The sequence below is a fragment of the Clostridium lapidicellarium genome, from assembly GCF_041224415.1.
GTDB lineage: Bacteria > Bacillota > Clostridia > Clostridiales > Clostridiaceae > Clostridium_B > Clostridium_B lapidicellarium.
Genome location: NZ_JBGFFE010000003.1, coordinates 1 through 115,343 on the forward strand (window position 1 = coordinate 1; position 115,343 = coordinate 115,343).

Genomic DNA, 115,343 nt, shown 5'->3' on the forward strand with positions numbered 1-115,343 from the left:
CAGGTGGAGTGACTGGGAAAGCCTTGGTGGAAATCTTACTTCGGCGCCTGCGGCAGTTTCCTGGGGGAACAACAGAATCGACGTGTTTGCAAGAGGTCAGAATAATCGATTATATCATCTGTGGTGGAATGGATCCCGCTGGAGTTCATGGGAAGATCTTGGCGGGAGGCTGACTTCTGGTCCTGCTGTTTCATCCAGAATGGCAAATAGACTTGAAGTTTTTGCAAGAGGTTCTAACAATCAATTGATCACGAGATCCTGGAACGGATCCAGGTGGAGTGATTGGCAAAGCTTAGGTGGAAATATAACTTCCAAACCGACGGCAGTGTCTTGGGGGCCAAACAGGACGGATGTATTTGCCAGAGGGAGAAATAATGGAATGTGGCATATATACAGAAACTAAAATTTAGAATTCAAGTGTCAAATTGTTATTGTTTGACACTTGAATTCTACTGCTTTAATAATATTTATTTCACGGTGAAATTTCCACATCTTGATTTTGAAGCAGTTTTATTGTTAAAAGCAATACTACTTTTTCGGTAATTTTGTGAGAATCTTGAATAGCGTCAGTTTCAGTGATTTCTGAATTTATCAATTCGCAGAATACTTTTTCATTGAGGAATTGAGTCATCTTGAAATTCTGCTCTGGAGGATTTTGAGCTGTCTTTGCTTTATTTTGAGAAGAAGCTGGCTTAAATCTGGGAGGAGTTTTGAATTTAATTCTAGTAGCGCATTTAAAAGGTATTCTGACAGAAGCATATCTTAAAGTTTCTTTTTGGGTTGAGTTTCCTGAAATATATTCAATATTTTTTTTAACAAATCCATCTATGAATGCTATTCCTGTGCTGTATTTATGATTTTCAAAATCCGGGGTAAACTTAAACTTGTTTAAGTATACATCTTTCCCTATATCTTTGATTTCCAATATATTATCCTGCAGTTTGAGAGAAGATTGAAGTGAAATTGTCACTTTACATTCTGCTATTACTACCGGGACCTTTATGGTTACCGGAGCTGCAGTGACTTTGGAAATGTGTGGAATGTTTTCACATAGGGGCAGGGTTTCCGAATTGACGGTTACCTTACAATTTTCAGGTGTAATATCTTCAAAATCAACATCTTTTATGTTTAGATTAGTGTCCTTTTTAAAATTGTCTTTCCCTGACAGGTCTGTTTTTTTATTTCGGGGGAGGACATTTTCTGCATATTCCAGAATCTTGCCATTTTCAAATATCAGAAATTTTTTATAATGATTTTTTTCGCTGTCATCTCTCTTATTATGCTTTCTTCTGTGTCTATGACTGCTGTGTCTGTCTTTATTATGTTTTCTATGGTGATGTTTTTTGCCGTGACTCCCGACAGATGTGATTGAGGGGTATTTTATATCCATAACTATCCTCCTTTTTAAAATAATGTAAACTATATTTCAAAAAATAGATCCAAAACTTATTTTAAGCAAGCTTTGGATCCTCTGTATATCAATCGTCTAATTTACTAGTTTCCCTTTAATTATGATGCGGGTCAACTGGTTCACACGGAGTATATTTGGAATCAGAAGTATCATATTTTTGAGATGAATCTTCACAATATCTTTCAGAATCTCCCAGTGAATCAATTCTCACTTGTTGTTTTTGCAGAACCTTCAATGTCAAATCTATCACTATTTTTTCAGTGAATGTACGGAACTCCTGTTCCATAGGGCTTTCATAGAGTTTACCGTTTACTGGAATCGGACATTTGTGAATATCGACTTCAGTGATACATGACTTTACTAATTCACAGAAAGGTTTTTCATTGAATATTTCTGTAGTAGTGAAGTTCTGATCACAGGGATTACGTCCAATTATAGGATCTGCACAGACATCACAGCTTTTGAGATTATCTGTAAAATACTGCAGCTCCTGTGAATTAGGGTTGCTACAGAAAGAAGGCTTTCTGATGAATTTAATTCTTGTGGTACAATTAAAAGGTACCTTAACTGTACAATGTCTTATATCTCCGCATATATTTTTTTTGTCACTGCTTACACATTTTTCTGTTGCGTATTCAATATTTTTTCTCACAAAGCCGGATATATACAATATACCGGTATCGGATTTCTTATCCTGAGAGAAAGGTATAAGACGGCATTGGGTCAAATATACGTTCTTTTTAATACGTTTTATTTCTATGGCTTCTTTATCTAATGTGATGGTAGCTTCAACTGGAATTGTTATATTTGTTTCTGCCAATATAACTGGGATTTTAACAAACGTGTCCCCATCGGGAATTACATTTGGTTTTACACGTGATTGGTCACACATACCTTCAGTCTTAGCTGTGACAATTGCGCAGGATCTGTCTGTGCCTTGGGTGCAAGCTAAATTACTGGAAGTATTCTTTGCATAGATTTCATTTTCATGGCTTGATTTTGATTCATATACATCACTCATAGATAGTGTTATCCTCCTTTTTATCTAAGAAAATATGATTAGTAATTTTGATTATATCGGATTCTAATATATATTATTCATATTCATATTTTTTGTTACAAGGAGGAGAATATTATATATTTCCCAAACGCACTCTATTTAGATATTTTTCAGCTGTTTCCCGTGCCTCCAGCATAAACTTTATATCTGTAGGAGGTTTGCTTGCCTTATATTGTGGAAAATATCTGGTTAGGTGGAGAGGAATATTTTTATCTATGCTGCTTAAAAATCTTGCTATGGATTCCACTTCATCTATGTTGTCATTTTCACCTGTTACCAGTAAATTTGTTATTTCCACATGACAGATTTTTGATGCGATCCTTATAGTGTTGAGAACTGGATTTAAACTTCCACCACAGATGTCATTGTAATATTTGCTGCTGAAACCTTTTAGATCTATGTTCATAGCGTCTACATAGGGAATGAGTTTTTTTAGAGGCTCTTCATTTATATAACCGTTGGTTACGAGAACTACTGAAGATGATTGTTCCGTTTCCTTCAAAAGTTTTGCACAGTCATATACATATTCGTACCATATGGAGGGCTCATTATAGGTGAAAGCAATACCTATATTGTTTTTTACTGTCAATATTGCCTCTACTAGCTGTTTTGGTGAAAGAAACTGACTCCTTGCCCTGAACTGTGAAATACTGTAGTTCTGGCAGAAACTGCAGGTAAAATTACATCCGAAACTTCCTGCGGACAGTATATAAGTTGAGGGCTTAAAATAGTATAGAGGTTTTTTTTCTATGGGATCTAAAGCGATAGAAGTTATTTCACCATAGTTTATGGTAAATAGTTTTCCATTTTCATTAGTTCTCACTTTGCATTTTCCAAAATTGTTTTCATTTATGATGCAGTTGTGGGGACACAGACAGCAGTGGATCCTATTGCCGTTTAATTTTTCATAGAATTTAGCTTCTACTTTCATAAATATCACCTTACAACTATATTATTCTAAATGTCTTTCCACTTCAAATCTTTCTATCGTGTAATTTTCCTTTGAATCTATGTTTCCTTTCTTTAGGGCAATTGACAGCTGTTTATCTACAGTGTCTACGCCTTCTAAGTCAGGCAGGAGGACACCGGTTTTCCCTCTGCTTTCCACAATAACACCGTATTTTTTAGGATCCAGATCTTCCTTGCTGCAGATTTTGGGTGTTGTAAGTACATCTACGGAAAAACTTATGTCCATAAGCTCTGACTTATCCACCTGAATAAATCTTGGATCGTTGATGCCCGCCTCTATTGAATTCCTTATGATTTCCTCCGCCACTGAATCGGCGGTAGGGAGTAAAGTACCTATGCAGCCTCTTAACTCCCCGTATTTTTTTAATGATACAAATACGGCTCTTTTACTGCTTTTCATCTCGTAAGTTACATAATCGGGAAGTTTGGATATGGGTTTTCCAGTGGTTAAATAATTTGTCAAGTTTTCTCTGGCCAGACGTACATATGGATCCATGGAGCCTAATTTTTCTTCATATCTGTATTTCCTGCTTTTTTCTAAAATTTCAAGTTTGGAAGTATACTTTGAAGTAACATCAAATTTCATGACACCGTATCCTACGCCGAAGGGACCTTCGTAACTTAAAAGGTTGCCTTTGAATTTTTTGCCGTCAAGGGCTCCCAGAAGAATGAGCACAGAACGTCTTGCACATTCTCCAGCATCCTGTATCATATTTTTATCTATACTGAAAGTGTCCTCTACGCTTCCTTTTTTGAGGTCATTTAAAAATTCCCTGTCGAATTTTTCACCATTTGGACTATAACTATAAGGTCCTTCTTCCTTGAGTTTGTGAGACAGGTCCCCGCTTGCAATAAATACTGCGTTTCTACCTAGTTCATCTACAGATTTGCTTATTATCATGCCAAATTTGTAGAGCTCTATATCGTCTAATGGTGCATAGGTAATGTGAACAAGTTTATAATTTGTATAATTCTTATTTACAAAATAAAGTGGAACCATTGTCCCATGGTCTAAAACGACGGATCTGTGATACCTTAACAGCAGTGAACTGTCAGCCATTACGGCGGGAATTCTCTGTGATATTGAGGCCTGGTATATTTTATCTGTAAGTTCCCTGTCTATTGGAAGTTTCATGGAAACATCGCCTGCTCCAAAATCTTTGAAACTGCCATCCACGCTGTCGGAAAAGGTAAGCGCAAGGGCATCCCTGAACATGGTGGCATGCGGGGTAATTACTATAATGGTATCAGGCGACTTGTCCGCAATGTCCCTTGATATTTTCTTTAAACTGTCTATTGTATTGGCTATCTTGTTCTCCTCGCCTTTGCCTACTTCGGGAATTATTATAGGAGGATGCGGAGACAAGTAAAATCCATTTATACTCAATAAAATCACCTCCAGAATAATTGACTTAATTTAAATTAATAGAGTTTTTATAATAATACTACTACTTTTTGATAAATAGTTATAGACATATGGGAGATTTTTTAAAACTGCATCCCGCGGGCAAATTCTAAATTGAAATGTTCCTGTGCCCCCAGTTCGACATAGGTGACTTTACTTGCAATTCTATTTGCCCTTTTAAATTCACTTTCTGATAATAGGGCGAGTTTTGCACCGCTTCCTGCTGCATTTCCAACAAGTTTGATCTTAGATCCCAATTCTTTTGGAATAAGCCCTATTTCACAGGCACTGTGAGGGTCCATATAATTTCCAAAGGCTCCTGCCAGCAGTACTTCTTTAATGTCGTCTAAATTTATTCCAAGATTTTTTATGAGCATTTTAATACCAGCTGAAATCGCTCCTTTGGCTAACTGAAGTGAAGTTATGTCTTTTTGTGTTACAAGTATGGGATTGCCGTGGAAAGTTTCAGATTCAGGTACTATTAAAAAGGCATTTGCATTATTGTAACTTATTATGCGATCGCTATATTTTTTTGCTGAGGGATTGGTGAATTTGTCCGGCGATAATAATTTACCTCTTTTATTTACAAGGCCAACTTTTACAAATCCTGCAATGATATCTAAAAGTCCGGAGCCGCATATTCCCCGTGGTTTTTCATTACCAATAACTGTATAGGTCAATTCCCTTCTAAAATATACGTGATCTATAGCCCCATTTGCTCCTCTCATTCCACTGCTTATTTGAGCTCCTTCAAAAGCAGGACCTGCTGCAGCAGAGCAGGACACGAGTTTTTTAGAAGAACCTAGTACCATTTCGCCGTTGGTCCCTATGTCAACGGCTAATTTTATATCTTTGCTTTTGTCAATATCTGTAGCTAAAATTACAGCTGCTGTATCGGCCCCTACGAATCCTGCAATGGTGGGCAGGGCAAATACTCTTCCATTAGGATTTATATTTAATTTCAATTCTGATGCATCTAATCTTATGCTTTCATTTATTACGGGTACAAAAGGTACGGTGGCTATATATTTGGGGGTTAAACCCAGGAAGAGGTGATGCATGCAGGTATTGCCAACTACAGTTAAAATATATATGTCATCTTTTTTTGCATTTGATTTTTTACAAAGCTCGTTTATTAATTTGTTAAGTGCATTTAAAATGGTAGTCTGAAGCAGCTTTAATCCATTTTCATTTTGACTCGCATAAGCTGTACGTGAAATTACATCTGCGCCAAATTTGACCTGTGGATTAAGTAAGGAGGAGACAGCCAGTTCCCTGCCGGTATAAAGATCCATTAAGTATCCAACTACAGTGGTGGTACCGATATCAAAAGCTATACCGAGCATTTTATCATGTGTGTCTCCACTTTCTATTCCTAGAATTTCATTTTCATCCATTATTACAGTTATTTTATTATCGGCCCGGCGAATCATATCCGGTATCTGACGCAGAGTTGATATCCCTATTTTTATATTTTTGTATTTTGAATTTTTTAAAATAAGTTTTTCCTTTAAGCGGTTCAGATCAGATGTCTGATGCTTTAGAGAAGGAGGGTCAAGTTGTATAAAAAGTTTTTGAAAAAGGGGGGATATGGTGAAATCATTTTCAAGAGAAGACTGCAGTATATTATAATCTGCATTTTTTTTGACATTTAATTCTACAGTCATATTGCTGTGGATTTTTGTAAGACAAGCTAAGTGCAGTCCTTCTGAAAGTTCATTCTCACTGAAGTGTTCCACCTCTTTTTTAAGTACCTTGAGTTTAGGTTCTAAAACTTTTATGACACATTTTCCGCATTTGCCTATTCCGCCGCAGGGAAAATCAAAATCCAATCCTGATTTTACAATTGCATCCTTGAGGGTACTTCCTTCGGAAGCATAGACTTTACAATTCGCAGGCTTAAAGGTAATTTCATAGTTGTCCATAGATAACACCTTCTTTTTATTTGCTATATGAAAATAATAAACTATTATGTATTAAAATTAAAGATATAATTTATAAATAATAAGTCCTGTGTTATAATAGGGCTTAATGAAATTTATATTCCAGGGGTGATAATGTGCCAATAAAAATAAGAGATGATTTACCAGCTGCTGAAATTTTAAATAGGGAAAATATATTTGTGATGCCAGAGAATGAAGCATTTCATCAGGATATAAGGCCTCTTAAAATTGCAATTTTAAATCTCATGCCAATTAAGATTACTACGGAAGTGCAGCTGCTGAGACTTATAGGGAATACTGCACTTCAAATTGAAATTGAATTACTCCATCCCAAAACCCATATATGTAAAAATACTTCTGAAGAATATTTAACTACCTTTTATAAAACATTTGACGAAGTAAGAGATGAAAAGTTCGATGGATTGATAATTACGGGAGCTCCCGTAGAACGCCTGAAATTCGAACAGGTAAACTATTGGGAAGAACTTGAAGACATAATGGAATGGAGTATACACAACGTATACTCCACTTTACATATATGCTGGGGTGCACAGGCAGGACTGTATTATCATTATGGTATTCCAAAATATAATCTGGGGGAAAAGATGTTTGGAGTTTTTAAACACAAAGTTCTTCAGAAGGATATTAAATTAGTCAGAGGTTTTGACGATGAATTTTTTGCCCCCCATTCCAGGTATACTGAAGTTAGAAGAGATGACATCGAAAAAGTGGATGATTTGACTATAGTCGCAGAATCAAGAGAAGCGGGTATATATCTGGTTATGTCCAAGAATGGAAGACAGATTTTTATCATGGGACATTCCGAGTATGATCCTCTTACTTTAAAATCGGAATATTTGAGGGACAAGGCCAAGGGAAGCGATGTAAAGATCCCAAAACATTATTTTCCAGGCGATGACCCTAGAAGGGATCCGGTGGTGAGATGGAGGGGACATTCTAATTTACTGTTTTCAAACTGGCTTAATTATTATGTTTACCAGCAAACTCCGTATGATCTAGAGAAAATAGAACCTCTAAAAAAATTAGATAGAAATTATATAGGTTAGGAGGAAGCCGTTTATACTATGAATTTGAATGAAGATAAGTATATAAGAGAGGCAGCAGATTATATAGGTTCGAGTGTAAAATTAAATCCCGAAATAGGAATCATACTGGGTTCAGGGTTGGGAGATATGGCCAATGAAATTGATAACGCTGAAATTTGCAAGTATGATGACATACCCCATTTTCCCGTTTCTACGGTAAAGGGACATAAAAACCGCCTTGTTCTTGGAAGTCTTGAAGGCAGGACTGTAATTGCCATGCAGGGAAGGTTCCACTATTATGAAGGGTATTCAATGAAAGAAGTGGTCTTTCCCATCAGAGTTATGAAAATGATGGGTGTCAAGATCCTTATAGTTACCAATGCTTCAGGGGGTATAAACAAAAATTATAACAGGGGAGATCTTATGATTATAAAGGATCACATAAATCTATCGGGCCAGAATCCACTCATAGGAGAAAATTTAAAAAAGTTTGGTCCCAGATTTCCGGACATGTCGGAGGCTTATGATATAGGACTTAGGAAAATAGCTAGGAAGTCAGCACAAAAGCTGGGAATTTCTTTCCAGGAAGGAGTATATGTTTATATGACAGGTCCCAGCTATGAAACTCCGGCTGAAGTCAATATGCTGGGAATATTGGGAGGGGATGCAGTGGGAATGTCTACAGTTCCCGAGGTAATTACAGCTAATCAAAGTGGTATAAAAGTTTTGGGGATATCCTGCATCACTAATATGGCAGCAGGAATATTGGATAACAAGCTCAATCATGAAGAGGTTATAAAAACCTCTGCTTCTATTGGCAGGAAGTTCATGGATTTTATCAGAGGAATAATTAGGACATTATAATATATACCGCCACCAAATTGCAGTTGTTTTGGTGACGGCTGTTTTCTTGCCGTAGATTATTGCTGAAACATATGTTGAGTTCATGTTATTTTTGGAGCAGTTTCCGATCCTTGGTATTTACCTCTGCAATATGATGAAGCACTAATTTTATGGCTATTATGTCATCCAAGTATTTGAAGGGGGACAGATAATTTGGAGTAATATCTGTGGAAAGTATAAAATATAAAAGTCCACTTCCAAGTAAAGCGCGAATTTCTTTTGAGGAAGTGTCATTACAGAACTTTTCATACATCTGTTTTAATTCGTCTATGAATAATCCGCTTTCATTTACAGTATCTATCTTATTTTTGAAATTGTTTTGGATGATGTTTTTGCCCTTTTCCGTAATGGCATATTTTTTGTATTCTTCTAGTTTCTCTTCTATTTTATGTAGATCATAGCGGTAGTTTTGTAAATTCGAAAACTTTAAGATGTCCATGTCACTATACACTTTTTATTCACTCCTTAATTTATTTGACAATTATTTCGTAATAGTAGATCATATGCTTTAAAATTATGAATGATATACAAAATGCTGGAATTATTTTAACAGCTTATGTTTGCAATTTAAATATGCCGATGTTACAATAGAAGAAAAATTCTATCAAAAGGATGGCCAAGGATGGGTGAAAAGGTTTATAAAGGTAACAGGGCAATGATTTTAACCGTGACTTTTACATCTATTGTAATTTGTGTGATAGCAGGAAACCATCTATTTTACGCTCTTTCCATCAGCGTGTTTTTTTCATCGTGGATGTTTATAAGAGACGGATTTACTTTTAAAGAACTTTTTATTATGGTAAAAAACAGTCTTGTTGAATGTAAAGAGTTGTTTATTTTGATTATTTTGGTGGGCATGACTATTCCAGTATGGTTTTCTTCCGGGATTATACCAACTATGATGTTTTACGGGTTTAATTGCTTTATAGGAAAGAATTTAATATTTGCAGCTTTTATATTTACGTCCATAGTCTCAGTCTTTATCGGATCTTCTATTGCGGCAATAAGTACTGTCGGAATTGCACTTATAGGATTGTGTAAAGTATTTCATGGACCGGATTATATTTTGCTTGGAGCAGTTGTTTCAGGAGCATTTTTAGCGGATAAGCTTTCCCCGATTTCGGCACTGTTGAATCTGACACTGTCAATTACAAAAGTATCTTACAGGGAAGCTCTAATTTCCATGTCCAGGACATTTTTCCCCGCCTATATATTTGCAGCTGCACTTTATTTTTATATTGGAAGAAATTTTACTGCATTTGGTGGAAACTTAAATAATTTTAAAAGCTCCATTTCGGGGAATTTTTTTGTATCTCCACTGCTTTTACTGGTGTTGATTGCCATATTCATAATGTGTTTTTTGGGGATGGGAGTGATTAAATCCATTTCTTTGGGATTGATTTCAGGAGTGTTCATAACAGTGCTTTTACAAAAAATATCCATTATAGAAACTTTTAAATATATCTTTTTGGGTTATAGAGGAAATACCGGCTCTCAAGAGCTAGACAGAATATTAACCGGTGGAGGAATTGAATCTGTAATTGGTATAATTTTTATAATAACTATGGCCATTGCTCTCGGCAGTATATTTAAAAACACCGGCTTTATAAATCCGATAGTGGATAAAATAATTCACAATGTTAGGGGAAAAGGGGGGCTTATTGTAAGAACTGGGTTCATAAGTGGTATATTGACTGTACTGTGTGATCAAAGTGTAGGTGTTATAATGCCCGGTGAACTCTTGAAAAACAAATATGAAGAATTAAAAATTCCAAATTCTGTTTTATCGAGGACAATATCGGATACCGGAATTATTATGGCCCCCCTTATACCATGGAATGGAAATTCCCTGTTTATTCTGGCTCTTACAGGTGTGTCTTCTGTTAAATATTCTCCCTACGCGTTCTTATGTTATCTATTGCCTGCAGTTACCTTGCTTTCGGGAATATTTTATGAAAAATTGTCTTCATTGAAATTAAAAAAATAGCAGGTTACTTTGCAATTAAAATAGGAATGGACAATTTGTGCTTTATTTTGTCTGTTATTGTGCCAAATAACAGATCTGATATTCCATGGTGCCCGTGACTGCCAAATATGATTAGATCGGCATGGTGTTTTGCAACAATTTCAACAATGGATTTTTCTGCCTTGCCGTACCCTATTTCTGTAGTGACATTTTGAAAACCGAGTGTTTTTAATTTTTTTGCATACATGTTGAGTCTTTCACTGTCCTGTTTGCTTTCAATATCATCTGCCTTTCCACCATAAATGCTTGCACCTACGCTTTCAACTATGTGAATTAGTATCAGATTGCAGTCTTTATTGCAGAAATTTACCGTTTGGGACAGTACATCTCTGTCATTTTTACTGAAGTCGAGGGCTAATGCAATATTGTTATAGGGTCTTATTTTCTCTATTTCAGGGAAAAGTACACTGCCGTGTATGTCCACTGCAGCTTTATTTTCTGATTTGTTGACTATTGGCTCCAGTATTATATAAATAAGTAATATTCCAAGCAGTATACAGATTGACATAGACAGATATTTTGTGTATTTTAAATTGTTTTTTGATAGCCATGATGCAAATACTTCGATAACCAGCCTGATGTTCAAGTATATTATCAAGGCAGATAGGAACCATGCTGTTATCTGTGATTTTTTGGAAATAACAAAATCTTTCATCAGGTTTCTGCTGCTGACAAAATGTATGAGTGGAATTAAGGCAAAGGCCAGTTGAAGACTTAGTATTACCTGGCTTATTATGAGGAGCTCCCCTGTGGCTGAATCACCAAAATACAATATGGTTAAAATTGATGGTATTATTGCAAGTATTCTTGTAATGAGCCTTCTTACCCAGGGCTGTACTCTGAGATGGATGAAACCTTCCATTACTATTTGGCCTGCGTAAGTGCCCGTTATGGTTGAAGATTGTCCGGCAGCAATCAGGGCAATTCCAAATAAGATGGGAGCCAAGGTACTTCCAAGGACGGGTTCCAATAGTTTGTGGGCTTTTAAAATATCGTCTACACCGTAGTTGCCACTTCTGTGGAATACTGAAGCAGCCAGTATAAGTATTGCTGCATTTACGAGAAAAGCCAGATTTAATGCTACCAGCGAATCTATGTTGTTGAATTTGACAGCCTGCTTTAAGCCATTTTTCGTCCTCTCTATATTTCTTGTCTGCACAATTGAAGAATGAAGATAGAGATTGTGCGGCATTATTGTAGCTCCTATTATTCCTATAGCTATAAAAAGTGCATCTTTACCTGGAAGAGTTGGTATAAAGCCTAGGACTATTCCATGGTAATCTGGTTTTGATATTATGATTTCCATAAAAAAACTTATACCTATTATTGCAATTAGACTTATGATAAAGGCTTCTATTTTTCTGATGCCGAATCTGTCCAGAAAAAGGAGGAGCAATGTGTCAAATCCAGTTATGATTACACCGTATATAATGGGAAGTTTGAATATAAGGTTGAGACCTATTGCCGTACCGAGGACTTCTGCAATGTCTGTTGATACAATTGCAATTTCACATAGGATCCAGAGTATGTAATTTACAAATTTGTTATAATGACTTCTGCATGCCTGAGCTAAATCCTTGCCGGTTACAATACCGAGCCTTGCACACAGTGTCTGAAAAAAAATTGCCATTATATTGGATATAAGTATTACCCATATCAGTTTATAGCCGAATTTACTGCCGGCTGCAATATCTGTGGCCCAGTTGCCAGGATCCATGTATCCCACACTTACAAGATATGCAGGGCCTATGAAAGCCATTAGTTTTTTATAAAAGCTTTTTCCCTTGGGAATTTTGATTAAATTATTGTTTTCTTCCATGAACTTGCCTCCTAAGATAAAGAGTGAATTTTAAAATATACCATGTATTATTATAATAGCATTTATCATATTTTGCACCGTTAAATTTAATAAAATACGGACAAGAGTTCATGGAAGCTGTATTTTTCAGTTGCAGAATAAGAAATCCTTGGATATAATAATATGTAGATGATTTTAATTGTGGAGGTGTATATTATTAATAAAAATAAAAACAATAATTTAAATGAACAGATTAGAGCAGATAAAATTAGATTGGTGGGAGAGAATAGGAGTATGATTTTAAAGACCAAGGAAGCCTTGAAAATGGCCAGGGAAAAGGATATGGACCTGGTAATGGTTTCACCTAAGGCAAAGCCGCCTGTTTGTAAAATCATGAATTACAGCAAATTTCTCTATGAACAATCTAAGAAAACAAAAATGGCTCGGAAAAATCAAAAAATTGTGGAGATGAAGGAAATTAGGTTAAGTGCTACTATTGAGATGAATGATATAGAAGTCAAAGCCAATAATGCAAGAAAATTTTTGAATAAAGGCAATAAAGTAAAGGTTTCTATAAGATTCAGAGGGAGGCAAAATAACTATACCAATCTAGGTAGAAATGTAATGAATGTATTTGTAAGCAAAGTAGGAGAAATCGCGTCCATGGAAAAAGCACCTAAATTGGAGGGAAACAATATGTTTATGATTTTGGCCCCTAAAAAGAAGTAGTGCCCTTTAAATATATAGATTATATGGAATATTTTAAGAGTCTTGGACAAATCCAGGACTCTTTTTTATATCCCAGAAACTTCAGCATTTCTATTTACAAAAGCATATTTGTGTATTATAATTAACACATAAATGATATTGAATATCATTATCGTATATTAATGACATTCAATATCTAATGCTAATATATTCATTTAGCTTTACATAAACAATTATTTACTAAAAGTCAAAGTTACCATGTCCGATAAAATTGATAAGATTGTGACCAATAGAATCCTGGCCCTACCTATTTTTGTGGGTATCATGTTTTTAGTTTATTATATTTCCATTTCGACAGTGGGAGGTGCCATGACCGACTGGGTAAATGACAATTTATTCGGAGATTTTGTACCCAATAATGTTCAGTGGATTTTAAACAGCTTAGGAACTGCCGACTGGTTGAATTCATTTATTCTAGATGGTATTATCGCCGGAGTAGGTGCAGTGCTCGGATTTGTACCTCAGATGGCAATGTTGTTTTTGTGTCTTGCCATACTGGAGGACTGCGGTTATATGTCGCGTATTGCCTTCATAATGGACAGACTGTTTAGAAGATTTGGACTTTCAGGGAAATCTTTTATTCCAATTCTAATTGGAACGGGCTGCGGCGTACCCGGGATCATGTCAACCAGAACCATTGAAAATGAAAAGGATAGAAGGATGACTATTATCGTAACTACTTTTATTCCCTGCAGTGCTAAGATTCCAATTATTGCACTTATTTCAGGTGCACTTTTCCATGGAGCTGCATGGGTTGCAACATCTGCATATTTTGTTGGAATTGCCGCAATTATTATTTCAGGTATTATTCTTAAAAAAACGAAGCTCTTTTCGGGAGATCCGGCGCCTTTCATAATGGAGCTTCCACCTTATCACGTACCAGGCGTAAGAGGTGTTTTGACACATATGTGGGAACGCTGCAAGGCATTTATAAAAAAAGCCGGTACTGTAATACTTCTTGCCACAGTGCTCGTCTGGTTCCTGAGCTCCTTTAACTGGAGGATGCAGGCAGTTGACATGGAACAGTCCATACTTGCCAGCCTGGGTCATGTGATTGCACCTATATTTGCCCCGCTTGGATGGGATAATTGGAAAGCGGCAGTAGCTTCCATAACCGGGCTGATGGCAAAGGAAAATGTAGTTGGAACTTTCGGGATACTTTATGGATTTTCTGAAGTTGCTGAAAATGGCGCACAGATGTGGGGAAGCCTCCAGTCATCATTCTCTTTGCTTGGCGGGTATTCCCTTTTGATTTTCAATCTGCTGTGTGCTCCTTGCTTTGCTGCAATGGGTGCAGTTCGTACGGAGATGAACTCAAGAAAATGGACATCTTTTTCAATAGGATATCAGTGTGTGTTTGCATATATTATATCCTTGATTATATTTCAGATTGGCTCATTTGTTACAGGAAAGGGATTTGGAATTGGCACGGCAGTAGCTATTCTCTTGATTGTCGGACTTCTTTATCTGCTGTTTAGAAAGCCTTACAGTGAAAGGCATGCCAATCAGTTTAGGGGAGACTCTATAAGAGAAAAAGAGGTGGTATAATGTGTCAACGGTTATAGTTTCGATAGTATTGTTTAGCATCATTGGATTTTCTGCATATAAGACCTATAGAGCTCATAAAAAAGGCGGCGGATGCAGCTGCGGCTGCTCTAGCTGCCCTGGATGCAGCAGCAAACCTATAAATAAGTAGGCAAGATAAAAGGGACATCGAGTTGATTTCGGTGTCCCTTTTATTATAAATTATCTTCAAAATATTTTTTCGATTCCAGGTATAATACCTTTATGAATTTCTTGACATTTATATGAATTGGGGTGCTTGAAGGAGTATTTTTCTGTAATTCAAGCATTTTTTTTCTAACTTCGGTAAAATCAAAATACTCGGCGGCATATTTTTCAAATTTTGGATTGGAATAATCGGTTAGTCCCAGAGAAGCTATATAATTTAATGCCTGCATAACTGCCCTTCTTATTCTTTGCTGAGATGCCCTGACTTCTTTTTTTATAATTGGAACATTTGATTTTTCACCTAATTTCTCCTCTGCGGCGTGTGTAAACAATTCCTTGAGGGGTGGAAAGAATTTTTCAGATGGTATATGATTTTCACGGCTGTATATATATTTTACCATGGATATCAGATCATTGCTGCCGCTTTCACCTATTATTCCCAATTTGCTCAAAATGGATGCACTGTATTCTGCAATAGTTTTGCTTTCCGGAATTTTATTTTGAGTACCTGTTTTCAGAAAGTTTATTGTATCCTGGATATGATTTATAGATTTTTCAAGTTTTATATTTGAAATAACTCTTTTTATTACTTCCACCACTTCAATTCTGTTTAAAGGTTTGGTTATATAATACTGCACCCCCAGGGAATAAGCTTTGCCTATCATTTCCTTGTCCTCTACCTGTGAGATCATTATGAATTTTCCTTTAAAAGATGAACTGAGTTCACTCATAATTTGTAGGCCGTCTTTAATTGGCATTAAAAGATCTATTATCAATACATGTATATTCTTGGAATTCAAAAGACTGCTTTTTATTGAAATCCCATTTTTTGCTTCACCTACTACATTTCCCAAGTTGTTATCTTCTATAATTTCTCTTAGCATTGAACGGATGGCATCGTCGTCATCTACAATAAAAAAATTCATTTTCTCACTTCCTTTTTCATTAAGCTTTTTAAGGGAATTTCAATAGTGAAAATAGTTTCACTGCAGTTGCCTTCACTGTTTAAAAGTACCCTGCCATTTAAATTTGCAACTGTGTTTTTTACATAAGAGAGGCCTATGCCAGTAGAAGGTTCTCCAAATTCATTGTATTTTGTCGTATATCCCGGTTTGAAGATGAGTTCCCGCTTTTTTTCCGGTATTCCGGTACCATTGTCCTTTATTTTAAATACCATTGAATCGTATTTTCTGTATATGCTGATTTTTATAATACCGGTTTTTTCTATGGCTTCAACTGAATTTGACACCAAATTGTTTATAATCGACATCACAGTATAGCTGTGAAGTTCAGGTATATTTGAAGATATATCCTTGAAAAATTCAATTTGTTTTCCGAGTGATAGAGAATATTTTTTATTTGTTTCAACTATTATATCGGCAATCTCACTTATATCCATATAATCTTTCGAATCCTCAGAGGAAATCATTTTAGAAAGACCTGCGTATATTCTCTGGTTGTCTTTTTTTATTTCATGTACCTGACCTGCAATTTCCAGTAATTTTTGTGACAATTTTTTCGGATCAAATTTGGAAAGGTGGTTGTGCTGAAGGCTTTCATATAGATTATAACAATTTTTTGTAATATTTTCAGCGTAGGATAATGAATTTTTCAATTGAAGGGATTCGGCATATAAATTTGATATTAACAAAAGCATGTATCTGTTTTTTTCTTCTTTTCGTCTGGCGAAATCCTTAACCTGATTTAATTCTACTATATTGAAAAATCCAAGAACAAAGAAACTTCTGACAGTGGAAATAATACATATTAGACCCAGAGTAAATATGGAGATCGGGTTTTTCAGCACTAAAAACCTTATTAAAAGTTCCACAATGGAAGAGGAAATATCTGTAAAAGTGGCAAGTATTCCTATTAAAATTGGATTATTGTGAAAGCTGTTGACTTTCGTAATATATAGTAAATATGAAAAAACAAGATAATAAAAAAAAGCCGGAAAATGTAATAAAAAATCACTGTAAAATTGAAACCCACTTTTAAAAATAAAATCAATTGTAATTCTAAATATAACAGTAGATGCTCCAATGACTATTCCATATAAAACTAGGGGTATCTTCTTTACCCACAGCAGAAAAAATAAAAATACTGCAGAGCTAAAGCTTATACGGAAGGTGTCATGAAATGGGTAAAATTTCAGCTCGCTTATTATCGGCAGTGAAAATGCCATTAGAATTAGAATATATAAGTCATTTTTTACATTTGCACTGTTTCTCAAGTAGATATTCACCTCTTTGATATATCTTTGGAATATAAAATATTATAACATAAAAATGTGATTGATATTTGGAGAACATGAAATAATATGTGATATTGTATTCATTAATTATAAAATTATAAAAATTTTTGTGTATATTGAAGTATAATATTATATTTTTTTGTATACTGTCGTGTAATATATAGCATGTAATATATAACAAAGAAATGTTTTTCAAAAAACTTGTATGGTTTTGACAAGAAGCTGGGGGGAAATTTAAATGAAGAAAAGGCTTAAAGGTGGACTGGCCACTCAAATTCTCATAGGTCTTGTTCTTGGAGTGGTAGTTGGAGCCGTGTTCTATGGAAATCCAAATGTGAGCAAGATTTTACAGCCCTTTGGGACTATATTTATAAGGCTGATCAAGATGATAGTTATTCCAATTGTAGTGTCCTGCCTTATAGTAGGTGTTGCCGGGGTGGGTGATTTGAAAAAGATAGGTGTTCTTGCATTGAAGACAATAGTGTATTTTGAGGTCATGACTACTATTGCCTTGATTGTGGGAATTATAATTGGAAATGTATTTCATCCGGGCACGGGAGTTGACATGAGTTCACTTTCCAAAACAAGTATCAGCAGTTATGTGGATACTGCCAAAAAAGCTACCAATAAGGGATTTGTGGATACTATAATCAATATAGTTCCAAGCAATATTGCAGAGTCTCTAAGCAAGGGAGACATGCTTCCTATCATATTCTTTTCCGTTATGTTCGGACTTGGCATTTCTTCTATTGGAGAAAAGGGCAAGCCTTTGTTGAAATTTTTTCAAGGTACGGCGGATGCCATGTTCTGGGTAACGAACACAATTATGAAAACCGCTCCTATTGGTGTATTTGCACTTATTGGGGTTACTGTATGTAACTTCGGGCTTAAATCACTTTTACCTCTTGGAAAATTAATGCTGGTGGTTTATTCAGCCATGATTCTGTTTATATTGATATTTATGGGCATAGCGGCAAAAATTGTAGGTAACAGTATATTTAAATTGATAAGGATATTAAAAGACGAAATTATCCTTGCTTTTAGTACAGCCAGTTCGGAGGCAGTTCTTCCTAGAATAATGAAAAAAATGCAGAAATATGGGTGCCCGGATGCCATAGTTTCCTTTGTAATTCCAACAGGCTATACATTCAACTTGGACGGTTCCACTCTATATGAGTCCATTGCGGCTTTATTTATAGCACAGCTCTATGGAATACATCTTTCAATTGGAGCCCAGATAAGTTTGATAGTGGTGCTTATGATAACTTCGAAAGGCATAGCGGGCGTACCTGGAGCTTCTTTTGTAGTTTTGCTGGCCACATTGGGTGCGGTAGGTCTTCCCGCAGAAGGGCTTGCTTTTATAGCTGGAATTGATCGTCTTTTGGACATGGCCCGAACTGTGGTAAATGTTTTGGGAAATTCTCTTGCAAGTATATTTGTTTCCAATTGGGAGCATAAATATGACAGTGAAAAAGGGGATAATTACTATAAGAGTATTTTAAATGACAAAATAACCGCCTAAAAGATATAAAAGTGGGAATAAGAAAATTTGGTTCTCACTTTTATATCTTTTTGTTATAGATGAGTATTTGATGATAATTTATATGAATCGGCATATCGATTATATCTATGATACAATATTGTTGTAAAATAAATAGTTTAAAGATTTTAGAGGAGTAGGAAAATGTGCTGTGTTACTTTTTTGAATAAAAATATGAAGACTTATGTAAAAAAAGGTACAAGACTTTTGGACTGTATAAGGGAAGCAGGTCTTAATGTGGAAACTTTTTGCGGTGGTTCTGGAAAATGTGGAAAGTGCAAGATTATGGCCTTTGGTAAACTGAGTCCTAAGACTGTGGAGGAATATGATCTGGCAAAGGGGGAAAATGTCAGATTGTCTTGTATGGCCAAAATTGAGGGTGACGTAAGTGTTAGACTCTTTCAAAAGGGAAGTGGTTTGAAAACTGTAAATAGGGGATATTGTAAAAATGTAGAGATTAAAAGTGAATTTAAAAAAATTTCAATAACTTCTATTTCTGATTATGAAGTAAATGATTTGGAGGTTTTAAAAAAATTGGGGCTGTTGAAGAAAAAGGGTTCAGATAAAATTGAGGGAATTTTGTTTAAGAATGTTCTGCTGGATGTAGGTGAACGTTTGGGAAATATTTTAGGGGCTGCTGTGGATATAGGAACTACTGGTATATCTGCTTATCTGATAGATTTGGAAGATGGACGGGTGTTAAAAAGAGTTTCGGGGTTGAATCCACAGACGAAATATGGGGGAGATGTGATTTCAAGGATAAATTATTCCATGGAAAATGAAGGCGGAAGTGAAGTCTTAAGCAGGTGTATAAGAGAAAAAATCGATTACATGATTGGAGAGCTTGTAGGTAAAAATTATAAAAGGAATGAAATCTACAGGGTTTCAATAGCTGCTAATACTACGATGCTTCATTTGTTTTTAGGAGTCAAAGCCGATTCAATAGCTGTGTTTCCCTATAAAGCCGTATTTTTGAATATGCTGAATTTAAAGGCAGGAGAGCTTGATATACATATAAACGGGCGGGGATTTGTGACAGTTCTCCCCTCGGCTTCGCCATATATAGGTGCAGATATAATCTCGGGAATTGTAGCTGTGGATTTTTATAGGAAAACTGCCCCGTCCTTATTCATAGATATTGGGACCAATGGAGAAATAGTTGCTGTATATGGCGGAAAAATGGTAGCTTGTTCCACAGCTGCAGGGCCGGCACTTGAGGGGATGAATATCGACTGTGGAATGAGGGCCGAACAGGGTGCCATAGATAATTTCAATATAAATGAGAATTATGGGATAAATTACACTACTATAGGGAATAAAGAGGCATCGGGAATTTGTGGCAGTGCACTCTTGGACATCGGGGCAGCTTTTTTGGAAAGGGGTATAATAACTAAAACCGGTAGATTTAACAGGACGCTTCCGGAAAAAATCAGAGACAGGCTTTCTGGAAAAAAATTCTATATAACAGACAGAGTATTTATATCCCAGAGAGACATAAGACAAATTCAGCTGGCAAAAGGGGCCATATGTTCGGGCATGGAAATGCTTTTAAAAGAAATGGACATAGATATAAAGAATATAGAGGAAATAGTTATAGCAGGTGCTTTTGGTTATCATATTAATGCAGAGAGCATAAAGAAAATAGGACTTATTCCAAAGGGATTTAGAGGAAACATAAGCTTTGTGGGAAACTCCTCTGTAGAAGGTGCAAGAATGGCCATCGTAAATAAAGACAAGCTTCATAAAATGAATGAAATAAGAAAGAGTATAGATGTAGTGGAGCTGTCTTTAAAAGATGATTTCCAGGACTATTTTATAAAAGCATTGAATTTTTAGAAATTTTGGGGGTGGTTTTATGGAATATACCATTGATTTTAAATGTGTGAATGATAATTATGACGACATAACTGAAGAAGCAGTACAAAAGAGCGGTGTCAGCTTTCCAGAAGTACACTACAGCGGTGAAGACATGGCCAAACTTGCGAAGGCTGTAAGGATATGCGATAGAGATACTATGTCCATGGTTCCCTTTTGTATGACTGTAGAGGCAGAGGCCTTCGGGGCGGACATAAAAATGGGCGATATGAAAAAAGGACCCAGAGTTTCAAATTATGTATTTAAAAATATGGAGGATTTTGAAAAGATAAAACCTATTGATTTAAATAAAGGAAGGATTAGCCAGGTATTGAAGGCTGTAAAAATTTTAAGCAGCAGCGGGGAAAAAACTGCATTGGCTGTCCAGGGACCTTTTACCATAATGAGTTCATTGACAGATCCGAGAACATTTTATAAAGCTATTAGAAAAGATAAAACTTTGGTAGATGACTTTATGGAGGTGATCATAGACGGTATAGTTGCCTTTGCGGAAGCTGGAATTAAAAGTGGGGCAAATATAATTTCATTTGGCGATTCAGCAGGAACTTTAGATATATTGGGACCCAGGGTATATAAAAATTACAGCGGAAGATATAGTTATGAAGTTTTGAAAAGATTATATCCCAAATTACAAGGTGCAATTGTACATTTCTGCGGCATTACTTCAAGTTCCATGGACAATGGAGGATTTGTAACATCACAGCCTGTTGAGGTTGAAAATGGAATTACCTATGGAGAGGCGCTCAATTACATAATAGAAAATAGGAAGGATATAAAAATAGTAGGACATAATTGTATGAGAAAAACTTCAGTTAAAATGAAAGAACCTATAATTTGGAAGATAAATTTATAATAAATAGATTTAAGGGAGAGGATATGAATGAGCATTAAAGAAGACTTATTAAAGGAACTGTCAAATTCTGTAGTGGATATGGAGGAAGAAAAGGCGGTAAAAGCATCCCAAAAATGGGTGCAGGAGGGCTTAAAAGCTTATGATGCCATAGACAAGGGGTTATCTGACGGCATGAACAGGGCAGGAATTTTATACGAGCAGGAGGAGTACTATATACCGGAACTTTTGATGTGTTCAGATGCCATGTATGCAGGTCTTGGTGTATTGAGACCGCACCTTGATAAAAATGAGGAAAATAATAAACATAAAGTTGTAATAGGAGTTGTAGAGGGAGATACACATGATATAGGTAAAAACCTTGTAAAGATAATGATGGAAACCGAGGGGTTTGAAGTTATAGATTTGGGAAGGGATGTACCACCTGCGGATTTTGTAAGTAAAACAAAAGAGGTTGGGGCTGATATAATAGCTTTATCCACTCTTATGACCACCACTATGGACGGTATGGATCAAGTTATAAAATTGTTGAAAAGTGAAGGTATAAGGGACAAAGTAAAGGTCATGGTAGGTGGAGGACCTATTTCGCAGAGTTTTGCAGACAAAATAGGAGCTGATATATATACTACGGATGCATCAAAGGCTGCTAAGACAGCAAGAAAATTGTTTGAATCAAAATCTTCCCTGTCAAAAGGCGGTGTTTTAAGTGAAAGATAAAATGACTCCCAAAGAGAGAGCTGAAGCCCTGGCGAAGGGAGAAGAAGTTGACAGGCTGCCCTGCAATCCAAATATAGCAAATGGAGTTGCCCGTGTCTATGGCTGCAGGATATCTGACTTCAATACAAGTGGAAAAGCTATAGCTGAAGCCCAGATAGCTTCTTACAGGAGATTTGGCATGGACAGTGTAAGGGTATTTACCGATCTTTATGTTTGGGCTGAAGCCATGGGGGCAAAACTGGTGCTCCCTGAGGATAATACAGCAGATTTGCTCGAGCCGGCTATAGAGGATGTTAAAGATATAGATAAGCTTAGAGTAGCAAACCCATATAAAGACGGTAGGCTTCCGGTTTTTATAGAAGCCATGAAATACCTGGTAGATGAGATTGGAGAAGAAGTTCCCTGTTCAGGCGGCATAGTTGGTCCTTTTTCAAATGCTTTCTTTTTAATAGGAGTGGATAAAATGACCAGACTTTTGTTGAAAAATCCCGAGGCAGTGCATAAATTATGCAGGATATCTCTTGAAAACTGTATAGAATATACCAAAATTATTATAGAAAACGGTCTCACGCCGACTATATCGGAGCCTTTGGCTTCCTGCACCGTGGTAAATCCAAAACATTTTAGAGAATTTTGTGCACCGTATTTGAGGGAACTTGTTGGATTTATAAAATCAAAGGGCTCTGGCTGTATACTTCATATATGTGGAAATACGAAAAAGATATGGAATGATGTTGGAGATATGGCAGAGGATGGAGTTACGGGTTTTAGCATGGACAATGTAGTGAGTCTTGCAGAATGTAGTGAAACTATTGGAGACAGGATGAAGATACTTGGGAATGTAGATCCCTCCGGTATAATGTATGCAGGGACTAAAAAGGATATAAGAAATGCAGTTGTAGAAGCTGTAAAAGAAGGGTACAATACTTCGAAAGGTTATGTGGTTATGTCCGGATGCAGCCTTCCGGTGGAGACACCTTTTGAGAATATACAAACTATGATGGATACTGTCAGAGAGATAGGTTATCCTGTAGATGAGGAAAAATTGGAAAATATGAAGGTAAAGTAGGTGTTTTTTATATGTTGACTCCAAAAAAACGTTTGAAAATGGTTTTAGAAGGACATAAAGTTGACAGACCGCCTTGTATATGTCCTGGTGGAATGATGAATATGGCAATTAGTGAAATTATGGATTTAACTGGATACAGCTGGCCGAGAGCACATATAGATGAAAAGTACATGGCAGGACTTGCAGCCGGAATTTACAAATACGGAGGATTTGAAAATGTTGGAGTTCCATTTTGTATGACTGTAGAGGCGGAAGCTATGGGAGCGAAAGTCTCATTGGGCGGCAAGATAAATGAACCTAGGATTGTCGGATATCCCATAAATTCAGTAGAAGATTGGCATAAGTTGAGGGATATAGATATAAACAGCGGGAGACCTAAAGTGGTCTTGGAGGCCATAAAGATTCTGAAGGAAAAGAATTTGCCTGTACCTATCATGGCAAATTTGACAGGTCCGGTAAGTGTTGCCTCTTCTCTAGTAGAACCTGAAATATTTTTTAGAGAAATTATCAGAAAAAAAGACAAAGCTCATGAATTTATGGAATTTATCGTAGATAATCTTGTGAAATTCGGGAGGGCACAGCTTGAAGCCGGTGCAGATTTACTTACCATATCGGATCCCAGCGGTACAGGAGAAATAATGGGTCCTAAAAATTTCAGAAATTTTACGCTTCCCTATTTGAACAAAATTGTAGATTCCTTGAAAAAATACACTGAATATGGCATCATAGTACATATATGCGGCAAATTGAAAAGTATATACTCTGAGTTAAATGAACTTCACAGCAATGCTGTAAGTTTTGATTCGATTACAAGTATAAAGCAGATGTGCAGCAATGTAAAAGATAAAGCCATAATGGGAAATATGAGTACATTTTCTCTTGAAAACGCGAGACCGGAGGATATCAGGAAAATGTGTTTTAATTGTATCAAATCGGGAGTGGATATACTGTCACCTGCTTGCGGAATAGGGCCTAGAACGCCCCTTGTAAATATAAAAGCTATGGTGAAAACTGCAAAGGATTTTAAGGAGCTGTATACTATATAAGTGAAATCTTTAATTGGGAGGTATTGATTTGAAAGGCAGATTTGTAATTGGAGTGGATCTAGGAGGTACGAAGATCAGCACTGCTTTAGTGAATTTGAGTGGAAAAATAATTTATCATAAAATCCTTCCAACTAATGTGGAAAGAGGAGAAAAAGCCATATTAAATACAGTGACAGTCCTTGTAAAAGATATGATGAAAAACTGCGAATTGAACATTAGGGAAATAAAAGGCATTGGAATCGGGGCTCCCGGACCTCTTGACTTAATTAAGGGCGAGATATTGTGCACTCCTAATTTGCCTTTTAAAAACTTTAATATTGTAAATCCGTTAAAAAGTGTGTTTGATCTGCCTGTTTATCTGGAGAACGATGCAAATGCTGCTGCATTGGGAGAATACATGTTCGGGGCGGGCAGAGGCAGCAAAAACATGATATTTATTACGGTTTCTACGGGGATAGGTGCAGGTGCGGTGCTCAACGGCAAACTGTATAGGGGAAATACTCAAAACGCCCTGGAAATTGGACATATGACTTTGGAAAAGGACGGTCCCATTTGCAACTGCGGCAACAGGGGGTGTGCAGAGGTACTGGCTTCAGGTACTGCAATTGCAAGGGAAGCAAAAAAGGTTATAGAAAGCGGGGCACCCACATCTCTTCGTAAATATGGAAGGATAACTGCTAAGGAAGTTTTTAAAGAAGCAGGTTGTGGAGATGTCAAGTCTGCGGAAGTATTGGATAGGGCATTGAATTATTTGGGAATATGTGTGGCCAATGTAATGAATTGTTTTGATCCGGAAGTTTTGATAATAGGCGGAGGCGTTTCAGAAGGCGGCAATATAGTTGTTGATAAAGTGAAGGAAGTAGTGGAAAAGAGATGCTTTAAGGTTATAAGTGAGAATACCAAAATACTCAGAGCAGAACTTGGAACCAATGCAGGTGTTATAGGGGCAGCTGCATTGGTTATATTGCAATCTAGAAAGTGTGATCCCTGATCTGTCCCCCAGTTTCTCCTATGACTTCTTTTAGTTTTTGAAGATTGAATGAATCGGAATCTATGACCACTTTGTAATTTGTATTTTCAATCTCCCTTAAGTTTCCAAATCCACCCGACATTGGACTTCCTGAAATAGACATTTTTTGAGATGAATCATTTGTGAATTTTCTGGAATTTATCACATTTGAAAAATTCATATCGGATTCTAAATTTGAATTCGTGTTGTATAGATCTATGTAATTGTCGTTTAAATCGACCATGGCATTTGGAAAACCTGCATTTTTTAATTTCTCCACTGCATTGTTTGCATTTTTTAGGCCATTATAATAAATTTCAACTCTCATTTTAAAATCACTCCCTGTAAAAGCAAAATATTGAGATTGAAATTATTTTTCCCACTTATATGAAAATTATTCAATATTCAAGAATCACCTGATTTTGAGTGTCTTATTTTATTGGCTTTCATATCTATATATTGAGGTGATTTTATTGAAGGCAAATGCTGTATTTGAAGGTGGGGGTATAAAGGGAATAGGACTCATAGGTGCCGTGTGTTATTTTGAAAAAATGGGGTACAGGTGGAATGAATTTGCAGGAACTTCTGCAGGGGCGATTATAGCTTCACTTTTGGCTGTGGGATATAGAGGTGAAGATCTCAAGAACATAATGATGAACCTGGATCAAAAAATGTTCTTCAAGAAAAGGGATATCTGGAAGATCTCCATGCTAAAAAATACTATTTCACTTTTCAAGGATAAAGGTATATACTCGTCTAAGGCTGTAGGAAGATATATTGAGGAGCTTTTATTGAGAAAGGGAAAGGTAACTTTTGAGGACATAAGTGCGGGCAATAAGTCACCCCTTAAAATAATAGCTTCTGATATAACTAAAAAATCCATGCTCATACTTCCGGATGATCTGGTGAACTATGGAATAAATCCTATGAAATTTAAAATAGCAGATGCAGTGAGGATGAGTATCAGTATTCCGCTGTATTTTAAACCGGTGAAACTTCGTTATGGAAATAAATGCAGCTATATAGTCGATGGAGGACTGCTTAGTAATTTTCCAATATGGATATTCGATACAAAAGACGTTCCAACTTTGCCTACTATAGGTTTTAAATTGACCGAGAAGGAAGGCAGGGGCAGTAATTCAAAGAGAGAAGATTTTATTTCATATCTTTTTGATATAATGGGAACAATGCTCGACAAAGATGAGGAAGTCTATGTAAAGGACAAATATGCGGTGAGAACGGTGTTTATTCCCACCTTGGGCGTAAGAACGACTGAGTTTGATATATCCAGGGATATGAGATTGAAACTATTCGAATCTGGTTATAAAAGTGCCCGGAGATTTTTACACCTCTGGGATTTCAACAAATATATAAGAAAATATGTGGCCGAAAAATAAATTGTTGAATTATATTGCGATTGTGGTAATATTTATATATAATGTGGTAATATATATATGTAATGCTAAAGAAGGTTACGGTAATAAGGGGAGATAAGTATGAATTTTTATATTTATAATACTATGAGTAGAAAAAAAGAAAAATTTATTCCCATTTGCATGGGAAAAGTTGGAATTTATACTTGTGGTCCTACAGTTTATAATTATGCTCATATAGGGAATTTAAGAACCTATATATTTGAAGATCTACTGAAAAAATCTCTTGAATATGATTCTTACAGGGTAAAACATGTTATGAATGTAACGGACGTTGGACATTTACAATCCGATGCAGATACGGGAGAAGACAAGATGCAGATAGGAGCGGAGCGTGAAAATAAAACTGTATGGGAAATTGCAAAATTTTACGAGGATGCTTTTTTTAAAGACTGCAAGAAACTTAATATAAGAAGGCCTGATGTAGTCTGCAGGGCAACGGATCATATTCAGGATATGATAAATTTAATCAAGATATTAGAAAAAAAAGGATATACTTATGTGTCAAACGGCAATGTTTATTATTCGATCGATAAATTTAAAGACTATAATAAACTTGCACATTTGAGCATGGAAGAGCTCGAGGCTGGAAGCCGGGTGGAAGTTGATAAAAATAAAAAAAATCCGCTGGATTTTGTACTGTGGTTTACAAATTCTAAGTTTAAAAACCAGGTGATGCAGTGGGATTCACCCTGGGGAAGAGGATTTCCGGGATGGCACATAGAATGTTCTGCCATGTCATTGAAATATCTTGGAGATAGAATAGATATACATTGTGGTGGAGTAGATCATATACCGGTACACCATACCAATGAAATAGCTCAATCGGAAGCTGCGGTGGGCCATAAATGTGTTAATTACTGGATGCACGGAGAATTTTTGGTTACAAATGCGGGAAAAATGTCTAAGTCGAGTGGAGAATTTTTGACACTGTCAAAACTTGAAGAAAAAGGATTTTCACCCTTGGATTACAGATACTTTTGCCTTCAGTCGAGATATAGAAAACAACTGATATTCAATTATGATGCCCTCCAGCAGGCACATCTTTCCTATAATAAGTTAAAAGAAAAAATAGCTTCTATAATTTCAACTGTAGATGAAAGCGAAAGGGCAGATGAAAACTTGATAGACAGCTACAAGTCAAAATTTATGGAACAGATATGTGATGATTTAAATATGCCAAATGCATTTACAGTTCTATTTGAGGTTATGAAGGATGATGAGCTTACAAACAGGGAAAAGAAGATATTAATAGAGAGCTTTGATACTGTATTTTCTCTGGATTTGTTAAAATATGATGACAAACAGAATTTAAGAGGTATAGATGAAGATGAAGTAAATAGATTGATAACTGAAAGAAAGGAAGCAAGGGATAATAAAAATTGGTCTAAAGCTGATGAAATAAGGGATAAACTCAGTGATATGGGTATAGAAATATTGGATTCGAAAAGTGGAACTACGTGGAGGGTAAAAAGATAAAAAGTACATTATTTTGCTTTTCATTGGATATAATATGAGAGTTAATCCATTTACAGTTTCAAAAGAGGAGATGTTTTTGTGGAAAACCCGAGAGAAATTTTAAAAGATTGTAATGAGGGCTTTGCTGAATTTAACAAGACCAATGCTGAACAGATGGGGGCTTTTTCAAGCTCAATGGGAGTTCTGTTCAAAAAAGGGTCCCTGGATGTAAAGACAAAGGAACTTATAAGTGTGGCCATAGGTATATATAACAGGTGCAAGTACTGCATTGTGGGCCACTCTTATAAGGCACTTAAAGCAGGCGCTTCCCCTGAAGAGATAATGGAAGCTGCCATGGTAGCTGTGGCCTTTGGTGGGGGACCCTCCATGGCTTATTCAGTTACACTTCTTAGAAAGTCCCTTGAAGAGTTTAAATCGGATTTCAGTTAGACAATTTTGGAACATAGCAGAGCACTGCCGGATGTCAGGTTATTTTGACTGTACTGCGGCAGTGCTTTTTTGATTCTGAATTCCTGTTTCAGATATATAAATATATAAAAAATAACTGTAAAATGTTATAATGAACTTTTCATATAAGTATAAATAAATATAACTAATACAGAGGTTATAATATGAAATGGTTTATTAACGTATATAAGATTAAGAAAAAAACTATTTTACTGTTTTTAGCTTTATTCTACATAATTGTTTTGCTTTGTTTTGGAATTGTCTATTGGGACATTGCAAACCGGTCAAATGGGGAATTTTTTATATTTCAGGATGACATAAATATAGATAGGAAAATAAATATGTTTGAAAGGGATCTGGATATTGAAATGTGCAGCAGTGAGCTCAAAAACAGCATAAAAAGCTTATTGCTGTCAAATGAATATAAAAGACCTGTTGCAAAACTGGAGTTTGTAGATGATTCCAATCCTCTTGTCAATGTATTTTCTTTTGAAAAAGTTCTGGGGGGAGAGTGGGCCAATTATTATTATCTATTGTTTAAAAATGAAGGAATCACACATATTGCCGTGGAAAATTTAGGCCCCAATAAAATAAGTGGAAGATTTGACAGCTATAGAATAAAGGTGGATTTTTATAAGATAGATGGGAACCCAAAATTAAAAAGTTTTAGGATTTATACAAGAAGTTTCAGTAATGATTTTAAAAAGGTATGCACTCGATATATGTGGGTAAATGAATATCCGGTACTCTACAGTGGATTTCCCGGAAACGGATATTTTTATTATCCCTTGAATTTTTATTTTCCGGAACTTGTTAAAAATTCCATATCATTTCTGGACGACAGCCCTTTGGTACTCAAGTCGGTAATGAATGAAAAACTCAGATACCCCCTGTGGAATTTTATGTATTTCAGTGCAGTGACCATGACTACATTGGGATATGGTGACATTGTACCAAATTCCACAATAGTGCGTATTTTGGTTATGATTGAAACTATAACCGGTGTAACTATAGTTGGAATGTTTGCATCATGTCTGTTCTGGAATCGGGGATGAAAATGCATTTAGACGTTTTAAAGATGCAGCTAATTTATAATGACTTTAAATTAGAATTTAGGGGGAAGTCAAGATGACAAAATTAGTGGAGTGTGTTCCAAATTTTAGTGAAGGCAGGAATGTAAAAATAATTGAGAATATTGTGGATGAGGTTAGAAAAATTGAAGGTGTAAAACTTCTGGATTATTCTTCGGACAAAGATCATAATAGATCAGTGGTAACTTTCTTGGGAGAACCTGATAAGGTGGAAAGTGCTGCCTTTAATCTCATAAGGAAAGCAGCCGAACTTATAGACATGAGAAAACATAAGGGTGCGCATCCTAGGATGGGTGCAACGGATGTGGTACCTTTTATACCAATTAAGGATGTTTCCACGGAGGAATGCGTGGAAATTTCAAGAAAATTGGGTGAAAAAGTGGGAACTGAACTGGCAATACCTGTTTATTTATATGAAGATGCTGCCAGCTGTCCCGAGAGAAGAAACTTAGCGGATATAAGGAAGGGTCAGTATGAGGGATTTTTCGAGAAAATAAAAAAGCCCGAGTGGAAACCGGATTTTGGACCTCAGAAGATGAATGTGAAAAGCGGGGCAACAGTTATAGGAACAAGACTTCCACTTGTGGCATATAATGTAAATTTAGGTACTGATGATGTAGGGATTGCAAATGCCATAGCGAGAAAAGTTAGATACATAGGAGGGGGCCTCAGGTACGTTAAAGCTGTGGGCGTAAAGGTGACTGAAAGAAATATAGTACAGGTATCCATGAATCTGGTGAATTATGAAAAGACACCTGTATATTCAGCACAGGAAATGGTCAAAATGGAGGCAAAAAGGTATGGAGTACCTGTAATAGGCAGTGAGGTCATAGGATTGGTTCCAATGAAAGCTCTTATAGATTGTGCAAAATACTATCTTCAAATAGAGAATTTTGACATGAGTCAGGTATTGGAATCCAGATTGTATGAATAGAGCTGTATTCTAATAAGGATGATTTTCAGCGGCTGCCGAAAATCATCCTTACTTTATATCTGTACTTTCAGCTTTGGATTTTAGCTTTAAAAGCACATCGATCTCATAATAATCCAGAGATCTTTTTAAATATTCAATACCGCTTTTACAGTAATAGTCTATATTTTGACAGAGATATTTTTGAAAAATGGAATTTAACCCTTTATTTTCCATCATTTTTATTCTGATTGATGCCTTAATGCTGTATACAAGTCCTATTTCATGGGGGCTTTTTAACATTTCTGAATGAGTATGGGCGGCTTTTAAATAATTTAATGCCGCGTCAAAATTTCCTTCATCTATTTTAATTAAGGACATGAAAGCTTCCGCTACGGAACGTCCCCAGACCAAATCAAAGTGGTTGTATATTTTGAGGGATCTGCTGAAATATTCCTTTGCAAGGGTGTAGTTTCCCATGTCAAAAGCTGCTTCACCTGCATTGATATTGAATATTGCACTGGTTGAAGTTATCTTTTTTTTCTCACATATCTTAATGGCTTTATTATAGTAGTCTATAGCTTGCGGGAACTTCGTGGAATATCTTCTTATTTCACCTATATAATTATAGGCGGCTGCTATGTTCAGTGCATATTTGTCAGATACCGAATCATTTCTTTCAAGTATGTCTATGGATTTATTCAAGAGCTTTTCCGCTTCTGTGTAATTTCCGCACATATTGTTGTAAAGTGCCTTTAACCTGAAAAGTACGGCTTTTTCATCTTCATAGGCTTCAGATACTGCAATATCAAGTGCCAAATTTACGTACAGTATCATGTCCTTTACATCATAGGTTTGTATACAGTAGTAGATCATCTGTTTATAACCTTCAAGGGCATAATTGACATTTTCTATCTGAAGTGCCTTATCTATCATGCTTTTTATTATTGAAGTACCTTCTTTGTATTCTCCCACCCGGATTAAATATCTTCCCTTCATGTGAAGAAATGTGATTTCCAGCAGTGTAGTTTCTTTGGAATCGGTTTGACTTTTAATTTTATTCAAAAGCTTTTCTGTTTTGTTCATGCTGTTTAGAGCCTTTTCATCGCTAAAATACAAACTGCTGTATTTGGTGTTATTGTAATAGAGTACCGGAAAAAGTTCATGGCTGAACCCAAGATATACATTTAGACTTTTCATTATATATTTAAGCTTTTTCACATAATTGCCGGCATTTGAAAAATGGTATATCAGTTTGTAATATATGTTTAAATCGTTTTTATTGCCGGAAAGGCTTTTTTCGAAGATATTTCCTATTTTGTTGTGCAGTATTTTTTTCCTTGCCATAGATTGATTTGAATATATAAACTCTCTTAATTTCTGGTGAGTGAACTTTAAATTTATATTATTCTCACCTAAGGCTTCTGTAAGTATAAATTTGTCCTCCAGCTCCTGAAGCATGTCCATTATTTCCAATTCGTCTTTATGCATTAATTTTACCAGTATATAAAGAGGGGTTTCATCGAAAAACATAGAGCATATATTTAAAATTTTTCTTCCGTTTTCAGATACATCCAGATATCTGCTCTTTAGTATGTCCTGCATTTTTGAGGACATTATATTTATATTTCCATTTGATTTTATTATATTCATGTATTCAGTTAAAAAAAATAGATTTCCTTCTGTTTCATTATAAATTTTTTTGACCATTTTTTTACTCAGATTGTGATTTGGAAGAGCTTGTTTTATAAAATTTTCAGTCTCTTTAAATCCGAGCCTGTATAGTTCAATGATTTTTATCTTGTCATGCATTTTCATTGAAGTAATAAATTTATCCAGTTCTTCATTCCTTTCTTTTCTAGAGGTGGCAAGCAAAATTATATTTTTATTTTTACTTAAGATTATGCTGCCTAAAAGTGACAAACTCATTGAATCGATCCACTGGATGTCTTCAAATACAAGCAGAATTTTTTTCCTACTGCCGAGATTTTTGAAAACATTTTCTATGGTATTTATAATGACCTCGTATTTTAAACTGTTGTTGCTTTCTATAAGTTTTGAATCAATGGAACAGTTTTTGCTAAATTGTGGGAAAAAGCTGCCTATTATGTTTTCATATCCCTGGGGCAGAGCTATTTTATCTGATTCGATTATTTTTGCCAGGTTTGATATTATGGAATTCCACGGCTTTAGTATATATTCCTTTTCAAATTGATAACAGCATGTTTCAAAAACATATATGCTGCTTCCAGTTATATTTTCCAGGAATTTTTCCTTTAGTTTCGTTTTACCGATGCCGGCCTCTCCCAATATTAAAACAGATTTAGTTTCTATGTTGTTGATGAACTTAAAATAATTTGTCTGGAGAAATTTTAATTCACCGCGTCTTCCAAAGAAAAATTTTTGATGCTTTAGGTTGCTGTGTGTGTATCCTATTTTATTTAGAATTTCCTTGAATAACTTTTTTGTTTCTCTGGAAGGTTCTATGTTTAATTCACTGTTTAAAATTTCTGAGAGTTTGTTATAGGTTTCAACGGCTTTGTTCAATTTGCCCTCGTACATTAAACTGTACATTAATTTTCTGTAGGAATCTTCATCAAATTCATCAGTTCTTATGAGCATTCTACAGTAATTTTCAATTTTATCGTAGTTCTTGTTTTTTTCCTCCAGGGATATTTTTGACTTAAGTCTCCGTATATATATATGCTGCAGGTATTCTCTGTATTCAATCAGCCAATTTTGAAAACTTTCCGCATTTTTTACGTAAAATCCGGATAAAAAAGGTGCCGTATACAGTCCGATTTCATTTTTATCTTCTAAAAAGTCAATCACGTCAGATTTTATAACTATGTGTGGATTTATCATGACAGTTGATTTCCTCGGCGATATCAATACCTCAAAATTAAATGTTTTTTTTATTTTATACAGGGCATTTCTTAAATTTTTCTTAGCGTTACTTTCTTCTTCCTCGGGCCAGAAAAGGCCGGCCAGTTTATCTCTTGTACATTCTTTATTTATAATTAAATAACAAAAAAGAGCCTGTGCTTTATTATAGGGAAATAGGATTTTTACATGGTTCATATTCACTTCAAAATTACCAAACATTTTTATATTTATAATATTCACTATACATCCCTTCCTTTTAGTAGGCAGACTATTTAAATATATTATAACATAGTATTTGCATGGAATTAAATATAAAACGTCTTCAATATATGAAAAATACAGAATTTTAAAAATCAAATTTTAATTTGTATTGACTTTCTGGAGATGCATTTAAGGTAGCATATAAATAGATGAAATTGATACAATATTTAAATAATTGAATATCATTTTCATATATGTACAATTTAGTCTTACAGGAGGTAAATATTATGATTGATAATGCGGATATCAGCAGTGCTATGACCGTAAAATTAGATGATGAACTGCCTGAAATGCCCAAATTTGTGGAAGGAATAAGGAGAGCTCCGGATAGGGGATTTAATCTGACAAAATTACAGACTGAAACTGCCCTAAAAAATGCTCTGAGATATATTCCTCCTAAATACCATGAGAAATTGATACCGGAATTTTTAAAAGAGCTGACTACAAGGGGAAGAATTTATGGATATAGATTTAGACCTGAAGGTAGGATCTATGGAAGACCAATCAATGAATATAAAGGAAATTGCGTAGAAGGTAAAGCTTTTCAGGTTATGATAGACAACAATCTGGATTTTGAAGTCGGACTGTATCCTTATGAACTTGTTACTTATGGTGAAACGGGAAGTGTATGTCAAAACTGGATGCAGTACAGGCTTATAAAAAAATATCTTGAAGTTATGACCCGGGATCAGACCTTGGTTGTGGAATCCGGCCACCCTCTTGGACTTTTCAGATCAAAACCTGAAGCACCCAGAGTTATAATAACAAATGCACTCATGGTGGGTATGTTTGACAACGAGAAAGATTGGGAAGTTGCGGAGGAAATGGGTGTAGCAAATTATGGACAGATGACTGCCGGCGGTTGGATGTATATAGGACCGCAGGGAATAGTTCATGGAACTTTCAATACTCTGTTAAATGCAGGGAGGCTTAAACTTGGCATTCCAAACGATGGTGATTTAAGCGGCCATTTGTTTGTAAGTTCGGGACTTGGAGGAATGAGCGGCGCCCAGCCCAAGGCTATAGAGATAGCAAGGGGGGTTGGAGTGATAGCTGAAGTTGACAAGTCCAGAATAGATACAAGACTCGAGCAGGGATGGGTTAAAAAGTGTTCTTCTGATTTAGATGAAATATTCAAGATTGTAAAGGATTATTTGGAGAGAAAAGAGAGCATATCTATTGCCTACTGTGGAAATATAGTTGATCTGCTGGAATATATAGTCAAAAACAATATAAAGGTTGATCTTCTGTCAGATCAGACTTCCTGTCATGCCGCCTATGAAGGAGGATACTGTCCCCAGGGAATCAGCTTTGAAGAAAGGACAAGACTTCTTGCAGAAGACAGGGGAAAATTTAGAGAATTAGTGGATAAAAGTTTGCGGCGTCATTTTGAACTGGTGAAGTGTCTGGTTGGCAGGGGAACTTATTTCTTCGATTATGGAAATTCTTTTATGAAAGCTGTATATGATGCAGGCGTTAAGGAGATATCCAAAAATGGAGTAGATGAAAAAGATGGTTTTATATTCCCTTCTTATGTGGAAGATATAATGGGACCTCAGCTCTTTGACTATGGTTATGGGCCTTTCAGGTGGGTCTGCCTGAGTGGGAAAAAAGAGGATTTGGTAAAAACCGACAGTGCCGCAATGGAATGTATAGATCCGAACAGGAGATATCAGGACAGGGATAATTATAACTGGATAAGGGATGCTGAAAAAAATCAGCTTGTAGTTGGTACACAGGCCAGAATACTGTACCAGGATGCCCAGGGAAGAATAAACATAGCGCTGAAGTTCAATGAAATGGTCAGAAAAGGCAAAATAGGACCTGTTATGATTGGCAGGGATCACCATGATGTAAGTGGAACGGATTCTCCTTTCAGAGAGACTTCCAATATAAAAGACGGCAGCAATGTGATGGCAGATATGGCTGTTCAATGTTATGCAGGAAATGCTTCCAGAGGAATGAGCCTTGTATCACTTCACAATGGAGGGGGAGTAGGTATAGGAAAAGCTGTAAACGGCGGTTTTGGCTTAGTGCTGGACGGAAGTTTCAGAGTGGATCAAATCATCAGATCAGGGATAAATTGGGATGTGATGAGTGGAGTTTCAAGACGTTCGTGGGCAAGAAATGAACATGCTGTTGAAACCGCAGTGCAGTTTAACAGGGATAATACGGGTACGGATCACGTAACTCTTCCATATTTGGCAGATGAAAAAGTTGTAAGAGATGCAGTAGATAAATTATTTTAATAAATACTTGTTATTAACTGATAAGAAGGAGATAATTATTATGATAATCAAAAATATAAGCTGTCTTGTTACCTGTGGGGGAAATTGTCCCAAGACAAAAGAAAATCTAAAAGATGCAGGCATAGTTAATAATGGATATATAATTGTAGACAACAATAGAATAGCAGAAGTTGGCAGCGGAGATGGATATAAAAAATATTTGGGAAGCGGCAGGATTGTAATAGACGGCGGCGGTAAGACTGTCACACCGGGACTTGTAGACAGTCATACCCATGTTGTATACGCCGGATCAAGGGAAAAAGAACTTTCCCTAAAACTCAGGAATGTAAAGTATATTGACATACTCAAAGCTGGAGGGGGTATACTCAGTACTGTAAATAGTGTAAGAAAGACTCCAATAGAGAGAATTGAAAATGAAACAAAAAGCAGGTTGGATACAATGCTTCTTCATGGAACTACTACTGTTGAAAGCAAGTCTGGGTACGGCCTGGATTTTGAAAATGAGATAAAGCTGCTTCAGGTAAACAAAAATTTAAACGGCAAACATCCTGTTGATATAGTATCTACCTATTTAGGGGCACATGCCGTTCCGGAAGAATTTAAGGATAATAGGGGAGCTTATATAGATTTAATGATAAATTCTGTAATTCCCTATGTGAAAGAGCATGAACTGGCGGAATTCATTGACTGTTTTTGTGAAAAAGGGGTATACACTACAGGAGAGGCGAAAAGAATTTTAGAGGCCGGGAAAAAAGCCGGACTCAAGGCCAAGATACATGCGGATGAAGTTGAATCCGTATCTGCAGCGGAACTAGCCGGTGAAATAAAGGCAGTATCTGCAGAACACCTGGTATCTGCTTCTGACAATGGCATAAAGTCTTTGGCTGAAAACGGAGTGGTTGCAGTACTCCTGCCAACAACATCATTTTATTTGATGTTAAATAAATTTGCAAGGGCTAGAAAAATGATAAAAGACGGGGTTATAGTAGCCCTGGCTACGGATTGCAATCCAGGCACTTCACCAACGGAATCCCTTCAGGCAACCATGACTTTTGCATGCTTTGGACTTAAAATGCTGCCTGAAGAAATAATAAATGCCATGACTATAAACGGTGCTGCTGCAATTTCAAGGGAGAATGAAATAGGAAGTATTGAAGTCGGGAAAAAAGCTGATATAACTGTATTCGATGCTAAAAATTTGGATTATCTTATATACCATTTTGGTGTAAATGCAGTTGATACTGTAATAAAAAACGGAAAAATTGCAGTGGAAAAGGGAAAATTAATGTATTAATTTAGGAGGCAGTTATGTTACAGGATCTTAATTTGAGGGAATTTATAGATGAATTAGCTTCAAAGTCGCCTGCACCTGGAGGAGGAAGTGTTTCGGCTCTTGCAGCGGCTTTGGCCAGTGCGCTGACCGGCATGGTATTTAATCTGACAATTGGGAAAAGAGAATATCTGAAATATGAAAACGTATTGAGAGGTACCATCGACTCTTCTATGCATCATATGAATTTATACAGTAAAGAATTTTTGACTTTTATGGAGAAAGATACGGAATCTTTCATGTCCTTGATGAGAGCTTATAAGATGCCTAAAAATACAAAAGAAGAGGTAAAATTGAGGGAAGACGCCATAAGGAGAGGGAACAGCAAGTCGCTTGAGGTTCCTCTTCGAGTGGCTGAAAATGCCTGCAGGCTGTACCCATATATATTTACTGCTGTGAATTATGGAAATAAAAATGCAATTTCAGATGCGGGAGTGGCGGCTTCCCTGGTGGAAACTGCAGTAGAAGGTGCGGTTCTCAATGTAAAGATTAATATCCGGAATATAAAAGATGAAAATTACAAGGAAAATTTAAAGAGCAAATGCAGTTGCCTGCTGAAAGAGAGCAGGCAGGAAAAAGAAAAAATAATGGAAATTGTAGAGAGTAAATTGGATTGACATTTAACTCACAAGTATTAAAATCACAAGGGGGAAATGAAAATATGGAAATTGTTACTCTAAATGGTGAAAACCTTACTATTGAAGATATTATAAATGTTGCCTACAATGATTATGCAGTTCATATAACTGAGGAAGTCAGAGAAAAAATAAATGATTCAAGAAAGGTAATAGATGGCATAGTAAGCAGAAATGATGTAAAATATGGAATTACTACAGGATTTGGAAAATTCTCTGATGTAGTTATAACGGGAGAGGAGTGCAAAACACTTCAAAAGAATTTGATAATGTCACATTCCTGCGGATTCGGGCGAAAATTTCCCAGAGAAATAGTGAGGACGATAATGCTGCTGAGAGCAAATAATCTGGCAAGAGGATATTCCGGAATAAGGCTGAGCGTTTTTGAGACACTGCTGGATATGCTCAATAAAGGAGTACATCCGTCTATTCCTGAGAAGGGTTCTTTGGGAGCCTCCGGTGATCTTGCACCTCTTGCACATATGGTGCTGCCCATGATAGGTGAGGGGGAAGCTGAGTTTAAAGGAGAGATTTTGCCGGGAAAAGATGCTATGGAAAAAGCCGGCATACCTACAGTTGAATTGGTGGCCAAAGAGGGGCTTGCACTCATAAACGGGACTCAGGTAATGACTGCAGTTGGTTCTCTGGCATTGTATAAAGCCATAAATCTTTTAAAAGTGAGTGATATTACGGCAGCTCTTACTATGGAAGCTTTAAGGGGAGTTCGGGATGCATTTGATTTGAGAACACATAAATTGAGGCCCCACAGAGGTCAGATTCAAACAGCTAAAAATATAATTGCTTTGACGGAAGGCAGTACCTTTATGACTGACCAGGGTGACTTGAGAGTGCAGGATGCCTATGCCCTGAGGTGTGTGCCGCAGGTTCACGGAGCCAGTAAGGATGCTGTAAATTATGTTAAAGAGGAAGTTAAAATAGAGATAAATTCTGTTACGGATAATCCTATTATATTTGATAATTCAGACGTTATATCCGGAGGGAATTTTCACGGTGAACCTATGGCGTTAAGCTTTGATTTCCTTGGAATTGCAGTATCTGAAATAGCCAATATATCGGAGAGAAGACTGGAGAGACTGATAAACTATCAGCTAAACGATCTGCCGCCATTTTTGGCGAAAAATGGGGGGCTTAATTCCGGATTTATGATTACACAGTATGCAGCGGCGGCTCTGGTATCGGAAAATAAAATACTTGCCCATCCTGCTTCTGTGGATTCCATACCTTCATCGGCGAATCAGGAAGATCACGTTAGCATGGGCACTATTGCCGCTAGGAAAGGCCTGGAAATTGTAAACAATACGGCCAGGGTGCTGGCGACGGAACTTATGGCTGCATGTCAGGCCATAGATTTCAGAAAGGGGCTTAAATTGGGGAAAGGTACTGAAGAAGCCTATAAGGCAGTGAGAAACAAAGTGGATTTCATAGAAAAAGATAAAATAATGTATAAAGATCTTGATAAGTGCGAGGGGCTTGTGACAAGCGGAGAACTTTTGAGATCAGTTGAAGAGAAAGTGAAACTGGAAATATAATATAAAAATAGGAGGAATTATATGTGAATCTGTTAAGAAAGAAAACCGTAGAAGATTTTAGGGTTTCTGTGAAAAAAAGTGGGCTTAAGAAAGGATTGAGTTCTCTTGATCTTGCGGCTTTGGGAATTGGTTCCATGGTGGGAACCGGTGTTTTTGTATCCATAGGTCAGGGGGCACAACTTGCAGGCCCTGCCGTTATAATTTCATTTACCGTAGCTGCTATTACAAGTGCCCTCTGTGCACTTACTTATTCTGAACTTGCCACTATGTTTCCGGTGGCTGGAAGTACTTATTCCTATTGTTATGTGGCTTTCGGGGAGATAATTGCATGGATCATAGGATGGAATCTGATGCTGGAATATCTTGTTTCCGGGGCGGCAGTTGCCTCTGGGTGGTCTGGAACTTTTGTAGGGGTGTTGAAAACCTACGGCATCAATTTACCCCACCAGCTTACTAATTCTCCACTGGCAGGCGGCATAGTGGATTTGCCTTCCATCATAATCGTGGGCATCATAACATGGGTACTGTATATTGGAGTTACTCAAAGTTCCAAGGTGAATGATATTATAGTTGTTATAAAAGTATCCGTGATACTGATATTCATATTTATAGGTATGACTCATGTAAATCCTGCAAATTATCATCCTTTTGCACCTTACGGATTCAAAGGTGTAATGTCCGGTGCAGCTATCATATTTTTTGCTTTTATAGGTTTTGATGCGGTATCTACTGGAGCGGAGGAAACAGCTAATCCAAAGAGGGATGTACCTATTGGACTTGCTATTTGTCTTGTAACAGTTATTATACTTTATATAGCTACGGCAGCTATTCTCACAGGGATGGTACCTTTTAAATCAATTGATTTAAATAATGCCCTTCCAAGTGCCTTGGCCAGAGTGGGTATAAACTGGGGATCCGCCTTGGTGGGTGTGGGAGCTATCATAGGAATGATTTCAACTATCCTTGTAATTTTATATGGACAGATTAGAATATTCATGGTCATGGCAAGAGACGGACTGCTTCCAAATGTATTCTCCAAAGTGAATGATAAACACAAGACTCCAGGTATGTGTACCGTAATAACTGGAATTGTAACTGCTGTAATATGTGGATTCCTGCCTTTGGAGGTAATCATAGATCTATGTAATATAGGTACGCTGTCGGCTTTCCTGTTTGTATCTATAGGGGTTATCGTACTTAGAAAAACCATGCCGGATGTTGAAAGAAAATTCAAATGTCCCGGAGTTCCATTTACACCCATTTTGACGGTGATATTCTGTGTGTACCTTATGCTTAATCTTCCAAGTGTAACTTGGATAAGGTTTGCAGTATGGACAGGAGCTGGGATTTTGGTGTATTTTATGTATGGCATGAGACATAGTGTATTGAATGACAGAAAACCTACTTTGGATAAGAATAAAAATTAATTTGGTATCATTAGGGGCTGTTGCACAATTAATTTGTGTAACAGTTCGTTTTTTTGCTTAAATATATGAAATGCAGGGCTCGAAAGCCCTGAAAATATTGTATAATTAATTTATGCAAAAAACAAATTATCAACATGAAAATTATACCGAAATAAGAAAATATTATCTTCCAGATGCCATAGAAGATTTATTTTACCAGCTTGTAAAACATTTGGAAAAAATTATAGAAGCCAATGCCAACCGTTACACTTTTGTATGGAAAAAAGTTGTGGCTAAAAATGAGAAAAAAATGTCTGTTAAAATACAAGCTTCTGTCAATAAAATAAATAAGTTTTATAAAACAAATTTTAGAGTAGAGAAATTAACGATAATAGACGATCCTAAATGGATCCTGAAATATCTTTATAAGAAAAAAGAAGCAGAGAATATTAAATTTGTACAAGAGCCTGGAGAAATAAAAAGATATATGTATCAAAAAAATTCATAAATGAGCGCCAGCTGTCATACGGAAATATAAAAACAGAGAGCTGTAAAACTACTTTAAAAAATAGTTTTACAACACTCCCTTTTTTAAATTTGCAAAGATAGATTTTTTATTTCGCACAGTGTGTTTACAAGGGAAAATACTATGACGGCCGCCAGATTTGCAGTGGCATTATCCTGATCAAATCTGGGCGATACCTCACATATGTCGAAACTCACCACTTTATTTGATTTTAATATATATTTGAGGTATTTCAGCACTATTTCAGGATCAAGGCCAAAGGACTGGGTGGCACTCACTCCGGGTGCATAGGATGAGGAAAAGACATCAGAACATGTTGTTACATAAATGTATTTGTGTTTTTCAATGAATTTGGATAGTTTATCCAGCACTTTTGGATTGGATTTTTCATTTATGTCTTTTGCAAGTATGTAATCAATTCCCAACCTGTCAGCCGTCTTGAAAAGCTCCAGTGTATTGCTGTGGATTTGGATGCCAATGCAAAGGTATGAATAGTTTATGTTTCTTGCAGTATTTATGTCATGTATTTGCCTGAACATGGTGCCTGAGCTTCCATAATTCTTATAAGGCCTTATATCAAAATGTGCATCGAAATTTATAATGCCTATGTCCGGTGAAGGATCAAATTTATCTAAATTCTTCAACATGCCTTTGTAGTTTCCCAGAGCTGTTTCATGGCCACCTCCAAGTACAATGGGAAAGAGATTCAAACCTAAAATTCTATATACTGCTTCTGCAAGTAGGTTTTGGCTTCTTCCAAGTGAAGAACCTTCACAATATACATCTCCACAGTCGAATAATCTTACATCTTTTGTAAAAAAGCAGGGAAGATTTGCCATCTCAAGCCTGATACTTTTAGGACCTTTGGAGGCACCGGTTCTGCCTTTATTTATTTTAACGCCCTCGTCACAGCAAAATCCGATAAGGCCAAATCCCAGTTTACCGGTATAAGGTTTTAAGTCGGGATTTCTTAAATCTATATTTTTAATCCATTGATGCCATCTAAAAGCATTGAAATCAGTTGTGCTGTCAATTCGTCCTTTCCAAATGGAATTATCGGTAGTTTTATAATTGAAATCAAACATAAAAATTAACCCCCTTTAATGTCACTATAAATATTTTACCTTAATTTAGACAATTATTCCAGAAAATAAAACTAATTTTTTTAATTAACATTATAAATATTATGTAAATTAAAAAATAAAGTAAACCAAAATAAGTATATAATATAATCAAGGAGTTGATAGAAATTGACTGAAAAGTTATTTTACAAAAATTCATATCTCAGTGAATGCAAATCTGAAATAATAGACATTATAGAAAAAAATGGGAAAATGGAAATTGTATTGGACAGAACCATATTTTACCCGGAAGGCGGGGGCCAGCCCTCTGATACAGGTACTATTGACGGTTTAAAGGTAAATTATGTATATGAAAATAATGGAATTATATATCACTGTATGGAAGATAAGCCCAAAAATAAATGTGTAATTTGTAAAATTGATTTTAAAAGGAGATTTGACTATATGCAGCAGCATTCCGGAGAGCATCTACTGTCTGGAGCGATATACACTTTATTCAACGGGCATAACAGGGGATTTCATCTTGGTGAAGAACATGTGACAGCAGACATTGATATAGAACCCATGGATAAAAATATGATAAAAAGAGTGGAAAATTTGGTAAACGAATATATTTACAGAGACCAACTTGTAGAAACGCATATGGTTTCAAGACATAAAAGTCTGGAATTTCCCTTGAGAAAAGCAGTAAAAAGAGGGGTGGAAAATGTGAGAATAGTTCAAATACCCAATATGGATTGCTGCCCATGCTGTGGAACTCATGTATCCAGAACTGGTGAAATAGGTATGTTAAAGATACTAAAAGCTGAAAAATACAAGAAAATGACACGGATATACTTTAAATGTGGAAACAGGACATTGCTGGAGTTTCAAAAAGAACATCAGATAGTCATGGATCTTGGCAGAAATCTGTCAACGGATATCCTTCATATAGAAGATAGGATAAATTCTGAAGAAAGTAAGATGGGGGAGCTCATAGCAGAAAATAGAGATATGAAGAAATCTTTGATAAGGTATGAAATTAAAAATATCATTGAAAACAAAATTTCGAATATAATTTTAAAAGGATATGATGATAAAAAATTTGAAGACATCAAATTGATAGCTTCTACTATTTTAGAAGAAGAACCTGAAAAATATATATTGATTTTGTATTCAGATAGGGATAAGAGAATATTGCTCGTGAATAATTTGAAAAAAGAAGTTGACTGTGGAAAATTATTTAAGGATAATATAGAAAATTTTAACGGTAAGGGTGGGGGAAATGTCAGCCAGGCCCAAGGAATTTTTTCAAATAGTGATGACATGGTAAATTTTTCAAATTTTCTTTATTCTAGTGTAGCATAAGTATAATTTAAGAAATTGGGTGAAATATTTGTATTTTGATAATGTGTTAAAGGATGTATTATTTCTGGCATTAATAGTGCAATTTTTTATATCCTTTATAAAGGGAAGATCTTTTAAAAAAGATCTTGGAAAAAATATTTTAAAATTAAAGTGGAGTACTGAGAAAAGAGAAATTTTATCTTTAATTTTTATAGGACTCGCAGTGTATATAGTTTATGTATTGATCACAGGTTATCTTTCAATACTTTCACTATTGATTATTTCCTATATATTGGTAAGCGTGTATGACTTTAGTAAAATAAAAATAATTACTTCAACTGGAATCGGTGAAAAAAGTTTTTACAGCGGCACATATTATAATTTCATTTATTGGAAAAAGATTGTTCAATGGAAGTGGATGGAAGGCAGAGGCAATATACTTATATATAAATCAAAAGATAAAAATGGCAAAATAAAAATAAGGGATTGGAAGGTGCTTCCTTCTGAAATAAAGAAAATAGAAGAATGTTTTTCTAAAAACGTCTTTATTTCAGAGGACTAATTAACTGTGGTTGTTGTATCCATATATTATATCCTTGATAACTTCTCCGCCTATTATCATTCCTGCCACAGGAGGTACAAAGGAATTGCTTGCAGGTATCTGACGTTTGGCGAGACATTTCTTGGAGCCTCCCACACATACACATCCTTCTTTACAAGTTACAACCTCGCCAATTCTGGGTTTTAGAGGAACTTCTTCAGAATATAGAACTTTTAAATCTTTCACACCTCTTCTTTTCAGTTCCCGACGCATTACTTTTGCCAGAGGGCATATTTTTGTATCATATATGTCTGATATTTTGAATTTAGTTGGATCCATTTTATTTCCGGCACCCATGCAGCTTATTATATTTACATTGTTGGCCTTGCACCAGAGTACCAGGGATATTTTAGAAGACACAGTGTCCACTGTATCAACGACATAGTCTGTATTATCCGGTATGATCCTGCTTATGTTGTCATTTTTTACAAAGGTGCGGTAGGTTTCCACCTTGCAGCGTGGATTTATACTCATGACTCTGTCTTTCAGAACATCTACTTTATATTTACCTATTGTATGAAAATTAGCCTGTATTTGTCTATTTATATTAGTAAGACATACAGTATCGTCGTCTACAAGTACTACATGGCCTATACCACCTCTGACGAGTGCTTCAAGAGTAAAGCCGCCTACACCACCCAGTCCGAATATCACCACAGTACTTTCTCTTAATTTTTGCAGAGCTTCTGTACCAATTAACAGCTCAGTTCTTGAAAATGCATGTTGCTTCATTTAATTATCTCCTCTTAATTGTACATATATTTTAATTGCATCAATAAAATTATATAATTTTGAGCTCCTTTAAGCAACTGGGATGTTGAATAGTAAGTTACAATAAATTATAATTAAATATATATAAAAGCATGCACAGCATGCGGGCAGGAGGGTATTTAATAATGAAAATAGGTTTGTGCCAGATGATGATTTCAAAATCAAATAAAATGGACAATCTAAAAAGAGCTCAGTATATGATTCATGAAGCTGTGAAAAGGGGAGCTGAAATAGTAGCCTTGCCTGAAATTTTTAATTGTTATTATAACCTCAAATATTTTAAAAAATATGCGGAAAACCCCCATAATTACGGTGAAACTTTGAATATGCTGTCTTCTACAGCAAGGGAGCTTGGAATATATTTAATAGGAGGATCTATACCTGAAATTGATGAAAAGGGCAATCTATACAATACATCTTTTACCTTCAACGAAAAGGGTGAGTTAATTGGGAAATATAGAAAGATACATTTATTCGATGTAAACATAAACAACAAGGTAAACTTTAAAGAATCTGATACATTGACTCCAGGAAATAAGATATCTGTAATAGATACAAAATGGGGTAAAATAGGGATAGCAATTTGTTTTGATATAAGGTTTCCCGAACTCATAAGAATTATGGCACTTAAAGGTGCAAATGCCATATTTGTCCCTGCAGTTTTTAGCATGGCAACAGGACCTGATCATTGGGAGACATTATTTAAGAGCAGAGCCGTTGACAATCAACTTTACATGGTGGGAATATCTCCGGCAAGAAACACAAATTACTCCTATGCCGCCTATGGATATTCTGTTGCAGTAGATCCATGGGGTAAAATAATAAATATATTAGATGAAAAAGAGGGAATACTAATATCGGAATTGGATTTAGATTATATACAAAAAGTGAGAAAATCTCTTCCTATTTTAAAAAATGTCAGAAGAGATATATATAAAAGTCTATTATAGATTCATTTACAATTTTATGGTATTATCTGAAGAATTCATTTTTTCAACTATAGTGTACATATTGGTTATTTCGCCTACAGCAAGTTTTTCCTTTAAGCCATAGAAGTCGAGGCAGGTTCCACAGCTGTAAATGTGTACTCCCTTTTTTTCCAAAGCCTTCAGATTGTCCAGCGAATCAGAACCTTCCGTAGTCAATTTAACTCCGCCGTTTAAAAATATCAAGTCAGCCGGAAGATTACTGCTTTCAGTTAGTGCATACAGGTAACTTTTCATCAAGGTTGTTCCAAGTTCGTCATTGCCAACACCAAGCTTGTTACTGGATATAACTATAGTCAGCTTTTTACTTTTAAAATCAACTGATTCACAGCTGTCAGAATTCTTTGTAATAGTTATATAATATAGATTGTCTTTTTGCTTTGCCGCACTGTCAAATCCGCTGCCCTTTGCAAATTTCAACAAATTGTTTTTAGCAACATCATTGTCCACGATGACGGTAGCAGTTCCCTCTTTTATTGAATCAAAATATTTTTTAGTATTTATTACTGGTTGAGGACACTTTAAACCTTTGCAGTCTATTATATGTTCCATTCAAATACCACCTTTCAAAAATTATTAGATTTACTCAAGTAAATTATAGCATAGGGCAATTGCATGTATTATATTTTTTATAAATAGTATATAGTAAAGCTATAGATAAATATTATAGTTATATGATAATTTACATGAATTTGTACTATTCAGAATATTTCAACTTATACAGTATAACTTAAAATTTGTGTTATGATGTTATACGATATTTATATACAATTGTTAGAGGACAATAGAATAAATATGTCAAGGAAGGATTTTTGTGATGAAAGGGTTTATTTTTAATTTTACACTTGTTTTTCAAATATCGGTTTTTACAATCACAATATATTACCTAATACTTTCTTTATTTGGACTCTATAAAAGAAGAGATGACGGTGCCAAAAGATTTGCTCCTAAACACACCTTTGCGCTGTTAGTAGCAGCTCATAATGAAGAGATGGTTATTGCAAACGTAATAGAAAGTTTAAAAAAATTAGACTATCCTAAAAACATGTATGATATTTTTGTAATTGCAGATAATTGTGATGATAATACGGCGGATATAGCAAGAAAATATGATGTAAATGTGTATGAAAGGAAAGTTCCTGAAAAAAAGGGAAAAGGATATGCTCTTGAATGGATGTTTGATAAAATATTTAAAATGGATAGGAAATATGATTCCATAGCTGTTTTTGATGCTGATAATTTGGTTTCGAAGAATTTTTTACGGGAGATGAATTACAAACTCAGTAAGGGCTATAAAGTTGTCCAGGGTTATGTTGACAGTAAGAATCCAGATGATTCGTGGATAACGGGATCTTATTCGATTTCATTTTGGACTACAAATAGACTCTTCCAATTGTCTAGATCAAATCTTGGATTGTCCACTCAAATTTGTGGAACAGGTTTTTGTATGGACACGGATATTCTCAGGGAATTGGGATGGGGTGCAACTTGTTTAACTGAAGATTTAGAGTTTACCTGTAAATTAGTATTAAATGGACATAAAGTCGGCTGGGCCCATAATGCAGTGGTATATGATGAAAAGCCGCTGACATTGAAACAGTCCTGGAATCAGAGAAAAAGATGGATGAAGGGCTTTACAGATGTGGCCTCTAGATTTTTCTTCAAGCTTGTAAAAAAAGCTGTACGTGATAAAAGTCTTACATCTCTCGACTGTGCAATATATACTATACAGCCCTTTGTAACTTTGTTAATTGGCCTATCAGCTCTGATGACTGTTTTACAAAATAACAATGAACATGGTCTGAACATATTTGTCATAAGTTCATTGTTCATACCTATTTTGTGGAAAGCATTCAGCATATTTCAGTTTTTAATTACACCTTTTATAATGACCTTGGAATGTAAACTCTCTAAAAAGATGTTTTTTGTGTTTGCATTGTATTCTCTTAACATAATAGTACTTTCATATATTTTTGGGTCTCCAACCTTTTTACAAATGGTTCTTGGAAATGCAGTATATCTGTTGATATTTGTATCCTTTATAGCTTTAATTTGGGGCAAAAAGCCTCTTAAAATGTTCATATGGTATTTACTCTACGGGATATATACTTTAACTTGGATACCAATAGCAATACAAGGAATATTGGACAAGAATAACAAAGAGTGGGATCACACTAAACATATCAGACAAATAAGTATACAGGAAATGGAATAGGAACAATCCTCAGTGATATATCATTGAGGATTATTTTTTAATTTGAAATATTGAAGCAGAGGTGGATAAAGATGATTGAAAGACTGCAAAAGTATATGTCTCACTGTGGTATAGCTTCAAGAAGAAAATGTGAAGACATAATATTACAGGGAAGAGTAAAAGTGAATGGATCTGTGGCAAATAAGCTGGGCCTGAAAGTTGACGATGTAAGTGATATAGTTTCCATAGATGATGTAGTGGTAAAAAAAGAGGGAAAAAAAGTATATATACTATTAAACAAGCCTGTGGGGTACCTTTCCGCAGTCACAGATGACAGAGGTAGAAATACCGTACTGGACATCGTAAAAGTTAAAGAGAGAGTCTATCCGGTGGGCAGGTTGGATTATGACACTTCCGGGCTTATAATACTTACTAATGATGGAGAAGTATACAATAATATAGTCCATCCCAGGTCGGGACGAAGCAAGATTTACATAGCCACTTTGAAAGGCATACCATCTGGCAGTTCCATAGAGAGGTTTAAAAGTGGATTGGATATAGGAGGGTATATAACTGCTGAAGCTGACTTTAAGATAATCAATATAGATAAAAATAAATCAAAAGTTGAAATAAAAATACATGAAGGTAAAAATAGGCAGATAAGAAGAATGTGTTCAAAAATAGGATGCCCTGTACTGACTTTAACAAGAATAGCCATAGGGGATATACGGCTTGGAAATTTAAAAGAGGGAAACTGGAGATATTTGAACAAAAAAGAGATAGATTATATCAAAAAATAATATGAATTTATGTATAAAATTATATATTGTTTTATACCAAAATGCAGGCGGTTATGGGATGAATTGAGGTTTACACGAAAAAAGAAAAATAGATAAACAATTGAAAGATGTCTTGATAATTTAATCAATAGATGATAAAATGAAACAAATATTGCAAAACAGATTCAAAATGGATAGAAAGGAATGAATAAAAATGGAACAGGTTAACAGTCAGGATTTGATAAGGACGATTCAGACTAAATTTCCAAGATTGAGCAAGGGTCAAAAACTAATAGCTGAATACATCTTAAAACACTACGACAAGGCAGCATTTATGACTGCTGCAAAATTAGGGTTAAATGTAGGTGTAAGTGAATCTACAGTAGTCAGATTTGCAAATGAACTAGGATTTTCAGGATATCCTAAATTGCAAAAATCTCTGCAGGAACTCATAAAAAACAAATTAACTACCGTACAGAGAATAGAATTATCAAATGATTTTGTAAGTCAGGAAAGCCCCTTGAAAAGTGTTTTAAAATCCGACATGGAAAACATAAGGGCAACTCTTGAAAAAATAAATCATAAGACTTTTGACGATGTAGTTGAAAGTATATTCGAGGCTCGAAAGATATACATACTGGGTCTTAGGAGTTCTACCGCAATTGCAGATTTTTTAGGCTTTTATCTGAATTTGATATTGGACAATGTACAGGTAGTCAGATATGGGATAAGTGATATTTTTGAACAGATGATAAATCTAAGGGAAGGTGATCTAGTTATAGGAATAGGATTTCCCAGATATGCCGTAAGAACTATAGAGGCACTGACTTTTGCCAAAAGCAGGAATGCCAAAATAGTAGCTATTACTGACAGTCTTCTTTCACCGCTTGCAGCCAGATCGGACTATACATTGATTGCCCAGAGCAATATGGCTTCCTTTGTGGATTCATTAGTAGCACCTTTAAGTGTAATCAATGCATTGATTGTTGCAGTTGGTCTGAGGGAAAAAGGAAAAATATCTTCCACTTTTTCGGATTTGGAGAGTATCTGGAAGGAATACCAGGTTTATTCTTTTAGAGATCAAAATTAACTAAAATTAGGAAAATTGAATATTATGAATAATTTATCAAACTATTAAAAGAATTTATGTAAAATAAGAAGGATTCTTGAATTTTATATAGAATATATTCATATAAGATAAATTAAAAATGTCTTAATTCTGTAATTTAACAAATAAATATTTAATAATCACACAAGGAGGGTGTTACCACTTATGACTGAGGAGAAGGTACAAAATTATATTAACGGGGTAATTGAAAAAGTAAAGGCGAGAAATTCAAATGAACCTGAATTTCTGCAGACTGTGGAGGAGGTTTTAGGTTCCATAGGACCGGTATTGGAAAAACATCCTGAATACATCGAACAAAATCTTCTGGAAAGATTTTGTGAACCGGAAAGGCAGATAATCTTCAGAGTTCCTTGGGTAGATGATAATGGCAAGGTTCAGGTCAATAGAGGATTTAGAGTTCAATTTAACGGCAGTATAGGACCTTATAAAGGAGGACTTAGATTTCATCCATCCGTTTATATAGGAATTATTAAATTTCTGGGATTTGAACAGACACTCAAAAATTCACTGACAGGTCTTCCAATAGGAGGTGGCAAAGGCGGCTCCGATTTTGATCCGAGAGGAAAATCTGACGGTGAAGTGAGAAGATTTTGTGAAAGCTTTATGACTGAATTGTACAGACACATAGGACCAGATGTAGATGTTCCTGCAGGAGACATAGGCGTAGGTGCAAGAGAAGTGGGATATCTTTATGGACAGTATAGAAGATTAAGAGGTGCATTTGAAAACGGTGTTATTACCGGAAAGGGATTATCCTATGGCGGAAGTTTGGTAAGACCGGAAGCAACTGGTTTTGGTGCAACTTATTTCTGTCAGCAAATTCTCAAGCACGAGGGAACTGACATCAAAGGTAAAACAGTAGTTATATCCGGATTTGGCAATGTTGCCTGGGGAGTATGCAAGAAGATTGCCCAGTTAGGTGGAAAAGTCATAACACTTTCCGGACCGGACGGCTATGTATATGATCCGGACGGGGTAGTTACGGATGAAAAGATAAATTACATGTTGGAGATGCGTGCTTCAGGCAGAGACAAGGTAAAAGATTATGCTGACAAATTTGGTGCTAAATTCTTCCCTAATGAAAAACCATGGGGAGTTAAAGCTGATATAATAATGCCTTGTGCTACTCAAAATGATATTCACATAGAACATGCAAAACAAATAGTGGCAAATGGTATAAAATTTGTATGTGAAGTTGCCAATATGCCATGCACTAATGAAGCTGAACAGTATTTCTTAAAAAACAACATAATACTTGGACCTTCAAAGGCAGTAAATGCAGGCGGAGTTGCTACTTCAGCCCTTGAAATGGCACAAAACAGTGAGAGATTATCTTGGTCGGCAGATGAAGTTGATGAAAAACTTCATAATATAATGATAAATATATATAATAATTGCAAGAATGCATCTCAAGAATACGGATTTGGGTACAACTTATTGGCAGGAGCTAATATTGCCGGATTTGTGAAAGTGGCAGATGCAATGTATGCACAGGGAATATACTAATACGGGCAATATCGCTGTGGATTTAAAATGGGCGGATTTATAATAAATTCGCCTGTTTTTTATTTTACAATTCCTATAATATTCAAAAGTTATAAATATTATATTAAATTTATATTGAATAAATTTGCATAGTATATTACTATAATAGGGTAATATACTTATTCCTATACAAAATAAGGTGCGTGAACTAATGACAAAAATAATAGTAATCGGCGGCGGTCCTTCGGGAATGATGGCTGCGATAACCGCCGCATCAAATAACAATGAAGTTGTTTTAATAGAGAGAAATGAAAAATTGGGCAAAAAGATGTTTATATCAGGAAAGGGAAGATGTAATATAACAAATGGGAAAGATATAGAGGAATTTTTCGATTATATTCCCGGAAACCCCCATTTCCTTTACAGTTCCCTTTATTCATTTACAAATGAAGATACTATAAAATTTTTTAATAAATTAGGAGTCAAACTGAAAATTGAGAGAGGGGATAGAGTTTTCCCTGTATCAAATAAGTCCTCTGATCTAATTGAAGCCATGAAAAAACAGCTTATAAAAGAAAAGGTCAAGATAAAATTAAATTCCAGAGTGAAAAAATTTATCTGTCGTGACAGGGTTATAAGTGCAGTTCAGCTTGAAGATAATTCCATAGTGGAAGGTGATTATTTTATGCTCTGTACTGGTGGGCTATCTTATCCTCAGACTGGTTCTACAGGAGATGGATATAAATTGGCCAAAGGGATGGGTCATACTATAATGGAGTTAAATCCATCACTTGTGCCGATAGAGATAGAAGAAGGCTGGATAAAGAAACTGCAGGGTCTTTCATTGAAAAATGTATCTTTAAGTATAGTTGATTCAAAAAATAAAATTTTGTATAGGGAATTTGGCGAAATGTTGTTTACCCATTTTGGTATATCTGGTCCTATTGTTTTAAGTGCAAGCAGGGTGGTAAAAGACAATACAAATTTAAGGGCAGTTGTAAATTTAAAACCTGCCCTGCAAGTTGAACAACTGGATAGGAGACTGCAGAGAGATTTTCTAAAGTATTCAAACAAAGATTTTAAGAATTCTCTGGATGATCTATTACCCAGGAAATTAATAGAAATAGTTATAGATTTATCCAAAATAGTTCCAAGTAAAAAGTGCAATTCCATAACTAAGGAGGAAAGGATGGATTTGGCGAATCTACTTCAGAACCTTTCTATGACCATAAAGGGGCTCCGGCCCATATCAGAGGCAATAATTACCTCAGGAGGGATAAATACGAAAGAAATAGATCCATCTACTATGAAATCCAAAATAATATCCAATCTATATTTTGCAGGAGAGTTGATTGATGTAGATGGTTATACAGGCGGATTTAACATGCAGATTGCATTATCCACTGGATTTTTAGCAGGGACTCAAATGACACGAATACGTTAAATTAATCCTATAAAATAAAGGATTTTATAGTTTTTTATAGAATAATAGAATATATAAATAATTAATGGCTTTATCAAGAAAGGCGGAATAATATTTTGAATATATCTGTCGCAATCGATGGTCCTGCAGCTGCAGGCAAGAGTACTATAGCAAACATTATAGCCCAAAAGTTCAACCTAATGTACATAAATACGGGGTTTATGTACAGGGCTGTTGCTTATATATGTATGGAAAAAAGCATACCTTACACAGATACGTCAAGCGTTTGCAAAGTTGCAAAATCACTTGAAATGCGCTTTAAAAATGACAGAATTCTGGTAAACGGCAGGGATTTGACTGAATCTATAAAAAAACCCAGTGTAAGCAATAATGTATCAAACTATGCCGCTATTCCCGAGCTGCGAAAATTATTGGTAGATATGCAGCAAAAAATGGCATTGAAATGCAATGTGATTATGGATGGACGGGATATAGGCACTGTAGTTCTAAAAGACACCCCCTTAAAATTTTTTCTTACGGCCAGCGCCGGTGAAAGAGCCAGGAGGAGGTGCAGGGAACTTAAGGAGAAGAATATACCTGCAGAATATGATAAAATATTAAATGATATAATTAAAAGAGATTATATGGATTCGCATAGGGAGATATCTCCTCTTGTGAAATCGGAAGATGCCTTAGAAATAGATTCTTCTAACCTTTCTATTTCGGAAGTGGTAGAAGTTATTTCGAAATACATAATAGAAAATTCAAGGTGAAATTATGAAAATTGTACTGGCAGAAAAATCTGGATTTTGTTTCGGAGTAAAAAGAGCTGTGGAAGGAGCTGTAAATACTCAAAAAAAATTCAAAAAAAATATATATACTTTGGGTCCTTTGATTCATAATAATAGTGTAGTAAAAAAATTAGAGGAAAAAGGAATATTTCCTCTAAAAGAAGATGATATGAATAAACTCGAAGAAGGAGATGTAGTTATAATACGTTCCCATGGAGTACCTAAATCTACATTTACTCTTCTAAAAAATAAAAAAGTAAATGTAATAAATGCTACATGCCCGTATGTTTCGAATATACAAAAAAAAGTAGAAAAATATTATAAATTGGGGTATTCTATATTAATAGTAGGTGATAAGACTCACCCTGAAGTACTGGGCATAGATGGCTGGTGTGAAAATACTGCAATTATATCTAAAAATGGATCAAACCTGGAAAAACTTCCACCAAAACTTTGCATAGTGTCACAGACTACAGAAAAGCAGTCCAACTGGCAGAAAGTGATGAATGTAGTAATCAAGCAGTGTAAAGAGTTCATTGCTTTTAACACAATATGCAGTGCTACAGGATTTCGACAAAAATCTGCAGATGATATTTCAAAAAAAGTTGACGCAATGATAGTACTAGGGGGTAAAAATAGTTCCAACACCACTAAATTATATGAAATATGTAAAAGTAATTGTATAAATACCTTTCATGTTGAAAATTCAGGAGAAATACCTGATAATATAATTAGATCTAATAAAATAAAAACTATAGGTGTTACAGCAGGAGCTTCAACACCAGATTGGATAATAAAGGAGGCAATTTTGAAAATGAGCGATGACAAAAATTTAGCATTAAAAAATGAGCAATTATCTTATATGGATAAAAATGATACTCAAATAATATTAGGAGAAAAAATTAAAGGGACTGTAATATCTGTAAACCCAAATGAGGTCTTTTTAAATATAGGATATAAATCAGATGGTATACTTCCCAAAGTAGAGATAACCAAGAATGAAGATGATGACCTGGAAAAATTGATACATGCGGGAGACGAAATGGAAGTCAAAGTAATTCGAAGGCAAAATGAGGATGGATATGTAGTACTGTCCAAGATAGAACTGGAAAGGGAAAATGCCTATAGAGAATTAAAAGAAATCAATGGAAAAGATACCGTGGTAGAAGTCACAGTGAAAGAAGCTGTAAAAGGCGGACTTGTGGCAAATTACAAGGGGGCGAGAGTCTTCATACCTGCTTCCCATGTAGAACTATATCATGTAGATGATCTTTCTCAATATGTAGATAAAGAATTGGACGTAAATATAATCGAATATAAGGAAGAGAGAAGGGGAACCAGAGTAGTAGCTTCGAGAAGAGAAATTTTACGGGCAGAAAGAGAGAAAAGAGAAGAGAAGACATGGAATATTCTTGAAAAGGATACAGTAGTAGAAGGAGAAGTTAGAAGATTGACTGATTTTGGAGCCTTTGTGGATGTACAGGGAGTTGACGGTCTGCTTCATGTATCTGAATTATCCTGGGGAAGAGTAGATAAGCCAAGTGATGTTTTGAAAATAGGTGATAAGATAAAAGTTTATATATTGGATGTAGACAAAGAAAAGAGAAAATTGTCATTATCACTTAAAAAACTTATGGAAAATCCCTGGAATAATGTTGATGTAAAATATCCAGTGGGAAGCGTAGTACTTGGGAAAGTAGTCAGGTTTGCAAGTTTCGGTGCTTTTGTTGAATTGGAACCGGGAGTAGATGCACTTGTCCATATATCTCAGATAAGCCACAAGAGAATAGATAAACCTGAAGATGTATTGAAAGTAGGTCAGGAAGTAAAGGCAAAGATTCTGGAAGTAAATAGGGATGATGAAAAAATAGCATTGAGTATAAAAGAGGTAGACGATATTTAAACCATGCCCTAAAATTTGATTTACCGCCAATGTTTATCCAATATATGAAGAAAGTTAGAGTAATATTTAAATATTTCAAATATATATTGACTTTTTCATTATTTTTGATAGAATTTAATTGTTATATTTTATCTAGGGGGTAAATATGAAAAATGAATGAATTAGGGCGGCACATTTTAGCGGAAATCTATGGATGCGATGCTAGAATATTGAATGATGAAGATTTTATAAAAAAAGTAATGGTGAATTCTGCACTAAAAGCAGGTGCTGAAGTAAGAGAAGCTATTTTTCACAAATTTAGTCCTCAGGGTGTCAGTGGTGTAGTTATAATATCAGAATCACATCTGACTGTTCATACATGGCCAGAACTTGGTTATGCTGCTGTGGACGTATTTACTTGTGGAAATAGAATAAATCCTTGGGATGCATGTAATTATATGACTGAAAAATTCAATGCAAAAAATATGACGGCTACAGAAGTAAAGAGAGGTATATTTGAACAGGCCGTGGAAGTAAAAGCCTCAAATATATAAGAGATCATCGAGCAGGGTGATCTTTTATTTTCTATTATTATATACCATACAGGGTGAAAATTGAATGTATAAATGTATGAAGCTGATAAAGAAAAATCTAAAGTATTTTAGAATATTGAATGAAAAGCGGAATCTGTTCAATTCTTTAAATAAGGATTTTTTCCAAATTTATGATAATTGCAATTTTATACAGCAAATTATTTTAAGAAATAAGGTCAAACTAATCAGAAATAGAGCTAGGTATATAGGCTATATTTGGACAGACTTCTACCCTAGAGACATCTGTTACATAAATGCCATGAACGTAGTATATGAATACAGAAGCACCGATATATTGCCCTATAAGTGCTTGATAAATACCATAAAGAAAAATTATATTATAAAATATTTTTGCGAAAGCAATAACTATAATTTTAGATTATTAAAGAAGGTGGGATTTGAAAAAAAAGATGGTACTTTGATTTTATACAGGGATCTGCCTGAAAGTATAGATTTTACTTTAAATGAAGAGTTGGAATTTGAATTAATGCAAAAGGGCAGAGATGAGAAAAAAAGATGTGAAATACAGAATAAAATATTTCAGGATAACAACAGGATTCCGCTTACTTTGGAAGATATTTTTTTTGATGAAATACAGGATTATTATTTTGAAAAAGGTGCAGTTTTCTTGAAAAAAAACGATAGATATATAGGATATGGTCAATTCATAATTGAAAAGGGAATGCCTGTTATAGTAAATTTTGGTATAATCAAAGAATTCAGGGGTAGAGGATACAGCAGATATTTTCTGATATACATATTGAATCTAATACATTTCAATGGATTCAATAAAATAATAATAAAAGTGAAAAATTCTAACTACATAGCTTTAAATCTGTATAAAAGCGTTGGGTTCAAGGTAAAAAGGGAACAGTGCCTTTTAGAACTAAACCACAGAAGGTAATATATAAAAAATTCCCAGCTAACTGGGAATTTTTTATATATTACCTCTTAATCAATCTCTTGTCTTTTTATATTCATCCAGTGCTATCTTTAATAATCTTACAGCTTCTTTTAAGTCGTCACAATTCAGACAATAAGATATTCTTATTTCATCTTCTCCCAATCCCGGAGTAGCATAAAAACCGTTGGCGGGAGCAACCATTACTGTTTTTCCGTCTTTCTCAAAATCAGTTAACAGGAATTTTGAAAAATCTTCTGCATTTTTGACAGGTAATTTTGCAACTACGTAGAAGGCACCGCTCGGTTTCTTGCATATCAAGCCGGGTATCTTGCCAAGACCCTCCATTAGAATATCTCTTCTTTTTTGATATTCCTCTCTTGTTTTAACAAAATAACTTTCCGGAGTATCTTTTAAGGCAGTTGCTCCAATCTGTTCTACAGTAGGTACGCAAAGTCTGGACTGGCACAATTTCATCACATTGTGGATAAACTCCCTGTTCTTTGAGGCTGCTAATCCAATTCTTGCGCCACAAGCACTGTAGCGTTTGGATATACTATCCACAACTATTACTCTATCTGCAATATCCTTTAAGCTGAGTATAGAAGTATATTTCAGTCCATCATATACAAATTCTCTATAAACTTCATCTGCTATAAGGAAGAGGTCGTGTTCTTTAGCTATATCTCCAAGCATTCTTAGTTCTTCTGCAGTATATACTGTACCTGTCGGGTTTCCGGGGTTTGATATCATAAGTGCTCTTGTCCTATCGGTTATTTTGCTTTCTATTACCTCTTTACTTGGAAGGTGAAAACCATTTTCTGCTTTTGTCAAGTATGGGACCATCTTAGCTGAAGCTGTTTCTGCAAATCCATTATAATTTGTATAAAATGGCTCAGGAGAAATTATTTCATCTCCAGGATCACATAAAGTCATAAAGGTAAGCATTATGGCTTCACTGCCTCCATTAGTCACTACCAGCTCGTCTTTAGTAAATTCTGTACCCCATTTTTTGTAATATTCTATGAAGCTTTCCTGTAGCTCGTCCATTCCTTGCGATTCCGTATATGACAGAACATCTGTCTTAAATCTTTCAATTGCCTTGAAAAACAGGTCTGGAGTCTTTACATCAGGTTGTCCAATATTTAAATGGTATACCTTTACACCTCTCTTTGTTGCGGCAGTTGCATAAGGCGCCAATTTACGTATAGGTGAAAATTTCATGTTTAAAATTCTATTTGATAATTTCATAGGAAATACCCCTCCACTTTTGATTTAAATTAACTAAACTGTAGTATGAATGTAAGAATAAAATCTTTTCATTTAGATAAGTTTTTTATGGGAATGTGAATTGATTTTAATTCAAACATGCTTTGATTTTGAAAACTGTTAAAGTAACCTCTGTCTCCAATACAATCGGCTCTCAATCTACCCCTTTTTTCTGTTAATTCTATAGAATTTTTTATATCATACATGTTATCCTCTCCCTTTAGAGAAAGTTTAACCTAAAAGGAGAGATTTTATTCTATAGATTAATAATATTTGTAGAGTACTTTTCCAAGCCGCTTAATTCCCTCTACAATTTTTTCCTCTGACATACATGAATAATTTAGTCTGAAATGATTGTCACGTCCGCCGTTTGGGAAGAAAGAACCTCCTGGAACGTAGGCTACTTTTTCTTTTAATGCCTCTTCCAATATCTTTTTAGAACTTAATCCTTCTTTTAACTCAACCCAAGCAAATAGCCCTCCATAAGGATTTGTGTGTTTAATTTCCTTTGGAAAGTACTCGTCTATGCTTCTCAGCATAAGAGTTCGACGTTTGCCATAAACCTTTTTTATATCGTCTATGTGTTTACCTAGATCGTATGTCTCCATAAATTTTGCAGTAGCTCTTTGGTCCAAACTACTTGATTGAAGATCTGCCCCTTGTTTTATTATAACATATTTTTGAAGTACTTCAGGTGAAGCACATATCCAGCCGATTCTAAAACCAGGACAAAATGTTTTTGAATACGTCCCAAGATATATCACCCATCCGTCTTTATCAAAACTTTTTATAGAAGGATGAGTCGTGCCTTCGAAGATAAGTTCACCGTAAGGATTATCCTCAATTACAGGAACCTTGTATTTACTTGCAAGTTCAGCCAACTTTTTTCTCCTGTCGTCGGACATGGTTATTCCTGTAGGGTTTTGAAAATCTGGGATAGTATAGATCATTTTAACTTTTTTATTTTTCTTAAGTTCTTCCTCAAGTTTTTCTATTATCATACCGTTTTCATCCATCTCTATCTCAGTAAATTTAGGTCTGTAAGCCCTAAATGCATTAAGTGCTCCCATATAGCTTGGACTTTCGCATACAATAGTATCCCCTTCATTTACAAACATTTTTGCTGAAAATTCAATTCCCTGTTGGGAGCCGCTGGTTATTATTATGTCATCACCAGTAACATGTACCCCTGAATTAACCATCCTCTGATTTGCTATTATTTCCCTTAAGGGTTTAAATCCTTCTGTAGTACTATACTGCATAGTACCAATTCCATCTTCGTCTAAAATATTCTGCATTACTTTTTTCATTTCTTTTACAGGGAAAAGTTCTGGTGCAGGTAATCCTCCGGCAAAAGAAATTATTTCAGGCATTTCAGTTAATTTCAAGAGTTCCCTTATCTCTGAAGCTTTTAGTCCCTCCGCTCTTTGTGAAAAACTTATTTCCATGAAAAAACCCCCCTAAATTTTAAAAATGCAATAATTCCTTTATCACCTTCCTTAAATTAATATATTTGAATTACTATTTTTTGTAATTTGAGGTAATACATATTAAAAGTCAAAAAAATCAGAAAAATCACATTAATATCATTTTCTTTATAGACGTATTACCTTCTACTATAATAATATAATTTTTAGAGGATATTTTCAACAATAATTTAAATATATTTACTTTAAATATGCACATGTTGTTACTATAATGGAGGATTTATTGTTAATTTTATTTTACAAAGATTAAATATTGAATTAAAAGAATTAATCTATCATGGACAATATAAAACAAAATTGAGGTGAAACCCATGAATGATAATATTGATGCTGAAACCAAAATTATAGATGAACTGATATATAACATCAATAAAAAGAAATATGACAAAAACGACAGACTGCCTTCGGAAAATGATTTGGCTGATATTTACAAAGTTCCAAGAATAGTGGTTAGAAAGGCTTATGAGAGGTTACAGGAGATGGGTTATATCTATTCTAAATGGGGTAAAGGGAGATTTTTGAAGCATAAACATGAACTCATAGATCTCGTTTTATCTGGTGACAAGAGTTTTAGTGAGAAAATGATAAAAAAAGGATATGATTTTTTATCAAAAAATGTATGCTTTAAAAGGATAAAATATAACAGAAAAATTTTTACGGAATTAAATGCAGATGCCGGTGACAAGATATATAAGGTTGCAAGACTCAGAATCATAGATCACATACCCATGGCGTTGCATGTATCCTATGTTTCTTCAACTACTTTCCCTAATATAGAAAATTTTGGCGATAAAATAACATCCATGTTTGAGTATTACCGAAATAACGGGTACAGTGAATTCATGTCAAGTAAGAGTATTTTAAGTGTTTCCTTTCCCACGGAAGGAGAGCGAGAAATATTGAAATGCCGGAGTCTGATTCCTCTGCTGATATTGGAAACCAATTCCTGCGATGCCAAGACCAAAAAGATACTTGAATATACAAAAATACTTTATAGATCCGATCATTTCAAATATATAATCAAATAATAACATTTCAAAATTGACTAAAAAGCTGTGTATAAAATTATACACGGTTTTTTTACATTAATTAATATTATTTAACACAATTAACCTAGATTTTACTTCTTAAAACTTGGCAACAGGATATAATAAAAATTGCTAGAGAGGAGTTGAAAAAATGAAAAGACGAAGAAGAACTGAAATCCTGGTTAGAGGTTCCGAAAAACTTGCAGAAAGCCTCTTCGAGGAAATAGAAAAAAAATATGAAATAAAGATGATAGAAAAACCAAATACTGGTCTCGTTATGGTGAAAATGCGTGAAAGCGCTAAAAATTCATTATTTTACTTGGGGGAAGTACTTGTAACTGAAGTAAAGGTACAGATAAATAAAAAATTTGGATTGGGAATTGTAAAAGGTTATAGACCGGATTTGGCATATTGGCTTGCAGTTATTGATGCAGCTTACAATTCAAATCTAGAAGAGACAAATGCATGGAAAAAAATGCTAGTTGAAGAAGAAAAGAGGATAAAAAAGGCAGAATCTTTAAAAGAGGCCCAAATTTTAAAAACCAAAGTAAACTTTGAGACGATGAAGGAAGGATAAGTATGGAGATTGATATGGTTCACGATATACAGAAAGCTTATAGAAAATTATTAACTTGCATGTCAGAACCTGGCGTTATAAAAAACATAGATGAAGAAAGTAAAAAAATTCATATGGATATAAAATTTTTCAATTCCACATTAGTATTGATGTTCATGCTACTGGATTCAGAGGTGAGTTTCAAAATTATTTCTAAAAATGAGAATGAAGTTTCCAGTATCGTAAGGCAGCTGACTTATTCAAAACCCGAGTGCATTGAAAAAGCCGATTTCATATTTATATTGGAAGATGCAGACATAATTATGTTAAAAGAGGCACTTGCTTGTGCAAAACCTGGAAATTTAATAAATCCTCATAGATCAGCTACTGTAATTGTGGAAACTTCTAAAATAAGTAATGAAAAAAAATTTTTGCTTAAGGGACCTGGCATAAAGGATAAAAATTATATGGATCTGCAGCTGAATGGAGTCTGGTTGGACAGTTTACACAATAAAAATGTAGAGTTTCCCATGGGAATAGACATGATTTTTGTAGACAGATATTCGAATATAATATGTCTGCCAAGGACTACAGAAGTTACAAAGAAGGTGGATTAATGTGGGATATGTGGCTGTAAAAGGTGGAACTAGGGCTATAGAAGAGTCTATTAGAAGAGTAAAATATGAAAGATTGAAAAAGGGCAGTATTTTAAAAGTCAGCGATATAGAAGCAGGTATGAGGGGACTTATTGATCAGGTAATGTCGGAAAGCAGCCTGTACTCTGAAAAATTGGCGGCTATTGCAATCAAGCAGTCAGAAGGTAATTCTGAAGAGGCGGTATTTTTACTTAGGGCTTACAGATCTACGCTGTCAAGAAAACATTATACAAGGACGGCTGAATCGAAAGACATGCATATAGAAAGAAGAATCTCAGCTAGTTTTAAAGATATACCGGGGGGACAAATTTTAGGAGCATCTCGTGATTATACCCATAGACTTATAGATTTTGATCTTGTCGATGAATCCAAGGGAGAATCCCTGAAATGGCTAAAGAAGTTTGAAAATGATATTTCTTCTAAAGTCCCTCGGGAAAATCTTAGGAATTTACCCAAAGTTTTGGATTATTTAAGAGCAGAGGGACTTATCAGGTCCTATAAAAATGATGACAGATCTCCAATTGACATAACCAAGAAGAGTATAGAATTTCCTACAGAGAGAAGTGAAAGGTTGCAAATTTTAACGAGAGGACAAACAGGAGCAGTTATATCTTTAGGATATGCAGCATTGAGAGGTTATGGTTCCAAACACCCTACAGTAGGGGAATTGAGAGTTGGAAATCTTCCGCTGTATGTGAGCAATCCACTGGAAGATTCCTGTGAAGAAGAGGAAGATTTCTATATAGGGGATATTGTAATAACAGAAGTGGAAATGTTTGTGCCCAAAACAGTGAAGAAAAAAAATGGAAGGCAGGAGTTTGAATTTGGTATAGGTTATGGTGCCTGCTATGGCCAGAACGAGACCAAAGCTATGGCTATGGCAATACTTGATCAATGTCTTGAAAACAAAGATACAGTATATCCAACCCAGGATGAGGAATTTGTATTACTTCACATAGACAGTGTTGAATCCTCGGGATTCATGTCACATTTGAAACTGCCCCATTATGTTACTTTTCAATCAAAATTGGACAGCGTACGCAGAACCAAGAGAAAGGAAGGGACAGCAATTGAAGAGAAATTATAATTTTGCTTTCTTTGATGAAAATTCCAAAAGAGAAATTAGAAGAGCTTCCCTAAAAGCCGTTGCAATTCCCGGTTATCAGGTTCCCTTTGCCTCGAGGGAAATGCCTATAGCCAGAGGATGGGGCACAGGAGGGCTCCAGCTGACTCTATCGCTAATTGGCAAAAAAGATGTATTGAAGGTTATAGATCAGGGATCAGATGAATCCGTAAATGCTGTAAATATAAAAAAGCTCGTACAGGGTACTACTGGTGTCAGAATTACAGAAAAAACAGAAGAAGCTACCATAATTCAATCGAGGCACAGAATTCCGGAGGTAAAGCTTAAAAATGGTCAAATATTGGTACTTCAGGTCCCAATTCCAGAACCTCTTCGATATGTGGAACCCAGTGAATATAAGTCCAAAAGACTTCATGCTGAAAAAGAATACAGCGGTGTTTGGCTCATGTTATTTGAGCGGATTATGAAGTACGGAGATATGGCTACTGGACCTGACCATCCTGTTGTTGTAAATGACAGATATGTAATGGCCCCAAGTCCTATACCCCGTTTTGACAATAGTAAAATGAATTATTCCGAAGCTTTAATTCTTCTGGGGGCAGGAAGGGAAAAAAAGATATATGCGGTGCCGCCCTATACTAAGGTAAGATCTCTGTGCTTCGAGGATTATCCATTCAAGCCTGAAAATTTTGAAGGCAAAAAATGCAGACTCTGCGGGGCAGCTGATGTATATCTTGATGAATTTATAGACAAAGAAACCGGTAAAAAATATTATCAATGTAATGATACAAGCTATTGTCTTATGAGAATGAACAGCAAATTGACAGATAATTGAGGTGATAAAATGGAACCTTCGGAAAAACCAATTTTGAAAGTTGTAAATTTAAACAAGCAATTTGGAAATGGATGCAGTAAATGCAGTAATTCAAAGAATAGGCTGGAGAAAAACTTTTGCCCTGAATGTGGTACAGTGTATGCCTGTCAGGATATCTCCCTTGAGTTGTATAAAGGAGAGATACTCGGTGTCGTAGGAGAAAGCGGCAGTGGAAAATCCACTTTACTGGAATGCCTTTATTTTGATAAAGATATCACTTCTGGACAGGCTTATATAAATAACTATAAAAACGGCAGAGTAAATATATTTTCAGAATCCTCCCAGCAGAAACGATTTATAAAAAACAATATTCTAGGTAAAGTTTATCAAAACCCTGCACAGGGGTTGAGAATGAATTTTTCCTCCATAGGCAATATTGCCGAGAATTTAATTTCTGCAGGGCATAGAAATGTGAGCAAGATGGAAGAGAGGGGAAGGGAACTTCTGGAGAGAGTCAACATACCGCTTTCAAGAATGAAAGAAGCTCCTAAAAATTTTTCAGGTGGTATGCAGCAGAGGGTTCAAATTGCCAAGGCACTGTCAAATAATCCTCCTGTCCTGCTGCTGGATGAAATTACTACAGGATTGGATTTGTCGGTGCAGGCGAATGTACTTGATTTAATCAAGGAAATCCAAAGAGAGCTTTGTATAAGTATGATTATCGTATCCCATGATCTTGGTGTTATAAGAATGCTTGCAGACAGGACCGTCGTCATGCTCAATGGAAAAATTATTGAAAAAGGTCTTACAGATCAAATACTTGAAGATCCTCAATCTGAGTATACACAGCAGTTGGTGTATTCACTTCTGTGACAAATTCGACATTTTGGGATCTAAAGAGGAGGATAAGCAGTGTACCTAATTAGAAATGGAAAAATAATAACTGAAAATGAAATATTAACGGGATATGATCTCATAATCAAAGATGATTTAATTGCAGAAATTAAAAAAGATGAAGAAATCAAAAAACATGATTTTAAAGAGACAATTGATGCCAAAGGCGGTTTTATAGCTCCTGGATTCATTGATGTGCATTCAGATTACATTGAGACCATGTCTGCACCTAGGCCTACTTCAATTATGGATTTTTCCATAAGCCTAAGGGAAGAGGAAAAGATTTTAATAAATGAAGGTATAACAACTATGTTTCATTCAATTACCATGGATAAGAATGAATTGAAAAACATGCCTATAAGAGATCCTAAAAATGTGGAGAAAATAATCAACACCATTGACAGGATACACGGCAGCAAACATCTTATCAGGCACCGCTTTCATGCAAGAATTGAAATAGACGATGTAGGCGAGGTAGATAATATAAAAGAGTATATTAAAAATGATAAAGTACAGCTGATTTCCTTTATGGATCACACTCCGGGACAAGGAGAATACAGGGATCTGGAGATATACAAAAAAGCACTTAAATCCAACAGAGGACTGTCGGATGAGAAAATAGAGAATATAATCGAAGACAGCAAGCATAAAGAAAAGATAACGGACAAAGCCATAAAGGAAATTGCCGGCCTGGCTGTAAGAAAAAATATTCCAATTGCATCCCATGATGACGACAGTATTGAAAAATTAAAAATTGTTAGAGATTATGGTGCCAAGATAAGTGAATTTCCTGTAACCCTAGAAGTCGCAAAATCTGCTAAAAATATGGGAATGTATACAGTGGCGGGAGCGCCAAATGTACTCCTTGGTAGATCCCATGCAGGAAATCTATGTGCAATAGAGGCAATAAAAAAAGACTATATCGACATACTCTGCAGTGACTACTATCCAGCAGCCATGCTTCATGCAGTATTTCTCCTCAACGGTAAATATGACATGGATTTAAGCAAAATGTTCAATATGGTTACAATAAATCCGGCAAAAGCAGTAAATATTGATAACACCGTAGGCTCGATAAAAGAAGGCAAAAAAGCTGACGTAATTATAATAGAAAAGTTAAATAATAAATTCCCGGTTATTACATCAGCTTTTGTTGATGGAAAATTAATTTCAAGGACCAATTATTGCTTATGAATGCTGATGGGAAAGTGTTATCCAGAAAACCGGTTATAGGCAGGGACTGTAAAATAGTAAATTCAAAACTGGGTGAATTTACAAAAGTGGGTATTTTAAATTTTTATGAGAATGTGATTCTCGGTGATTATTCTTATACAGGTCAATTTTGTTTTCTGCAAAACACTGAAGTAGGTAAGTTTGTCAACATTGCTGCCATGGTGAGAATTGGGCCTACAAATCATCCTATGGAAAGACCGACCCTGCATCATTTCACCTACAGGAGGAAAATATACGGTTTTGACGAAAAAGATGATGAAGAATTTTTCCGAAGAAGGGAAAGCAAAAAAGTATACATTGGAAATGATGTCTGGATAGGCCATGGTGCTATTGTCATGCCGGATGTAACTGTTGGAGATGGAGCTGTGGTTGGAAGTGGTGCTGTAGTGACAAAAAATGTTGAACCCTATACTATAGTGGCAGGCGTACCTGCAAAAGTGATCAGAAAAAGATTCAATGAGGACGTTGTTTTAAAACTTCAGAGCATCAAATGGTGGAATTGGAGCTACGAGAAAATAAAAGAAAATTTCAATGACTTTTTATTGAATATAGATGATTTTGTGAAGAAGCATTATAAAGGAAGGTAATATTATGGAGCAGCTACTGAAAATAGAAAATTTATGCAAAACTTTTACCATACACAGCCTGAGGAAACATATAAGTGCATCAAAGAATATCAACATATCTTTAAACAAGGGGGAGTTCATAGGAATTACAGGCAGAAGTGGAAGTGGTAAGTCCACAATACTTAAATGCATTTACAGAACTTATCTGGCCAATGAAGGAAACATATGGTACAATTCAAAAAAATTTGGACTAGTTGATATTTTAAGTATATCTGAAAGACAGATGATATATTTGAGAAAATATGAAATGGGATATGTATCCCAGTTTCTCAACAGTATGCCAAGAACCATAGCCAGGGATCTTGTGGAACATTCCGTCTTGGAAATGGGTTTTAGCAAAGAATACGCTTCAAAAGAAGCCGATAAAATACTTGAACATTTTGAACTTGACAGGGAACTTTGGGACAGCTATCCGAATAATTTCTCAGGTGGTGAAAAATTGCGTCTAAACATAGCTATGGCTATGGTCAAGCATCCCCGGTTATTACTTTTGGATGAACCTACCGCAAGCTTGGATAATTATTCTAAAGAAAGGGTAAAAGAGCTTTTAAATCAGCTGAAATCTGAAGGAACTACGATGATAGGAATATTTCATGACATTGATTTTATGGATGGGGTTTGTGACAGAGAATATAATATGGAGGCGGGTGAACTCATATGAAGGCAGATTTTCACATTCATACTGATATTTCAGATGGCTGCAGCAGCATTGAAGAAATATTGAACATGGCCAGAGAAAGTGGACTGACCCATGTAGCAATAACAAATCATGACACTGTAGAAGGCCTGGGAAAAGCTGTAGATCTGGGAATACGGGAGGGTATAAAGGTCATTCCGGGAATTGAAATCTCCGGGTTCGATTTTCAAAAGAACAAGAAAGCCCATATTTTAGGATTTAATTTCGATCTTCAAGGTAAAAACATAAAGAAATTATGTAATCCCATTTTGGAAAGAAGAAACGCCAATTCCATTTCACAGATAAGTACACTGATAGACGCCGGCTATAAAATAAGTATTAAAAATATAATAGGCAGGGCGAGAAACAGCCGGGTTATATACAAGCAGCATATAATGGAGGAACTGATAGAGAGAGGTTACACAGATGAAATATATTCCGATTTATACAGAAAACTATTTAAGGGTAAAGGTATATGCAGCAGGGATATAATCTATGTGGATGCAGTGGATGCGGTCAGAGCCATAAAGTCGGATGGCGGCACAGCTGTTTTGGCACATCCAGGGCAGTTCGATTCGTACGACATGATTGACAAACTGTGTAGGGCCGGCCTGGATGGTCTGGAACTTAATCATGAAGCCAACAGCAGTGAGGATATGGAGAAAATTAAGAGATACAGCAAAAAATATGATCTTATTCTCACAGGCGGAAGTGATTTTCATGGGAAATATGGTTCCGGTATAAAATTAGGCAGCATAACTTCCCCAAAAGAAGCAATATATTCTTTCGACAAAGATATAAAAAAAGGTGAAAACGGACCTGAAGAAATAGAAAATTTTATTAAATCAATTGTGAGGGAAGCAGGCGATTTTGTCAAAAATTCTGTATCCGATAACTTCAATCTAAAATTAAAAAATAATGACTGCAGGGATTTAGTCACAAAATATGATTTGAAAATTGAGAAATTTCTGGTAAAAAAAATTGCCGAAAAATATCCCGACCACAGCTTTATAACTGAAGAAAAAACCTCTGAAAAACAATTTTTTTCAGAATATACCTGGATAATAGATCCCATTGATGGAACCACAAATTTTGTGAGTTTCCATGAAAATTTTTCAATATCCGTGGCACTTTACAGAAATAAGAAACCTTTCATAGGTGTTGTCTATGATGTTATGAAAGATATCATGTATTCGGCGATTTCAGGCAGGGAGGCTGCTTTAAATGGAAAAATAATTACGAAAAAAGCAGATAGAAATCCTGTGCTGCAGGATTCAGTTATAGATTTCAGTTTAAATACAATTACATTTTTGAAAAATAAAAAAATAGATTTGACAAAAATCAATGACAGTATAAGGGGGCACAGAGCTTTTGGTTCTGCATCCCTGTCCATATGTAAAATTGCCATGGGGGAACTTCAGGGATATATTTCTGCAAAACTTAGAATATGGGATTTTGCCGCAGCTGCCATTTTTCTAAAAGCACTTGGCGGATGCTGCCAATATTTTAGTTATGGGAACAATAATAAATTCGTCTTTATAGCAGCTGAAAGCAAACCTATTGAAGATGAATTATTGAGTAAGACAAATATAAAAAATTTAAGGAGTGTTAAATCATGTTAAAAAAAATTCTGCCCATTATTATGACGATAATGATTGTCTTTTCTATTGCAGGCTGTTCCTCACAATCTAAAACTTCTCAAAACAAGGTAAAAAAACCTGACAAAATAGTTATAGCTTATCTTCCCAATGAAGCTACATCTCAACTTACAGAATATCGTCATGCCATCCAGAAAGACATGGAAAAGGCATTGGGAGTGAAAGTTCAAGAATACCTCTGCAGTGATTACAATGCAGCCATAGAGGGCATGAGAACCGGGAAAGTGGATATTGCCAATTTTGGACCGCTATCCTATGTCCAGGCACATAAAAGATCTAAGGCAGTGCCTCTGGTAGTCCCGGCTTTAAATTCAGATAAAAGCAAGGCAGGATACTATTCTTACCTTATTACCCAGTCAAACAACAATTCAATAAATTCAATACAGGATTTAAAGGGAAAGAGCTTTGCATTTGTGGATCCGGATTCAACTTCCGGTAATTTGGTTCCTTCAAAAGCTATAATCGATACACTCAAGGATCAGAATTTAACTATTGATGCCCTACATACCAATGGAAAATTTTTTAAGTCGGTTACTTATTCAGGAGCCCATCAAAATGGATTATTATCAGTAGCAAAAGGTGATATCGATGCTGCTCCCTGTGCTTCAGACACCTTTGATCTGGAAATTCAAAAGGGTGATGTAGACAAAAATAAGATAAAAATCATATACAAATCTCCTATAATTCCGGGTTCACCTGTAGCAATAAGGGGAGACCTGGATCCAAACTTCATAAAAAGTGTAAAAAACTTTTATCTGAAATATGACAATGATTCCTATTTCAAAAATTTTGTTGGAGAAAAAGAGGGACAAAAAATTCGTTATGTATCTGCAGAAAACTCCGATTACAAATATATAAATGATCTGGCAACTAAATTTGGACTTAATTAATGAAACTTGCATTGGTGAAGAGACCCTTTTAAAAGTAAAAATAAAGAATAAATGCCTTTTAAGACGGCCTCTTTTTTAATTATTATTATGGAGATGATTTGATTTGAATAGAATTTTATCGGTTAATAACCTATACAAGTATTTTAACAAAGATAAACTGGTTTTAAACAATATAAGTTTTCACGTAAACAAGGGGGAATTTGTTTCTATTATTGGGCCTTCAGGTGCTGGTAAGTCAACGATACTGCGGTGTATAAACTGTCTTACCCAACCTACGAAAGGTGAAATTATATTGGGAAATAAGGTTATAAATCAAATTAAAGGCAGGGAGATCAGAAAAGTCAGAAGAGAAATTGGAATGGTGTTCCAAAATTACAATTTGGTCTACAGGTTGACTGTAATGCAGAATGTCATGCACGGAAGACTTGGCTATATATCAGGTATAAAGGGAATATTAGGACTTTATTCCGAAGAAGATAAAAAAAAGGCAGTTGCACTTCTAGATAAAGTTGGCCTGATTAATTATATGTATAAGAGGGCCAGCGAACTTTCCGGGGGTCAAAAACAGAGAGTTGGAATCGTCAGGGCATTGATGCAGGAACCCTCTTTGCTTCTATGTGATGAACCAATTGCCTCTCTTGATCCCGGAAATTCCAAGGTTATTATGGACTTGATAAGAGATCTGGTAAAAGAGAGAGGTATAACCTGCATCGTAAATTTACATCAGGTTGAAATAGCAAAGAGATATGCAGATAGAATAATTGGAATAAAAAATGGTGAAGTGGTGTTCGATGGAGTGCCAAGTCTGCTCAGCAATAAAATTATAGAAGACATTTACGATACATCCATGGACAACTTGATGATTGGAAAAAGGGAGGAGAAATTGAATGCTTGAATCCAGAGAACATATAGCTCTGACAGATACGAGGAGAAATAAATATTATAATACAGCTCTTATTATCACGGCGGTTCTCTTTGCCGTGTCTACCTTTTTTACCGAGTACAACCCCTTTGAGATACTGTTTAATTATAATAATCTAATTGATTTTATAACACAAGAATTTTTGCCGCCTGATTTTACGAGGGTACAGGAAACAAGTCTGGCACTGCTTCAGACCTTTGAGATGGCTGTAACTTCCACTTTTTTAGCTGCCGTATTTGCACTGATTTTATCTTTTTTTGGATCAAATATAATTTTCCACGTACCTCTGTTAAATAAAATTATAAGACTCATTGGATCTTTTATGAGAAATATCCCGGCTTTAGTCTGGGCTCTTATACTGGTCATGGCCTTTGGAATAGGAATTTCTGTCGGGCTGTTGGCTCTTTTTATAACATCTTTTGGTTTTTTGTTGAGGGCATATATTGAAACTATAGATGAGATTGGAGGAGAAATTCTAGAAGCACTGGATTCTGTTGGAGCGAGTTTTCCGCAAAAAATAGTTCAAGGTGTAATTCCAATGGCAGTTCCCGGTTATCTATCCTGGTTTTTGTATTCAATAGAATTGAACGTGAGGGATTCAACTATTGTTGGTTTTGTAGGCGGAGGTGGAATAGGGCTTTTACTTATGGGATATATAAAATCCTTTAAATATAAAGTGGCAACTACGGCAGTTCTGGAAATAGCACTGGTGGTTATTGTAGTCAATATCATTACAGATTTAATAAGAAAGAAGGTTTTGGTGTAATGGGGAGAGACAATATCAAAGTAAATTCCAAAGACCGGATTAAAATAAGCAGCCCTGAGAATAATAGGGTGTTTAAGATTTTCATTGTGCTTATGCTTCTTATATCGATAATATCTATAGTCAACCTCCATATAGAATGGGGTAAATTGATATCAAGATTTGCTCTGCTTGGAGGTGTTTTTTTAAAATTATTGAAGTTCAACTTTAGCAATTTCAATTTGATTTTAATCGGATTTGCAGAGTCAGTTGAAATAACAATATTGGCAACTGCATATAGCATACTTGCAGGACTCGTTGTAGGTGCCATTATGGCAGGAAATATCACTCCCAGCAGGACTCTGGCAGTACTGTTTACCTCTATAAGTTCCTTTGTCAGGGCAGTCCCGACGATGATATGGGTGCTTTTGTTTCTTACCTGTCTGGGCCTTGGTCCAGTACCTGCAATTCTGGGACTTTTTTTACATTCAAGTGCTTTCTTTGCAAGATCCTTTTCAGAAAGTTTTGAAGAAGTTCCTGAAGATGTGATTGAGGCTGTTAAAGCCACTGGAGCAACAGGAATTCAAATCTTTTTCAGTGTAATTTTACCGGCTTCTTTTACTTCTCTCATAGCATGGATTGCAATGAGATTTGAAATAAATTTTGGTGAATGCAGAATATTTGGTATGGTAGGTGCCGGCGGAATAGGTTATTCTATATATTCCAGCTTATCCAGTTATAATTACGGGCGTGCCGGCATTTCCATACTTCTTGTCTTTATATTTGCCTATTTGATAGAGATCACGTTCACCACGGTAAAATATAATTTAAAAGTAAATTGAATACTGGGATATTGTGTTTACACAGATGAATATTAAGGATATAATTATAAAGTAAAACAATATGAAGTGGAGAACGAGAATAATGATGCAAGAATTTACTGCAGACAAGCAAAAGTGCTGTAATAAAAATAAAATACAAAAAACTTTTTTTATTGAAACCTGGGGCTGCCAGATGAATGAAGAGGATTCAGAAAAGCTGTCCGGGATGTTGAAAAAAATGGGCTATGAAGAAGCGAAAAATAAATATCATGCAGATTTGATTATACTCAATACCTGCTGTGTGAGGGAAAACGCAGAACTCAAGGTGTATGGACATCTGGGTGCCCTGAAAAATTTGAAGAAACGAAATCCAGAGCTTATAATAGCCTTGTGCGGATGCATGATGCAGCAAAAACATATGGCAGAAAATATAATGAAGAAATTTCCCTTCGTGGATATGATTTTTGGAACGTACAACGCATATAAATTTCCGCAATATCTAAATGAAGTATGTCAAAATAGAAGTTCTGTTGTGGAAATCCAAAATAGTGAATCTGGAATTGTGGAAGGGGTGCCTGTAGACAGAGAGAGCACTATAAAGGCTTTTGTCACCATAATGTATGGCTGTAACAATTTTTGCACCTACTGCATAGTACCCTATGTAAGAGGAAGGGAAAGAAGCCGGAGCCCTCTAAATATTGAAAATGAAATAAAAAATCTGGTTTCAAAAGGATGCAGGGAAGTTACCCTTTTAGGTCAGAATGTAAATTCCTACGGCAAGGATCTGGATCCGGAAGTGAAATTCAGCGAGCTTTTAGAGAGAATAAACAATATAGAAGGGCTCGAAAGGATCAGATTTATGACATCACATCCCAAGGATCTGACAGATGATGTGATAGATGCAGTTGCGAAATGTGATAAAGTGTGCGAACAGATACATCTTCCGGTTCAATCCGGTTCTACAAATATATTGAAAAAAATGAACAGAAATTATTCAAGAGAACAGTACCTGAGTTTAATATACAAGATAAAGGAAAAAATTCCTGGAGCAGCTATTACCACTGATATAATGGTGGGATTTCCCGGCGAAAGTGAAAAGGATTTTGAAGATACCTTAAATCTGGTAAGGGAAGTGGGATATGACTCCGCTTTCACATTTATATATTCCAGAAGGAGGGGAACTCCTGCTGATAAATTTGAAGAACAAATCCCCGAGGACATAAAACATGAAAGATTCAACAGGCTCGTGAAAATCGTGAATGAATCCTCAGCCCGAAAAAACAGAGCATATGAGGGAAGGACAGAGGAAATACTGGTGGAAGGTTTAAGTAAAAATGACAGCACAAGACTCATGGGAAGAACAAGAACAGGAAAACTTGTAAATTTTCAGGGAGATGTAAATTCCATAGGAGAGTTGATAAAGGTTAAAATAAGTAAAGCCCATTCTTTTTCGCTTCTAGGTAAACAAATACAATAAAAGGAGGTAGCAAGGTGGCATTGACTCCGATGATGGAACAGTATATGGAGTTAAAAGAAAAATATAAGGATTATGTACTGTTTTTTAGATTAGGTGATTTTTATGAAATGTTTTTCGATGATGCAAAGACGGCGGCAAGAGAACTGGAACTGGTCCTTACGGGAAGGGACTGCGGTTTAAAGGAAAGGGCACCTATGTGCGGTATTCCCTACCATGCTGCTGGCTCCTACATAGGCCGTTTGATAAATAAGGGATATAAAATAGCTATATGTGAACAGCTGGAGGATCCTGCCCTTGCAAAGGGCCTTGTAAAAAGGGGAATTATAAAACTTATAACTCCCGGTACTTATACTGATTCAACTTTTTTAGAGGAGAATAAAAACAACTATATAATGTGTTTGTACATAGATGAGAAAAATAATTCCGCGCTGTGTTTTGCAGATATATCTACGGGAGAGTTTGATTGTACAGACACTCCTTTTAATTTATCCGCAATTTTAGATGAAATATCCAAATATAATCCGAGCGAAATATTGGTTCAGGAAAATATTTCAACTTCTTCACTGAACAAGATAAAAGAAATCTTTAATGGTTCCGTTACCAAGCTGGATGAGGGTTATTTTTCCAAAGAAGGGGAAGAAATATTAAAAAAACAGTTCACAAATTTCGATCCAGAGGACTATAAGCCTGAAACTGTAATCTGCTGTAGTTCCCTTTTAAAATATATACGTGAAACTCAAAAAACTAATTTTTCCCATATAAATGAACTCCATTATTATAATGTAGTTGACTATTTGCTGATAGACAGCAATTCCAGAAGAAATCTGGAAATAACGGAAAACTTGAGAGAAAATAAAAAAAGGGGATCGCTTCTTTGGGTCATAGACAGGACAAATACTGCCATGGGTGGAAGAAAACTTAGAAAATGGCTGGAACAACCGCTTATGGACAGGAATAAGATAATTGAGAGGCTGGATTCGGTGGAAGAACTTTCTACTAATATATCCTACCACGAGGATTTGAGGGAATCCTTGAAGGATATATATGATATCGAGAGATTGGTCGGGAAGATATCCTCTAAAAGTGTAAATGCGAGAGAATTGAATTCACTGAAAAATTCTATAGAAAAAATACCTGATATTAAATCCATACTTTCAAATTTCAAGACTCCGCTATTGAAGAACATGTACGAAAACCTGGATGAACTTAAAGATATATGGTCTCTCATAAATAGAGCCATACTTAATAACCCTTCGATTTCTCTGAAGGAAGGCAATCTGATAAAGAAGGGATATAACAGCAAGATAGATGAATTGAGGGAAATAAAAACTCACGGCAAGGACTGGATAGCATCTCTTGAGAAACAGGAGAGGGATGTAACTAAAATAAAATCTCTAAAAATAGGCTATAATAAAGTATTTGGATATTATATAGAAGTTACTAAAAGCAACCTCGGCATGGTACCAGAGGGAAGATATATAAGAAAACAGACTCTTTCAAATTCAGAGAGATATATAACTCCGGAGCTGAAAGAAATGGAAGATAAGATTTTAGGAGCAGAGGACAAACTCATATCTTTGGAGTATAACACCTTTATAGATGTAAGAAACACGATAGAGAAAGAAATTCACAGAATGCAGACCTCTGCTGAAATAATTGCCCAGGTGGACTGCCTTAGCTCCCTGGCAAAGATAGCTGTGGAAAATAATTACTGCAAACCCGATATCACCCTTTCAGACAAAATCTCAATAGAAGAAGGAAGACATCCCATAGTTGAAAAAATGATGCCGGCAGGTGAATTCATATCAAATAATACAGATATGGATACTTCTGAAAATCAACTTCTCTTGATAACGGGTCCCAATATGGCAGGTAAATCCACCTATATGCGTCAGGTAGCCTTGATTGTAATCATGGCCCAGATTGGAAGTTTTGTACCTGCCAAAAGTGCTTCCATATCCATTTGTGACAGGGTATTTACCAGGATAGGTGCATCGGATGATCTGTCCTCAGGTAAAAGCACTTTTATGGTGGAAATGTGGGAGGTTTCCAATATATTGAAAAATGCTACCAACAGGAGCCTGCTGCTGCTAGATGAAGTTGGCAGGGGAACAAGTACTTATGACGGACTCAGCATAGCCTGGGCTGTAATAGAATATATATGTAAAAATAACAAATTGAAGAGTAAAACGCTGTTTGCAACTCACTATCATGAACTGACAAAATTGGAGGGAATGATAGATGGAGTAAAAAATTACTGTGTATCCGTTAAAAAAGTGGATAACAATATAGTATTTTTAAGAAAAATTATAAGGGGTGGAGCTGACCAATCCTACGGCATCGAAGTTGCCAAACTTGCAGGACTTCCCGATGAAGTTTTAAAGAGAGCTCGAGAAATATTGAACAGTTTGGAAAAATCAAGTGAACCAAAAAGGGGAAAAGCCCTAAAAAAAGAAAAAAATACTAAATCGAGCAGACAATTGGGTTTTTCAGATGTGGAAAAGGAATCTCTGGTTAAAGAAATTCAAAATATAGACATATTAAATATGACACCTATGGACGGTTTTAACAAACTTTATGATATAATAAAAAGAGCGAAGTCTATATAATTTTAAACAAAGGACTGAGATAGCATGAAAAGGATAAATCTTCTTGATGCAAATACGTCAAATAAAATTGCTGCAGGGGAAGTAGTTGAAGGTCCTTCCTCTGTAGTGAAAGAATTACTTGAAAACAGTATAGACTCGGGAGCTAAAAATATAATTGTGGAAATTGAAGATGGCGGAGAAAAATCCATAAAGGTATTGGATAACGGTTGCGGAATACATCCAGATGACATAAAGAAAGCTTTTATGCCGCATGCCACCAGCAAAATAAAAAGTGCGCAGGATCTTGAAAAAATAAGTACCATGGGATTCAGAGGTGAAGCACTGGCGAGCATAGCTGCTGTGTCCAATGTAGTTCTTAAAAGCAGGACTGACCAATTCAACTCGGGAATGGAGATAAAGATAAACGGTGGAAAACTTAAAGGCGCTCAGCGTGTTGGATGCAACCTTGGAACTTCAGTTTTGGTAGAAGACCTGTTTTTCAATGTACCTGCGAGGAAAAAATTTTTAAAATCCCCCAGCAGGGAAGCTGCAGGAATTTCAGATATAATAAGCAGGCTTTCACTGGCTAATGCAGATATTTCATTCAAATTTTTTAAAAATGGCAAAAAGTCCACTACTACGTATGGTTCGGGAAATGTAATGGATGTTATACGGTGCATATACGGCAAAAATATCTATGAAAATATAATCCCTGTGGAAAAACACGGAGACATAGCTTCAATTTACGGATATATAGGGAATGCGGAAATAAGCCGTGGAAGTAGAAACAATCAGAGTTTATTTGTAAACAAGAGATATATAAAGAATAAATCCATAACTACGGCAGTGGAGAAAGCTTTCAAATCCTTCATTACTATAAACAAGTTTCCGTTTTTCATATTGTTTATAGATATATTTCCTGAGTTTGTAGATGTAAATGTCCATCCTGCCAAGTGGGAAGTGAAGTTCAGTGATTCCAGAATGATATATAAATTTGTCTTTGACGCTGTTCATGATGCACTCAAAGACAGTTTAAAAGATTCTTTCACCATTGATGCTGACGAACCCGATCATGTAGAGAAAGTTCAGATTCCGGTTGATTTAAAATCTCTAAATAATGAAAATCATCTGGAGCAAAGCAGCAATAAGCCTGATTATGACGGCAGGCAAAACAGTTTTATAGGTGAAACCGCCGGCAACTACAAGCAGCGCAAGTTAAATTTTCAGGAAATTCCAATGAACAACGAAACTGCCAAGTTTCCACACCTTCAAATAATCGGCCAATTTCACGGTACCTATATAATAGCAGAGGATGGAGATAATCTGTACATGATAGATCAGCATGCCGCCCATGAAAAGATTCTTTTTGAAAAGTATAAAAAAAGTATTCAAAGCGGCAGCGTATTGTCTCAAATTTTAGCAACTCCTGTAGTTGTAGAACTTTCACCAATTGATTATAATTATTATATAGAAAATGAGAATATCTTTAAAAAAACCGGCTTCAAAATAGAATCATTTGGAGATACAGCTGTAAATATAAGAGAAGTACCTATGATACTTGGGAAACCTGATATCAGAAATTTATTCACGGAGATACTTGATAATTTGAAAAATATGGGTTCTGGTGAAACCTGGGAGGTAAAATATATTTCGATAGCGACTCTTGCCTGTAAAGCTGCCATTAAGGCAAACGATCATTTGTCCCGTATGGAAATGGAAGATTTACTTGAACAATTGAGATTTATAGAAGAACCCTATACCTGTCCTCATGGAAGACCTGTTATAATAAAATTTACTTTAAATGATCTGGAAAAAAAATTTAAGAGAATACAGTGAGTGAAAAATTTATGCAAAATTTATTTATACTGGCAGGTCCTACTGCAGTTGGGAAAAGTGATATATCCGTAGAAATTGCCAGAAAACTTGACGGTGAAATAATATCGGCAGATTCCATGCAAATATACAAATATATGAATATAGGCTCTGCAAAGATTACCCCGGAGGAAATGAAGGGAGTACCCCATCATTTAATAGATTTTATAGAACCCAACAAAAGTTTCAATGTATTGGAATATAAGAAACTGGCTGTGAAAACTATAGACGAGATATACAAAAAAAACAAACTCCCAATGCTGGTAGGAGGTACAGGTCTTTATATCAATTCCATTATCTGCAATTATAATTTTACAGATGCAAAAGTGGATAAAACTTATAGAAAACATCTTAGGGAACTGGCTGAAAAGAACGGAAAAAAATATGTACATTCACTCTTGAAGGATGTAGACGAAGTATCCTATAAAAAACTTTATCCCAATGACCTAAAGAGAGTTGTCAGGGCTTTAGAGGTTTATAAGCTTACAGGAAAAACCATAGGTGAATTTAATGCCCGGAACCGTTTATATGAGGCGCCCTATAAAATATACTATTTTGTCCTGACAATGAATAGGACTGAATTGTACGAGAAAATCAACAGCAGAGTGGATATAATGCTGAAAAAAGGGCTTATAGATGAAGTTGAAAATTTGAAATCAATGGGTTGTACAAGGAATATGCAATCCATGAAAGCTATAGGATATAAAGAAATACTAGGTTATTTAGAGGGTACGATATCTTTGGATGAAGCTATATATCTGGTAAAAAAAGGAAGCAGAAATTATGCCAAAAGGCAATTGACGTGGTTTAGGAAAGATAAGAGAGCCATATGGGTAAATGAAGATGATTTTAATTGCCGCAGTGAAATAGTTGAGTATATAATAAATAAATTTAAAGCCATGCAGTAATTTAACTGCCGTGGGCCATGATACTGAAAAAGTTATTGTGGCATTTATATAATTATATAATAAAATTACGGAGGGTGAGAGCTATGAGTAAACCAGCTAATAATTTACAGGACATTTTTCTAAATGGTGCAAGAAAGAATAAAATTTCAGTTACCATATATTTGACCAATGGGTTTCAAATTAAGGGGACTGTAAAAGGATTTGACAATTTTACAGTCATATTGGATTGTGCTGGAAAACAGATGATGGTATACAAACATGCAATTTCCACTATTACACCCGTAAAATCAATCTTGTTTAATGCGCAGCAAGTTGAAACAGATTAGATTGAAAAAACAGTTAAAAGTGCTAGACAATAAGGTTATTTGTTAAATGTAGAGAGGAATAGGTATTGCCTATTCCCTTTCTATGTGCCTTTTACCTTAAAAAATAAAGCAAATAAAAATATGAAATATGAAAAAGGAGAATTGACGTTGTTAGATATAACTAAGAAAAAACTCAAGGAAGCGTATAAAATAGATGAAAGAGTGTTTGATCTATATGAAAGAGCACTGGAAGATGTGAAGAACCAATTCAAATACTACGATGAAGTAAGAGAATACAATCAAGTGAAAGTTTTAAATGCAATGCAGAGGGAAAGAATAAGCGAGTCACATTTTACCAATTCTTCTGGCTATGGATACGGTGATATAGGCAGAGATTCTTTAGATAGGGTTTATGCGGACATATTCAATTCGGAGAGTGCACTTGTAAGGCCGCACTTTGTAAATGGTACACATGCCCTTTGCTGTGCCATTTTTGGAAATTTGCGTCCTGGAGATACAATGCTTTCGGTATGTGGTACACCTTATGACACTTTACACAGCTTGATAGGAATGGATGCTGGCAAAAAACTGGGCTCTCTCAGAGAATACGGTATAAATTATGAACAGGTGGACCTGACTGAAGATGATAGAATAGATTTTAAGGGCATAGAAAAACATCTCAGGGAAAACAGCAGCATAAAATTAGTACATATACAGAGATCTACTGGCTACGGCTGGAGAAAATCCCTGCTCATACCTGAAATCAAAAGGATAATTGATTTTGTAAAACGGATAAATCCCGATGTGATATGTCTTGTGGACAATTGTTACGGAGAATTTATAGATACCCTGGAGCCAACTGACGTAGGGGCTGACATGGCTGCTGGTTCTCTCATAAAAAATATAGGAGGTGGAATAGCACCTACTGGAGGATACATAGTTGGCAGAAAAGATTGTGTCACTCAGGCTTCCTATAGGCTTACCGTCCCTGGAATAGGAGGGGAGTGCGGTTCTACATTTGGGGTTATGAGACTTTTATATGAAGGGCTTTTTTTAGCTCCCCATATCTCAATAGAAGCAGTGAAAGGGGCCATCTTCTGTGCCAGGATCATGGAACTGGCCGGATTTGAGGTTTTACCCAGGTATAACGATAAGAGAAGTGATATAATACAGGCAATTAAGTTCATGGACAAATCAAAGCTGATAAATTTTTGCAGGGCCATTCAGAATGGATCGCCGGTAGATTCCTTTGTCACATGCGAACCCTGGGATATGCCGGGATATTCAGATCAGGTTATAATGGCTGCGGGAGATTTCGTGCAGGGTTCCTCCATAGAATTATCTGCGGATGCGCCTATAAGGGAGCCATATATAGGATATCTTCAAGGCGGACTTACTTTTGACCATGCTAAAATAGGGATACTCATAGCATTATCCCGTATACTGTAACATCGTAAATTTTAAATCAGGAATTTACTTATTTAAAGGATCCCTGATTTAAAATTTACATGAAAATAAATCTAATATTTTCTATATATGCCTACTAATTTTCCTATGATTTTACAGTCAGTCACTATAATGGGAGACATATTTTTATTTTCAGGCTGGAGCCTTATACTGTCCTTTCCCTTGAAAAATCTTTTTAAAGTAGCTTCGTTTCCAATCATGGCCGCAACTATATCTCCATTTTCAGCAACATTTGTCTGCTCCAGTATGGAAAAATCTCCGTCCAATATACCTGCATCTACCATGCTTTCTCCCTTAACTTTCAATATAAATAATTTTTTATCATTTTTAATGTAATCCATCGGAATTGGGAAAAAATCTTCTATATTCTCAGTAGCTAAAATAGGTATGCCTGCAGCTATGTTTCCTATAATGGGGACATCTATCATTTCCTTTTGAGGTGCTGATTTTTCAATTATCTCTATAGTCCTGGATTTAATTCCATCTCTTTTTATAAGTCCTCTCTTTTCCAATTTTGCAAGATGATTGTGCACGGTAGAAGTGGATTTCAGGCCTACAGCTGCACATATTTCCCTGACAGAAGGAGGGTAACCCTTTTCTTTAATTTGGGATTTTATAAATTCATATATCTGAAGTTGTCTGTTGTTACTGGAATTTTTCATAAAAAAACACTCCTATAATTTATTTATCCGAACGCTATCATTGGCCAATACTCCCAGCTTCTCAAAGCGGGGGATAAGCACTGCTGCGCGCCTGGATAAGTTCTTCTAAGGCCCAGGCTCCATTTTGAACCTAAGAATCACTTGATGTGAATTATATCATAGAAGTTGACAAATATCAAACCTATGTTCTATACTAGTTTTATTACAGGATAACAAGAGGGAGATATTATGAAAAATAATTATTGCGTATTTGATGAAAACAAAGTATGTGACAACTGTGGTGAATGCGACACATGCGATTTGGATCCAACCAAAAAATGCGACAATTGTGGTAAATGCCTTGAAATGGAAGGGTATGATATGAAAGCTATAAAAATTGACGATATCATAGATGATGAAAATGAATCCAGGGATTACGAAGAGGAAGACGAGTGTTCATCAAATGATTCTCATTATCAAGATGATGAGAATTTGGAAAATAAAGGCGACGATAAAAATGACGATAAAGTTGAATTCATAGACGATATAGACGGATTAAGCGAAGTACTTGAAAATAAAAATTCTTTTAAGAAATTTGCACGTGAAGAATATCCGGGGCTTATCAGGATAAATAAGAAGTTCAAAAACAAATAGAAATTAAAGGCTGGAATTTTTCCAGCCTTTAATTTTTTGTTTTACATATCTTCCTCGCTCAGTGGGTTTGATTTAACTGCTTTTCTCAGCTCTTCATCATCTACATGGGTATAGATCTGGGTAGTGGATACATTTTCATGGCCCAATATTTTTTGAAGGCTTCTTATATCAACATTTCCATATTTGTACATGAGAGTGGCTGCAGTGTGCCTCAATTTATGCGGGGTATATTTTCTGCTGTCTAAACCTGCTTTTTTCAAATATTTTTTCAGCATCAATTCTACAGTCCTCTTATTTATCCTGTTGTAATTTCTACTTATAAAGAGGGCATCCCTGTTTTTTATTTTGTCATGATATTTGCTCCTTTCCTCAAGGTAATTTTTAAGAGCTCTTCTGCAGGCTTTATTCAGATATATAGTTCTTTCCTTGCTCCCCTTGCCAATTACAGTCAGCGTATCTTCCTTGATATTCGAGATATTGATGCCGCACAATTCAGACAGCCTCATTCCACAGTTTAGGAAGAAAGTTATAATGCAATAATCCCTCTTTTTAAATTTTCCGTCTACGGCTCTTAAAAGTTCCTTGCTTTCCTCAAGACTCAAGTAAATTGGGTTTTTTTGACTTATTTTAGGTGATTCCAATTCCAGGGCAGGGTTTTCATCTATTATTTTTGCCTTGCTGTACAGGTATTTGAAAAAGGACTTTATGGCAGCTACTTTTCTAGCTCTGCTGCAGTCACCATTATTCCTGTAATTTTCGACAAAGGATATAAATGCAAAGAGATCGCTTAAACTTATATGCCTTACGAAATTTTCATCTATGTCGTTTATATTTATTTTTTTAAACTCATAATCTCCGTTTATCAGACCCTTATAGAGCTTTAAAAATCTGAAAAACATGGTAAGATCAATTTTATAGCCATTTAAAGTGTTTTTTGATTTTCCTCTGATGGTACCGAGGTAGTTTAAGAAGTCATTTAAACATCTTGGCAGTCCAGGGTCATATACGTGTTTCAAATTATACTGCATAAAGTGTTCTTCCTTTCTTAAAATAGCATTAACTTCGCTAAATAATCATTTAGCGAAGTTAATATTCTATAAAAGTCATCCAAAATCCTTCTTTTTATGAAACAAATTTATTTTCATTTCAGTTAAATCTCACTGAAACTTATAGCTTTCTCCATACGAAACGGATTAAATTGCATTAATCTGTAAAAATTTAATATATTGTTGATTTTTCCGGCGTTATTGTCGAATACAGATAAAGCAAAATGAATTTTTGCATTTTAAATAATTCATATTTTCATAAATACAGTTATTAACACATTGTGGAAATAAAGTGTACATTTATAAAATTGAAATATTTCCACAATATGGTGATAACTATGTGGATTCATTTTTTTCTCCCCTTCCCCTTTTTTCTTGTAAAAAATTCATAAGATTATATTGTGTAAAATTAGGTCGTAATCAAGTTATTGTAAAAGTTGTTAATTAAAGAATAATGGATTTATTTGTAGAATTAGAAAATAAAAAATACTTAAAAATATAATTTGTAGGTATTCATATTTTTAAAATTATTTTTTTTAACAGAATCGATATTTAGGATACTGCTATTTTTTAGTGAATTAAGAAAATAGTATAGTGAAATTGAATAAATTTCTGTAATTGAGATAAAATATACAAATGTATGTAAATTTAATTTGTTATTAATTTGAAAGATTGGAGGTCTGCTGCTTTAAGTTGTTTTTAGAAGCAGTTATCATATATGAAAATAGGTATTCCTCAAGGACTACTTTACTGTAAGTACCACCCTTTTGTTGAAACTTTCTTCGAAGAATTGGGAGCGGAAATAGTGACTTCACCCGATACAAATAAATATATTCTGGACAGAGGAGTAAAGTGCTGTGTAGATGAAGCCTGTCTTCCAATAAAAATATTTCACGGCCACGTAGCTGCTATAAAAGACAAATGTGACGTTATTCTTATTCCAAGAATTATGCAGCTGAAGAAAAGAGAATTTATATGCCCTAAATTTTGTGGACTTCCAGAGATGATATTGAATGATATTTCAGATATGCCGCCCGTACTGAGTTATCCCGTGTATGCTTTTTCTAAAAGCAAATTTAAAAATTGGATTTTAAATTCAGGCTTTGCATGTACCAAGAATATTTTTAAAATCAGGAGGGCCTATGAAAAAGCTTCAAGAATACAGTGCAATTTTATAAAACCGCATGACAGCTCAAATTTTCCCATAAAAGTGGCTTTGGTGGGCCATCCCTATAATATAAATGACAGTTTTATCAATATGAACATAGTGAAAAAATTGAATAAACTTGGAATTGGCATATTTACCGAAGAAGATGTGGATGAAAATGCAATAGAAAATGAAGCTTCCGATTTATTTAAAAGGCCATTTTGGACTTTTGCTAAAAATTCCTATGGATTTTCCACTTACCTGGCTAAAAATAAAAAAATAGATGGAATAATCTATGTATCTTCTTTTGCCTGTGGTATAGATTCTGTAGTTATAGAGCTGATTAAAAATAAATTGAATAAATTCCCCTTTTTAGTATTGAAGGTAGATGAGCAAACCGGAGAAGCGGGGTTTAATACCAGAATTGAAGCTTTTCACGATATGCTGGAAAGAAGGTGCTGTAATCGATGAAAATAACTTTTCCGCATCTCGGGAATACCTTTCTTGCTGTAAAAGCATTGTTTGACGGACTTGGAATTGACTATGTAGTTCCACCTCTAAGCAACAGGGAGGCTTTGGAAATAGGCGCTAAATATTCACCCGAGGAGATTTGTCTTCCATTTAAAATAATGATAGGCAATTATATTCAAAGTATAAGAGAAGGTGCGGATACCATTTTGATAGTTGGCAGCTGCGGTCCCTGCAGATTTGGAGAATATTGCGAACTCCAAATGAATCTGCTGAAAAAGCTGGGATACAATTTGAAATTTATAGTATTGGATTATCCTAAAGATATAGGCTTGAAAGAATTTTTCAGGAGAATAAGTTCAATTGCTTCAGGAAGTGACAAGAACAATTTTGAAAAGTTAAGGGTAGCTGGATTTGGACTTAAAATAATAAATTTAATTGATAATGTAGAAAAAAAGGCCAAATTCTTATGCGGCTATGAATTAAAAAGAGGCCAGTGTAAAAGCCTCTTGAATGAGTGCAGGAAAAGAGCTTTTGAAACTGATTCACCGGAAGAAATGATATGCGTATTGAAAAATTATGCCGGAAAATTAGGAAAAGTCCCTGTTTCAAAGAATAAGAAACCTTTAAAAATTGCCATAATAGGTGAAATATATACCATAATAGAACCCTTCTCAAACTTATTCATAGAAGAGAAGCTCATGAACTATGGGGTATCAACAGCCAGGTGTCTTACACCGAGCTGGTGGGTTAAAGATGCAATTTTATCGCCGTTTAAGCTAAATTCCATCAGTATAAGAATGGCTTCCAGGAAGTATCTCCCATTTTATATAGGAGGTCATGCAAGAGAATGTGTAGGAGAAGCTGTTCTGGCAAGTAAAAAAGGGTTTGACGGTGCAATTCAAATTTTTCCTGTGGGATGTATGCCGGAAATAGTATCGAAATCAATACTGCCCAACATAGCGAGGGATAAAAAATTTCCAATACTTACCCTGGTTGTGGATGAAATGACCGGCGAAGCAGGTTATATAACTAGGATAGAAGCTTTCCTAGATTTACTTGAAAGGAGAAAAAACAATGTATTATATGGGAGTTGACGTAGGTTCCGTAAGTACGGATGTTGTAATTGTAGATAAAAATATAAATGTCCTTGAATCATTGTATCTGAGGACAAAAGGAAGGCCTATAAATGCAATTCAAGAAGGACTTAAATCCCTGAAAGGAAAATATGACGATAAGGATATAGCGGCAGTTGGAACTACGGGCAGCGGCAGACAGATTGCAGCCTCAGTTATAGGTGCCGACGTAGTTAAAAATGAAATAACTTCCCATGCAGTTGCTGCATTACACTTGGATCCCGATGTGAAAACCATAATAGAAATAGGTGGCCAGGATTCTAAAATAATACTGCTTCAAAATGGTGTGGTATTGGATTTTGCCATGAACACGGTGTGTGCAGCCGGAACGGGATCCTTTCTTGACAGACAGGCGTCTAGACTGGATATCCCGATAGATGAATTTGGGAATTATGCTTTAAAGTCAACCTGCCCTGCCAGAATAGCCGGAAGATGTGCGGTTTTTGCAGAATCAGATATGATACACAAGCAGCAAATGGGATGCAGTAATTCAGATATAATAAAGGGATTGTGCAATGCGCTGGTTAGAAATTATTTAAACAATGTAGCCAAAGGAAAGGAAATACATCCAAAAATATTTTTTCAGGGAGGAGTTGCCGCCAACATAGGTATGAAGAATGCCTTTGAGGAGGCACTTGGCGAGGAAATATCAGTGCCGCAGAACTTTAAAGTAATGGGAGCTATCGGGGCAGCTATACTGGCAAAAGAAAATATAGAAAAAAATAATACCAGTACTAAATTCAATGGATTTGATTTAACAGATATAGATTTCGTATCCAAGAGTTTTGAATGTACGGGGTGTCCAAATAGATGTGAAGTTGTAAAAATACTGGGCAGTAAAAAGATCATAGGATTTTTCGGTGGAAGATGTGAAAGATGGAATAAAACTATTTCCGCATAAGGAGATAGTTTTTATTTTATTTTAATTTTGACAAAAATTAAAAATGTAATATATAATATTTATATAGGCACTTGTTATTATCTTAGATTACATCTCCATTTTTGTTATCTATAAAAACATTTCATTTCTCCTATGAATATTAAATTATACAAACTTCACTAAAGGATGTGGTTCAATGTCAAAAAAACGATATAAAATATTTAAGATCTTAAGCAAATTTGCATTTATGTTCCTGGGAGCTGTTTTAGCTTCTATAGCTTTGGAATTGTTTTTAATTCCGAACAACGTTATAGATGGAGGTATTACCGGCATATCTATTATATCAAGTTATCTTACAAAATTACCTCTTGGACTATTTATATTCACATTAAATATACCTTTCTTATTAGTTGGATATAAACATATTGGAAAAACTTTTACTATTTTCACTCTGTTTTCTGTGACATCTCTTTCAATTATGGTATCTCTTCTCAAACCCATTTCAGGTGTTACAAATGACACTCTTCTGGCCTCAGTTTTTGGAGGAATAATATTGGGATTTGGAATTGGAATGATAATAAGAAATGGGGGTTCTTCAGATGGTACTGAAATCATAGCAATAATTTTGGACAAGAGAACTGGTTTTTCCATAGGTGAAATAGTAATGTTCTTCAATGTATTCATTTTAAGCAGCGCCGGTCTTGTATTCAGCTGGGATAGAGCCATGTATTCACTTATAACTTATTTTATAGCTTTTAAGATGATTGACATAACTGTCGAGGGACTAGATGAATCAAAATCCGTGCTTATAATTTCAGATGAGTATGAGAATATAACGGAGGCAATTTTAGCGAGACTGGGAAGAGGAGCTACGCTTTTAAATGGCAAAGGAGGCTATACAAGTACTCCTACTAATGTAATATATGTAATAGTATCCCGCTTGGAAATAGCTAAATTGAAATCAATTGTTTATGATCTTGACAGTACAGCACTTATAACAATTGGGAACGTTGAAGTTTCAGGAAAAAGTTATAAGAAAAAATCAATACATTAATGATAAAAGCAGCATCTGTTGCTGCTTTTATTCTTTTAAATCCAGATATTCTTGGTTAAAAAATCAATTTTTTCTTTTCTCTTTTTAGTTTCACTTTCATTTACAATTATTTTATTCTCATATATGTCAAGTACACACCCCTCTTTTGCATCTTTAGGCAAATCCAACCTTTTGATATTTATCATGGTTTTATCTTTTTTTTCACAGACAGCATAAGGCCCTTCAAATCTATCTATTATAGCTCTCATTTAAATCTCCTTTTAAAATATATTTTTCTTGTCAACTAAAATATAGATTTTATTTTTACTTTCTATCAATGAATTTAAGAAGTTCATAGTTTTTATGGTAATTAAAAATTCCAGTACAAATCCCATTAATATCCAAAGTATACAATTTACACTTATATGTGCAGTAAAATAAATTAGATAATTCAAGGTAAAGCTCAGATTTTTCAATATATAGGAATTGGGAGTTATTACAAATATAGAATAAAAAATTCCAAGAGGAATCCACAAACTCAGAATTCCCAGAAAGATCTCTCCCAATTTAATAACTAGAGACTTTTTTGAAAAATTTCCATTAAAAAATTTTTCGTATAAATTCCATTTTATACTCTGAGATACTATCATAAGAACTGAAAAAGCTCCTATCATATACAGCACATAAAATATGAATTCTTTTAATAGATAAAATTGATTAAATGTAAATATTTTTACAATCAGGAAAATAAATATAAACATAAGTATGAGCATGAGATTTTTAAAATCCAGTATGAATTTAAATTTTCCCTTAATTTTCATTCTATCCCATTCTTCACAATAATAATTCATTATTTCTCCCCTCTGAAAATTTCTAAAATACAAATCCTTGTAAAAATATATCTTTAATTTCATTATACAATATTTTCAATGATTTTGACTTATTAAAACGAATAAAAAAATCACTATTCAAAAATTTATTTTGAATAGTGGTCTTTTAAGAGCTGTTATAGGGCCAGTTTCTATACATCCATACCTATTTTCACAGATTTCATATTTATACTCACAAATTGTTTTTTTACATTTTCACTTATAATTTTTCCCCAATTTACATTTGGAAGCTGTAAGGTTTTTAGCAGTACCCCCAGCATGATCATATTTTGAGATTTTATATTTCCCAGTTCCTTGGCTTTTTCTGCCGCCTTTATTACAGTGGTATTTTTTATATTTGATTTTATATTTTCAATAACATTTTCAGGATATTTTTCTTTTTCCGAAAGCACAGTAGCCGAAGGTATTTTATAATCATTCACAATCAATTTTCCCCCCGGACTCAAATATTCAATCCATCTTAAAGCTTCCATTTTCTCAAAAGCAACAATTACATCTGCGCTGCCTTTTCCTATGATAGGCGAGTATACTTTATCTCCATATCTGACCTGTGTTGTAACACTCCCTCCTCTCTGCGCCATTCCATGAACTTCAGACATTTTTACATCATAGCCTGAATTTATCAAACCTGAAACCAATATTTTGGATGCCAGTATAATTCCCTGTCCGCCAACTCCTACAAACAAAATATTTTTTACCTTGTTCATCTATATGTCACCTACCTTTTTTATTGCATCAAAAGGACATATCTGTGCACAGACGGAACACCCAACACAAATGTCTTCATCTATATGTGATATATTTGAGATATCTGAAATTGATATAGCCGGGCAACCTGACTTTATACACATTTTACACTTTTGACACTTGTCTTTGCTTACTCTGTAGACAACTTTTTTTGTATTGAATTCCTTTTTGTCTTCTTCGCTCAACTTTTTTAATACACAGGGCCACCTGCTTATAATTACAGAAGGTTCCTCACTTTTTAATGCCTTATCCAAAGCAATTTCCGTTTCGCTTAAATTAAGTGGATTCACCGTCCATATATTTTTTACACCTATGGCTCTGCACAATTGAGGTATATCTATGGCATAAGTCTTTTCGCCGCTTAAAGTATATCCTGTCCCTGGATTTTCCTGATGTCCTGTCATAGCAGTTATTCTATTATCCAGTATTACAATTATTGAATTTCCCTTATTATAGACTATATCAATTAAACCTGTAATGCCAGAGTGAAAGAAAGTAGAATCTCCTATTACTCCCACTGTCTTTTTATCTATTCCATTGATTTTGAAAGCCTTTTCAGCTCCATGAGAGGTGCTTACCGAGGCACCCATGCAAATACATGTGTCCATTGCATTTAAAGGCTCCGCACATCCTAAAGTATAACAGCCTATATCTCCTGTAATCATTATATCCTTTTTCTTGGATAGTGTATAAAACAAACCCCTGTGAGGACACCCAGCACACAGCGTAGGAGGTCTTGATATTATTTCCTTTTTTAAATTTTCTACAGAACTTGCAGTTTCTTTTCTGCTTTCATATTCAGTTTTTAAAAGGGAAGATGCGACAATATCCGGATTTAATTCACCCACTCTTGGAATCTTATCCTTCCCTATACAATCAATTCCCCTTGCTTTAATCTGCTCTTCTATATAAGGCTCTAACTCTTCAATTACATAAAGCGTTTTCACTCCCTGTGCAAATTTACTTATTTTTTCAAAGGGAAGAGGATTTGTGAAACCAAGTTTTAAATAGGATGCGTTGTTTCCAAAAACTTCTTTTGCATATTCATAACTTATTCCCGAGGTTATAATGCCTATCTGCCTGTCACCCCATTCAATTCTGTTCAAATCGGTATCATTGCTGAATTTTTCTAATTTTTTCAATCTCTTCTCTACTTCTAAATGAAGTTTTCTTGCATGTGCCGGTATAGTTACGAATTTAGATGTATTTTTTATATATGGCTTCATTTTTACATCTTTTCTCGAAGAAAGTTCAACCAGGGATTTGGAATGACATATCCTAGTAGAAACTCTAAATATAACTCCTGTATCAAATTTTTCTGATATATTAAAAGCTTCTCTTAAGAAATCCTTACATTCCTGACTGTCACTTGGTTCTATCATGGCCATTTTGGAAAATTTGCCATAATATCTATTGTCCTGTTCATTTTGTGAAGAATGCATACCCGGATCATCTGCTGAGACCAGGACAAATCCTCCATTAACTCCAGTGTATCCGAAAGTCATAAGAGGATCTGCAGCTACATTTAATCCTACATGTTTCATTGCTGTCATAGATCTTGCCCCTGCAATAGAAGCACCTACAGCTACTTCCGTCGCCACCTTCTCATTTGTCGCCCATTCCGAATATATGCCCTCGTAATTTGAAACGTTTTCCAGTATTTCTGTAGAAGGTGTTCCTGGGTAAGCCGATGCAACAGTTCCGCCTGCTTCATAAAAACCTCTGGCAATGGCTTCGTTACCTGTCATAAGTACTTTCATTTATATACTCCCTCCAAAACAATACTTTAGTATAAACACTATATTTAAGAGCATATAACGTGCCAAAGACTTTACAGACAAAATACCCTGCTTTAGGGAAATTTATTTATAGAAAAGGGTCAAATGGTATAATCAATTATCCATTCAACCCTATCATAGATTTCAGTTACTTTTTAAAAAATTCAGAACTTTTTCACCAAATTTTGTAATCACGCTTCCTCCCCTGCCCTTGTTTATTTTTATCATCAAATTTTTTTCCAATTCTATGAGCATGGCTCTTATTTCCTGTTCACTCAAAAAAATATTCTCCTGACTGGCTATTTTATATAAACTCCGTCTTCCCATTCTCCTCTTATCTTTATATCCTCTATCCAATTTTTCAAGCAAAAATATATATTTTTCTATGTCCTTGTCGATTTCATCCAGAAATTTTTTGAATATAACTTCTTCATCCCTGTCAAATATATTTTTATTGAGCTTTTTCTTGTAAAAAGGAAGATCTTTTAAATCTATTTCTTTAATATCCAAACTTGCAAAATATTCTATATAATTTTTTAATTCCCTGACATTTCCATTCCAGTTGTAGTTGATCAAAGCATTTTTAGCTGACCCTGTTAGAGTAAAATCAACATTCAACTGATTTTTTATTCCATTAAGTAGAGGTATTATATCATCACGTCTATCTCTTAAGGGAGGTAAATTCAACGGCAGTACACTCAGCCTATAATATAGATCTTTTCTAAATTTCCCTTTTCTCAGCATATCCTTCAAATTTCTATTAGTCACCGATATTATTCTGACATCTACTTTAATTAAATTGCTTCCACCTATTCTCATAACTTCTCTTTCCTGAAGTACTCTCAGGAGTTTTGCCTGAAGGTTTAATGGCATTTCACCTATTTCATCCAAAAATAAAGTGCCTCTGTGGGCAAGCTCAAATAATCCCGGTTTTCCGCCTTTTCTGGCGCCTGTAAAGGCCCCTTCTTCATATCCGAACAGTTCACTTTCCAATAAACTTTCAGTAATAGCAGCACAGTTCACAGCTACAAAAGGATAATTTTTTCTCTTGGAGCTATTATGTATTGCCTGTGCAAACAGCTCCTTGCCGGTACCACTTTCACCGGTTATCAGTATTGAGGAGTTTGAAGCTGCCATTCTTTTGGCAATTTTTTTATATTTTTTAATTATTTCACTTTTACCCAATATATCTTCAAATGTATATTTTGCCCTATGTCCTTGTCCAATTATTTGCTCTCTAAATTTATACTGCTTTTTTTCCATGTCATTGAATTTTTTGATTATTACTACCACACCGTAAAGTATACCTGAATTAAACAGCGGGTGTTCAGACAGAATCACATCATACCCATTTATTTTTATAAGCTTTTCAACAGTTGGACGCATATTTTTCAATACACTGCCAAAAGATATACCCGGAATCAAATCCGATATGCTTTTCCCGAGAGCACTGCCTTTGCTTATACCGGTTATCTCTTCTGCACTGTTGTTGTAAGTGTAAACTTTGCCATCAGGATCAACACCTATTATTCCGTCATCCAGGACTTGAAATAATACTTTGAGTTCACTTCCAAAGCGATTTGTCTGGCCCAATACGCAGGACATACCGGAATTTCTGCTGACGATTTCCATATATCCCTTTTTTATGTTTTGATCTTGCAGAATATAAAGTAAATTCAACTTTCCTCCTATGTCAAGTATGGTACTTATATCCAAAAGACTGTTCCCTATGTTTATAACGTTTTCAGCACCTTCTGTACTGCAGGAGGATTCCCCCAACAAAATAAGTGTTTTTCCCCTCAAATTTCTATCGATCCCCGGATACATAGGAGTTATTTTTATATGCATCACACCCAATTCATACAATAAGCATACCATTTCTTTGGACATTTCCATATCTTCATCTAAAAGCCATACATGTGATCCCCTTGGAATGTCCATTATTTTGTTAAATCCCGATTTCGAAATAGTTCTGTTTGCAACCACTATTTTACTTTTTATATTCAAATACGATTTTATTTTACCTAGGATATTGTAAGATTGAATAAGTACCAGATCAGCATTAATTGGTTTCTCTATGTTGCATTTGTATATGTAAAACTTTTCTATAGATATGCTATTTGAAAATAGAGCGATAATCTGTTTGCCATAGGTATCCACTGCATCCTTCCCATAACCTACTATTGCAATTTTTTTACTCATGTTTTTCATCCTCTAATTAATCACTTTTCTATAGTATACCACATTATTTACCGACTCCGATATGTATTTGTAATTTAGAAGGCCATAACTGCCCTTATATATATCGGTAGTTTATAGCCTTCTAATTGTTTAAAGTTTATTATATTGAGGTTCTTGCTGCTGAATATAATTCTGTCTTCCATTTAACACCTGAAGGGCTTCATCTAGATTTTTTGCTATGTTTTGAAAATCATTTTTAGCATTCTGATCCTGAGTTTCCAGTGCAAATGTCTTCATAGTTGCAGCTGCATTTTGAATTCCAGCTATTGCTTGCTGCATCTGGGTACCAACTGTCATATTGTATCACCTCCTTTTAAAGTTTACCCTTTTGGATTGAATATCAAGGCACCGATAAATCCGAAAATTATGGCAGCGGATATACCCGCGCTGGTAACTTCAAAAATTCCAGTTAGCACTCCTATTATTCCAAACTCTTCAGATTCCATAATAGCACCCTTTACAAGTGCATTTCCAAAACTGCTTATAGGTACAGAGGCGCCTGCTCCTGCAAATTTTATAAGCGGTTCATATAGCCCCAAACCTCCAAGTACGGCTCCGGCCACTACAAGTGTAGTTGTAGTATGGGCTGGAGTCAGCTTGAAGACATCCATCATGATTTGTCCTATTACGCATATCAAACCGCCTATTACAAATGCCCAAAAAAATTTTTCAATCATAATAAATGCACCTCTTTTCTATGCTTCTATAGATACCCCATGGGCGACACAGGGTATGCTTTCCTTTTGTTGATAGGACATCGGCGACATAAGTGCTCCTGTAGCTACTATCAACATCTTCTTTATCTTTTTCCGTTTCATCTCTTTTAAAAAATGTCCATAAGTCACTGTAGCAGAGCAGGCACATCCGCTACCGCCTGAAAATACGGGCTGATCCTTTTTGTATATCAAAATACCGCAGTCTGTGAACACTCCCTGGGGAAATTCAAACCCGTCATCTTTTAACATTTTTTTAGCTATATTGTGGCCTATTCTGCCCAAATCTCCAGTAGCTATAACGTCGTAGTAGGATGGATCCCTGTGTAAATCTCTGAAATGTGCCTCTATGGTGTCAACTGCCGCCGGCGCCATAGCCGCCCCCATGTTGAATGGATCTGAAATTCCCATGTCCATAACTTTTCCTATGGTAGCCGAAGTGACTTTGGGTCTGTCATACCCTTTGCCAATTACTGCGGCACCAGCCCCAGTTACTGTCCATTGTGACGTAGGAGGTTTTTGACCTCCGTATTCGGTAGGATATCTGAACTGTTTTTCCGATGCAGCATTGTGACTTGAAGTCCCACAGAGAACATAGTTGGCCCCACCACTGTCTACAATGAAGGATGCCAGCGCCAATCCTTCCATGGAACTGGAGCATGCTCCAAATATACCCAGGTATGGTATCTTGAGACTTCTGGCAGAAAAACTGCTGCTGGTTATCTGATTCATTAGATCTCCGCTCAAAAAAAAATTTATATCATCTTTTTTTACTTTAGAATTTTTTATAGCTAGGTTACAAGCTTCTTCCAGCAATTTTTTTTCAGCCTTCTCAAAACTATCCTGTCCAAGCCAAATATCTTCGTGAAGCAAATCGAACTCTCCGGCAAGTGCACCCTTTGCTTCAAAAGGTCCACCCACGGCAGAACATCCAAGTATAATTGGCTTGGATTGAAATATCCATGATTGATGTCCCTGAATCATCTAAATCCCACCTAACCATTGAATAATTACTCTTACAATAGCCATCACAAATGCAGAAAAAACTCCAAAACTTATTACAGATCCCGCCAATTTAAACATATTTCCACCAACTCCCAAAACAAACCCTTCACTTTTGTGTTCTATGGCACAGGAAGCAATGGAATTTGCAAAACCAGTAACGGGTATTGCGGTACCTGCTCCCGCCCACTGTGCAATATGATCAAATACTCCAAGCCCTGTAAGAAGTACAGATACTATTATCAAAATTGCAGAAGTGGGATTCCCGGCAGTTGCCTCAGTAAAATTAAAATATTTTATAAACATAAATTGAAGTCCCTGCCCTATAGCGCATATCGTACCCCCGACCAGAAATGCCTTTAGACAGTTTGTAAAAACCTTCCTCTTGGTCTCATTTTCCTTGGCAAGACTTTGATATTGCTGTTGTTCAGGTGTTAATTTCTTTTTTTTCTTGTCAGACATTTATATCACCTTCTATCCCAATAAATAGGGTTTTAATTTTTTTAATATGTCTTTTAATATGAGAGAATCTTTTTTATAGATATCCTGTGCTTTTTTATCCTCGGTATCAAGGGCGAAGGACATCAAATCCGACTCCGCCTTTTCCAAATTGGCATACAGCATCTTTCTCAAATTTAACTGAGGCACTTGAATCATATCGTCAAACAGATCCACATAGAGTTCACCACTGGAATTCACCTGACCTATAAATACATTGTCCAGAGAAACTCCGAGCAGTTCCAGCTGCTCATTTAGCCATCCCTGGTTCAGGCCCAAATTGCTTAAAGATTCATTTATGATATTTCCATCCAATATTACGGTTTGAGGTGCACTCTCGGGATAGGTTTGTATTCCCAGATCCTTTGGAGTAACGGGTTTTTTATCGGATTTCAATATTACATTTATGTCTCCGGTGGATTCCATTATTGCAAATTCTACATCTCCCAGATCAAATATGTTTTTTGAACGGAGTTCGCGGAGAAGATCTTCTCCGCTGTACCTTATTTTACTTAAATTTTCTTCCATGACCTTCCCTTTTTTAACAACTATTATCTCTTTCCCGTTTATTAAATCATACATATATTTACTTTTCATAGATATATAATCCAAAGCCATTGGAAACAGTATCCATACGGCCAGTGCAATAACGCCGAAAACCCAGTTGGATATCACATTTACAGAAATCAATGCAATTAAAACAGCTATGACAATGTAATTTATAAGATTAAAAGGAGTCATTTTTGTCCAGCGCTTTTTGCCCAGTGCCCTTACAAAAAATATGGACAGGAAAAATAATGCTGTGGACTTTAATAAAATTGCAATCCAAATTTTCATATTATACTATTCCTCCAAATCAATTGCCTTTGTACTGGGGCTCTTCTTGTTTTAAAAATTTAATTCTCCTGTTTAAATCCTGAACTACATTTTCCACAGCTTCAAAAGCTTCCCCGTATACATCTCTGGCCTTTTTGTCCTGTTCCTGAAGAGAATACAACCTCAGCGTACTTCCTGCACCTTTTAAAGTAACCAATGTCTGTTTTACCTTGGATCCTACAGTCACTTTTCAATTCCCCCTTTTAATTCTAAATATAAATCAAATCTCTTGACTTAGTTTTACCTATTTGCATTAAATTATTACAATTGATTCTATGAATTTCGACAATAAAATAACTCCAACCTATTTTTCAATAAATTGGAGTTGAGTGGACTACAGATTACATGTTGTCTATGGCTTCATATATTATATTCAATCCCTTTTCCAGTTCCTTTTTGGTAATTATAAGAGGTGGAAGAATTCTTACTACATTATCTGTACCGGCAGTTAATACAAGTAGTCCCTTTTTTAAAACCTCTTTCTGAATTTCAGAAGCTTTCCCGTTTATTTCTACACCTACCATCAATCCTATTCCACGTACTTCTCTTATATTTTTAGAAGGTTTATTCTTAAAAAAATTTTTAATGAATATTCCCTTTTTAGATACTTTTTCTAGAAAATTTTCATCTGTAATCTGATTTAGTATCTCTACTGCACCTGCAGCGCAAACTGGATTACCGCCGAAAGTTGAACCATGATCCCCATATTTGAAAGCATTTTTAAGCTTTTCATTACACAGGGTGGCACCCATTGGAAGACCTCCTCCAAGTGCCTTGGCTACAGATATAATATCAGGCTGGACACCGTAATTATTGAAACCATACAGCTTTCCAGTCCTTCCTAAACCACACTGAACTTCATCACATATGACTAAAATATCATTTTTTTCAGCTATTTCAAATACTTTGTTCACAAATTCCCTACTCAGTGGGTTTACCCCGCCTTCGCCCTGAACTGCCTCTATCATGATGGCGCATACATTTGAATCCACGGCTTTTTCAAGTGCTGTCGGATTAATATCGACATGTTTGAATCCTTCCGGAAACGGATAAAAATATTTATGGAGTTCTTCCTCTCCTGTAGCTTCCAGTGAAGCCATTGTCCTTCCATGAAAGCTTCTATTCAATGTAATTATTGTATTTCTACCTTTTCCATATTTCTCAAAGCTGTATTTTCTAGCAAGTTTTATCGCACATTCATTTGCCTCTGTCCCTGAATTGCAAAAAAACACCTTGCTCATATTTGAAACTTTTGTAAGTTTTTTGGCCAATTCCAAAATGGGAACATTTAAAACTATATTTGATGTATGAACTAACTTATCCAGCTGATCTTTTACAGCTTTTGTCCATTTTTTATTTCCATGCCCCAATGCCATTACTCCTATACCCGAAGTAAAATCCAAATATTCCTTATCTGAAATGTCGTATAATTTACATCCTTTAGCATGTGTAAATACCACAGGAAGGTATTTATAAGTATCCATCATATATTTTTCAGCATAGTGTAAATAATTCATAAAAATTCCCATTTACCAGAAACTTGTACAATTCTGCTAAATGGTCTTACCCCCTTTTTTATTGTAAATTCTTAATGCAATCCTGCTATATTATTCTAATAGATCATCGTACCTATCCCTTTTTTTGAAAATAATTCTAGAAGAAGACAGTGTGGCACTCTTCCATCAATGATATGGGCACTTTTGACTCCGGATTTTATTGCTTCAGCACAAGAATTGATTTTAGGTATCATCCCGCCTTTTATTATATTGTCCCTATACATTTTAGGAATATCCTCAAGCTTTATTTCTGAAATAAGAGTGGAGGAATCCTGTGTATCCGTCATAATTCCGGGTACATCTGTAAGAAGTATTAAATTTTGTGCCTTTAAAGATACCGCAATTCTAAAAGTACAGGTATCTGCATTTATATTGTACAGTTCACCCTTAATTCCTCTTGCTACACTGCTTATTACAGGAATATAGCCATCATCTATGGAATCATTTATGACTTCAGGGTTTACACGCACTATTTCGCCTACATTTCCTAAATCCACTTTAAATGAGGCTTTCCTGGCTTCGATCATATTGCCATCTATACCGCACAGCCCTATGGATTTTCCACCATAATCCTCTATTAGATTTACCAAATCCTTGTTGACTTTTCCGCAAAGCACCATCTGAACCACATCCATGGTTTCATCGTCCGTGTACCTCAACCCGTCTACAAAAATACTTTTTTTATTTAATTTTTTTAAATGGGAAGAAATAAAAGGACCCCCGCCGTGTACGAGAACTATGTTTATTCCAATACATTTCATAAGTACCAGGTCATTTATGACATATCTTTTAAGTCTTTCATCTTTCATTACACTGCCGCCATATTTTATGACTATGGTTTTACCTCTGTATTTTTGAATATAAGGCAGAGACTCTGCCAGGACTACTGCTACGTCATCATAATTCATTGCCTGCATAGGCCTCCTTTTAGATAAAAGTTCCTATGACATATAGTCTCCATTGATCTTTATATAATCATAAGTCAAATCACACCCCCAGCATCGGACATTATGACTGCCGGAATTGAAATCCAGACTTATGTATACTTCGTCTTCCGACAGTATATCTTTTGCTTCACCAGCCGAGAATTTTACAGGTTCTCCGTTTTTAAATACCATTATATTGCCTTTTGAGCTTCCGATGCAAACCTGAAGTTTGTTTATGTCAAAGTCGCCCCCCGAGTATCCAACAGCATCGAGTATTCTTCCCCAATTTGCACTGCATCCAAAGAAAGCGGTCTTAACCAAATTGGAACATATTATTGATTTTGCAAAAATTTCGCCGTCTCTTTCACTGGGTACATTTAAAGCTCTGCATTCTATGAGTTTTGTAGCACCCTCCCCGTCTTTTGCAATCATCTTTGCAATTTTTACATTCAATTTTTCAAGTACCTCTAAAAATATCCTGTAGTCCTCATTTTCTTTTTCTATCATCTCATTGCCGGAAAGTCCGTTTGCCATGATAAGTACTGTATCATTCGTAGAAGTATCCCCATCTACGGAAATTCTGTTGTAACTTATTCTCACACTTTCCCTCAGGGCTTTTTCCAAAAGATCACTGCTTATATTTACATCTGTAGTAATAAAAGAAAGCATTGTTCCCATATTGGGGTGTATCATTCCGGAACCCTTTGCCATTACACCTATTACGGCCGGTTTTCCCTGAATCTCAAATTTTACAGATAGGGTCTTTGGAAAGGTATCCGTGGTCATTATAGCTTCCGACGCATCTTTATACCCTTCTTTGTCTAATTTTTTTACTAAATGCGGAACAGAATTTTCTATAGAGTCGATATCCAGTTTTACTCCTATAATACCTGTAGATGCCACAAGTACATCGTCCTTTTCAATACCTGATTCTTTTGCTACAAGGCTGCACATTTTTTCTGCATCTTCAATACCTTTTTTACCTGTACATGTATTGGCATTACCGCTGTTTGCAATTATGGCCCGGGCAGTTTTGCTTTTTAAATGATTTTGTGTGACGAGAATAGGAGCGGCCTTTATTTTGTTCTTAGTGAAAACTCCTGCAGAATTACAGGGACTGGCGGACATTACAAGAGCTAGATCTTTTAGATTTTTTCCTTTGATTCCACAGCTGATTCCCGAAGACATAAATCCTTTCGGGGAAGTTATGCCTTCTTTTATAAATTTCAAATTCATTTCAACAACCTCCTGTAGTTTAATTAAAAGACAGCTGGCAGCGTAGTGAGGCCCTCTTTTTCTGAAAAACCCAGGGCAATGTTCATATTTTGAATTCCCTGACCTGCAGAACCTTTCATCATATTATCCAGACAAGAGATAACTATCAGTTTATTGTTGTCATCATCATAATGAAGGGAGATATGACAATAATTTGAAAGTCTGACACCACTTATTTTTGACACTTCCCCCAGCGGCAGCATTTTTATAAAATTTTCATTTTTATAGAACTGAGAGTATTTTTCATGTACCTCTTCTAAACTCAATGCCTTTTTGGGAGTTGCATAAATTGTAGATAAAATACCTCTATTTATCGGAAGCAAATGGGGGACAAATGTAAGTTTGACATTCTTTTTGAATGAATTGCTCAAAGTTTCCTCTATTTCAGGAGTGTGTCTGTGATTTGCCACTTTGTAAGCAGTGAAATTCTCGTTACAATTTACAAAATGACTGCTTTCCGTAAGTTCTTTACCTGATCCGGTTATCCCGGATTTACAGTCTGCAATTATACCATCTTCTTCTATCAGGTTTTCAGAGAGAAGAGGCAAAAGTGCCAATTCAACTGAAGTGGCATAGCATCCAGGATTGCCTATGATCTGAGTTCTCCTTATCTCGTCCCTGTTTAATTCCGGAAGACCGTACACGGATTTTTCATGTAAGCTTTTATTTAGGAAAGTCTTTCCATACCATTTCTTGTATAAATTTTCATTTTTAAACCTGAAATCTGCCCCCATGTCAATACATATTTTATTTTCATAAACTGCTTTTTCGACAATGGCCTGACTTAATCCGCTGGGCAGTGCCAAGAATATCAAATCACTTTTTTCTATAATATCCTGCTGGTTTTCACATTCAAGATCATCGGTTTGATAAAAGCCCGAATATATGCTGGATATGGGTTTACCTCTATATTTTACGGAAGATATCCCGGATATATTCACTTTATTGTGGTTTGATAAAAGTCTTATAAGCTCGGCCCCAACGTACCCTGTTCCTCCAATAATTCCTACTTGTATCAAATTTTTTCTCCTTTTCTAATATAGTATTATTTTAATATGTAATTATTATATGACTTTATGAATAAATATGCAATATTTTTTATAAAAATAAATACCTTTTTTATAATTTTATTGTCATCTAAACTGTGCAATTTTCGTATATATAAATAAAAACTTTCGTAAATTTCTTACGAAAGTTTTTATTCCACAATTATTCAACTATTCACAGACTTTATCCGGATTCAATATATTTTTCGGATCAAAGGCAAGTTTTATATTTTTCATGAGTTTCATATACTCGTCACCGTACTGGCGGAATATATATTTCTTTTTGGCATATCCTATGCCGTGTTCTCCTGAAACAGCTCCTTCCAGGTCTTCCGACTTTTTATACATGCAGTCGAATATATCGCTCAATTTCTTATTCCACTCTTCATCTGAAAGTTTATCTTTCAAAATATAAACGTGTATATTTCCATCTCCTGCATGACCAAAGCTCCTTATTCGTATATTGAACTGTTTCTGAAGATCATTTGTATATTTTACAAATTCAGCTACCCTGTTTCTTGGAACAACTACATCGCATTCATCCATATCCGTAGTAGTGGCTTTGACAGCTTCGAGGAATGCTCCCCTTGCAGACCAAACTGACTCTTTTCTCTCATCAGTGTCTGAAATATATACGTCAAGAGCTCCTTCCTTAAGGCATATATCAGCTACTTTCTCATAATCAGCCTCTATCTGTTCTTTGCTGTTTCCGTCAAAAGTCAGGAGCAGATATGCATCTGAAGAATTGTCCGGAAATTTCTTTCCCAGGAACTCTTCTGCCGCAAGTATAACTTCTCTCTGCATAAATTCTATGGCAGTAGGAACGGATTTTGATTTTATTATCTTGGGCACAGTACTTATAGCCTTGTCAAGATTCGGGAAAGGTATAAGCAAGCTTATGGATTTTTTAGGAAGAGGGAGAAGTTTTAATATGATCTTTGTAATTATTCCCAGTGTTCCTTCTGAGCCGCATATCAAATCCTTTAAGCTGTAACCGGAACTGTTTTTAACTATCTTTCCTCCAAATTCAAGTATGGCTCCATTTGGAAGTACCACTTCAAGACCTCTCACATAATCCCTTGTAACACCATATTTTACAGCTCTCATTCCACCTGCATTTGTACTTACATTTCCACCAATCGTAGCTGATTTTTCACCTGGATCTGGAGGATAAAACAAATCATGGCTTTCCACAAATTTTGCTATATCCATGAGAAGCACTCCAGGTTCAAGTGTTAAAGTGAGATTTTCCTCGTCCAATTCAAGTATATTGTTCATCTTAGTCAGATTTATCATTATACCGCCCTCTATGGGAACTGAAGATCCAACCAGGCCGGTTCCTGAACCTCTCGCAACCACTGGTATATTGTTTTTATAAGCATAGGCCATTATTTTTGAAACTTCCTGTGCGTTTGAAACTTCTACCATTGCATCAGGATATTTGCTTACTCCCCCCAGTTCATCATGGCTGTAATCGTCATTTATATTTTCACCGGTGAAGACCCTCTCTTCACCAAGTAAGTCCACAAGAAATTTTACATCGTTATCATCTAATTTTTTATATTTTTTGACACACATTTCCATGTTTTTTCCTCCAAACTAAACTTAAGATTTGAAATTCATCTATCATTTATTTATGCCGATTGAAGCAGTCCCTTTTTTGCTTTGATATTCTCTATGAGTTTCGGTAAGATCTCATACACATCTCCTATGATTCCATAGTGAGCCACATTGAATATAGGTGCTTTAGGATCCTTATTTATTGAAACAATCACATCAGAGTTGTTCATGCCTGCTACAAATTGTACTGAGCCCGATACGCCACAGGTTATTATGAGCTTGGGTTTAACTGTTCTTCCACTTAATCCTATCTGTTTCTTGGAATCCAGCCATCCTGCTTCTATAAGAGGTCTTGTACAAGCTACTTGGCCTCCCAGAAGATCTGCCAGTTCATATGCCATTTTTAAATCATTTTCATTTTTAAATGCCCTGCCTACTGCAACTATGACATCTGCTTCGGATATTTCCTCCTCCACTTTCTTCTTAGTTACTTTTAGAACTTTTATATTTGATTTAAGTTTACTCTTATCCATCTTCTGTACAGTTATCTTTCCTGAAGTGCTCTCAGATCTTTCAGGTGCATTCATTACCTTGTATCTAACTGTAGCCATCTGGGGTCTGTGATTTGGATTCAATATCTTGGCCATTATATTACCGCCAAAGGCAGGTCTTATTTGGACAAGATCCGTATTCTTCTTCATATCAAGTACTGTACAGTCAGCAGTAAGTCCTGTCTTGAATCTAGCTGCAACTCTCGGTGCCAATGATCTTCCCACAGTAGTGGCCCCTACAAGAAGAGTTGAAGGCTTAACCTTGTTTATAAAATCTTCCATAGCTGCAGTATACGGTTCTATTATAAAATCTTCGAGTTCTTCATAATCATATACAAAAACTTCATCCACGCCGTAGTGAAGTATTTCCTGAGCCTTGTCCTTTATATTATGCCCTATGAATACAGCATATACTGGATAATCATCACTTACCTTGGCTGCAAGCTCTTTGGCCTTGCCTATGAGTTCATAAGTTACAGGGTGTATATTCCCCTTTACATGATCCACATAGACAGCTATGCCCTTCCACAAGCTCTTGTCTATTTTTTCAACTTTGTCTTCTACGAATTCTACTACTCCTTTAGGTCCCTTTCTTACACACATCTTGCACATTTTACAAGCTGCATTTATTTCCAATCCACCGTCCTTGCTTTCCATTGCTCCAAAAGGACATATGTCTACCAATTCCTTTATGATTGAAGGAGTAAGTTTTTCTTTGTTTATTACCAATTTACCCATTTTCCATTCCTCCTAATAATCTATATAAATTTTAATTCCTTAAGTTTATTAGCTAATCTATCTGATAATTCTTCATTTGTTCCCTTCCAGATTTCCTTATCCTTGTTTACTTCAGGAGGGAATATTTTCTCCACCTGTGTTGGGGAACCATTCAACCCATATCTGTTCTCATCCTTATCTTCAAAATCTTTAAGGCCTAAGATCTTGACCTCTCTATCTTTTGTCGCAAGCTTTTTCTTGTAGGATGGAAGTCTCGGCTGAAAGATATCTTTTTCTACTGTTAAAAGGCATGGAAATTTTATCTCCGATATTTCCACTGTATTGGGCATATCCATCTTGACTATCATTGAACTGTCCTTTACCCCTTCAATGCTCAGCACGTTAGCTATATGGGGTATTCCCAGATTTTCTGCCATCTCAGGTCCTACCTGGGCAGTGTCACCGTCGGTAGTTTGTTTGCCGCATAAAATGAGATCTATATGACCCATCTTTCTTATTCCCTGGGATATAGTATAAGAAGTTGCAAGTACGTCAGCTCCTGCAAATTTTCTGTCTGATACGAGTACCCCTTCATCCGCACCCATCATATAGGCTTCTTTTATTACATCTGCAGCCTGAGGCGGTCCCATGCTTATCACTTTTACTTTTCCACCATACTTTTCTCTAAGCCTCAGACCAGTTTCAAGTGCAAATAGATCATAGGGATTCATCTTTGAATCAATACCCTCTCTTTTCAATACTCCAGTTACGGGATCTACTTCAACTTTTGAAGTTCCGGGTACCTGTTTTATACATACTAATATATCCATTTATAAATTACCTCCAAAATCTATATAATATTTAAAATTATTTAATTACCTAACTTACAATTACAGCAACTCCATCTGGTACAACAGCTATTTTTGCATTCTTTCCCACAATGTCATAAGCCTTGTTTAAAGCCTCTTCAACGGTATATGCATGCTGCATGTGCATGTCTTTTATAATCTGAGGATCACACATATCCGTAACCATTATGACAGTGCATTTGCTAAGTATCCTGGCAAGTATCTGTGATTCCCATTGATCCGGCACTGTTTCTCCTCTTGGAACTTTTGAAACCTTCTTCAAGAACTCCTCAGGTGATTTTACTCCGGACAAACTTTTATAAAAGCCCTCGCCGCCGTGTCCATCATTGCAGGCAGCAACCATTATTATTACACCGCCCTTCCTGCAAGTTGCCTCTGCTGCAGTCATTCCCTTAACTGACTGGTATATATTCTGATCCAGAGGGTATCCTCCATTTGTGGAAATGGCAATATCTGACTCTGCAGCATTCACCTTAGACAACCCAAGTACGAACTTGCATCCTTCCTCATGGGCCTGTTTGCTGTCACCTGCAAAGGCATTTATTATTTTTTTGTCGCTGTCTATAACAACGTTTATTATAAATGCAAGTTTTGCCTTTTTGGCAGCATAGAGCATATCCTTGTGTATGGGATTGTTTTTTAGCTTTCCCGTTCTGGCATAGGGGCTTGCTATAAATTCCGAACAGTGATTGGCCATAATAGTCTTAGTAGAAGCTATGCCCGGAAGTATACTCTTTCTTCCTCCTGAAAATCCCGCAAAGAAATGTGATTCTATAAAACCCTCTGCAATCAGAAGTTCAGCTTCTACTGCTGTTTTGTTTATTATAAGCTCTCCTCCTGAAGGCAGCGTGCCTATTTTGACCAGACTGCTGCTGTCACGGGAATCATGTACTATTATATTCTCATTTTTAACTATTTCTTCTCCAAATTTATTTACAAGTTCTTCATGGGTTGTAGGCCTGTGAAATCCCGTGGCAATTAAAATTTTTATATCAATCTTAGGATTGACTGCTCTTATTCTCCTTAAAAGTATGGGCATTATTATTTTACTTGGAACTGGTCTTGTATGATCACTGCTGATTATGACCATATTTTTCTTACCTTTAACGAGTTCTTCCAATTTAGGAGATCCTATTGGATTATCAAGTGCCTTTTCAACTATTTCAGATTCCGTAAGTTCTGTTTTATAGTCCCCTGCTTTTGATTCAAGCACAGCCGACAAATTTTTATCGGGAATTTCAACCTCGAGTGTCCTCTTATTATAAGGTAATTTTACTACTGACATATAAACCATCCTCCCTATTATGTTTCAATGATGATAAAATTATGAGTAAATCAATATCAGTTAAATCCAAACAAAGGTCCGGCAAAGAAACTAATCAACCCCAATATAATTACATACACTATGCAGAATTTCAAAGTAGATGTTAATATCTTTCCTTCTTGTCCTGCAAGCCCCGTAGCTGCTGTAGCAACTGCTATACTTTGAGGCGATATCATTTTTCCTGCAGTGGCTCCTCCGGTATTTGCAGCGGCAAGCCAGAATTCATTCAGATGAAGAGATCTGGCAACTTCCACCTGAAGACCTCCAAACAATACATTAGAAGACGTGTCACTACCTGTTACAAAAGTTCCAAGTGCACCTATGATAGGGGCAATCAATGGATAGAAACTTCCCGTAGCTGCTACTAGAACCACTGATATAGATTTTATCATTCCACTATAACCCATTACTTTTGCCAGTGCTACAATGGCAATTATAGTAATAGAAGACTTGGCCATTTGTTTAAAAGTGTTACCCAATACCTTGGCTATTTCACCAAATTTCGCACCCTGAATCATTCCTCCTATGAAGGTTGCTATTATAATAAGTGTGCCTGGAGTTGAAACCCAATTAAATACATAAGGCGTTGCCCCTTGTCCAGTATAAATAGGTACTGATGTTTTTATTGAAGAAAGTGCCTTGTTTATTGGTGGGAACAGTGCGCTGCTCAATATTACGAATACAAAAACCAATATGAACGGCAGCCATGCCAAAACTCCCTCTTTAAATGAAACCTTTTCAACATTCTTGTCGGCAGTATCTTTATAAAATATCTTGGCCACAGCTATTGTAACTACCATACAGACTACTGAACCCAGTATTGCAGGCAGTTCTGCACCTAAATATTTTGCAGCTATTACTTCAGGAATTGCAAAAGAGACACCAGACGCAAGGGATATTCCCCAAAAACCCTTTATTGCCTTTACACTTTTGCCAGTAAGCATTACAAGTACGACAGGTACAATTACAATAAGTACTGATAGTTGAAGACCTACAGCATAGCTTAGCTGCGTAACATCAATGTTGGCAACCTTTGCAAGAGTTGTTACAGGAATTCCTATGGCTCCGAAAGCAGTAGGAGTTGTGTTTGCAATCAGACATATGATAGCTGCAAAAAGTGGATTAAACCCAAGTCCTGCCATTATACTGGCAGGTATTGCAACTGCTGTTCCAAATCCTGCTATGGCCTCCATGAACCCTCCAAAAGCCCAAGCCAGGATAAGTACCAAAATTCTCTTGTCTGTAGTTATGCTAGTCATCATTTTTTTGATTACATCCATGCTTTTAGTGTAAACGGTAAGATTGTAGGTAAAAACAGCGGCTATTATTACAATAAGAATAGGCCATGCAGCAAGGGCAAATCCCTCTAAAGTTGCAGTAGCTGCATTTATAGCCGGCATTTTCCACACTACCATTGCCAGCAGTATGGTGACAATCAACGTAAAAGGACACGTTTTATGACCGGGCATCTTTAAAGCACCCAATGAAACCATAAGCCATACTATTGGTATTAGTGCTATAAGAAAAAGTAAAACTTTCAATATAAATCCCTCCCCTTAAAATATATAAATTAATTGGTACTATATATTATGATACTATGGTAATATGGTATTACCATTTATGAATTATAATATAATAATTCCTGTAATTTTTCAATGATTGTTATTTCGTTAACAAAATCAAATTTTATATGATTGTCGTAATTTTCCCATTCATATAATGTTTACAGATTAAAAAACTTTATTTATTTTTTTATTATACCAAAAATTATACATAATAGTTAATAAATTAACTATTATGTATAAAAAAACTCTTTTTGTGCCTAAAATTGAATTATACCTTGAAATATTCTTTATATTTCTACATATTTTTCTTAATATGCTTGCTGGTAAAATCCAAATGTTTCTTCATCTCATCAGAAGCCATTTTTGAATCATGTAACTTAAGGGCTCCGTATATTCTACCATGCTGTTCTGCAAGAGCTTTAAAATTTTCTTTATTCACCAATATTTTTCTTCTGGCATCTTTTAAGAACGCATCCATCAAAAAAGACATTGCATTTAAAATATTGATTATCAAGAAATTCCCAGCAGCCTGCGCAATTTCATAGTGGAATTTCTTATCAAGTTTAACATTATTTTCCTCATTTTTGGAGGTTTTAAAAGTATCTGCTATTCTTTTTAAATTCTCCAATTGTTTTTCATTTATTTTTTCAGCAGCAAGATTAGCTGTTTGTACTTCTATGATTTTTCTTACTTCCATTATTTCATCTGGTTTCCCGCCTTGCAGCATAAACATCACAGAGAGAGGTTCAAACAAAGTGTTTTCAAAATTCTCACGTATAAAATTGCCCTCACCCTGTCTGCTTTCTATAAGTCCCATGACCTGCAATGCCCTCAATGCTTCCCTTATGGAAGTTCTGCTCACTTTGAGATGCCCTACAAGTTCTCTTTCAGATGGAAGTCTATCTCCTTTTTTTAAAGTCCCGTCTATGATCATATTTTCAATCTGTTCTATGACCTGTTCGTATACTTTCGTATTTTTTATAGGAGTAAAAATCAATACAGTCGCCCCCTTTGATATGCACATATTTTATATATTACATCATTCGTCAAATTTTTTAAAGTACTTATATTGATTTCATAAACACATTGTTCCATTTGGTGTATATATCAAACAAACTCACTACATCCTGTTCGTTATAAAGCAGTATTCTCTGCTTCTTTACATTTGGCATTCTATTTATATATTCGCTGTCTTTTACTATTTTGCTAAAAGTCTTTGCCAGGTTTGATCCGCTTATGATCCCATTTTCCCTGGTAATTCCAAATTCCTTTTCCAGCGCCTTCAGTCCTATGGATTTATGAATTTCATTTTCATATTGTTTTTGCAGGTCTATGCTTATAAAATAGTCCTGTACGTTAAATCCAATATTGTATTTTTTGAAAAGGTAGTTTATAACTGTAAAATCGTTATTCCCCGAAAAAGTAACTATATATCTCTTACCTTTCTCTATCATATTCTTAAAATATTGTTTTGACAATTTGAGTATGGATTTTACATCTTTTTTATTTTCTATCATATATTGAGTGACTTTCAATTTTTCATTTTTATAATCATAAAAGCAGGAACCAAATACACCTACACATATGGGCTTTTTATATATATAGTGTTCCAAATCGAAAAAAACCGCATCTTTAATAACGCATTTATTATCGCCTACTTTTAACGAATTCTCTACCGAAGGTTTTTCCACACCAATATCATTAATTCTTTCTATCACTTTACCACTCTTTTCTAACTATTCTAATCTAGTCAATATAAATTATATGTAATTTACATCTTTTGCCTTTAATTTATAAATCATATCTTTTCTTTCAACTATTATATTTGCCCTGTTAACCAGCTCCGAATCGTTCAATATTTCTTCTACAAGTTTTCTGGTGGGATTCACACATACCGGATTGTTTACCATTTTCATCATTGAAAAGTCTCCCGAAGTATCTCCATAGGCATAGCTTTTATTCAAATCTATATTATATTTCTTTACAAGCATTTCCACGGCTTTCTTCTTATCTTCACTGTTCCACATGGAAATGACATTCCCCGTATATATATCATCTTTGTCTCTGGTGTATACGGCACCGACATAATCGTCGAATTCATGCTTGATAGCCATTTCTTTTACCAGCTCTACAGGGCTTCCGGATATGGTCAATGTTTTGTGCCCCTTTTTCTTATGCCACTTTATTCTGTCCCTAGTATAAGAATATACTCTATCTCCCTTTTGGGACACTACATTTTTAGCTATGAATTCTATCTGCGATCTATGGAGTCCCTTTATGGCTTCAATATATATACCTGCCATTTTTAAAAGGTAGTCATCGTAATTTCCCTTCCTTTTATCCCACCTATCGTATTCAGGCTTAACCTCTTTATACCATCTTTCGGCAGGTATTATTTCGTATTTGACTAATTTTTTAAAAACTTCTGTTATAAGTCCCTCTCTGTATAAAGTTCCATCAATATCAAAAAAGGCTGCAGTATTCATATCTCCGTTTCTCCTTATTATAAAATAATCCTACTCTATACTATTATTTTAGCACATATATGTAGATTAGTTTTACAAGTCCTTAGAGAAAATATTAAAAATCTTATTTTATTCAGGTTTATTGACAGTGTATATTAAATATGATATTATAAAATTGATTAATGATAATGATTTTCATTATTCATAAAATTAATTGGTGAGGTGATTTGGTGTGAGCATTTGTGACTTAAAACCCGGCGAAAAGGGATTTATAAAAAACTTAAGCGGAGATAAGAAATTAGTCAAAAGGCTTTTGGCTCTTGGATGCATAGAGGGCACTGAAATTTCGGTAAAAACATCTGCTCCCCTAGGAGATCCAATAGTTATAAATTTAAGAGGCTTCAACCTGGCAATACGTAAAAAAGATGCAAGAAATATATCGGTAAGCAATTTGAATTAGACGAACTACACCAATCGCAATATAAATATTTATAATACACACAAATGTCGGGAGGATTATTATGATTGTAGCAGCCTTACTGGGGAATCCAAATGTAGGTAAAACCTCTTTGTTCAATCATTTAACTGGTTCCAATCAGTATGTAGGTAATTGGCCTGGAGTAACTGTAGAAAAAAAAGAAGGTTATATAGACAATTCCATTAAAATAGTAGATTTACCAGGTATATATGCAATGGATACTTATTCAAATGAAGAAAAAGTATCCAAGGAATTTTTGCTGCGGGGTAATCCGGATGTCATAATAAACATTGTTGATTCTTCTAATTTAAACAGGAATCTATATTTAACTACCCAGTTGAAGCAATTTAACAAGCCTATAATATTGGTATTAAATATGTTAGATGTAGCTGAATTAAAGGGTATAAAAATAGATTTTTCGGCATTGTCTGAAGAATTGGAAGTAACGGTAGTTCCAGTTGTGGCCACAAAAGGCAAGGGAATAGACAAACTCCTTGAAATTTTGAAAAGCAGTGATTTCAAACGGCCTCGGAATAATGATAAATTTAATTTCAAGAACGAAAATGAAGCCTATTGTTATATAAATGAAATCTTAAAAAACTGTTTGACAAGGACAAAAAAAGGTATAACTTCTGTTACTGAAAAAATAGATAAGGTAGTCTTAAACAGGTTTTTGGCCTATCCAGTATTCTTATTAGCACTAATATTAATTTTTAAATTCACCTTCAGCTGGGTGGGCCAACCTACTGCAGATGCTCTTGGAGACTTTGTAAATGGATTTCTGGCTTCACATCTGAAAACACTGCTTTCATCAGCTAGTCCGTGGTTTAGTTCATTTTTAGTTGACGGTATTTTAGCTGGAGTGGGATCCGTAATTGTATTTTTTCCGGTTATATTCTGTCTGTTTCTGGGCGTATCCTTTTTGGAAGACAGTGGATATATGGCAAGAGGGGCCTTTATAATGGACAAACTTATGAGAAAGATGGGGTTGTCGGGAAAAGCTTTTATCCCCCTCATAGTAGGTTTCGGATGTTCAGTTCCAGCTATTATGTCCTCCAAAACTTTGGAAAGTGAGAAAGACAGAAAATTAACAGCACTTTTAGTACCTTTAATGTCATGTAATGCAAGATTGCCAATATATTCACTTTTTGCATCTGCCTTTTTTGTGAATTACAAAACTACAATAGTTTTTTCACTGTACATTATGGGAATTGCGATAGCCTTCTTAATAGGAATACTTTTTAAGAACACTATATTTAAAAAAGATGAAGAACCCTTTATAATAGAACTTCCTGAATACAATATTCCTGAAGTAAAAAGCCTGCTGCTGCATACCTGGGAAAAGGCCAAGGGCTTTTTAAGAAAAGCGGGTACAATAATATTTTCAATGTCCATCCTGATATGGTTTTTATCCAATTTTAATTTGTCCGGAATGGTAGAAATGGATAAAAGCATTTTAGCTTCTATAGGCAATTTTATAAGCCCTATATTCTCACCTATGGGGTATGGAAATTGGCAGAGTTCAGTAGCACTTATAACCGGTATAATGGCAAAGGAAATTGTGTTAAGTACCATGGGAATTGTATACAGCGGGAATTTAGCTGCAGTATTACCTCATCACTTTACTCCTATTGCTGCCTATTCATTTTTAGTGTTTGTTTTGCTTTATACCCCCTGCATATCCACGATAGCAACTATGAAAAAAGAGTACGGAGGAAAGATGGCTATTTTTTCTGTAACCTATCAGCTTGTACTTGCATGGGTAAGTTCTTTTCTGGTATTTAGAATAGCCACTTTGATATTCAGCTAATTTTAGGAGGATGCATTTCATGTTGTTTGTAGAAATTGCAATAACAGCTGCAATAGTAATAGCTGCAGGTTATGTATTATATAGGAATCTTAAAAACAAATCAAAGGGCGGCGGATGTGATTGTTGTTCTACTGTAGATTGTCCTTACCGCCGTATTAAAAAGAAAAAGTCCTGACTGTATTTAAAATCAGGACTTTTTTACTATGTTTTTTACATTTCCTCGACTACATCGATACCAAGTAAATTCAATCCATTTTTTATTACCTGACAAGTTGCCTTTACAAGCTGCAGTCTGGCAAGCTTAGTACCTTCATCTTTTGTTTTTAGAATGCTGTGTGCATTGTAAAATTTATTAAAAGCCTTTGCAACTTCTATTACATATCTGGTAACTATGAAGGGCTCCAATTTATCTATGGCATTTATTATGGAGTCCTTAAAATTATTCAAAGCTTTTACAAGCTCAAACTCCTCTTTGCTGTTTAATTTGCTGTAATCCAGCTGACTGCCCGTACATTTTGTTTTTCTGAGTATACTTTTTCCTCTGGCATAACTGTATTGGACATAGGGCCCGGTTTCACCATCAAAATTCAACATTTCATTCCAATCAAAAACTATATCCCTCTCCCTGTTGTTTTTTAAATAGGTAAAGATCACAGCTCCTATACCAACTTTTTTTGCCACCTGCAGTTTATTCTTTAAATTGGGGTTTTTTTCATTTATTATTTCAAGAGTTCTCTGTACAGACTTATTTAGAAGATCTTCTAAAAATATAACATCGCCATTTCTTGTAGAAAGTTTTTTATCTGCAAACCTCACTAACCCAAATCCCGCATGTATGCATGAGTCTGCCCAATCCTTCCCCATTAATTTAAGAGTGGTAAACACCTGCTTGAAATAGAGAGATTGATCCATACCCACTACGTAGATGCATTTGTAAAAGTCATAGGTCTTTTTCCTGTATATAGCAGCAGTCAAATCCCTTGTAGCGTATATGGTAGCACCGTCCGACTTTTTCACAATGCATGGGGGCATGTTATATTTATCCAACATGACCACTTTTGCTCCCTTGCTCTCCACAAGAAGTCCCTTTTTGTCTATCTCATCTATAACCGCATCCATTTTATCCCTGTAGAAGCTCTCTCCTGCATAGGAATCAAATTCTACTCCCAATAAATCGTATACTTTCTTAAATTCCTTAAGACTCAATTTCTTAAACTTTTTCCAGAGTTTTACTTCTTCACTGCATCCATCCTCCAATTTTTTGAAACACTCTCTCGCCTCTTCATTGAGTTCAGGTTCTTTTTCAGCTTCCTTATGGAATTTTACATATATTCTAAGAAGTTCCTTTATGGGATTTTTATGAAGCTCCTCTTCATTGCACCACTTTTTATATGCAACTATAAGTTTTCCGAATTGAGTTCCCCAATCACCCAGATGATTTATCCTGGTACAATTGTAACCTTCAAAACTCATCATTTTATAGAGAGAATTCCCTATTGCAGTACTAAACAGATGTCCTACATGAAATGGCTTTGCAATATTTGGTGAAGAGTACTCAACAACTATATTTTTCCCCTGCCCTATGGAAGAGCTGCCATATTTATCCCCTTCTTCTAGTATTTTTGTCAATATATTTTTTGTAAATATGCCCTTATTCACAAAAAAATTTAAATAGGGACCTTTGTTTTCAATTTTCTCAAAATAATCTCCTTCAATTTTATTTTTCAGTTCCTCTGCAATTATATTAGGTGATTTCTTTAAACTCTTTGCCAGTTGAAAACATGGAAATGCATAATCTCCCATTTCAGGTTTAGGAGGTATTTTTATCAGATCTTCTATAAAATCCAATTTTAAGTCCACGTCCAGGTTTTCTTGAATTTTCTTTGCCAACAGTTCTTTATAATCCATACTT

At 35.4% G+C, this 115,343-nt stretch carries 107 protein-coding genes and 1 pseudogene; 65 read left to right on the forward strand and 43 right to left on the reverse strand.

The annotated features are described in order from the left end of the window. Nucleotides 1-403: DUF8189 domain-containing protein (locus AB8S09_RS03620; protein WP_502064902.1), on the forward strand; the 403-nt coding region annotated here is incomplete at its 5' end. Between the two features lie 69 nt (nucleotides 404-472). Here AB8S09_RS03620 and AB8S09_RS03625 read toward each other — a convergent pair. The 5 genes from AB8S09_RS03625 to AB8S09_RS03645 form a co-directional block, all read right to left on the reverse strand. Then, nucleotides 473-1,390 (reverse strand): DUF7852 domain-containing protein, encoded by a 918-nt coding sequence (locus AB8S09_RS03625; protein WP_369868501.1) that lies wholly within the window; start codon nucleotides 1,388-1,390, stop codon nucleotides 473-475. A gap of 115 nt (nucleotides 1,391-1,505) precedes the next feature. Beyond that, the gene (locus tag AB8S09_RS03630; protein WP_294182103.1) at nucleotides 1,506-2,432 is read right to left on the reverse strand and encodes a CsxC family protein; all 927 of its coding nucleotides are present in this window, start codon (nucleotides 2,430-2,432) and stop codon (nucleotides 1,506-1,508) included. A gap of 112 nt (nucleotides 2,433-2,544) precedes the next feature. Continuing rightward, complete coding sequence (amrS, locus tag AB8S09_RS03635) at nucleotides 2,545-3,402, reverse strand: AmmeMemoRadiSam system radical SAM enzyme (RefSeq protein ID WP_294182102.1); 858 nt, start codon at nucleotides 3,400-3,402, stop codon at nucleotides 2,545-2,547. 21 nt (nucleotides 3,403-3,423) lie between these two features. Further along, nucleotides 3,424-4,827: an AmmeMemoRadiSam system protein A gene (amrA, locus tag AB8S09_RS03640; RefSeq protein ID WP_369868502.1), complete on the reverse strand. Its 1,404-nt coding sequence runs from the start codon at nucleotides 4,825-4,827 to the stop codon at nucleotides 3,424-3,426. 101 nt (nucleotides 4,828-4,928) lie between these two features. After that, nucleotides 4,929-6,770, reverse strand: a complete 1,842-nt coding sequence (locus AB8S09_RS03645; RefSeq protein WP_369868503.1) for an ASKHA domain-containing protein — start codon at nucleotides 6,768-6,770, stop codon at nucleotides 4,929-4,931. Between the two features lie 134 nt (nucleotides 6,771-6,904). On the opposite strand from AB8S09_RS03645, the gene metA reads away from it, so the two are divergent. Both metA and AB8S09_RS03655 read left to right on the forward strand, forming a co-directional pair. Further along, on the forward strand, nucleotides 6,905-7,855 hold the full coding sequence (gene metA / locus AB8S09_RS03650) for a homoserine O-acetyltransferase MetA (protein ID WP_294182099.1): 951 nt from the start codon (nucleotides 6,905-6,907) through the stop codon (nucleotides 7,853-7,855). An 18-nt stretch (nucleotides 7,856-7,873) separates the two neighbouring features. Next, nucleotides 7,874-8,698, forward strand: coding sequence for a purine-nucleoside phosphorylase (locus AB8S09_RS03655; protein WP_294182098.1), 825 nt, complete (start codon nucleotides 7,874-7,876; stop codon nucleotides 8,696-8,698). Between the two features lie 85 nt (nucleotides 8,699-8,783). On the opposite strand, the gene AB8S09_RS03660 is transcribed toward AB8S09_RS03655, so the two are convergent. After that, nucleotides 8,784-9,188 (reverse strand): YkvA family protein, encoded by a 405-nt coding sequence (locus AB8S09_RS03660; RefSeq protein ID WP_294182097.1) that lies wholly within the window; start codon nucleotides 9,186-9,188, stop codon nucleotides 8,784-8,786. Between the two features lie 171 nt (nucleotides 9,189-9,359). Here AB8S09_RS03660 and AB8S09_RS03665 point away from each other — a divergent pair, with 171 nt between their 5' ends. Continuing rightward, nucleotides 9,360-10,724 (forward strand): Na+/H+ antiporter NhaC family protein, encoded by a 1,365-nt coding sequence (locus tag AB8S09_RS03665; protein WP_294182096.1) that lies wholly within the window; start codon nucleotides 9,360-9,362, stop codon nucleotides 10,722-10,724. A gap of 4 nt (nucleotides 10,725-10,728) precedes the next feature. Here AB8S09_RS03665 and AB8S09_RS03670 read toward each other — a convergent pair whose 3' ends face one another. Then, nucleotides 10,729-12,582 (reverse strand): Nramp family divalent metal transporter, encoded by a 1,854-nt coding sequence (locus tag AB8S09_RS03670; RefSeq protein WP_369868504.1) that lies wholly within the window; start codon nucleotides 12,580-12,582, stop codon nucleotides 10,729-10,731. A 186-nt stretch (nucleotides 12,583-12,768) separates the two neighbouring features. Here AB8S09_RS03670 and infC point away from each other — a divergent pair, with 186 nt between their 5' ends. The 3 genes and pseudogenes from infC to AB8S09_RS03685 all read left to right on the forward strand — a co-directional run bounded on the left by infC (nucleotide 12,769) and on the right by AB8S09_RS03685 (nucleotide 15,025). Beyond that, a complete protein-coding gene (gene infC, locus AB8S09_RS03675) occupies nucleotides 12,769-13,290 on the forward strand; it encodes a translation initiation factor IF-3 (protein ID WP_294182115.1) in 522 nt (173 codons plus the stop codon). Between the two features lie 222 nt (nucleotides 13,291-13,512). After that, nucleotides 13,513-14,877, forward strand: a pseudogene (gene feoB / locus AB8S09_RS03680) (ferrous iron transport protein B); the annotation flags it as partial. A 1-nt stretch (nucleotide 14,878) separates the two neighbouring features. After that, entirely contained in the window at nucleotides 14,879-15,025 is a 147-nt protein-coding gene (locus AB8S09_RS03685; RefSeq protein ID WP_294182091.1) for a FeoB-associated Cys-rich membrane protein, read from the forward strand. Between the two features lie 43 nt (nucleotides 15,026-15,068). On the opposite strand, the gene AB8S09_RS03690 is transcribed toward AB8S09_RS03685, so the two are convergent. Next, nucleotides 15,069-15,986: a response regulator gene (locus tag AB8S09_RS03690; RefSeq protein ID WP_294182090.1), complete on the reverse strand. Its 918-nt coding sequence runs from the start codon at nucleotides 15,984-15,986 to the stop codon at nucleotides 15,069-15,071. Then, nucleotides 15,983-17,293 carry a sensor histidine kinase gene (locus tag AB8S09_RS03695; RefSeq protein ID WP_294182089.1) on the reverse strand — a complete coding sequence of 437 codons (1,311 nt, stop codon included), beginning with the start codon at nucleotides 17,291-17,293 and terminating at the stop codon, nucleotides 15,983-15,985. The genes AB8S09_RS03690 and AB8S09_RS03695 overlap by 4 nt, the downstream gene beginning before the upstream one ends. A gap of 259 nt (nucleotides 17,294-17,552) precedes the next feature. Between AB8S09_RS03695 and AB8S09_RS03700 the strand changes: the two genes are divergently transcribed. The 7 genes from AB8S09_RS03700 (at nucleotide 17,553) to AB8S09_RS03730 (ending at nucleotide 25,402) form a co-directional block, all read left to right on the forward strand. Next, on the forward strand, nucleotides 17,553-18,836 hold the full coding sequence (locus AB8S09_RS03700) for a cation:dicarboxylate symporter family transporter (RefSeq protein WP_369868505.1): 1,284 nt from the start codon (nucleotides 17,553-17,555) through the stop codon (nucleotides 18,834-18,836). A 180-nt stretch (nucleotides 18,837-19,016) separates the two neighbouring features. After that, nucleotides 19,017-20,690 (forward strand): ASKHA domain-containing protein, encoded by a 1,674-nt coding sequence (locus AB8S09_RS03705; protein WP_369868506.1) that lies wholly within the window; start codon nucleotides 19,017-19,019, stop codon nucleotides 20,688-20,690. Nucleotides 20,691-20,709: 19 nt separating this feature from the next. Beyond that, nucleotides 20,710-21,582, forward strand: coding sequence for a uroporphyrinogen decarboxylase family protein (locus tag AB8S09_RS03710; RefSeq protein ID WP_294182086.1), 873 nt, complete (start codon nucleotides 20,710-20,712; stop codon nucleotides 21,580-21,582). A 27-nt stretch (nucleotides 21,583-21,609) separates the two neighbouring features. Beyond that, a complete protein-coding gene (locus AB8S09_RS03715) occupies nucleotides 21,610-22,296 on the forward strand; it encodes a corrinoid protein (RefSeq protein ID WP_294182085.1) in 687 nt (228 codons plus the stop codon). Next, a complete protein-coding gene (locus AB8S09_RS03720) occupies nucleotides 22,286-23,365 on the forward strand; it encodes a uroporphyrinogen decarboxylase family protein (RefSeq protein WP_294182084.1) in 1,080 nt (359 codons plus the stop codon). Before AB8S09_RS03715 ends, AB8S09_RS03720 begins: the two co-directional genes overlap by 11 nt. Before the next feature lie 11 nt (nucleotides 23,366-23,376). After that, nucleotides 23,377-24,411 carry a methylcobamide:CoM methyltransferase MtbA gene (locus AB8S09_RS03725; RefSeq protein WP_369868507.1) on the forward strand — a complete coding sequence of 345 codons (1,035 nt, stop codon included), beginning with the start codon at nucleotides 23,377-23,379 and terminating at the stop codon, nucleotides 24,409-24,411. Nucleotides 24,412-24,439: 28 nt separating this feature from the next. After that, nucleotides 24,440-25,402 (forward strand): ROK family protein, encoded by a 963-nt coding sequence (locus AB8S09_RS03730; protein ID WP_294182082.1) that lies wholly within the window; start codon nucleotides 24,440-24,442, stop codon nucleotides 25,400-25,402. On the opposite strand, the gene AB8S09_RS03735 is transcribed toward AB8S09_RS03730, so the two are convergent. Then, nucleotides 25,383-25,748, reverse strand: a complete 366-nt coding sequence (locus tag AB8S09_RS03735) for a hypothetical protein (RefSeq protein ID WP_369868509.1) — start codon at nucleotides 25,746-25,748, stop codon at nucleotides 25,383-25,385. The two genes, AB8S09_RS03730 and AB8S09_RS03735, sit on opposite strands and share 20 nt — an antisense overlap. A gap of 145 nt (nucleotides 25,749-25,893) precedes the next feature. Here AB8S09_RS03735 and AB8S09_RS03740 point away from each other — a divergent pair, with 145 nt between their 5' ends. From AB8S09_RS03740 to ftcD, 5 genes are all read left to right on the forward strand, one after another. After that, nucleotides 25,894-26,817, forward strand: a complete 924-nt coding sequence (locus AB8S09_RS03740; protein WP_294182080.1) for a patatin-like phospholipase family protein — start codon at nucleotides 25,894-25,896, stop codon at nucleotides 26,815-26,817. Between the two features lie 99 nt (nucleotides 26,818-26,916). After that, nucleotides 26,917-28,332, forward strand: a complete 1,416-nt coding sequence (gene cysS, locus AB8S09_RS03745) for a cysteine--tRNA ligase (protein WP_294182079.1) — start codon at nucleotides 26,917-26,919, stop codon at nucleotides 28,330-28,332. A gap of 78 nt (nucleotides 28,333-28,410) precedes the next feature. Next, entirely contained in the window at nucleotides 28,411-28,761 is a 351-nt protein-coding gene (locus AB8S09_RS03750) for a carboxymuconolactone decarboxylase family protein (protein ID WP_294182078.1), read from the forward strand. 182 nt (nucleotides 28,762-28,943) lie between these two features. Continuing rightward, on the forward strand, nucleotides 28,944-29,834 hold the full coding sequence (locus AB8S09_RS03755; protein ID WP_294182077.1) for a potassium channel family protein: 891 nt from the start codon (nucleotides 28,944-28,946) through the stop codon (nucleotides 29,832-29,834). 73 nt (nucleotides 29,835-29,907) lie between these two features. After that, the gene (ftcD, locus tag AB8S09_RS03760) at nucleotides 29,908-30,804 is read left to right on the forward strand and encodes a glutamate formimidoyltransferase (RefSeq protein ID WP_369868510.1); all 897 of its coding nucleotides are present in this window, start codon (nucleotides 29,908-29,910) and stop codon (nucleotides 30,802-30,804) included. A 48-nt stretch (nucleotides 30,805-30,852) separates the two neighbouring features. On the opposite strand, the gene AB8S09_RS03765 is transcribed toward ftcD, so the two are convergent. Further along, on the reverse strand, nucleotides 30,853-33,885 hold the full coding sequence (locus AB8S09_RS03765; RefSeq protein WP_369868511.1) for an AAA family ATPase: 3,033 nt from the start codon (nucleotides 33,883-33,885) through the stop codon (nucleotides 30,853-30,855). A 269-nt stretch (nucleotides 33,886-34,154) separates the two neighbouring features. Between AB8S09_RS03765 and hutU the strand changes: the two genes are divergently transcribed. From hutU to AB8S09_RS03795, 6 genes are all read left to right on the forward strand, one after another. Then, on the forward strand, nucleotides 34,155-36,176 hold the full coding sequence (hutU, locus tag AB8S09_RS03770; RefSeq protein WP_294182074.1) for a urocanate hydratase: 2,022 nt from the start codon (nucleotides 34,155-34,157) through the stop codon (nucleotides 36,174-36,176). A gap of 40 nt (nucleotides 36,177-36,216) precedes the next feature. Beyond that, on the forward strand, nucleotides 36,217-37,470 hold the full coding sequence (hutI, locus tag AB8S09_RS03775) for an imidazolonepropionase (RefSeq protein WP_369868512.1): 1,254 nt from the start codon (nucleotides 36,217-36,219) through the stop codon (nucleotides 37,468-37,470). A gap of 14 nt (nucleotides 37,471-37,484) precedes the next feature. Continuing rightward, a complete protein-coding gene (locus AB8S09_RS03780; RefSeq protein WP_294182072.1) occupies nucleotides 37,485-38,123 on the forward strand; it encodes a cyclodeaminase/cyclohydrolase family protein in 639 nt (212 codons plus the stop codon). 44 nt (nucleotides 38,124-38,167) lie between these two features. Then, the gene (gene hutH, locus AB8S09_RS03785) at nucleotides 38,168-39,691 is read left to right on the forward strand and encodes a histidine ammonia-lyase (RefSeq protein ID WP_294182071.1); all 1,524 of its coding nucleotides are present in this window, start codon (nucleotides 38,168-38,170) and stop codon (nucleotides 39,689-39,691) included. Between the two features lie 23 nt (nucleotides 39,692-39,714). Then, entirely contained in the window at nucleotides 39,715-41,118 is a 1,404-nt protein-coding gene (locus tag AB8S09_RS03790; protein WP_294182070.1) for an APC family permease, read from the forward strand. Nucleotides 41,119-41,230: 112 nt separating this feature from the next. Then, nucleotides 41,231-41,605: a hypothetical protein gene (locus AB8S09_RS03795; protein WP_294182069.1), complete on the forward strand. Its 375-nt coding sequence runs from the start codon at nucleotides 41,231-41,233 to the stop codon at nucleotides 41,603-41,605. Nucleotides 41,606-41,688: 83 nt separating this feature from the next. Here AB8S09_RS03795 and hutG read toward each other — a convergent pair whose 3' ends face one another. After that, nucleotides 41,689-42,708: a formimidoylglutamase gene (hutG, locus tag AB8S09_RS03800; protein ID WP_369868513.1), complete on the reverse strand. Its 1,020-nt coding sequence runs from the start codon at nucleotides 42,706-42,708 to the stop codon at nucleotides 41,689-41,691. A 165-nt stretch (nucleotides 42,709-42,873) separates the two neighbouring features. On the opposite strand from hutG, the gene AB8S09_RS03805 reads away from it, so the two are divergent. Both AB8S09_RS03805 and AB8S09_RS03810 read left to right on the forward strand, forming a co-directional pair. Continuing rightward, nucleotides 42,874-44,052 carry an alanyl-tRNA editing protein gene (locus AB8S09_RS03805; protein WP_294182067.1) on the forward strand — a complete coding sequence of 393 codons (1,179 nt, stop codon included), beginning with the start codon at nucleotides 42,874-42,876 and terminating at the stop codon, nucleotides 44,050-44,052. Between the two features lie 28 nt (nucleotides 44,053-44,080). Further along, nucleotides 44,081-44,593, forward strand: a complete 513-nt coding sequence (locus AB8S09_RS03810) for a DUF5673 domain-containing protein (RefSeq protein ID WP_294182066.1) — start codon at nucleotides 44,081-44,083, stop codon at nucleotides 44,591-44,593. Here AB8S09_RS03810 and AB8S09_RS03815 read toward each other — a convergent pair whose 3' ends face one another. After that, nucleotides 44,594-45,364, reverse strand: coding sequence for a tRNA threonylcarbamoyladenosine dehydratase (locus tag AB8S09_RS03815; RefSeq protein ID WP_294182065.1), 771 nt, complete (start codon nucleotides 45,362-45,364; stop codon nucleotides 44,594-44,596). A gap of 164 nt (nucleotides 45,365-45,528) precedes the next feature. On the opposite strand from AB8S09_RS03815, the gene AB8S09_RS03820 reads away from it, so the two are divergent. Further along, nucleotides 45,529-46,353 carry a carbon-nitrogen hydrolase family protein gene (locus tag AB8S09_RS03820; RefSeq protein WP_294182064.1) on the forward strand — a complete coding sequence of 275 codons (825 nt, stop codon included), beginning with the start codon at nucleotides 45,529-45,531 and terminating at the stop codon, nucleotides 46,351-46,353. A 6-nt stretch (nucleotides 46,354-46,359) separates the two neighbouring features. Here the strand turns inward: AB8S09_RS03820 and yedF are convergent, their stop codons facing one another. Beyond that, on the reverse strand, nucleotides 46,360-46,941 hold the full coding sequence (yedF, locus tag AB8S09_RS03825) for a sulfurtransferase-like selenium metabolism protein YedF (protein WP_294182063.1): 582 nt from the start codon (nucleotides 46,939-46,941) through the stop codon (nucleotides 46,360-46,362). A 265-nt stretch (nucleotides 46,942-47,206) separates the two neighbouring features. On the opposite strand from yedF, the gene AB8S09_RS03830 reads away from it, so the two are divergent. From AB8S09_RS03830 to AB8S09_RS03870, 9 genes are all read left to right on the forward strand, one after another. Beyond that, nucleotides 47,207-48,604 (forward strand): glycosyltransferase family 2 protein, encoded by a 1,398-nt coding sequence (locus AB8S09_RS03830; RefSeq protein ID WP_294182114.1) that lies wholly within the window; start codon nucleotides 47,207-47,209, stop codon nucleotides 48,602-48,604. A gap of 71 nt (nucleotides 48,605-48,675) precedes the next feature. After that, nucleotides 48,676-49,383, forward strand: coding sequence for a pseudouridine synthase (locus AB8S09_RS03835; protein WP_369868514.1), 708 nt, complete (start codon nucleotides 48,676-48,678; stop codon nucleotides 49,381-49,383). 193 nt (nucleotides 49,384-49,576) lie between these two features. Then, a complete protein-coding gene (locus AB8S09_RS03840) occupies nucleotides 49,577-50,452 on the forward strand; it encodes a MurR/RpiR family transcriptional regulator (RefSeq protein WP_294182061.1) in 876 nt (291 codons plus the stop codon). A gap of 183 nt (nucleotides 50,453-50,635) precedes the next feature. Continuing rightward, nucleotides 50,636-51,997 (forward strand): NADP-specific glutamate dehydrogenase, encoded by a 1,362-nt coding sequence (gene gdhA / locus AB8S09_RS03845; RefSeq protein WP_294182060.1) that lies wholly within the window; start codon nucleotides 50,636-50,638, stop codon nucleotides 51,995-51,997. Between the two features lie 190 nt (nucleotides 51,998-52,187). Next, the gene (locus AB8S09_RS03850; RefSeq protein ID WP_294182059.1) at nucleotides 52,188-53,420 is read left to right on the forward strand and encodes a BaiN/RdsA family NAD(P)/FAD-dependent oxidoreductase; all 1,233 of its coding nucleotides are present in this window, start codon (nucleotides 52,188-52,190) and stop codon (nucleotides 53,418-53,420) included. A 95-nt stretch (nucleotides 53,421-53,515) separates the two neighbouring features. Then, the gene (gene cmk / locus AB8S09_RS03855) at nucleotides 53,516-54,172 is read left to right on the forward strand and encodes a (d)CMP kinase (protein WP_294182058.1); all 657 of its coding nucleotides are present in this window, start codon (nucleotides 53,516-53,518) and stop codon (nucleotides 54,170-54,172) included. A gap of 4 nt (nucleotides 54,173-54,176) precedes the next feature. Continuing rightward, entirely contained in the window at nucleotides 54,177-56,093 is a 1,917-nt protein-coding gene (locus AB8S09_RS03860; RefSeq protein WP_369868515.1) for a bifunctional 4-hydroxy-3-methylbut-2-enyl diphosphate reductase/30S ribosomal protein S1, read from the forward strand. A 152-nt stretch (nucleotides 56,094-56,245) separates the two neighbouring features. Next, complete coding sequence (gene speD / locus AB8S09_RS03865; protein ID WP_294182056.1) at nucleotides 56,246-56,626, forward strand: adenosylmethionine decarboxylase; 381 nt, start codon at nucleotides 56,246-56,248, stop codon at nucleotides 56,624-56,626. A gap of 64 nt (nucleotides 56,627-56,690) precedes the next feature. After that, complete coding sequence (locus AB8S09_RS03870; RefSeq protein WP_294182055.1) at nucleotides 56,691-57,569, forward strand: GNAT family N-acetyltransferase; 879 nt, start codon at nucleotides 56,691-56,693, stop codon at nucleotides 57,567-57,569. Nucleotides 57,570-57,620: 51 nt separating this feature from the next. Here the strand turns inward: AB8S09_RS03870 and AB8S09_RS03875 are convergent, their stop codons facing one another. From AB8S09_RS03875 to AB8S09_RS03885, 3 genes are all read right to left on the reverse strand, one after another. Next, a complete protein-coding gene (locus tag AB8S09_RS03875; protein ID WP_369868516.1) occupies nucleotides 57,621-58,817 on the reverse strand; it encodes a pyridoxal phosphate-dependent aminotransferase in 1,197 nt (398 codons plus the stop codon). A gap of 68 nt (nucleotides 58,818-58,885) precedes the next feature. Continuing rightward, a complete protein-coding gene (locus AB8S09_RS03880; RefSeq protein WP_294182053.1) occupies nucleotides 58,886-59,041 on the reverse strand; it encodes a hypothetical protein in 156 nt (51 codons plus the stop codon). 57 nt (nucleotides 59,042-59,098) lie between these two features. Beyond that, a complete protein-coding gene (locus AB8S09_RS03885; protein WP_369868517.1) occupies nucleotides 59,099-60,283 on the reverse strand; it encodes an aminotransferase-like domain-containing protein in 1,185 nt (394 codons plus the stop codon). Between the two features lie 350 nt (nucleotides 60,284-60,633). On the opposite strand from AB8S09_RS03885, the gene AB8S09_RS03890 reads away from it, so the two are divergent. The 20 genes from AB8S09_RS03890 (at nucleotide 60,634) to AB8S09_RS03985 (ending at nucleotide 81,521) form a co-directional block, all read left to right on the forward strand. Continuing rightward, a complete protein-coding gene (locus AB8S09_RS03890) occupies nucleotides 60,634-61,350 on the forward strand; it encodes a GntR family transcriptional regulator (RefSeq protein ID WP_294182051.1) in 717 nt (238 codons plus the stop codon). A 151-nt stretch (nucleotides 61,351-61,501) separates the two neighbouring features. Next, the gene (phnG, locus tag AB8S09_RS03895) at nucleotides 61,502-61,927 is read left to right on the forward strand and encodes a phosphonate C-P lyase system protein PhnG (RefSeq protein WP_369868518.1); all 426 of its coding nucleotides are present in this window, start codon (nucleotides 61,502-61,504) and stop codon (nucleotides 61,925-61,927) included. A gap of 2 nt (nucleotides 61,928-61,929) precedes the next feature. Continuing rightward, nucleotides 61,930-62,523 carry a phosphonate C-P lyase system protein PhnH gene (gene phnH, locus AB8S09_RS03900; RefSeq protein WP_294182049.1) on the forward strand — a complete coding sequence of 198 codons (594 nt, stop codon included), beginning with the start codon at nucleotides 61,930-61,932 and terminating at the stop codon, nucleotides 62,521-62,523. A 1-nt stretch (nucleotide 62,524) separates the two neighbouring features. Continuing rightward, nucleotides 62,525-63,649 (forward strand): carbon-phosphorus lyase complex subunit PhnI, encoded by a 1,125-nt coding sequence (locus tag AB8S09_RS03905; RefSeq protein ID WP_294182048.1) that lies wholly within the window; start codon nucleotides 62,525-62,527, stop codon nucleotides 63,647-63,649. Then, on the forward strand, nucleotides 63,633-64,481 hold the full coding sequence (locus AB8S09_RS03910; protein WP_294182047.1) for an alpha-D-ribose 1-methylphosphonate 5-phosphate C-P-lyase PhnJ: 849 nt from the start codon (nucleotides 63,633-63,635) through the stop codon (nucleotides 64,479-64,481). Before AB8S09_RS03905 ends, AB8S09_RS03910 begins: the two co-directional genes overlap by 17 nt. Nucleotides 64,482-64,490: 9 nt before the next feature. Continuing rightward, complete coding sequence (locus AB8S09_RS03915) at nucleotides 64,491-65,333, forward strand: ATP-binding cassette domain-containing protein (RefSeq protein WP_294182046.1); 843 nt, start codon at nucleotides 64,491-64,493, stop codon at nucleotides 65,331-65,333. A gap of 39 nt (nucleotides 65,334-65,372) precedes the next feature. Beyond that, entirely contained in the window at nucleotides 65,373-66,548 is a 1,176-nt protein-coding gene (phnM, locus tag AB8S09_RS03920; RefSeq protein ID WP_294182045.1) for a phosphonate metabolism protein PhnM, read from the forward strand. After that, entirely contained in the window at nucleotides 66,545-67,174 is a 630-nt protein-coding gene (locus AB8S09_RS03925) for an LbetaH domain-containing protein (protein ID WP_294182044.1), read from the forward strand. The genes phnM and AB8S09_RS03925 overlap by 4 nt, the downstream gene beginning before the upstream one ends. Nucleotides 67,175-67,178: 4 nt before the next feature. Next, a complete protein-coding gene (locus AB8S09_RS03930) occupies nucleotides 67,179-67,874 on the forward strand; it encodes a phosphonate C-P lyase system protein PhnL (RefSeq protein WP_294182043.1) in 696 nt (231 codons plus the stop codon). After that, a complete protein-coding gene (locus AB8S09_RS03935) occupies nucleotides 67,871-69,511 on the forward strand; it encodes an inositol monophosphatase family protein (RefSeq protein WP_369868519.1) in 1,641 nt (546 codons plus the stop codon). The genes AB8S09_RS03930 and AB8S09_RS03935 overlap by 4 nt, the downstream gene beginning before the upstream one ends. Beyond that, complete coding sequence (phnD, locus tag AB8S09_RS03940) at nucleotides 69,505-70,437, forward strand: phosphate/phosphite/phosphonate ABC transporter substrate-binding protein (RefSeq protein ID WP_294182041.1); 933 nt, start codon at nucleotides 69,505-69,507, stop codon at nucleotides 70,435-70,437. The genes AB8S09_RS03935 and phnD overlap by 7 nt, the downstream gene beginning before the upstream one ends. A 103-nt stretch (nucleotides 70,438-70,540) precedes the next feature. After that, entirely contained in the window at nucleotides 70,541-71,332 is a 792-nt protein-coding gene (gene phnC, locus AB8S09_RS03945) for a phosphonate ABC transporter ATP-binding protein (RefSeq protein ID WP_294182040.1), read from the forward strand. Continuing rightward, complete coding sequence (phnE, locus tag AB8S09_RS03950; RefSeq protein WP_294182039.1) at nucleotides 71,325-72,125, forward strand: phosphonate ABC transporter, permease protein PhnE; 801 nt, start codon at nucleotides 71,325-71,327, stop codon at nucleotides 72,123-72,125. Before phnC ends, phnE begins: the two co-directional genes overlap by 8 nt. Then, entirely contained in the window at nucleotides 72,125-72,943 is an 819-nt protein-coding gene (locus tag AB8S09_RS03955; RefSeq protein ID WP_294182038.1) for a PhnE/PtxC family ABC transporter permease, read from the forward strand. The genes phnE and AB8S09_RS03955 overlap by 1 nt, the downstream gene beginning before the upstream one ends. 85 nt (nucleotides 72,944-73,028) lie before the next feature. Further along, nucleotides 73,029-74,399, forward strand: coding sequence for a tRNA (N6-isopentenyl adenosine(37)-C2)-methylthiotransferase MiaB (miaB, locus tag AB8S09_RS03960; protein WP_294182113.1), 1,371 nt, complete (start codon nucleotides 73,029-73,031; stop codon nucleotides 74,397-74,399). A gap of 14 nt (nucleotides 74,400-74,413) precedes the next feature. Then, nucleotides 74,414-77,008 (forward strand): DNA mismatch repair protein MutS, encoded by a 2,595-nt coding sequence (gene mutS / locus AB8S09_RS03965; RefSeq protein WP_294182037.1) that lies wholly within the window; start codon nucleotides 74,414-74,416, stop codon nucleotides 77,006-77,008. 24 nt (nucleotides 77,009-77,032) lie between these two features. Next, nucleotides 77,033-78,823: a DNA mismatch repair endonuclease MutL gene (gene mutL / locus AB8S09_RS03970; RefSeq protein WP_294182036.1), complete on the forward strand. Its 1,791-nt coding sequence runs from the start codon at nucleotides 77,033-77,035 to the stop codon at nucleotides 78,821-78,823. A gap of 11 nt (nucleotides 78,824-78,834) precedes the next feature. Then, the gene (gene miaA / locus AB8S09_RS03975; RefSeq protein ID WP_294182112.1) at nucleotides 78,835-79,767 is read left to right on the forward strand and encodes a tRNA (adenosine(37)-N6)-dimethylallyltransferase MiaA; all 933 of its coding nucleotides are present in this window, start codon (nucleotides 78,835-78,837) and stop codon (nucleotides 79,765-79,767) included. 83 nt (nucleotides 79,768-79,850) lie between these two features. Next, nucleotides 79,851-80,093: an RNA chaperone Hfq gene (hfq, locus tag AB8S09_RS03980; protein ID WP_294182035.1), complete on the forward strand. Its 243-nt coding sequence runs from the start codon at nucleotides 79,851-79,853 to the stop codon at nucleotides 80,091-80,093. 147 nt (nucleotides 80,094-80,240) lie between these two features. Continuing rightward, nucleotides 80,241-81,521 carry a methionine gamma-lyase family protein gene (locus tag AB8S09_RS03985; protein WP_294182034.1) on the forward strand — a complete coding sequence of 427 codons (1,281 nt, stop codon included), beginning with the start codon at nucleotides 80,241-80,243 and terminating at the stop codon, nucleotides 81,519-81,521. 71 nt (nucleotides 81,522-81,592) lie between these two features. On the opposite strand, the gene lexA is transcribed toward AB8S09_RS03985, so the two are convergent. Next, nucleotides 81,593-82,201, reverse strand: coding sequence for a transcriptional repressor LexA (gene lexA, locus AB8S09_RS03990; protein ID WP_294182033.1), 609 nt, complete (start codon nucleotides 82,199-82,201; stop codon nucleotides 81,593-81,595). Between the two features lie 228 nt (nucleotides 82,202-82,429). Here lexA and AB8S09_RS03995 point away from each other — a divergent pair, with 228 nt between their 5' ends. Next, nucleotides 82,430-82,834, forward strand: a complete 405-nt coding sequence (locus AB8S09_RS03995) for a hypothetical protein (protein ID WP_294182032.1) — start codon at nucleotides 82,430-82,432, stop codon at nucleotides 82,832-82,834. 41 nt (nucleotides 82,835-82,875) lie between these two features. Here AB8S09_RS03995 and AB8S09_RS04000 read toward each other — a convergent pair whose 3' ends face one another. Next, the gene (locus AB8S09_RS04000; protein ID WP_294182031.1) at nucleotides 82,876-83,862 is read right to left on the reverse strand and encodes a tyrosine recombinase XerC; all 987 of its coding nucleotides are present in this window, start codon (nucleotides 83,860-83,862) and stop codon (nucleotides 82,876-82,878) included. A gap of 736 nt (nucleotides 83,863-84,598) precedes the next feature. On the opposite strand from AB8S09_RS04000, the gene AB8S09_RS04005 reads away from it, so the two are divergent. The 4 genes from AB8S09_RS04005 to AB8S09_RS04020 all read left to right on the forward strand — a co-directional run bounded on the left by AB8S09_RS04005 (nucleotide 84,599) and on the right by AB8S09_RS04020 (nucleotide 88,565). After that, nucleotides 84,599-85,498 (forward strand): acyl-CoA dehydratase activase-related protein, encoded by a 900-nt coding sequence (locus AB8S09_RS04005; RefSeq protein WP_294182030.1) that lies wholly within the window; start codon nucleotides 84,599-84,601, stop codon nucleotides 85,496-85,498. After that, the gene (locus tag AB8S09_RS04010; RefSeq protein ID WP_294182029.1) at nucleotides 85,495-86,592 is read left to right on the forward strand and encodes an acyl-CoA dehydratase activase-related protein; all 1,098 of its coding nucleotides are present in this window, start codon (nucleotides 85,495-85,497) and stop codon (nucleotides 86,590-86,592) included. Before AB8S09_RS04005 ends, AB8S09_RS04010 begins: the two co-directional genes overlap by 4 nt. Further along, complete coding sequence (locus tag AB8S09_RS04015) at nucleotides 86,573-87,532, forward strand: acyl-CoA dehydratase activase (RefSeq protein WP_294182028.1); 960 nt, start codon at nucleotides 86,573-86,575, stop codon at nucleotides 87,530-87,532. Before AB8S09_RS04010 ends, AB8S09_RS04015 begins: the two co-directional genes overlap by 20 nt. A 175-nt stretch (nucleotides 87,533-87,707) precedes the next feature. Next, on the forward strand, nucleotides 87,708-88,565 hold the full coding sequence (locus AB8S09_RS04020) for a YitT family protein (protein ID WP_294182593.1): 858 nt from the start codon (nucleotides 87,708-87,710) through the stop codon (nucleotides 88,563-88,565). A gap of 35 nt (nucleotides 88,566-88,600) precedes the next feature. Here the strand turns inward: AB8S09_RS04020 and AB8S09_RS04025 are convergent, their stop codons facing one another. From AB8S09_RS04025 to AB8S09_RS04135, 23 genes are all read right to left on the reverse strand, one after another. Continuing rightward, complete coding sequence (locus AB8S09_RS04025; RefSeq protein WP_294182591.1) at nucleotides 88,601-88,813, reverse strand: DUF3006 domain-containing protein; 213 nt, start codon at nucleotides 88,811-88,813, stop codon at nucleotides 88,601-88,603. Between the two features lie 12 nt (nucleotides 88,814-88,825). Further along, complete coding sequence (locus AB8S09_RS04030) at nucleotides 88,826-89,395, reverse strand: hypothetical protein (protein WP_294182589.1); 570 nt, start codon at nucleotides 89,393-89,395, stop codon at nucleotides 88,826-88,828. Nucleotides 89,396-89,565: 170 nt separating this feature from the next. Next, nucleotides 89,566-90,141, reverse strand: coding sequence for an indolepyruvate oxidoreductase subunit beta (locus tag AB8S09_RS04035; protein WP_294182587.1), 576 nt, complete (start codon nucleotides 90,139-90,141; stop codon nucleotides 89,566-89,568). After that, nucleotides 90,142-91,941: an indolepyruvate ferredoxin oxidoreductase subunit alpha gene (gene iorA / locus AB8S09_RS04040; protein ID WP_294182586.1), complete on the reverse strand. Its 1,800-nt coding sequence runs from the start codon at nucleotides 91,939-91,941 to the stop codon at nucleotides 90,142-90,144. A 162-nt stretch (nucleotides 91,942-92,103) separates the two neighbouring features. Further along, nucleotides 92,104-94,161 (reverse strand): sigma-54 interaction domain-containing protein, encoded by a 2,058-nt coding sequence (locus AB8S09_RS04045; protein ID WP_294182585.1) that lies wholly within the window; start codon nucleotides 94,159-94,161, stop codon nucleotides 92,104-92,106. Between the two features lie 129 nt (nucleotides 94,162-94,290). Then, nucleotides 94,291-94,497: a DUF1657 domain-containing protein gene (locus tag AB8S09_RS04050; protein ID WP_294182584.1), complete on the reverse strand. Its 207-nt coding sequence runs from the start codon at nucleotides 94,495-94,497 to the stop codon at nucleotides 94,291-94,293. 23 nt (nucleotides 94,498-94,520) lie between these two features. Then, the gene (gene spoVAE, locus AB8S09_RS04055) at nucleotides 94,521-94,874 is read right to left on the reverse strand and encodes a stage V sporulation protein AE (protein WP_294182607.1); all 354 of its coding nucleotides are present in this window, start codon (nucleotides 94,872-94,874) and stop codon (nucleotides 94,521-94,523) included. A 21-nt stretch (nucleotides 94,875-94,895) separates the two neighbouring features. Continuing rightward, a complete protein-coding gene (gene spoVAD, locus AB8S09_RS04060; protein ID WP_294182583.1) occupies nucleotides 94,896-95,897 on the reverse strand; it encodes a stage V sporulation protein AD in 1,002 nt (333 codons plus the stop codon). After that, complete coding sequence (spoVAC, locus tag AB8S09_RS04065; RefSeq protein WP_294182582.1) at nucleotides 95,898-96,377, reverse strand: stage V sporulation protein AC; 480 nt, start codon at nucleotides 96,375-96,377, stop codon at nucleotides 95,898-95,900. A 12-nt stretch (nucleotides 96,378-96,389) separates the two neighbouring features. Then, nucleotides 96,390-97,250 carry a DUF421 domain-containing protein gene (locus tag AB8S09_RS04070; protein WP_294182580.1) on the reverse strand — a complete coding sequence of 287 codons (861 nt, stop codon included), beginning with the start codon at nucleotides 97,248-97,250 and terminating at the stop codon, nucleotides 96,390-96,392. Between the two features lie 19 nt (nucleotides 97,251-97,269). Continuing rightward, nucleotides 97,270-97,476: a DUF1657 domain-containing protein gene (locus AB8S09_RS04075; RefSeq protein WP_294182578.1), complete on the reverse strand. Its 207-nt coding sequence runs from the start codon at nucleotides 97,474-97,476 to the stop codon at nucleotides 97,270-97,272. 154 nt (nucleotides 97,477-97,630) lie between these two features. Beyond that, the gene (locus AB8S09_RS04080; protein ID WP_294182576.1) at nucleotides 97,631-98,806 is read right to left on the reverse strand and encodes an aspartate aminotransferase family protein; all 1,176 of its coding nucleotides are present in this window, start codon (nucleotides 98,804-98,806) and stop codon (nucleotides 97,631-97,633) included. Between the two features lie 95 nt (nucleotides 98,807-98,901). After that, nucleotides 98,902-99,753 (reverse strand): acetylglutamate kinase, encoded by an 852-nt coding sequence (gene argB / locus AB8S09_RS04085; protein WP_294182574.1) that lies wholly within the window; start codon nucleotides 99,751-99,753, stop codon nucleotides 98,902-98,904. Nucleotides 99,754-99,786: 33 nt separating this feature from the next. Beyond that, entirely contained in the window at nucleotides 99,787-101,007 is a 1,221-nt protein-coding gene (gene argJ, locus AB8S09_RS04090) for a bifunctional glutamate N-acetyltransferase/amino-acid acetyltransferase ArgJ (RefSeq protein ID WP_369868521.1), read from the reverse strand. Between the two features lie 23 nt (nucleotides 101,008-101,030). After that, nucleotides 101,031-102,065 (reverse strand): N-acetyl-gamma-glutamyl-phosphate reductase, encoded by a 1,035-nt coding sequence (gene argC / locus AB8S09_RS04095; protein ID WP_294182570.1) that lies wholly within the window; start codon nucleotides 102,063-102,065, stop codon nucleotides 101,031-101,033. Between the two features lie 198 nt (nucleotides 102,066-102,263). Further along, nucleotides 102,264-103,676: an FAD-binding oxidoreductase gene (locus tag AB8S09_RS04100; protein WP_294182568.1), complete on the reverse strand. Its 1,413-nt coding sequence runs from the start codon at nucleotides 103,674-103,676 to the stop codon at nucleotides 102,264-102,266. Nucleotides 103,677-103,726: 50 nt separating this feature from the next. Beyond that, nucleotides 103,727-104,941, reverse strand: coding sequence for an electron transfer flavoprotein subunit alpha (locus tag AB8S09_RS04105; RefSeq protein WP_294182566.1), 1,215 nt, complete (start codon nucleotides 104,939-104,941; stop codon nucleotides 103,727-103,729). Nucleotides 104,942-104,961: 20 nt separating this feature from the next. After that, on the reverse strand, nucleotides 104,962-105,750 hold the full coding sequence (locus AB8S09_RS04110; protein ID WP_294182563.1) for an electron transfer flavoprotein subunit beta/FixA family protein: 789 nt from the start codon (nucleotides 105,748-105,750) through the stop codon (nucleotides 104,962-104,964). 49 nt (nucleotides 105,751-105,799) lie between these two features. Further along, nucleotides 105,800-107,074: a nickel-dependent lactate racemase gene (larA, locus tag AB8S09_RS04115; protein ID WP_294182561.1), complete on the reverse strand. Its 1,275-nt coding sequence runs from the start codon at nucleotides 107,072-107,074 to the stop codon at nucleotides 105,800-105,802. Nucleotides 107,075-107,130: 56 nt separating this feature from the next. Then, nucleotides 107,131-108,657, reverse strand: a complete 1,527-nt coding sequence (locus tag AB8S09_RS04120) for an L-lactate permease (protein WP_294182605.1) — start codon at nucleotides 108,655-108,657, stop codon at nucleotides 107,131-107,133. 316 nt (nucleotides 108,658-108,973) lie between these two features. Next, complete coding sequence (locus tag AB8S09_RS04125; protein ID WP_294182602.1) at nucleotides 108,974-109,672, reverse strand: FadR/GntR family transcriptional regulator; 699 nt, start codon at nucleotides 109,670-109,672, stop codon at nucleotides 108,974-108,976. 70 nt (nucleotides 109,673-109,742) lie between these two features. Further along, a complete protein-coding gene (locus AB8S09_RS04130; protein WP_294182559.1) occupies nucleotides 109,743-110,396 on the reverse strand; it encodes a ribonuclease H-like domain-containing protein in 654 nt (217 codons plus the stop codon). 42 nt (nucleotides 110,397-110,438) lie between these two features. Next, entirely contained in the window at nucleotides 110,439-111,164 is a 726-nt protein-coding gene (locus AB8S09_RS04135) for an HAD-IB family hydrolase (protein WP_294182557.1), read from the reverse strand. Between the two features lie 211 nt (nucleotides 111,165-111,375). Here AB8S09_RS04135 and AB8S09_RS04140 point away from each other — a divergent pair, with 211 nt between their 5' ends. The 3 genes from AB8S09_RS04140 to AB8S09_RS04150 all read left to right on the forward strand — a co-directional run bounded on the left by AB8S09_RS04140 (nucleotide 111,376) and on the right by AB8S09_RS04150 (nucleotide 113,606). Then, nucleotides 111,376-111,603, forward strand: a complete 228-nt coding sequence (locus AB8S09_RS04140; RefSeq protein WP_294182553.1) for a FeoA family protein — start codon at nucleotides 111,376-111,378, stop codon at nucleotides 111,601-111,603. Between the two features lie 61 nt (nucleotides 111,604-111,664). Continuing rightward, nucleotides 111,665-113,431, forward strand: coding sequence for a ferrous iron transport protein B (gene feoB / locus AB8S09_RS04145; protein WP_294182552.1), 1,767 nt, complete (start codon nucleotides 111,665-111,667; stop codon nucleotides 113,429-113,431). A gap of 19 nt (nucleotides 113,432-113,450) precedes the next feature. Beyond that, nucleotides 113,451-113,606 carry a FeoB-associated Cys-rich membrane protein gene (locus AB8S09_RS04150; RefSeq protein WP_294182550.1) on the forward strand — a complete coding sequence of 52 codons (156 nt, stop codon included), beginning with the start codon at nucleotides 113,451-113,453 and terminating at the stop codon, nucleotides 113,604-113,606. A 35-nt stretch (nucleotides 113,607-113,641) separates the two neighbouring features. On the opposite strand, the gene argS is transcribed toward AB8S09_RS04150, so the two are convergent. Beyond that, the gene (gene argS, locus AB8S09_RS04155) at nucleotides 113,642-115,339 is read right to left on the reverse strand and encodes an arginine--tRNA ligase (RefSeq protein WP_294182549.1); all 1,698 of its coding nucleotides are present in this window, start codon (nucleotides 115,337-115,339) and stop codon (nucleotides 113,642-113,644) included. Between the last annotated feature and the right edge of the window lie 4 nt (nucleotides 115,340-115,343).

Bases quoted from the DNA above. Each gene is read 5' to 3' on its own strand.
- AB8S09_RS03870 (WP_294182055.1), top strand. From the start codon at position 56,691: ATGTATAAATGTATGAAGCTGATAAAGAAAAATCTAAAGTATTTTAGA.
- AB8S09_RS04080 (WP_294182576.1), bottom strand. From the start codon at position 98,806: ATGAATTATTTACACTATGCTGAAAAATATATGATGGATACTTATAAA.
- AB8S09_RS03835 (WP_369868514.1), top strand. From the start codon at position 48,676: ATGATTGAAAGACTGCAAAAGTATATGTCTCACTGTGGTATAGCTTCA.
- AB8S09_RS03715 (WP_294182085.1), top strand. From the start codon at position 21,610: ATGAGCATTAAAGAAGACTTATTAAAGGAACTGTCAAATTCTGTAGTG.
- AB8S09_RS03795 (WP_294182069.1), top strand. From the start codon at position 41,231: ATGCAAAAAACAAATTATCAACATGAAAATTATACCGAAATAAGAAAA.
- gdhA (WP_294182060.1), top strand. From the start codon at position 50,636: ATGACTGAGGAGAAGGTACAAAATTATATTAACGGGGTAATTGAAAAA.
- spoVAC (WP_294182582.1), bottom strand. From the start codon at position 96,377: ATGTCTGACAAGAAAAAAAAGAAATTAACACCTGAACAACAGCAATAT.
- AB8S09_RS04110 (WP_294182563.1), bottom strand. From the start codon at position 105,750: ATGGATATATTAGTATGTATAAAACAGGTACCCGGAACTTCAAAAGTT.
- AB8S09_RS04000 (WP_294182031.1), bottom strand. From the start codon at position 83,862: ATGCAGTATAATTTGAAACACGTATATGACCCTGGACTGCCAAGATGT.
- cysS (WP_294182079.1), top strand. From the start codon at position 26,917: ATGAATTTTTATATTTATAATACTATGAGTAGAAAAAAAGAAAAATTT.
- AB8S09_RS04020 (WP_294182593.1), top strand. From the start codon at position 87,708: ATGTCAAAAAAACGATATAAAATATTTAAGATCTTAAGCAAATTTGCA.
- iorA (WP_294182586.1), bottom strand. From the start codon at position 91,941: ATGAAAGTACTTATGACAGGTAACGAAGCCATTGCCAGAGGTTTTTAT.
- AB8S09_RS03735 (WP_369868509.1), bottom strand. From the start codon at position 25,748: ATGAGAGTTGAAATTTATTATAATGGCCTAAAAAATGCAAACAATGCA.
- AB8S09_RS04005 (WP_294182030.1), top strand. From the start codon at position 84,599: ATGAAAATAGGTATTCCTCAAGGACTACTTTACTGTAAGTACCACCCT.
- mutL (WP_294182036.1), top strand. From the start codon at position 77,033: ATGAAAAGGATAAATCTTCTTGATGCAAATACGTCAAATAAAATTGCT.
- speD (WP_294182056.1), top strand. From the start codon at position 56,246: ATGAATGAATTAGGGCGGCACATTTTAGCGGAAATCTATGGATGCGAT.
- AB8S09_RS03885 (WP_369868517.1), bottom strand. From the start codon at position 60,283: ATGGAAATAAGTTTTTCACAAAGAGCGGAGGGACTAAAAGCTTCAGAG.
- AB8S09_RS03815 (WP_294182065.1), bottom strand. From the start codon at position 45,364: ATGAAGCAACATGCATTTTCAAGAACTGAGCTGTTAATTGGTACAGAA.
- AB8S09_RS04045 (WP_294182585.1), bottom strand. From the start codon at position 94,161: ATGAGTAAAAAAATTGCAATAGTAGGTTATGGGAAGGATGCAGTGGAT.
- AB8S09_RS04050 (WP_294182584.1), bottom strand. From the start codon at position 94,497: ATGACAGTTGGTACCCAGATGCAGCAAGCAATAGCTGGAATTCAAAAT.
- AB8S09_RS03830 (WP_294182114.1), top strand. From the start codon at position 47,207: ATGAAAGGGTTTATTTTTAATTTTACACTTGTTTTTCAAATATCGGTT.
- hutI (WP_369868512.1), top strand. From the start codon at position 36,217: ATGATAATCAAAAATATAAGCTGTCTTGTTACCTGTGGGGGAAATTGT.
- phnG (WP_369868518.1), top strand. From the start codon at position 61,502: ATGAAAAGACGAAGAAGAACTGAAATCCTGGTTAGAGGTTCCGAAAAA.
- yedF (WP_294182063.1), bottom strand. From the start codon at position 46,941: ATGGAACATATAATAGACTGCAAAGGTTTAAAGTGTCCTCAACCAGTA.
- phnD (WP_294182041.1), top strand. From the start codon at position 69,505: ATGTTAAAAAAAATTCTGCCCATTATTATGACGATAATGATTGTCTTT.
- AB8S09_RS03890 (WP_294182051.1), top strand. From the start codon at position 60,634: ATGAATGATAATATTGATGCTGAAACCAAAATTATAGATGAACTGATA.
- lexA (WP_294182033.1), bottom strand. From the start codon at position 82,201: ATGAAAAATTCCAGTAACAACAGACAACTTCAGATATATGAATTTATA.
- AB8S09_RS04150 (WP_294182550.1), top strand. From the start codon at position 113,451: ATGTTGTTTGTAGAAATTGCAATAACAGCTGCAATAGTAATAGCTGCA.
- AB8S09_RS04035 (WP_294182587.1), bottom strand. From the start codon at position 90,141: ATGAACAAGGTAAAAAATATTTTGTTTGTAGGAGTTGGCGGACAGGGA.
- AB8S09_RS04025 (WP_294182591.1), bottom strand. From the start codon at position 88,813: ATGAGAGCTATAATAGATAGATTTGAAGGGCCTTATGCTGTCTGTGAA.
- argB (WP_294182574.1), bottom strand. From the start codon at position 99,753: ATGAATTATGATGACGTAGCAGTAGTCCTGGCAGAGTCTCTGCCTTAT.
- AB8S09_RS04100 (WP_294182568.1), bottom strand. From the start codon at position 103,676: ATGGAAATGTGTGTCAAAAAATATAAAAAATTAGATGATAACGATGTA.
- AB8S09_RS03645 (WP_369868503.1), bottom strand. From the start codon at position 6,770: ATGGACAACTATGAAATTACCTTTAAGCCTGCGAATTGTAAAGTCTAT.
- AB8S09_RS04030 (WP_294182589.1), bottom strand. From the start codon at position 89,395: ATGAATTATTATTGTGAAGAATGGGATAGAATGAAAATTAAGGGAAAA.
- AB8S09_RS03780 (WP_294182072.1), top strand. From the start codon at position 37,485: ATGTTACAGGATCTTAATTTGAGGGAATTTATAGATGAATTAGCTTCA.
- argS (WP_294182549.1), bottom strand. From the start codon at position 115,339: ATGGATTATAAAGAACTGTTGGCAAAGAAAATTCAAGAAAACCTGGAC.
- AB8S09_RS03880 (WP_294182053.1), bottom strand. From the start codon at position 59,041: ATGTATGATATAAAAAATTCTATAGAATTAACAGAAAAAAGGGGTAGA.
- AB8S09_RS03820 (WP_294182064.1), top strand. From the start codon at position 45,529: ATGAAAATAGGTTTGTGCCAGATGATGATTTCAAAATCAAATAAAATG.
- AB8S09_RS03765 (WP_369868511.1), bottom strand. From the start codon at position 33,885: ATGTTTGGTAATTTTGAAGTGAATATGAACCATGTAAAAATCCTATTT.
- AB8S09_RS03935 (WP_369868519.1), top strand. From the start codon at position 67,871: ATGAAGGCAGATTTTCACATTCATACTGATATTTCAGATGGCTGCAGC.
- AB8S09_RS04010 (WP_294182029.1), top strand. From the start codon at position 85,495: ATGAAAATAACTTTTCCGCATCTCGGGAATACCTTTCTTGCTGTAAAA.
- miaB (WP_294182113.1), top strand. From the start codon at position 73,029: ATGCAAGAATTTACTGCAGACAAGCAAAAGTGCTGTAATAAAAATAAA.
- larA (WP_294182561.1), bottom strand. From the start codon at position 107,074: ATGTCAGTAGTAAAATTACCTTATAATAAGAGGACACTCGAGGTTGAA.
- AB8S09_RS03875 (WP_369868516.1), bottom strand. From the start codon at position 58,817: ATGAAATTATCAAATAGAATTTTAAACATGAAATTTTCACCTATACGT.
- hfq (WP_294182035.1), top strand. From the start codon at position 79,851: ATGAGTAAACCAGCTAATAATTTACAGGACATTTTTCTAAATGGTGCA.
- AB8S09_RS03655 (WP_294182098.1), top strand. From the start codon at position 7,874: ATGAATTTGAATGAAGATAAGTATATAAGAGAGGCAGCAGATTATATA.
- AB8S09_RS03630 (WP_294182103.1), bottom strand. From the start codon at position 2,432: ATGAGTGATGTATATGAATCAAAATCAAGCCATGAAAATGAAATCTAT.
- AB8S09_RS03860 (WP_369868515.1), top strand. From the start codon at position 54,177: ATGAAAATTGTACTGGCAGAAAAATCTGGATTTTGTTTCGGAGTAAAA.
- AB8S09_RS03665 (WP_294182096.1), top strand. From the start codon at position 9,360: ATGGGTGAAAAGGTTTATAAAGGTAACAGGGCAATGATTTTAACCGTG.
- amrS (WP_294182102.1), bottom strand. From the start codon at position 3,402: ATGAAAGTAGAAGCTAAATTCTATGAAAAATTAAACGGCAATAGGATC.
- AB8S09_RS03625 (WP_369868501.1), bottom strand. From the start codon at position 1,390: ATGGATATAAAATACCCCTCAATCACATCTGTCGGGAGTCACGGCAAA.
- AB8S09_RS03755 (WP_294182077.1), top strand. From the start codon at position 28,944: ATGAAATGGTTTATTAACGTATATAAGATTAAGAAAAAAACTATTTTA.
- AB8S09_RS04070 (WP_294182580.1), bottom strand. From the start codon at position 97,250: ATGAAAATTTGGATTGCAATTTTATTAAAGTCCACAGCATTATTTTTC.
- AB8S09_RS03850 (WP_294182059.1), top strand. From the start codon at position 52,188: ATGACAAAAATAATAGTAATCGGCGGCGGTCCTTCGGGAATGATGGCT.
- miaA (WP_294182112.1), top strand. From the start codon at position 78,835: ATGCAAAATTTATTTATACTGGCAGGTCCTACTGCAGTTGGGAAAAGT.
- AB8S09_RS03915 (WP_294182046.1), top strand. From the start codon at position 64,491: ATGGAACCTTCGGAAAAACCAATTTTGAAAGTTGTAAATTTAAACAAG.
- AB8S09_RS04135 (WP_294182557.1), bottom strand. From the start codon at position 111,164: ATGAATACTGCAGCCTTTTTTGATATTGATGGAACTTTATACAGAGAG.
- AB8S09_RS03955 (WP_294182038.1), top strand. From the start codon at position 72,125: ATGGGGAGAGACAATATCAAAGTAAATTCCAAAGACCGGATTAAAATA.
- AB8S09_RS03725 (WP_369868507.1), top strand. From the start codon at position 23,377: ATGTTGACTCCAAAAAAACGTTTGAAAATGGTTTTAGAAGGACATAAA.
- AB8S09_RS03670 (WP_369868504.1), bottom strand. From the start codon at position 12,582: ATGGAAGAAAACAATAATTTAATCAAAATTCCCAAGGGAAAAAGCTTT.
- AB8S09_RS04015 (WP_294182028.1), top strand. From the start codon at position 86,573: ATGTATTATATGGGAGTTGACGTAGGTTCCGTAAGTACGGATGTTGTA.
- AB8S09_RS03995 (WP_294182032.1), top strand. From the start codon at position 82,430: ATGAAAAATAATTATTGCGTATTTGATGAAAACAAAGTATGTGACAAC.
- feoB (WP_294182552.1), top strand. From the start codon at position 111,665: ATGATTGTAGCAGCCTTACTGGGGAATCCAAATGTAGGTAAAACCTCT.
- AB8S09_RS04105 (WP_294182566.1), bottom strand. From the start codon at position 104,941: ATGGGTAAATTGGTAATAAACAAAGAAAAACTTACTCCTTCAATCATA.
- AB8S09_RS03930 (WP_294182043.1), top strand. From the start codon at position 67,179: ATGGAGCAGCTACTGAAAATAGAAAATTTATGCAAAACTTTTACCATA.
- AB8S09_RS03710 (WP_294182086.1), top strand. From the start codon at position 20,710: ATGGAATATACCATTGATTTTAAATGTGTGAATGATAATTATGACGAC.
- hutG (WP_369868513.1), bottom strand. From the start codon at position 42,708: ATGTTTGATTTCAATTATAAAACTACCGATAATTCCATTTGGAAAGGA.
- ftcD (WP_369868510.1), top strand. From the start codon at position 29,908: ATGACAAAATTAGTGGAGTGTGTTCCAAATTTTAGTGAAGGCAGGAAT.
- hutH (WP_294182071.1), top strand. From the start codon at position 38,168: ATGGAAATTGTTACTCTAAATGGTGAAAACCTTACTATTGAAGATATT.
- AB8S09_RS03700 (WP_369868505.1), top strand. From the start codon at position 17,553: ATGAAGAAAAGGCTTAAAGGTGGACTGGCCACTCAAATTCTCATAGGT.
- AB8S09_RS03690 (WP_294182090.1), bottom strand. From the start codon at position 15,986: ATGAATTTTTTTATTGTAGATGACGACGATGCCATCCGTTCAATGCTA.
- AB8S09_RS03925 (WP_294182044.1), top strand. From the start codon at position 66,545: ATGAATGCTGATGGGAAAGTGTTATCCAGAAAACCGGTTATAGGCAGG.
- argJ (WP_369868521.1), bottom strand. From the start codon at position 101,007: ATGAATTTGAAATTTATAAAAGAAGGCATAACTTCCCCGAAAGGATTT.
- AB8S09_RS03840 (WP_294182061.1), top strand. From the start codon at position 49,577: ATGGAACAGGTTAACAGTCAGGATTTGATAAGGACGATTCAGACTAAA.
- hutU (WP_294182074.1), top strand. From the start codon at position 34,155: ATGATTGATAATGCGGATATCAGCAGTGCTATGACCGTAAAATTAGAT.
- phnH (WP_294182049.1), top strand. From the start codon at position 61,930: ATGGAGATTGATATGGTTCACGATATACAGAAAGCTTATAGAAAATTA.
- spoVAD (WP_294182583.1), bottom strand. From the start codon at position 95,897: ATGATTCAGGGACATCAATCATGGATATTTCAATCCAAGCCAATTATA.
- phnE (WP_294182039.1), top strand. From the start codon at position 71,325: ATGCTTGAATCCAGAGAACATATAGCTCTGACAGATACGAGGAGAAAT.